Source organism: Wolbachia endosymbiont of Onchocerca volvulus str. Cameroon (genome assembly GCF_000530755.1).
Taxonomy (GTDB): Bacteria; Pseudomonadota; Alphaproteobacteria; order Rickettsiales; family Anaplasmataceae; genus Wolbachia.
Genome location: NZ_HG810405.1, coordinates 619,573 through 734,915, shown reverse-complemented (window position 1 = coordinate 734,915; position 115,343 = coordinate 619,573). Strand labels below are relative to the sequence as shown.

At 32.6% G+C, this 115,343-nt stretch carries 81 protein-coding genes, 3 tRNA genes, 2 rRNA genes and 1 pseudogene (2 of these 87 only partly in view); 39 read left to right on the top strand and 48 right to left on the bottom strand.

The window, feature by feature from the left end; all coding sequences use genetic code 11:
- The 4 genes in view from tuf to rpsL are tightly spaced (at most 21 nt apart) and all read right to left on the bottom strand, a layout consistent with a single transcriptional unit that may run on beyond the window.
- A protein-coding gene (gene tuf, locus WOVOC_RS03090) for an elongation factor Tu (RefSeq protein ID WP_025264278.1) crosses the window boundary here: on the bottom strand, positions 1-119 show its beginning. It extends 1,054 nt beyond the left edge of the window; 119 of the gene's 1,173 nt are visible here — the first part of the coding sequence; its start codon is at positions 117-119; the stop codon falls past the left edge of the window.
- A gap of 11 nt (positions 120-130) precedes the next feature.
- Complete coding sequence (fusA, locus tag WOVOC_RS03085; protein WP_025264277.1) at positions 131-2,200, bottom strand: elongation factor G; 2,070 nt, start codon at positions 2,198-2,200, stop codon at positions 131-133.
- A gap of 21 nt (positions 2,201-2,221) precedes the next feature.
- Positions 2,222-2,701 carry a 30S ribosomal protein S7 gene (rpsG, locus tag WOVOC_RS03080; protein ID WP_014868766.1) on the bottom strand — a complete coding sequence of 160 codons (480 nt, stop codon included), beginning with the start codon at positions 2,699-2,701 and terminating at the stop codon, positions 2,222-2,224.
- Positions 2,702-2,706: 5 nt separating this feature from the next.
- On the bottom strand, positions 2,707-3,081 hold the full coding sequence (gene rpsL / locus WOVOC_RS03075; protein WP_014868765.1) for a 30S ribosomal protein S12: 375 nt from the start codon (positions 3,079-3,081) through the stop codon (positions 2,707-2,709).
- A 320-nt stretch (positions 3,082-3,401) separates the two neighbouring features.
- Here rpsL and WOVOC_RS04935 point away from each other — a divergent pair, with 320 nt between their 5' ends.
- On the top strand, positions 3,402-3,548 hold the full coding sequence (locus WOVOC_RS04935; protein ID WP_305727914.1) for a recombination protein O N-terminal domain-containing protein: 147 nt from the start codon (positions 3,402-3,404) through the stop codon (positions 3,546-3,548).
- 1,181 nt (positions 3,549-4,729) lie between these two features.
- Here WOVOC_RS04935 and WOVOC_RS03070 read toward each other — a convergent pair.
- The 5 genes from WOVOC_RS03070 to WOVOC_RS03045 form a co-directional block, all read right to left on the bottom strand.
- Complete coding sequence (locus tag WOVOC_RS03070) at positions 4,730-5,488, bottom strand: cell division protein FtsQ/DivIB (protein ID WP_025264276.1); 759 nt, start codon at positions 5,486-5,488, stop codon at positions 4,730-4,732.
- A gap of 11 nt (positions 5,489-5,499) precedes the next feature.
- Positions 5,500-6,414: a D-alanine--D-alanine ligase gene (locus WOVOC_RS03065; protein WP_410543210.1), complete on the bottom strand. Its 915-nt coding sequence runs from the start codon at positions 6,412-6,414 to the stop codon at positions 5,500-5,502.
- 1,667 nt (positions 6,415-8,081) lie between these two features.
- Positions 8,082-8,459 carry a cytochrome c-type biogenesis protein gene (locus WOVOC_RS03055; protein WP_014868761.1) on the bottom strand — a complete coding sequence of 126 codons (378 nt, stop codon included), beginning with the start codon at positions 8,457-8,459 and terminating at the stop codon, positions 8,082-8,084.
- Between the two features lie 10 nt (positions 8,460-8,469).
- Positions 8,470-9,492 carry a hypothetical protein gene (locus tag WOVOC_RS03050; protein WP_014868760.1) on the bottom strand — a complete coding sequence of 341 codons (1,023 nt, stop codon included), beginning with the start codon at positions 9,490-9,492 and terminating at the stop codon, positions 8,470-8,472.
- A 10-nt stretch (positions 9,493-9,502) separates the two neighbouring features.
- Positions 9,503-9,850 carry a ferredoxin family 2Fe-2S iron-sulfur cluster binding protein gene (locus tag WOVOC_RS03045; RefSeq protein WP_025264274.1) on the bottom strand — a complete coding sequence of 116 codons (348 nt, stop codon included), beginning with the start codon at positions 9,848-9,850 and terminating at the stop codon, positions 9,503-9,505.
- Between the two features lie 124 nt (positions 9,851-9,974).
- Between WOVOC_RS03045 and murD the strand changes: the two genes are divergently transcribed.
- Complete coding sequence (gene murD, locus WOVOC_RS03040) at positions 9,975-11,315, top strand: UDP-N-acetylmuramoyl-L-alanine--D-glutamate ligase (protein ID WP_025264273.1); 1,341 nt, start codon at positions 9,975-9,977, stop codon at positions 11,313-11,315.
- A gap of 900 nt (positions 11,316-12,215) precedes the next feature.
- Entirely contained in the window at positions 12,216-12,347 is a 132-nt protein-coding gene (locus tag WOVOC_RS04915) for a hypothetical protein (RefSeq protein ID WP_256377370.1), read from the top strand.
- A 287-nt stretch (positions 12,348-12,634) separates the two neighbouring features.
- On the opposite strand, the gene rsmD is transcribed toward WOVOC_RS04915, so the two are convergent.
- The 8 genes from rsmD to WOVOC_RS02990 all read right to left on the bottom strand — a co-directional run bounded on the left by rsmD (position 12,635) and on the right by WOVOC_RS02990 (position 27,958).
- Complete coding sequence (gene rsmD / locus WOVOC_RS03025; protein ID WP_014868757.1) at positions 12,635-13,183, bottom strand: 16S rRNA (guanine(966)-N(2))-methyltransferase RsmD; 549 nt, start codon at positions 13,181-13,183, stop codon at positions 12,635-12,637.
- Between the two features lie 109 nt (positions 13,184-13,292).
- Entirely contained in the window at positions 13,293-13,922 is a 630-nt protein-coding gene (locus tag WOVOC_RS03020) for a WD_0853 family protein (RefSeq protein ID WP_025264272.1), read from the bottom strand.
- Positions 13,923-13,939: 17 nt separating this feature from the next.
- Positions 13,940-17,143, bottom strand: a complete 3,204-nt coding sequence (locus WOVOC_RS03015; protein WP_025264271.1) for a TrbL/VirB6 family protein — start codon at positions 17,141-17,143, stop codon at positions 13,940-13,942.
- Between the two features lie 160 nt (positions 17,144-17,303).
- On the bottom strand, positions 17,304-20,270 hold the full coding sequence (locus WOVOC_RS03010) for a TrbL/VirB6 family protein (protein ID WP_081730862.1): 2,967 nt from the start codon (positions 20,268-20,270) through the stop codon (positions 17,304-17,306).
- Complete coding sequence (locus WOVOC_RS03005) at positions 20,270-22,708, bottom strand: TrbL/VirB6 family protein (protein ID WP_025264269.1); 2,439 nt, start codon at positions 22,706-22,708, stop codon at positions 20,270-20,272. The genes WOVOC_RS03010 and WOVOC_RS03005 overlap by 1 nt, the downstream gene beginning before the upstream one ends.
- The gene (locus WOVOC_RS03000) at positions 22,708-25,257 is read right to left on the bottom strand and encodes a TrbL/VirB6 family protein (protein WP_025264268.1); all 2,550 of its coding nucleotides are present in this window, start codon (positions 25,255-25,257) and stop codon (positions 22,708-22,710) included. Before WOVOC_RS03000 ends, WOVOC_RS03005 begins: the two co-directional genes overlap by 1 nt.
- Positions 25,250-27,655 (bottom strand): VirB4 family type IV secretion/conjugal transfer ATPase, encoded by a 2,406-nt coding sequence (locus WOVOC_RS02995; protein ID WP_025264267.1) that lies wholly within the window; start codon positions 27,653-27,655, stop codon positions 25,250-25,252. The genes WOVOC_RS03000 and WOVOC_RS02995 overlap by 8 nt, the downstream gene beginning before the upstream one ends.
- 9 nt (positions 27,656-27,664) lie before the next feature.
- Positions 27,665-27,958, bottom strand: coding sequence for a VirB3 family type IV secretion system protein (locus WOVOC_RS02990; RefSeq protein WP_014868750.1), 294 nt, complete (start codon positions 27,956-27,958; stop codon positions 27,665-27,667).
- A gap of 64 nt (positions 27,959-28,022) precedes the next feature.
- Between WOVOC_RS02990 and WOVOC_RS02985 the strand changes: the two genes are divergently transcribed.
- From WOVOC_RS02985 to purH, 3 genes are all read left to right on the top strand, one after another.
- Positions 28,023-29,600 (top strand): lysine--tRNA ligase, encoded by a 1,578-nt coding sequence (locus WOVOC_RS02985; protein WP_014868749.1) that lies wholly within the window; start codon positions 28,023-28,025, stop codon positions 29,598-29,600.
- A gap of 715 nt (positions 29,601-30,315) precedes the next feature.
- The gene (gene fumC, locus WOVOC_RS02980) at positions 30,316-31,707 is read left to right on the top strand and encodes a class II fumarate hydratase (protein ID WP_014868748.1); all 1,392 of its coding nucleotides are present in this window, start codon (positions 30,316-30,318) and stop codon (positions 31,705-31,707) included.
- 1,382 nt (positions 31,708-33,089) lie between these two features.
- Positions 33,090-34,637, top strand: coding sequence for a bifunctional phosphoribosylaminoimidazolecarboxamide formyltransferase/IMP cyclohydrolase (gene purH / locus WOVOC_RS02975; protein WP_198642982.1), 1,548 nt, complete (start codon positions 33,090-33,092; stop codon positions 34,635-34,637).
- A gap of 309 nt (positions 34,638-34,946) precedes the next feature.
- On the opposite strand, the gene WOVOC_RS04800 is transcribed toward purH, so the two are convergent.
- From WOVOC_RS04800 to miaA, 3 genes are all read right to left on the bottom strand, one after another.
- Complete coding sequence (locus tag WOVOC_RS04800; protein WP_025264265.1) at positions 34,947-35,213, bottom strand: hypothetical protein; 267 nt, start codon at positions 35,211-35,213, stop codon at positions 34,947-34,949.
- Between the two features lie 38 nt (positions 35,214-35,251).
- Positions 35,252-35,584, bottom strand: coding sequence for a hypothetical protein (locus WOVOC_RS04795; RefSeq protein WP_025264264.1), 333 nt, complete (start codon positions 35,582-35,584; stop codon positions 35,252-35,254).
- Positions 35,585-37,757: 2,173 nt separating this feature from the next.
- Complete coding sequence (gene miaA, locus WOVOC_RS02960; protein ID WP_025264263.1) at positions 37,758-38,744, bottom strand: tRNA (adenosine(37)-N6)-dimethylallyltransferase MiaA; 987 nt, start codon at positions 38,742-38,744, stop codon at positions 37,758-37,760.
- 75 nt (positions 38,745-38,819) lie between these two features.
- Here miaA and WOVOC_RS02955 point away from each other — a divergent pair, with 75 nt between their 5' ends.
- A complete protein-coding gene (locus WOVOC_RS02955) occupies positions 38,820-39,290 on the top strand; it encodes a hypothetical protein (protein ID WP_014868745.1) in 471 nt (156 codons plus the stop codon).
- Between the two features lie 553 nt (positions 39,291-39,843).
- Here WOVOC_RS02955 and recJ read toward each other — a convergent pair.
- A complete protein-coding gene (gene recJ, locus WOVOC_RS02950; protein ID WP_025264262.1) occupies positions 39,844-41,583 on the bottom strand; it encodes a single-stranded-DNA-specific exonuclease RecJ in 1,740 nt (579 codons plus the stop codon).
- A gap of 143 nt (positions 41,584-41,726) precedes the next feature.
- Between recJ and WOVOC_RS02945 the strand changes: the two genes are divergently transcribed.
- The 12 genes and pseudogenes from WOVOC_RS02945 to uvrC all read left to right on the top strand — a co-directional run bounded on the left by WOVOC_RS02945 (position 41,727) and on the right by uvrC (position 59,295).
- Positions 41,727-42,254, top strand: coding sequence for a c-type cytochrome (locus tag WOVOC_RS02945; RefSeq protein WP_014868743.1), 528 nt, complete (start codon positions 41,727-41,729; stop codon positions 42,252-42,254).
- A gap of 1 nt (position 42,255) precedes the next feature.
- Complete coding sequence (locus tag WOVOC_RS02940; RefSeq protein ID WP_025264261.1) at positions 42,256-43,002, top strand: alpha/beta hydrolase; 747 nt, start codon at positions 42,256-42,258, stop codon at positions 43,000-43,002.
- A 2,138-nt stretch (positions 43,003-45,140) separates the two neighbouring features.
- The gene (gene gyrB, locus WOVOC_RS02930) at positions 45,141-47,513 is read left to right on the top strand and encodes a DNA topoisomerase (ATP-hydrolyzing) subunit B (RefSeq protein WP_025264260.1); all 2,373 of its coding nucleotides are present in this window, start codon (positions 45,141-45,143) and stop codon (positions 47,511-47,513) included.
- Positions 47,514-48,219: 706 nt separating this feature from the next.
- Positions 48,220-48,321 (top strand): phage BR0599 family protein, encoded by a 102-nt coding sequence (locus WOVOC_RS04930; RefSeq protein ID WP_410543211.1) that lies wholly within the window; start codon positions 48,220-48,222, stop codon positions 48,319-48,321.
- 40 nt (positions 48,322-48,361) lie between these two features.
- Positions 48,362-48,449, top strand: a tRNA-Ser gene (locus WOVOC_RS02925).
- Between the two features lie 30 nt (positions 48,450-48,479).
- Positions 48,480-49,109 carry a ferredoxin reductase domain-containing protein gene (locus WOVOC_RS02920; RefSeq protein ID WP_025264259.1) on the top strand — a complete coding sequence of 210 codons (630 nt, stop codon included), beginning with the start codon at positions 48,480-48,482 and terminating at the stop codon, positions 49,107-49,109.
- Positions 49,093-49,788, top strand: coding sequence for a 5-formyltetrahydrofolate cyclo-ligase (locus WOVOC_RS02915; RefSeq protein WP_025264258.1), 696 nt, complete (start codon positions 49,093-49,095; stop codon positions 49,786-49,788). The genes WOVOC_RS02920 and WOVOC_RS02915 overlap by 17 nt, the downstream gene beginning before the upstream one ends.
- Before the next feature lie 1,252 nt (positions 49,789-51,040).
- Positions 51,041-53,554, top strand: coding sequence for a DNA mismatch repair protein MutS (mutS, locus tag WOVOC_RS02910; RefSeq protein ID WP_025264257.1), 2,514 nt, complete (start codon positions 51,041-51,043; stop codon positions 53,552-53,554).
- 147 nt (positions 53,555-53,701) lie between these two features.
- A complete protein-coding gene (locus WOVOC_RS02905) occupies positions 53,702-54,448 on the top strand; it encodes a hypothetical protein (protein ID WP_025264256.1) in 747 nt (248 codons plus the stop codon).
- Positions 54,449-54,505: 57 nt separating this feature from the next.
- Positions 54,506-55,345, top strand: a complete 840-nt coding sequence (locus WOVOC_RS02900) for a glycine--tRNA ligase subunit alpha (protein WP_014868736.1) — start codon at positions 54,506-54,508, stop codon at positions 55,343-55,345.
- A 3-nt stretch (positions 55,346-55,348) separates the two neighbouring features.
- Positions 55,349-57,454 carry a glycine--tRNA ligase subunit beta gene (gene glyS, locus WOVOC_RS02895; protein WP_025264255.1) on the top strand — a complete coding sequence of 702 codons (2,106 nt, stop codon included), beginning with the start codon at positions 55,349-55,351 and terminating at the stop codon, positions 57,452-57,454.
- Positions 57,451-59,295: pseudogene (gene uvrC / locus WOVOC_RS02890) on the top strand (excinuclease ABC subunit UvrC). The gene glyS and the pseudogene uvrC overlap by 4 nt, the downstream one beginning before the upstream one ends.
- Positions 59,296-59,421: 126 nt before the next feature.
- Here the strand turns inward: uvrC and ruvX are convergent.
- Genes ruvX through WOVOC_RS02875 form a run of 3 tightly spaced genes read right to left on the bottom strand, consistent with a single transcriptional unit; the run spans position 59,422 to position 62,802 of the window.
- On the bottom strand, positions 59,422-59,889 hold the full coding sequence (gene ruvX, locus WOVOC_RS02885; protein WP_025264254.1) for a Holliday junction resolvase RuvX: 468 nt from the start codon (positions 59,887-59,889) through the stop codon (positions 59,422-59,424).
- Positions 59,890-61,701, bottom strand: coding sequence for a ribonucleoside-diphosphate reductase subunit alpha (locus WOVOC_RS02880; RefSeq protein ID WP_081730861.1), 1,812 nt, complete (start codon positions 61,699-61,701; stop codon positions 59,890-59,892). It abuts the gene before it with no gap.
- A 27-nt stretch (positions 61,702-61,728) separates the two neighbouring features.
- Positions 61,729-62,802 carry a methyltransferase gene (locus WOVOC_RS02875; protein ID WP_014868730.1) on the bottom strand — a complete coding sequence of 358 codons (1,074 nt, stop codon included), beginning with the start codon at positions 62,800-62,802 and terminating at the stop codon, positions 61,729-61,731.
- 342 nt (positions 62,803-63,144) lie between these two features.
- Here WOVOC_RS02875 and WOVOC_RS02870 point away from each other — a divergent pair.
- A 23S ribosomal RNA gene (locus WOVOC_RS02870) occupies positions 63,145-65,926 on the top strand.
- A 57-nt stretch (positions 65,927-65,983) separates the two neighbouring features.
- Positions 65,984-66,090, top strand: a 5S ribosomal RNA gene (gene rrf, locus WOVOC_RS02865).
- A gap of 44 nt (positions 66,091-66,134) precedes the next feature.
- Here rrf and WOVOC_RS02860 read toward each other — a convergent pair.
- From WOVOC_RS02860 to rpmH, 3 genes are all read right to left on the bottom strand, one after another.
- Entirely contained in the window at positions 66,135-66,398 is a 264-nt protein-coding gene (locus tag WOVOC_RS02860) for a hypothetical protein (protein WP_025264252.1), read from the bottom strand.
- Between the two features lie 83 nt (positions 66,399-66,481).
- Positions 66,482-66,841, bottom strand: a complete 360-nt coding sequence (gene rnpA, locus WOVOC_RS04245) for a ribonuclease P protein component (protein ID WP_044104101.1) — start codon at positions 66,839-66,841, stop codon at positions 66,482-66,484.
- Positions 66,834-66,968: a 50S ribosomal protein L34 gene (gene rpmH, locus WOVOC_RS04530; RefSeq protein ID WP_081730860.1), complete on the bottom strand. Its 135-nt coding sequence runs from the start codon at positions 66,966-66,968 to the stop codon at positions 66,834-66,836. The genes rnpA and rpmH overlap by 8 nt, the downstream gene beginning before the upstream one ends.
- Positions 66,969-67,094: 126 nt before the next feature.
- Here rpmH and pstC point away from each other — a divergent pair, with 126 nt between their 5' ends.
- The 4 genes from pstC to WOVOC_RS02835 all read left to right on the top strand — a co-directional run bounded on the left by pstC (position 67,095) and on the right by WOVOC_RS02835 (position 70,740).
- A complete protein-coding gene (pstC, locus tag WOVOC_RS02850) occupies positions 67,095-68,186 on the top strand; it encodes a phosphate ABC transporter permease subunit PstC (RefSeq protein WP_014868727.1) in 1,092 nt (363 codons plus the stop codon).
- Between the two features lie 104 nt (positions 68,187-68,290).
- The gene (gene atpD, locus WOVOC_RS02845) at positions 68,291-69,709 is read left to right on the top strand and encodes a F0F1 ATP synthase subunit beta (RefSeq protein ID WP_029784320.1); all 1,419 of its coding nucleotides are present in this window, start codon (positions 68,291-68,293) and stop codon (positions 69,707-69,709) included.
- 29 nt (positions 69,710-69,738) lie between these two features.
- Complete coding sequence (locus WOVOC_RS02840; RefSeq protein WP_014868725.1) at positions 69,739-70,071, top strand: hypothetical protein; 333 nt, start codon at positions 69,739-69,741, stop codon at positions 70,069-70,071.
- 24 nt (positions 70,072-70,095) lie between these two features.
- Complete coding sequence (locus tag WOVOC_RS02835; RefSeq protein WP_014868724.1) at positions 70,096-70,740, top strand: transaldolase family protein; 645 nt, start codon at positions 70,096-70,098, stop codon at positions 70,738-70,740.
- 535 nt (positions 70,741-71,275) lie between these two features.
- On the opposite strand, the gene WOVOC_RS04665 is transcribed toward WOVOC_RS02835, so the two are convergent.
- The gene (locus tag WOVOC_RS04665; protein ID WP_155981149.1) at positions 71,276-71,422 is read right to left on the bottom strand and encodes a hypothetical protein; all 147 of its coding nucleotides are present in this window, start codon (positions 71,420-71,422) and stop codon (positions 71,276-71,278) included.
- Between the two features lie 1,174 nt (positions 71,423-72,596).
- Here WOVOC_RS04665 and WOVOC_RS02820 point away from each other — a divergent pair.
- Positions 72,597-73,616, top strand: a complete 1,020-nt coding sequence (locus WOVOC_RS02820; protein WP_014868722.1) for an NAD(P)/FAD-dependent oxidoreductase — start codon at positions 72,597-72,599, stop codon at positions 73,614-73,616.
- 39 nt (positions 73,617-73,655) lie between these two features.
- Positions 73,656-74,852 carry a phosphoglycerate kinase gene (locus WOVOC_RS02815; protein ID WP_025264251.1) on the top strand — a complete coding sequence of 399 codons (1,197 nt, stop codon included), beginning with the start codon at positions 73,656-73,658 and terminating at the stop codon, positions 74,850-74,852.
- A 2,335-nt stretch (positions 74,853-77,187) separates the two neighbouring features.
- On the opposite strand, the gene WOVOC_RS02805 is transcribed toward WOVOC_RS02815, so the two are convergent.
- From WOVOC_RS02805 to WOVOC_RS02785, 5 genes are all read right to left on the bottom strand, one after another.
- Positions 77,188-77,604: a YqaA family protein gene (locus tag WOVOC_RS02805; protein ID WP_025264250.1), complete on the bottom strand. Its 417-nt coding sequence runs from the start codon at positions 77,602-77,604 to the stop codon at positions 77,188-77,190.
- A 6-nt stretch (positions 77,605-77,610) separates the two neighbouring features.
- Positions 77,611-78,984, bottom strand: coding sequence for a cysteine--tRNA ligase (gene cysS / locus WOVOC_RS02800; RefSeq protein WP_025264249.1), 1,374 nt, complete (start codon positions 78,982-78,984; stop codon positions 77,611-77,613).
- Positions 78,977-79,633 (bottom strand): exopolysaccharide biosynthesis protein, encoded by a 657-nt coding sequence (locus tag WOVOC_RS02795; RefSeq protein WP_025264248.1) that lies wholly within the window; start codon positions 79,631-79,633, stop codon positions 78,977-78,979. Before WOVOC_RS02795 ends, cysS begins: the two co-directional genes overlap by 8 nt.
- A gap of 721 nt (positions 79,634-80,354) precedes the next feature.
- Positions 80,355-80,522: a twin-arginine translocase TatA gene (gene tatA, locus WOVOC_RS02790; protein WP_014868718.1), complete on the bottom strand. Its 168-nt coding sequence runs from the start codon at positions 80,520-80,522 to the stop codon at positions 80,355-80,357.
- Between the two features lie 129 nt (positions 80,523-80,651).
- Positions 80,652-81,377: an ABC transporter ATP-binding protein gene (locus tag WOVOC_RS02785; protein ID WP_014868717.1), complete on the bottom strand. Its 726-nt coding sequence runs from the start codon at positions 81,375-81,377 to the stop codon at positions 80,652-80,654.
- Positions 81,378-81,520: 143 nt separating this feature from the next.
- On the opposite strand from WOVOC_RS02785, the gene WOVOC_RS02780 reads away from it, so the two are divergent.
- Positions 81,521-81,597 (top strand) — tRNA-Arg (locus tag WOVOC_RS02780).
- 954 nt (positions 81,598-82,551) lie between these two features.
- Here WOVOC_RS02780 and WOVOC_RS02775 read toward each other — a convergent pair.
- A complete protein-coding gene (locus tag WOVOC_RS02775) occupies positions 82,552-82,869 on the bottom strand; it encodes an NADH-ubiquinone oxidoreductase subunit NDUFA12 family protein (RefSeq protein ID WP_025264247.1) in 318 nt (105 codons plus the stop codon).
- Between the two features lie 53 nt (positions 82,870-82,922).
- On the opposite strand from WOVOC_RS02775, the gene WOVOC_RS02770 reads away from it, so the two are divergent.
- The 3 genes from WOVOC_RS02770 to dapD all read left to right on the top strand — a co-directional run bounded on the left by WOVOC_RS02770 (position 82,923) and on the right by dapD (position 87,560).
- Positions 82,923-84,398 (top strand): proton-conducting transporter transmembrane domain-containing protein, encoded by a 1,476-nt coding sequence (locus WOVOC_RS02770; protein ID WP_025264246.1) that lies wholly within the window; start codon positions 82,923-82,925, stop codon positions 84,396-84,398.
- A gap of 53 nt (positions 84,399-84,451) precedes the next feature.
- Positions 84,452-85,555, top strand: coding sequence for a rod shape-determining protein RodA (rodA, locus tag WOVOC_RS02765; protein WP_025264245.1), 1,104 nt, complete (start codon positions 84,452-84,454; stop codon positions 85,553-85,555).
- A gap of 1,174 nt (positions 85,556-86,729) precedes the next feature.
- A complete protein-coding gene (dapD, locus tag WOVOC_RS02760) occupies positions 86,730-87,560 on the top strand; it encodes a 2,3,4,5-tetrahydropyridine-2,6-dicarboxylate N-succinyltransferase (protein ID WP_025264244.1) in 831 nt (276 codons plus the stop codon).
- Between the two features lie 1,112 nt (positions 87,561-88,672).
- Here dapD and WOVOC_RS02755 read toward each other — a convergent pair.
- Both WOVOC_RS02755 and WOVOC_RS02750 read right to left on the bottom strand, forming a co-directional pair.
- Complete coding sequence (locus WOVOC_RS02755; protein WP_014868712.1) at positions 88,673-88,957, bottom strand: DUF2610 domain-containing protein; 285 nt, start codon at positions 88,955-88,957, stop codon at positions 88,673-88,675.
- Positions 88,958-89,332 (bottom strand): hypothetical protein, encoded by a 375-nt coding sequence (locus WOVOC_RS02750; RefSeq protein WP_044104098.1) that lies wholly within the window; start codon positions 89,330-89,332, stop codon positions 88,958-88,960.
- A 103-nt stretch (positions 89,333-89,435) separates the two neighbouring features.
- On the opposite strand from WOVOC_RS02750, the gene WOVOC_RS02745 reads away from it, so the two are divergent.
- Positions 89,436-90,479: a class I SAM-dependent methyltransferase gene (locus WOVOC_RS02745; protein ID WP_025264242.1), complete on the top strand. Its 1,044-nt coding sequence runs from the start codon at positions 89,436-89,438 to the stop codon at positions 90,477-90,479.
- A 30-nt stretch (positions 90,480-90,509) separates the two neighbouring features.
- Here WOVOC_RS02745 and gltX read toward each other — a convergent pair whose 3' ends face one another.
- Positions 90,510-91,874, bottom strand: a complete 1,365-nt coding sequence (gene gltX / locus WOVOC_RS02740) for a glutamate--tRNA ligase (RefSeq protein WP_025264241.1) — start codon at positions 91,872-91,874, stop codon at positions 90,510-90,512.
- Positions 91,875-92,638: 764 nt separating this feature from the next.
- Here gltX and WOVOC_RS02735 point away from each other — a divergent pair.
- Complete coding sequence (locus tag WOVOC_RS02735) at positions 92,639-94,921, top strand: ATP-binding protein (RefSeq protein WP_029784319.1); 2,283 nt, start codon at positions 92,639-92,641, stop codon at positions 94,919-94,921.
- Here the strand turns inward: WOVOC_RS02735 and WOVOC_RS04240 are convergent.
- The 5 genes from WOVOC_RS04240 to WOVOC_RS02700 all read right to left on the bottom strand — a co-directional run bounded on the left by WOVOC_RS04240 (position 94,870) and on the right by WOVOC_RS02700 (position 99,653).
- Complete coding sequence (locus tag WOVOC_RS04240) at positions 94,870-96,090, bottom strand: COX15/CtaA family protein (protein ID WP_044104096.1); 1,221 nt, start codon at positions 96,088-96,090, stop codon at positions 94,870-94,872. The two genes, WOVOC_RS02735 and WOVOC_RS04240, sit on opposite strands and share 52 nt — an antisense overlap.
- Positions 96,091-97,667: 1,577 nt before the next feature.
- Positions 97,668-98,144, bottom strand: a complete 477-nt coding sequence (locus tag WOVOC_RS02715; RefSeq protein WP_014868706.1) for a F0F1-type ATP synthase subunit B — start codon at positions 98,142-98,144, stop codon at positions 97,668-97,670.
- An 8-nt stretch (positions 98,145-98,152) separates the two neighbouring features.
- Entirely contained in the window at positions 98,153-98,632 is a 480-nt protein-coding gene (locus tag WOVOC_RS02710; protein WP_025264238.1) for a F0F1 ATP synthase subunit B family protein, read from the bottom strand.
- A 6-nt stretch (positions 98,633-98,638) separates the two neighbouring features.
- Positions 98,639-98,866, bottom strand: coding sequence for a F0F1 ATP synthase subunit C (locus WOVOC_RS02705; protein WP_014868704.1), 228 nt, complete (start codon positions 98,864-98,866; stop codon positions 98,639-98,641).
- A gap of 61 nt (positions 98,867-98,927) precedes the next feature.
- Entirely contained in the window at positions 98,928-99,653 is a 726-nt protein-coding gene (locus tag WOVOC_RS02700) for a F0F1 ATP synthase subunit A (protein ID WP_014868703.1), read from the bottom strand.
- Between the two features lie 991 nt (positions 99,654-100,644).
- Here WOVOC_RS02700 and WOVOC_RS02695 point away from each other — a divergent pair.
- Positions 100,645-100,718 (top strand) — tRNA-Thr (locus WOVOC_RS02695).
- Between the two features lie 1,776 nt (positions 100,719-102,494).
- Here WOVOC_RS02695 and leuS read toward each other — a convergent pair.
- The 5 genes from leuS to ftsA all read right to left on the bottom strand — a co-directional run bounded on the left by leuS (position 102,495) and on the right by ftsA (position 109,434).
- Positions 102,495-105,035, bottom strand: coding sequence for a leucine--tRNA ligase (gene leuS, locus WOVOC_RS02685; RefSeq protein ID WP_025264237.1), 2,541 nt, complete (start codon positions 105,033-105,035; stop codon positions 102,495-102,497).
- Positions 105,036-105,047: 12 nt separating this feature from the next.
- Entirely contained in the window at positions 105,048-105,659 is a 612-nt protein-coding gene (locus tag WOVOC_RS02680; RefSeq protein WP_025264236.1) for a murein hydrolase activator EnvC family protein, read from the bottom strand.
- A gap of 261 nt (positions 105,660-105,920) precedes the next feature.
- On the bottom strand, positions 105,921-106,397 hold the full coding sequence (locus WOVOC_RS02675) for a disulfide bond formation protein B (RefSeq protein ID WP_025264235.1): 477 nt from the start codon (positions 106,395-106,397) through the stop codon (positions 105,921-105,923).
- 50 nt (positions 106,398-106,447) lie between these two features.
- Positions 106,448-107,773 carry a ribosome biogenesis GTPase Der gene (gene der / locus WOVOC_RS02670; RefSeq protein WP_014868699.1) on the bottom strand — a complete coding sequence of 442 codons (1,326 nt, stop codon included), beginning with the start codon at positions 107,771-107,773 and terminating at the stop codon, positions 106,448-106,450.
- 422 nt (positions 107,774-108,195) lie between these two features.
- The gene (gene ftsA, locus WOVOC_RS02665) at positions 108,196-109,434 is read right to left on the bottom strand and encodes a cell division protein FtsA (protein WP_025264234.1); all 1,239 of its coding nucleotides are present in this window, start codon (positions 109,432-109,434) and stop codon (positions 108,196-108,198) included.
- A 145-nt stretch (positions 109,435-109,579) separates the two neighbouring features.
- On the opposite strand from ftsA, the gene def reads away from it, so the two are divergent.
- Both def and WOVOC_RS02655 read left to right on the top strand, forming a co-directional pair.
- Positions 109,580-110,116, top strand: a complete 537-nt coding sequence (gene def / locus WOVOC_RS02660; RefSeq protein WP_025264233.1) for a peptide deformylase — start codon at positions 109,580-109,582, stop codon at positions 110,114-110,116.
- Entirely contained in the window at positions 110,109-110,894 is a 786-nt protein-coding gene (locus tag WOVOC_RS02655; protein WP_025264232.1) for a uracil-DNA glycosylase, read from the top strand. Before def ends, WOVOC_RS02655 begins: the two co-directional genes overlap by 8 nt.
- Positions 110,895-111,318: 424 nt before the next feature.
- Here WOVOC_RS02655 and guaB read toward each other — a convergent pair whose 3' ends face one another.
- Entirely contained in the window at positions 111,319-112,812 is a 1,494-nt protein-coding gene (gene guaB, locus WOVOC_RS02650) for an IMP dehydrogenase (RefSeq protein ID WP_025264231.1), read from the bottom strand.
- Between the two features lie 542 nt (positions 112,813-113,354).
- Between guaB and WOVOC_RS04660 the strand changes: the two genes are divergently transcribed.
- The 3 genes from WOVOC_RS04660 to nuoG form a co-directional block, all read left to right on the top strand.
- On the top strand, positions 113,355-113,495 hold the full coding sequence (locus WOVOC_RS04660; protein ID WP_155981148.1) for a hypothetical protein: 141 nt from the start codon (positions 113,355-113,357) through the stop codon (positions 113,493-113,495).
- 265 nt (positions 113,496-113,760) lie between these two features.
- Positions 113,761-113,973: a hypothetical protein gene (locus WOVOC_RS02640; RefSeq protein ID WP_014868693.1), complete on the top strand. Its 213-nt coding sequence runs from the start codon at positions 113,761-113,763 to the stop codon at positions 113,971-113,973.
- A 13-nt stretch (positions 113,974-113,986) separates the two neighbouring features.
- A protein-coding gene (gene nuoG / locus WOVOC_RS02635) for an NADH-quinone oxidoreductase subunit NuoG (protein WP_025264230.1) crosses the window boundary here: on the top strand, positions 113,987-115,343 show its 5' portion. 695 nt of this gene lie beyond the right edge of the window; the window shows 1,357 of its 2,052 coding nt (coding positions 1-1,357); its start codon is at positions 113,987-113,989; the stop codon falls past the right edge of the window.

Below are 115,343 nucleotides of genomic sequence, written 5' to 3'. Positions count from 1 at the left end.
ACGAAATTTCCATAATACTTTGTTATCGCAGCTGTTAACGTTGTTTTCCCATGATCGACATGTCCTATTGTTCCCACATTTACATGTGGCTTACCAAATGCTTCTACTATTTGTGCCATAATTATTGTCCTTAATTGTACTTTAACTTATCAACCACACATTGTGGCACTTGTTCATAACAAGAAAAATGCATACTATATTGAGCTCTTCCTTGAGATATAGAACGTAAAACATTTATATAGCCAAACATACTTGCAAGAGGTACTAAAGCAAGGATTATAGCACTATTATTATTATGTGTTTCCATGCTTGAAACTTGCCCTCTTCTACTGTTTACGTTACCCATAATATCACCCATATACTCTTCAGGTGTAATAATTTCAACTTTCATTATAGGCTCTAATATCTTTGGACTAGCCTTATTTGCCATTTCCTTAAAGGCGCCTTTAGCAGCTAACTCAAAGGCTAAAGGACTTGAATCAACTTCATGAAAAGCACCATCAATAAGAGTAGCCTTAAAATCAATAACTGGAAAACCAGAGATTATGCCGCTTTCTTTTATCAATTCTAAACCATTTTGCACGCTAGGGATATATTCTTTTGGAATTACACCACCTACAATTTTGCTTTCAAATTGAAATCCAGAACCGGCTTGGAGAGGTTCAAATAAGAGCTTTACCCTAGCAAATTGACCAGCACCACCAGATTGTTTTTTGTGAGTGTAATCAATCTCAACAGATTTAGTAATAGTTTCACGGTATGCAACTTGAGGTGCACCAATATTAACATCAATATTAAATTCACGCTTTACCCTATCTGTAATAATTTCAAGATGCAACTCGCCCATGCCTTTTAATATAGTCTGACCACTTTCTGTATTTATTGACATTCTTAATGAAGGATCTTCTGCAACTAATCTGCTTAAAGCAATACCTAATTTTTCCTGGTCTGAAGTGGTTTTAGGCTCTATAGCAATTTCAATAACAGGTTCAGGAAATTCCATACGCTCTAATAATATAGGAAAATTTTGTGAACATAAAGTGTCACCAGTAATTGTTTTTTTCAATCCGACTAAAGCAACTATATCTCCGACCTTAGCTTCACTTATATCTTCCCTGTTGTTTGCATGCATGAGCAGCATTCTGCCAATCCATTCATTTTCATTTTTTCCCGCATTCAATACAGTAGACTTAGATTTTAATTTACCGGAATAAATACGAATGAACGTTAAGCTGCCCACGAACTTATCTGTCATCACTTTAAATGCAAGAGCAACAAATTTTTCCTGCTCTGAAGGCTTAATTACAATTTTTTTCTCTTTGTTTTTAGGATCAGTCCCAACAATTTCGTTAACGTCAATAGGAGAGGGTAGAAAATCAACTATACTGTTTAAGAGTGGCTGTACTCCTTTATTTTTAAAAGCTGACCCGCATAACACCGGAACAAATGTTCCTTTAATAGTCCCGCTTCTCACACATTTCTTCAACAACTCTACCGGTAAATCATTGAATTCAAAGTAAACGTTCATTGCTTCATCATCCATTCCAGCTGCAGTATCTAATAAAAGACTTCGGTACTCTTGTGCCTTGTCAAGCAAACTAAAAGGAATATCTTCATAGAAAAATTTAGCACCTAATGCTTCTTTTTCCCATATAATAGCTTTCATAGAGACAAGATCTATTACGCCTTTAAAATCCTTTTCATTCCCTATTGGCAGCTGAATGATTAAAGGCACTGCTCCTAGCTTATCTTTAACCATATCAACACATCGATGAAAATTTGCTCCTATTCTATCCATTTTATTGATAAAACAGATGCGGGGAACATTATACTTATCAGCTTGACGCCAGACAGTTTCAGATTGAGGTTCGACTCCTGCAACTCCATCAAATACGGCAACTGCACCATCCAAAACTCTTAAGGATCTTTCAACTTCGACAGTAAAGTCAACGTGCCCAGGAGTATCTATTATATTGATTTTGTGACCATTCCAGAAACAAGTTGTAGCAGCGGATGTGATTGTAATACCACGCTCTTTTTCCTGCTCCATCCAATCCATAGAAGCTGCACCATCATGCACTTCGCCAATTCTATTTTGTTTACCAGTATAAAATAAAATACGCTCTGTTGTGGTAGTCTTGCCAGCATCTATATGAGCCATTATACCTATATTTCTATATTCAGATATGTTAATTTCCATATTACTATTAATTAACTAACATTAAAAGCTAAGATGGGAAAAGGCTTTATTAGCCTCGGCCATTTTATATTTTTCTTCATACATCTTAAATGCACCACCGCGTTTATTGTAAGCATCTATGATTTCAGTTTGTAGACAATCAGTAGAATTTTTTCTACTTTTTTTTCGAGCTGCAGAAGCAGCTTCTGCAATCCACCTTAGTGCTAAAGAAACTGCTCTATCCTTTCTGACCTCAACAGGTACTTGATAAGTTGCACCGCCAATACGACGAGGACGTACTTCTATAGAGGGGGTAACATTTTCCACTGCTGTTTCAAAAATTAGTATTCCGCTTTCCTTCATTTTTTTTTCAGCTGAAGATAGAGCATCATAGACAATTTTTTCTGCAATGGACTTTTTACCACATTTCATAATTATATTGATAAAACGCGTTAATAAAACACTACCGTAATGTGAATCAGGACTTATTTTTCTCTTTTTTGCTTTATTCCGACGAGCCATAAATTTTAACTAGATTTTTTTACACCATATTTTGAACGAGCCTTTTTCCGATTTTGTACGCCACGCAGATCAAGAGTACCTCTTATTATGTGATAGCGTACACCAGGTAGATCTTTAACTCGTCCACCTCGTATCAAAACGACTGAGTGCTCCTGTAAGTTATGGCCTTCACCAGGTATATAAGCTGTTACTTCACCATATCCACTAATCCTTACTCTAGCGACTTTACGTAGTGCTGAATTAGGTTTTCTAGGAGTTGTAGTATACACTTTAGTACAAACGCCTTTTCTCTGAGGATTATTTCTTCCTAAGGCAGGAACCTTTTTCTTGCAGAGTAACTTTAATCTACCTTTGCGTACTAACTGATTTATCGTAGGCATACATTAAAAACTTAGGCTCATTAAAACAATTTAAGTTCTAATTATAAAATAATAAACCCCAATAGTCAATATAAAAATAAACATTATTATTCTAATAATTTTATCTTAACTTATACGGTTGCTGTCCAATAAAAGACTTAAATTTTGTGAAATCTTTTAAAACCTAAATGGGATTTGCTTGATAGGATCACAAGAAGATGATAATCTTTTAGTTTCACAATCTAAGAGCACTTCTTGATAATATTTTCCTGAGCTTGGAAATATAGTTTTTTGCTGCACCAGCTTTACTACCGTATAATGTTATACGGTCAATAGATTAGTTGTTCAAAATTAGATGTAAAGATGGAGGTATTATTATTACTTTTAAAAAGTATGGTGATAAAGACTTGATTCTTTCTCTGTTTACAAAAAGTCACGGAGAGTGCAGGGAATTAAACAGGGCAAAACACAGCAATCATAAGTTTTAAACAGGTAATCTATTCAATCTATTACATGCGGAATGGAGTACTAAATTACTGAAAACCTAATTTTTTTAGTGTGGATTAATTGAATCTTCACTCTATTCTATTACTATCCTTCAGGATGGGTTGAAAAGTAGAGAAATAATCTTGTTTTATGCTATATGATAACCTTTGATATTTTATTATGTAATCAAGCACAACAGTAAACCTTGGTAAGGTTGTTATCTTAATTTGAAGCTTTTGCTATACATAATTTGGGTTTAAGCTAGATCTATCGAAGTGCGTTGTGACAAGTACTAAGGAAGACTTACAGTTTATTTCTCAAAAAACTGTTAAGGTAGTGTTAAAAAAAAGTAGGAGCTTACTAGAAGATAAACCTCTACTTTTCCCGCAAATATTGTATGAAGTATATAATAATAATCTATAAGATAGTTACTCATATATCAAGAATTTCAATCAGGGCTAAAAATCACAGGGTATTATTTTTAATAAATATCTGTTTTTACAGCTAAACATGAGATTTCCAGAGTCGAGAGACCTTATGCTTTTGCTCTAATAGAGCTCTTGCGTAATTTTCGGCAGTATGTTTGATTCAAATGGAAACTGCTTGGTAAAGCTTGTCTTCCTATTGCGATAATAAAGGTGTTCAGTTATTCTTTAATCTTCTGTGCGGATTGAACAGCGTAAGTATTATGTAGTTGGTGTCTTGTGCTTAGTTTTGTGGACTATATTTCCTTTATATCTTTATTAATTTTACCTAACTTTCTTAGGTTTCGGAGCTGAAGTGCGCTTATAAGTTGTTCAAGGTAGTATAAGATGATAATTTTACAGATTAGAGAGGGTGAGCAACTATTTACTATAGGAGATTTTCTGTTTTTTTGTTTAGTAATTTTTTTACAAGATATTTATAATTACTTTTAATTGTAAGTGAACATCTGTTTTTCAAAATGGCGTTGTCCAGCGTATAGAGTTGGAATCTATGTTTCTTTTTTTTTGGATCTTAGTATCACCTACTTAAGTAACAGGAAAGAGATGTTAGAACGACAAAAAAAGAAGGTATTGGTGGTACAACATTAAGACTATTTGGAGTTATCATTATAAAGTAGCATAAAAAACTAAATCTTAGCATTGTACGCTTGGCAACAATGATCATAAAGAAACTAGTGTTATGTTTGAATGACAGCAGATCACCTACTCATAAAGATTTTATCTGTAATGCGCATATCAATTATGCTCCAGTTGCTAAAGGTGAAATCAGTCGTACTTTGCAAATGGTTCAAATAATCCCATGCTCTGTAAGGGTTATCTTTGGGTAGTTTTACTGTAGAGACGTTATCAAGTATGACGTTCCATCTTTTATTTTCTATATAAACACAAGAAGAAATATGGCTGCTCAATTGAGTTTTTCTTTCTAGTATATTTTTAATGAATTCTAGATTTGATAACGAATTTTGTCCTGTGATTACAACGAGGTTATCTATTGGATAGTTATCTGCAATCACTTTACCTTCAGAATTAATTACTGAAGTTTTATTATCGTTACTCCATAGGGCAAAGGGTTTATGTTCGCCTACATTAATATATAGGGTATTGGGTAAAATTCTATAAATTCTTACGTATTTTATCCATTTGCTTATGGACTGTATGCTATCAGCAAGCTTTGAAAGTGATACATATATGATTGGTTGTGTTTTATTTATCAAATTTAAAATGTCCTTTTCATTTGTGAATTTGTTACCAGTGATGACTACTTCATCAATTGAAAATCCGTTACTTAGCAATAGATTGGATAAGCGATCGTTATACCAAGTAAAATAATAATTAAGTTGACTTGTGGTTTTGTTAAGTACTCTATGGAGTACTGATATAAAAAAGAGCATTATTATGATAAATAAAGCACATTTACGTAAAAAATTCTTTTGGCTTCTGGTAATATTGTTCAGCATTTACTTAACCTTTAATATTTTTGTGTTGTTTCAACGATAATTTGAACTAATTCATTAAAACCAATTCCTTTTGTTAATTTTGCAATTTTTGGTACTAATGATAGCTCAGTAAGGCCAGGATGTGTATTAATCTCAAGCATTTTTAAAGCTTCATTTTTAGGATTATAGCGAAAATCCGAACGAGATATAGTTCTGCATTCTAGAAATCGATGGATTTTCAATGCATGTTCCAAGGTCATTTTATATATATTATCAGGAATTTCAGCAGGAAATATGTATTCTGCAAGTCCGCTTGTATATTTTGCTTCGTAATTATAGAATTTATTTTTTGGTCGTATTTCCATAGTGCCGATTGCTTCATCTAGTAACACAGCAGTTTGTAATTCTATACCTGGAACATATTCTTCTATGATCATCCTTTCCATGATAGTAGAACTATTATCTTTTAGATTTAGGTAATCTTCATGCGAGGAAATTATGTGCACGCCTATGCTTGAGCCTTCGTTGATTGGTTTTAGGACATACGGATAATCAATTCTGATGTTGTTTTTCTGTATATCTTCTCGATTAATTATGTACCCTTTTGGGGTATCGATACCGAGGTAGTGAAATATGTGTTTAGACATTTCTTTATTCATGGCAATAGACGAAGCCATAACTCCAGAGTGGGTGTATTTTATACCTAAGATTTCTAATAGGCCTTGAATGCAGCCGTCTTCACCGTAAGGTCCATGTAAGGCGATAAAAGCAAGGCACGGGTTAATTTTTTTTAGCTTTTCAGTAATATTGTTATCAACGTTTATTTCTATTGCCTTATACGAAAGGCTATCAAGCGCTCTTTTCACTGCTTTTCCACTCATTAATGATACTTCTCTCTCGCAAGAAGGCCCACCAATCAAAATTGCTATAGTCAGAGGCATAAGCACTCTTAGAAGGATTTTATTAATTATAATTGCATATATGAACTTGTAAATAGAAAAAAGATTGTCTCGAGGTTTGTAGTTTATTGCTACTACTTCTTCAAGCTAACCATAAAAAACTGCTTGTGTTTATTCAATGTTGCAGACAGAAAAATTAGTATCATAATCATAAACGTTAAGGTTAACAAAGCTTCAGATTTGAAGATATGCTTATTATAAAAGCTCTAAAATAAGTATATAATTTAATGCAAATGTGCTGAGAATTTTGCTATTGCTTATGTTAGGGTAATATTTTCAAGTGTACTCACCTCTTTTGTGTGAATCCTGTATAATAATTGCCCTCAAATATCACTAAGTTTTTTTGTCGTGAAGACTTCAGCTATTATTAACAGCAGAAAGAATAAGCAAACACGTGCAATGAATAATTTAGATTTAACAATGTGGGAATCGTTCCTATAAGAATCAAGCAGACTAAAAAAAATATAATAGTAAGACTGCTAATAACATATGCTGTAATATATCTAGTTATTCCTTGCATAGTTTGAACTCAAATAATGTCTCTACTGTAGGGTTATAATCAGTTACTCTATTTTTGCAATTTTGTAGTGAAAGAACTGCTTGCATTGATCAAATGCTGCAGGTATTAGAATCAATATTGGCAGGATAAAGAAACAAGTCAGAAATATAAGTTATTAACTATAAAAGCGCCTTAAGAGTACTTCTCATCACTGTCTGTATATAGAGAACAACGTTTTTAAGTATGCTTGCTTTTTATGTATACATGAACAGCAATTTTTCTGAAACTCAACCAAATCTTGTTATCGTTAAGACTTCTAATGCTATATATGCTAAATTTTCTAATAGAATATCTAAGTTTTCTAGTATTTCATATCATTCTTATATAAGAAGTTGTTCACAAAATGGTAAAGTTGAAGAAAATTCCTTTTTACCATGACCTTAGTTACAGCAAGATATAAAATTTTTAGTAGATGTTGTAAATAAATTTTATTTCTTTGATAGCCTTTTGTTTCTGTTGATCTAAGTAGAAGACCTTTCTGCAACCTCATCTTAGATGTATTTTAAAATCTTTATTATTCTTATTAATAGCACCTTTTAGGTGGTTATATCTCTGTGTGTATCTAAAGTCTACTATGCCTTTTTTCCTGCCTTTTTATTTTTCTATTCTCATCGTAGCCTTTAGCTCTACTTTTTCTGCTGTTTTGACAGATTTACTTTCACTTATAGAGGCTTGGCTATTTATTTCTTTCTATTTTTCTCTTAACTATATTCGAGAATTCATAATTTAATTTTTTAAGGATTCTCTACTTCTTCTATTTCCTAAATTGTCAATTCACTGCTTTTCATAATGGAAAATTGCATAATTAGTACCTCCTACATTGGTATTTTGTACGTAGTGTGTGCAAAATTGCATTTAATATTCTTCTTTTGCTATGTTTTAATGATCTCCTTCATTTTTTGTATAAATACTCTGAAATATTCTTTCATTCTGACTCATTCCCTTTTACCTCAATCTATTATCTATTGGATATTTTTCCTCATTTCTCACTCACTGTTCTATTGCTATATACTACCTATATTACTTGATTTGTAGTTAATTTCTAACAGGCAAAAAATTAAACATGTCTCCATAAAATCATAGGAATTAAGGTTTATTACCGGATGTGCTTTCGTATCAAAAAACACCCTATTAGTAAAATAGTGAGTGGAATAAACCACAAAATATAGGTGCTGGGTTTTATAGGTGGAATAGTTATAATTGAATTTCCATAGGAATTTTTTAGCTCTAAAATTATTTGTTTGTCAGTATACCCATTGCTGATTTTTCTACGAATTGCTTTGCGCATATCATATGCAATTTGAGATTCGGATTCAGATAGCGACTCACCAGAACATATTGGACACTTTATTATTTTAAACAAATTAGTTGCTCGTTTCTCCATGACTTTGTCTCTGAGCTCATCATCCAAAGCAAAAGCATTAATATTCAAGCAAAATGTTAATGTAAAAAGTAAGTTAACTGCCGTTCTCATTTTTAGCTAGCTAAGTAATTTTATCTAATTGGTTCATGAAATCAGTGATGGATAATTTTCCAATGAAACTTAATCCTACATCATTGTCATATTTTATTGAAAAATTAATATTGCCATCAGTTGTTTTTTCTGATAAAGAAAATATTAATTTTTCAAACTTATCTAAAATTTTTGAGTCGTTAGTCATAAACGAAATCAATTCTTTATAGTTTGATATGGATACATTGATTTTGTCTTTAAATGAGGATGTAACTAAATCATAATTGTTTATTCTACCATCTGCAGCAATAGCAAAATTATTGCTCTGAATTAAAAATTTTTCTATGTTGAAATTAATTCTTGCAGCTGAGATGTTGTTTATAAACTCGTAATTAAATTTAGTATCAATACTAAGATACCTTTCAGGATTTGCAGTATTCTTATATCGATAAGTATAAAAATCAAATTCTAGCTTATTATTTCCACTCAATTTTTTGTCGAGATGAAATTGAATATAATTACTTTTACCATTCACCTCAGTTATAACACTTTGCTGATTTTTTGAGTTAGGTAAAACATCACATTTTAATCCATAGTCTTCATAACGAAGTGTATCTATATAGTCTATTATATTACTACTTCTATTAAACCGCAACAAAGATGGTAAATCGTTTAGCTTGGCAGTGAAATGATTGTTATTATTTGTGTGACATTTTATGTTTTCTTTCTTATCACTAGAAGTAGCAATGCTGACCTCATTGCTTGGTATATAAATATATACTGATTTATCAAACAGTCTGTTTTTTATTAACAAAGTATCAGACGATATGGTTAATTGTTCGTTGGAGAATTTTGGATTTGTTATGTGGAAAATTAAGCTAGAAGGGAATCCGCTAAAGTCATATGAAATATCAAATTTTTCATCATTAATGTATAGTATTGTTCCAGCTAGAAGATTTTTTGTTTTACATGCAGAAAAATACCAAAAACTACTATATGCTGTAGGAATAAACAGGAATAAAGAGATGATAATGTAGATAAAGACCTTACGCATAGCTAATTGTTTATTTGTCTAGTGATATATTTCTTGTATTCCTTGGTATGGCTACACACAAACCGTCGATGTCTTTTGTAATTTTTATTTGGCATCCAAGCCTTGACGTCTCTGTTAAGCCGAAAACTAGGTCTAACATGTCATTTTCTTCATCAGATATGGGATTATGTGTTTCTACAGCATCATAAAATTTTGGATCAACAATTACGTGGCACGTAGAGCAAGCGAGAGAGCCTTCACACGCGCCTTCAAGCAAATCTGGGTCGCTTCTGTGAGCTAAATTAAGCAAAGTTTCTCCCTCTGTAGCCTTATATCTTTTCTCACTTCCACCAGGTAAAATAAAAGTAACAGATGGCATATTACTTTCCTATTGAAATCCTTGCTAATTTTTCTGTATTCTACAGGTAATAATTAATATTTGCAAACTCTTTGCGTTCAGCTTATTAACAACTTATATAATGTCTTTTTAACTAAAACAAGTAATGCAACTGGGCAAGTATAAAAATCAAAGTGTTGCGGTTTTTGGTCTTGGTAAGACTGGTTTATCTGTTATTAATGCTCTAGTAAACTGCGGTACAAGAACATATGCATGGGATGATAATGAAGAACAAATAGTGAATGCAAAAGCAATATATAAAGAATGTAGTTTTATTCATCCTAAGGAGTATAATTGGCATGAAATAAGAACGCTAATATTAAGTCCTGGAATAACGATTTCGTATCCAACGCCGCATTGGATAATAAAACTTGCAAGAAACTTTGACTGCAAAATAAAATCAGATATCGAACTATTTCTTGAAGGTAAAGCTAAAAACCAGAAGGTAATAGGTGTCACAGGAACAAATGGCAAATCAACCACTACATCCTTAATAGGGCATATATTAAAATCTGCAGGAAAAAAAGTAGCTATTGGTGGAAATTTGGGTGTTCCTGTTTTCGACCTGAACAGGAATACAGAAATTTGTGTCATTGAATTCTCCTCTTTTCAGTTGGAGCTAATTAATGAAGTTAATTTGGATGTCGCAGTGTTGCTCAACATTACACCAGACCATATAGATAGACATGGAAGTATGGAAAATTACATAGCGATTAAATCAAAGCTGATAAATGGTAGTAGGGTTGCTGCTATAGGGTGTGATAGTGAAATTACTGCTGGTATATTTAACAAATTCACTGGAAACAAAGTTCCCATCTCAGCTTCAATGTCGTTTCAGTATCCAGATACTGGAATACACTTAGAATTAGAGAATCATGTAAGTGATGTAAAGATAAACTTAATATCCAACTCAGAAAACGTAGCAGCTGCGTGTACTGTATGTAAGCTGCTTAGAGTAGATAGCAATATTATTATCGATGGAATCAAATCCTTTTCAGGATTAAAACATAGAAATGAGTTACTTGGTAAAATAGCAAATGTTCTTTTCGTGAATGATAGCAAAGCAACTAATGCTGAATCGAGCGAAAAGGCAATTTTATCTTATAAAAACATATATTGGATTGTTGGTGGGAAAAGCAAAGATGGTGGTATAGAATCACTAAGAAAGCATTTTGCAAACATTAAAAAAGCTTTTCTTATTGGCGAGTCAACTGAAGCTTTTGCAAATACTATGGAAAATAAAATAGATTTTGTAAAATGTTGCAGTCTGGCAAACGCATTCAAACTGGCTTTCAAGGAGGCTATAAACAGCAAAGAAGAAATAACTGTATTATTTTCTCCTGCATGTGCTTCTTTTGACCAGTGGAAAAATTTTGAAGAACGCGGTGAAGCATTTTGTAGAATGTTTAAAAGTTTTAGGAATAATTACATACACTGTTTAGTGTAATGTTACGTAGGAAAAGATAAGATAAAGTTAATAGTAGAAAGTTAGTTAAGATCCTTTTATTTGAAGGAGTAAGTCAATGAAACCTTTGTTAAAAGTATGCACAAACCTTAATCTAGCTAAGTTGCTTTTGTAAATTTTGAAACAGAATAATGTAGCACTTTGAAGTGCATAGCAAGGAGTTTAAATAGCTTGATGGAAATTGAACTATGAGGAATTTTTTAATTTAGTGGATATAAAATTAGAAAGTCAATAGAATTAGTTGTTTAGATACATTTTTCAAACTACGCTGAGCTAAACTATAGAGTTTTTAATGTTTTACTGTTTTTTGTATATTAAAGAAAGTGATCATGAGATTAAGCTTTTACGTCGACGGTACTATTAATTTTAGCTACAGTATGCTTTGTTGTACTTTGCTTATGGATATTTTTTAATTTTATTAAGAACAAGTTTATTATATACAAAATTAAAAGCTTATTGGAAAATGAGGTTAACCCTGAGTTGGTAAAGCTCTATAGAAAAGAGCTTGTAGGCGAGTATATAGACCAAAAGTTGAAAAAGATATGGAGGATATTGTAGAGTTACTTTTGGAGAGCAAGAAGATTGTAGCGCTATATAAATTTTTAATAAATGGTAAAAAATTAATTTAGGTCAGAATGGCAATGGTAAACGTGCTGCTTGTAAATGATGTATACTTAAAAATGTGATTTTAAATACTAACTCTCTTAGAGGAGGAAGTTGCAGCAGAAGTTTTAAAGAGATTTGAAAATTAGGCAATTTATTTAACACTGATTTATAACAATTCTTATAGTTCATTTAAGGATACAACTAATAACTTCCCCAATAGGATAGGAGATTTTTTTCACAAAGTGGCTTCTTACAAAATTTTTGAATTTTTGGTTCATGCATTATGAATTAGGATTTAATCTGCGTAAGGTTATGGAAAATACAAAATGTCCTGTATTAATTACTGGCAGAGAAGGTGACACTGTGATTTCGTGGAAAATGCGACTTGTTGCTAAGCTTAGCGATTAGTTTACTCAAGAAAGATTCAGAGAAAATATGTTGCTTAAATATGGGTTTAAAATACCTTGTAATGATAAAGATAATATTCATGTCGCTCATAAAGAGCATTTAGTTTGTTGTGGGAGTGAAAAAAATACGAAGAAGAAGAAAATAAATTTATTAGTGATACACATGAATATTTAATAAATCGTAAACTTAATAAAAACTTAAATAAAATACTTGTAAAATGAGCAAATCCTCTAAAAATTTGATAAAAATAGAACTGAAACCTAATTAATAGAGGGATATATACAAACTTAAGTTGATAAAGAAAGAAAAATTATTTTGGCTATTCCATAAGTACGTTCTAAAATTATATTAAAGTTTTTATTATATTCAAAATTTTCGTTTTTCCTAATTTCGAGAATTATCAATGCATCATCACTTAACCAGACTGAATTAACTAATCCATCTAAAGTTGGGTAAGCTAGATTACTATTGTAGGGTGGGTCTATAAAAACTATGTCGCATTGTGAAATGATTTTTGGTAACTGGCTAGCACTGCAACAAATGAGTGTAATATTGTCTGTAATACCAAAATCTTTGGCTGTTTTTTTAGATAATTGCAAATTATAATAGTCTGAGTCTACCATAAATGCATGTTTAGCACCTCGAGAAAGTGCTTCAAATGAAAAAGACCCACTTCCACAGAATAAATCAAGCACATTTAGATTATAAATAGGTTTTTTTGAAGAAAGTATATTAAATATTGCCTCTCTGACAACGCTCATAGTTGGCCGTACGGCTAAATGCTTGCCTGTGGCTATTTTTCTTCCACGATACTTTCCTGCAATAATACGCAGCATTCTAAAAGAATTCTAAAATAACTAATTATTTAATGATATGTAATTAATGTCAATATAGCTTTGACAATTTGATCAGGAAGAAAATTGTAAACATGAGTTCAAGACTTAATTACTTTTTTGATTTATTTGTTGTATCTATTATTGAATGACCAATTTCATCCTGTAAGCCATTGTAGTCATTTGTTTTATCATGGGCTAGCTCTTCAATTCTGCTTTCTAACTCTAGTTTAATTATAGTATTGATTTTATCTGTGGTATCGAGAAAATTTTTACATTCTTCATCACTATACTCTTTACCAGATTCTTTTTTTTCAATAAAGAGTTTCTTAAGTTCTGCTAGATCAGAATCCTGGCTAGGATTTAGTACAATATTTCTTTCTATGAAACTAAGATCTGACAGTAGTAAACTGACTTCAAGTAAATCTTTGCTTCTAATGTTTGTAAGATCATCAAGACTGTCTAAAACATCAAACACTTTAAGTTCTTCTTGTACAACTTCTTGATCCTCGTTATCAAATTCAGACAGTAATTCTTTATTATCTACGAGTTCCTCACTAAGAACTTTATTGAGCTTTGAAAGATTAATATCATCCTGTTTGATATTATCTAGTAATAAATCTACTTTTGCTCTACGGACATTTAGAATGTCATCATAGTCATTTAACTTTATGTTACCATTTTTATCCTGGTATAGTTTGTAATAACCAAAACCTTTGAAATTTTTTTTACTAGTTTTCATCGGTGTTCTCATTTTTTTTATATAGATTCATCTTCTGGTATACTGGACTGACTGTTATCACCTTCATCCTTATATTTTTCTGGCTTTCTTTTGTGTCCTATGGTGTAATCATGAAGTTTTTCTAAGAACTCTCGCCTGTGCGATTTTGTTCTATAGAGTAGATTATGATTATAGCTACGTTTTCCTATAGAATCAACACTATGCTTCCAATTAAATTTCATGGCACTTTCCATTGTATAGCCCAAATGTGACCCCATATATCCTTTGTAATAGTCTAAATATCTACCAATTCTTCTGTGTATAATATCTTCTTTATCAACTCCAAATGCCTTGTAAATTTTTTCTTCGAGCTTATCAATATTATTTTCAGACGATGTTGCAAATTTTGTTGCTTCAATAGTAGCGCTTGTAAGTTTACGTGGCACATCAATAGCATGTTTTAGCACACTCCCAACTCTTGGTATTCTATCTAGTAGATCAGCTGTACCTCCAGCTAATCTGTCCGGTAGATGAATAGCCCAACTTCCTAGAGACTCTAGTTTTCCGCCAACAAAATTTTGCCACTGTTGTTTGAATCCATTTATTGCACCAACTAAAGGTGATGCTGAATATATGCTAGATATATTATAAACACTGAACCCACCACCAGCAATACTTGAGCCCATCTGTTGTACAAACTCGCGTAAGGAGAACATTAAGAATGAAAGCAAGAATAATATAAAGATTTCTTTTACATCGATTAGATAGCCCTTTTGTATGTCCTTTACCCTTTGGTAATCACTATTTTCCCGATAATTTTTGCAATTCTCGCAATCTTTACATTTCTGACAGAATTTACTGTTAGGATCCATATATAATTCATGAAATTTCAGTACTCTACAACCTCGATTTTCCACTACACTCTGTAGTAAAGATCTTATTTCGCTTTTAAAATTTGATCTAATAATTCCCTTTCTATAATCTTCTATTATTTTTTTATAGTCTTCGCATTTTTCTTTATATTGTTGAGATTGACAGTAGCGCTCTGTAATTTCATCATCGATATTACCTATTTTTTTTTCTATATTTTTAATTAACAATAAGATATCGTTCTTTTCTAATGCGTGAGATAAACTGTTTGTTAAACGTACTAAATCTTTTGCACTACAATTCTTGTCAACCACTATATCATTTTCTGCAATATAATGGTCTGCTAGATTGTTTTTATTACCTGGGACTGGGTTGAAGAAAGGATAATCTATATAACGGAAACCTTTTTTGATATAATTTGGTGGAAGAAGAATATACCCAGCACCGCCAGTAAATTTTATTGTACCAGCTGCTCTACTTAATTTTTCTATGCCCTCTATATCTTTATCTACTTTCAACGGAGCAGTCTCTCCGAGAGAGTAAGGTACAAAAATTTGCCCTGGAGTCCAACCAAAGTACTGCTTATCAACGATACAAAAACCGCCGAGCACCCATCTTGGAGCACATAGTTTTACTTCGAACCACTTGTTGTAACATACAGTGAAACCTAGTTGTCTATAAAAGGTATTCATTATAATTGAAGCTAGTAATGACAATAAGGTAAATATCATGATTGATTGTAAACAGAAACTGATACAGAATTTTACCCAACCTTCAAATAGACTTTTCAGCGGTGAAAAGAAAATAGAAATCAGAAACAGTGGCATTATAGCTATAAAAAAAGCTATGCCTACAAAACCAAAAAGGAATATTATATAGGCATATACACATAGCAAGAAATATAAAACGATTCCTATAAAAATGGCTGGTATCATAATGATACTTGTCCACATTTGATAATGGAAAAATGCTGCAAACTTTTTCCAAACAGAGTAAGCAAAAAACTTGTTGAACATGTCCTCCATGAAACTAAACAATTTAACATGAGTTTCATCTTCCTGAGTAACATTTCCGGTGTTCATGTTTGGAGCAAAATTAGTGATTATACTTATCAACTGTTCAAGGCTTTTAACAAATAAAACGAAAAAATGATCATAGAAAAACCTAAAACTTCCAGGAGATACAAGCACTATTACTAAAGTGATTTTCATTATTCTGATGAGAATATCATGCTTAGTTTCCTGTATCATGCCAAAAAGATAAAGAAGCGACGAGATTATTATGAATAACACAAGTAAGGAAAGAACGAAATTGTGAAAGCTAGTGCTTTTTTCGGCTATATTCTGAAATACAGCTTGTGCAGCTGTGGGACCGTTACTGTTAAAATGCTTTTCACAATTTTCGTTAATCAATAATGCACATTTTAGATAATTATAAATGTAATCAAATAATCCAACGGCACCTGTTTTTTGCACTCCGCTCAAAAATTCAAAAGAGTAGCCACCTGCATTATTTAAATAATATCTATCTAGTATTTTTACATATATTTTCCATCCCTTTTTTAATTCTAGCATATTACAGTTTCTATCCTTTAATTTAGTTCTATCCCCTTTTTTTAAAGTAAAAAGTCCGTTTCCGTCTTCTGCTATGGAGTCGTAACCTAAATGTATAGTGGGAGATTGAGGATTGCGCATTAATTCTAGGTTATCATTAGGATTTGGATCTATGAATTCTTTCTTGCCACTAGCATTTGTATTAGATCTCCTAAACAAAAAGTAAGCACCATGACCGTTAGTAAACCAACATGGAGCACCACGTAACGCTTTATTTCTGCTATCAGCCTCATTAACGCACTTACAATTTACAGTGCAATTTGTGTTATGATTACTTGAAAATTTCTGTATACTAGATTTATAATCATTACAAACTAAATAAAAGCTAGGTAAACTATTATCACCTTGCTCACCTTCGAATTTAGTTGTGTATTTCAACTGCTCTAATTTTTGCAAGCTATAGTTATCTTTAGATTCTTTTCTATTGTTATTGTTCCAAGATATCCATGCACCATTAACTCGCACTACTAAATCATCTCCGTTGGTCTCGAGTCCTGTATCTTTCCATTTTACTACTTGATTTGGGTGAAGACCATTATTGAATTCTCCAGTATCATAGTCAATAACTTCTTCATTTTCTTGGATGAAAGCATCGTGATCATCTAAAAAGTGGGCGCTTACTGTAATAGGTTCAGGACCAAAATAGTCAGCAGATATGCACCTTGGAAAGGGCATATCGTTCTTGTCACAACTTGTTATTAGTGCATAAGTTGTAAGAAGTAGTAATCTAAAACAAAATTTGCTTAAGCGTAACTGCATATCTAAATTTTTTCTGAATATAGAAATAAACTTTACTTAAGATATCTTTTCAATTAGTTACTCTATAGTAGCAGCCATGCTTCTCCTTCTTAATCTTTTTTATTGTCAGATCATTGAGTATCATTTCTTTTGTTTCTGTCTTCTTTTTCTGTACCTTCCTTCATTTTTTTAGTACATTTTTTCCTTTTTCATTTGTTGCATCTGATTGTTTATTCTCGCCTGCAGGCTGCAATTCGTACTGCTTGGATTTAAACTCAATTTCTGGTCGATATTTACCCACTTTATGTTTGATTTCCTGTATTATGTTCTGAGTCTTGTCATCAAGTCCAACAATTGACAGTATAGATTGTGATGCGCTACTAGTAACCGTGCTAATGCTTCCCATAATTCCCCAACCAGCACCAAATATTGCTTGTGCTATAGTTTCTGATGCAGAGACAAAAACTTCCATTGCACTAGCAATAATAAGATATATAAACACTTGGATTAGGTCTATAGGTAATGCTGCAAAGTATCCACCTATTCTTTCTCCGGTACCAAGTGCAACATCAATGCTAGTACTGGGACTATATCCAAGAGGTAGTATCGATTTCATTATGCAAAGATCGTATGACAAGAAATTTATGCTAATTAAACATTGATAGCACGCAGAAAAGTTTGTGAGGTTATATAAAACTGAATATAGGAGTTGATTCAGAATAGATAAAAATGAAAATAAAATGACTGGCTGTATTGCAACATGGGCCAACGTTTTTATCCAGTTCTCAAATAGAGATTTAGTCTGTTGAAATAAAATAAATACGATAAATAAAGGTGTTAATGATATCAAAAACGCTACTAGAGAAGTAGATATTACATATCTAAATGTAGTACTAATAATGCATTTTAAGGACACAAAACTAGCATAGAGTATTATCAAAAAAGCAATGAAGCCAAAAGGACCAGCAAGCATTAGCGATAAAAACTTCAACCAAGTTTCCCCTGTGAATAATACTCCTGTTGTCAAATCTAAAAATGCAAAATTTTTACCACTTTCCCCTATGTGGCCAGAAAAACTGGCAACTAAATAAGTGCTACCGTCCACAAAAAACTTGGATAAAGTTGTGCCAAAAAGTTTCCAGCTCTTATCACTAAAGGCAAAAGATATAAATGCTATCTTCATTATTCTTATAATGAAGTCAAATTTACTTAACTGTGTTGTTCCAAGTACATAACCAACAACAGTAAATATGACATATAGAATAAGTAAGACTCTTACTCCTTGAGAAAGACCTTTCGCATACCCTTTGTATAAATCTTTAATACTGTCCCCAATCACTTCTCTTTTTATAAAATTAAGTACTTTATTTACACTTGATGAAATAAAATCGTTAATCTTTCTTTTGATAAACAAGGTCACGCTGTATTTGTTATTTTCGTAATATTTACCATTTTTATCTATAATATCACTTCTCTCTACATTGCTTACATCAATGCCAAAATAGATTTTTTTAGGTTTGTCATTTTTTAAGTGACTTCCATCTATTTCATAATATTTTATATTATCCTCTATTGAAGTTAATCCTATCACCTCCTTAAAGCTATCATTATTTGTAGTGGGTATATTTTCTGGCAAGTTATCACCTAGATAAATATACAGTTTTTTACCGTCAGCATATTCACACGACCTAGTTGTTTTAACGTGGTACCCTCCTCTATTAAGGTAATAATGACCATAATCTGCAATAGCGAGCATCACATTACTACCAGGTTCTACATTATCATTTACTAGATAGTCATTATTTAATTTCAGAGAAAAATTCTCGAAATTATTACTAATTTGTGAACATACGTTATCTCCTTTTGCTCCTTTTTTTTCTGGAAGACACTGAGTACCTTGAGCAGTATCTTTCATATCATCACGCTTGCTTTCAGGAGCACTTACATCACCTGCGTTATTTATTTTCACAACAAGAGCTTCAGCCCAGGAAATATCTTTAGTATCTAGTGTAAAATCAATAATGTCGACCTGCTTAGAATTTTCCCTGTTTTTAACCTCCTTAAGCTTATCTTTGACACTTTTGAGATGAGAGTATATATCACATTGATTATTTTTGTGATATTTTTGATATCTTATAGAGGAAACACAGTTTTTATGTCCTTTTTTGTATAAATCAGAATTGAATATGCCTTCTTTAGTATAGCATATATTCTGATAGTAACAGTTGAGATTATAAGAGTTGTATTTTTTTATTTTATTAATATCACAATTTTCTCCTGTGCACGGTTGATTCAACCCTATTTGAGTAAAGCTGTAGTTTTTCACTTTGTTAAAGTCACAGTCTTTCCCGTTACATAATTTGTCCAGTCCTATTTTAGCACGTCTTAAATCTAACAATGCACCATTTATCCATGGGCTTTCATCTTGGATATAGCCTCTATTAAAATGTACTTTGTTATCGTATGGAGTGTAACCGTTACCGACTAGCACTGTTCTTTTTTTAAAGCTTTCTTTGCTAAGCTGCGGAAATTTTATCTCAGTCCTATTGTCATCGTTTCCACAAAAGAACGTTCCTCCATTAAGGAGATCTTGTATCATAGCTTTTTTATCTCCCTCTCGAGTCTTGTGGCAATTGTCATCAAAACTGATATCTTTTCCTTCTAGGTTGTTGATGTAATTAATTGTTATCTTTTTGGGAACTAAGCTGAAGCTTAACTTATCACCGGGATTTACTTTAATCCCAGTATCAACGTAACGCCTCTTGCTATAAAATTGACTATTCCCAAACCCTACGTTTTTACATACTTCTTGTTCATCGAGGCCAGAATTATTAATTGATTCACTACTATAATTCGGTATTGAATCGTCAGCACAAAATGCAGCAGGTACAAGTACTTTTTTTTGGTTTTTACCTTCTTTAAGAGGACAAAAATTTACTGATCCGCTAAGAGTAAATTTGATTTTTTCGCCTTGAGTAATTATTTGACCAGAATCAACCCAATGAATCTTAACTCCTTTGTTAGATTTATGAACTGGAACGTCCACATTAACACTAGTATTTCTACTCTGTAATCCAGGCTCAACGCAATCTATAGTACAGCCAGTGATTGCAAAATAAACTGCCAATAATAGTGATCTTTTACTCATTATGATGGTTTCCCTGGAGACTGTGGTGTCTGAGGTATTGAGTTTCGAGTTCCTTGCGGTATTTCAGGTCTTTTGATTGGTGCACTTAACTGTTGAGCAGCACTTCCTGCTCGTATTTGAGCACTTTCTTTACCTAATCCGACTGTTTCTATTAAGCTTTGTTGATATTGTTTTCCAGGTTCATTCATTATATAAACACCAAACAATGAGTCAGATATTTTTGAAGAAGCTTCAATCAAAGCTTCCATTGCATAACCCAAAATAACAAAAGTTATCATAGCAGCAATATTAGGTGTATGCTTAGAGACGTACCCGTGGAAAATACAAGGGTTAAAGATTCTTAGATTGATATTGAGTATGCATATAGAACAAGCTTCAAAATCAAACATTGAATATATGATGTGATCCATAGCTTGACTCATCAACGATATAAAAATTAAAAGTACTGCTGGGTGGATTGTAAATCTCGCTAAATTTTTGATCCAATTGTAGAACATCTGTCTAGTGTACGTAAACAAAAGACAAATAATGAAGATAGGTGCTAAAGAAAGTAATAATGCAACTGTTGCCATAGATGTAACAAAAGAAAATAAGGCATTAAAAATAGACAATGCTACTTTTATTAAACCCCAAATCAACAAGCAAAAAGCTATAATGCCTAAAGGGCCAGAAAATATAAGGGATACTATTAATAGTATGGAATTTGGTAAAAGAAATCTATTCAGTGATAAATCGAGAAACTCAAAAACATTTGATATTGTGCCTCTGAAATTTGCTACTTCTATTAACTGTTTTGGAGTGTTAATAAAAATAGAGAACGCGTTATTATAGAAAAAATTCCAGCTATTATCTCGCAATAGCTGGGTGATAATTCCTATCTTTACACATGCAATTAAAAACTCATATATAGAAACATGAGTTAAGCCAAGAAGGTAATAAAGAGTATACAGGACTATATATAATATTAGCACTGATATTATTGTAGACCTAATAGTATTTGTTTTGCTTGATTTTGTAAAACTATCGTAAAGAACCTTTATAGGACTAGTATCAGAGTAGATTATATCAGAGTCATTGTAGCTGGGGCCGAAAAATGCGGTTTTTATCTTCTCATCAAAAAAATTATATATTGCACTAAAAGTTCTTGTAGGGGGCTCTTTAGTTGTTAGCTTGATGCTGAGCTGACCTTCATTTTTCTCGTAATTGCAACCATGATCTTTTATTCCGTAGTATATGGTACCATTTTTGCCTTTTAACTTTTTCTTCAATTTTTCCATTTCTTGAGTATCATGAACTTTGCTAATATCTACAGATATATCTTCCTGATTTTCACCGGGATTATTATTAGGAAACTCATCAGAAACTCTTATATATAAGCTCTTTTTTAGATTAGCAACTTTTGTTACTCTTATGTTAAAACCACCTTTGTCATTTCTATCGTAGCAGCTCTCATTGTTTCTACTACATAAACTGAAAGTTAAACTCGGTGTTTGATGGTCCTTATTAATTTTATAATCACAATTAGTACATAAACCACCACTTGGAATATGTTCAAAATTTTCACCATCCATGTGAACTTTTAGAAGTGTAATGTCAGTTTTTACTTGTTTTTCTTTTAGAAAATTACTAATCACTTCAATATAAGACTGAGATATCTCACCTTCTATACTATTGAATTCAATATATGCACAATCTGTGTTCCTGTTGCCAGAAGGAAATTTACATATGCGTCCACAGAGTAAATTTAAAATGTGCGTATCTACTTTGCTTATTTGTCTATCTGAAAGACTACTACAGTTTATATTTTCTCCTTTTATAGAGTTAATAATGCTTTTAATTTTTTCTTTCCTCTCATCTTGATCTACTTTTGAAAAAGTTGGATCCCAGTACTCTTTTCCATCTAACCATTCTATCTTGTTGCCTATTATGTATTTGTTGGGGCATATTGTGTACTGACCTTCTTCATCCTCCCATATTTGACATTCATCTTGGTTTAAAATGCGTGCAAAATACTCCTTTTCTTTGTTGCTGCATTTTTTATCAATGCTTACATATCTAATTGTCTTATTTTCCTTATCTTTACATACTTTACTTCCAATAACACTAAAGTTTATTGAATCTCCGGCTTTAAGTGCAAATTTTGATAACGTAACCTCTTTTACTCCAGGTCTTATTGCAAAATCTTCATACTGCGGGCAAAAACTGATTTTATTAGGGACTATGCTAATTTCTGTTATTTTTATCTTACTTGAAATGTGAACGTTAGAGTCAACCCACTTTTGTTGTGTTGACACTACATCCAATTTTTCGCGTAAGTTTAATAAATTCTCTGGCTTAATACAATGATCCTCGCAACCAGACAGCAAAAAGAATATTACTATTAGTAAAAACTTACGCATAGCCCGTCCTAAGCTTTGATCACTTAAACGTTTATCCATTACTCACTTTGACCACTACCGCTAGGAGCGGCATCTTTTACAGTGTCAATGATATCTTTTCCAACATTTTTGGTAGTACTAGTACCAGTATTTGCGAGAGTAGATCTACTACTGTTTTGTTCATCAGAACAAAACCTTATACTCTCCATACTTTTTTTAGCTTTCTTGGCAGCTTCAGCAGTACCTCCAGATTGAGCTTTGCTAATAGCTCCAACAATAGCTTTAGTTACAGAGAGGGCTTTTGATATCATTTTTCCAGGTGTAGTACCAGAGCCAAGTGCTGACCTTGGATTGCCGGCGAGCTCTGCAGCCATATTAGGAAGAATATTTAAAAAGTGATAAAATAGGAATAATATTAGAGCTAATTTAAACAATTCTCCGATTAGAGAACTGCTAAACTCCATATATGTAAAATCGAATAAACCAAGTATGTTACTCTTCTTAAAGCTGTAGTTTTGCATCATGCATGCAAGAGTGGTTTCGTTTTTTTTACTGCATTCTCCATCTTTTAACTTAAACCACTGTTTTTTATTGCTTAGCACTGTGATTTCTTCTCTTTCAAAATGTAAATTTTTAAAATAGATTTTATCGCATACTATGAACATAAAGGACAAAAACGCGAAAAGCATAACTGGGTATAAGCTATAGGTAATCAATTCCTTTAACCAACCATCAAAGTATCCTTTAGTGTGTTGGAATAGAACCATAGGAATGAACAAGGGTGATAAAGTGATGATTACACTTAAGGCAATAAGGGATAAAATAAATATATAGCACATCCATAAAATAACCATCATCATCATAACGGCCATAAATATACAGATAAGAGCTGTTAAAATCTGTCCGCCAGCAAAAATGATGCCGATTATTGAGCCTGCTACTAATAAAACAGGAGCAGAACCAAGTAAAATAGCCAATATTCCTGCACCACTAGTACCAATTTTCCCAGCAATTCCATCTAAAGGTGCTCCTAAGTAAAATAAAATTCTACAATCAAGTCTATCCCAGGACGCAAGATAGATGTCTTCTCCATACTTTTCTGCTTTATAATTACATATATTTTTACTTTCAGATGATGCCTTTAAGACTATCTCAGACAAACCATCTGAAAGCCTTGTTAACTCCTTATAATAATGAGACATAGTGCTACCTGTTGTAAAGTAGATCACTAAAGCAAATTTAATGATCAACATGTATATTTCTTGTGAACTGCGTACTCCACCGGATATGGCTTTTATAGAGAACAGCATTAAAGCTAAAACTAAAACAGCAGTTACAGTATTTTTTAGCCTTTTTTGTGCCAAAGATATAAAGTTCTCACCATTTGGCATACCTTTACCTGTAACTAAGTTATCTAACGATTCCTTAATACATTGTACTACCATGGAAGTTATAGGAATAGGAGCTAATGATTTACTTCCCGTCTGATTGTAACAAGCTTGTGAAACGTAATCTTGAAAACAACCTTTGTTATCGTAACCTATAAAGATTTTTCCCTCTTTTTCGTTGTTCCTTATAATAGTTTTATAATCTTCATCGGAACCAATAGGGATTGGATTGCCAATACTAAATTTTATCTTGGACTTCTCACACATAGGAGCAATTAGGTCAGGTGGTAATTCCGTGCACCCTATATCAACTCCTTGCGGCCAGGGGATTATTCTAATACCAAGTGTGTTAACCTCAGCTAACTCTACACATAGCCTACCTGTTTTTCTTACTGCTTTGAACGTTGATCCATATATGGTTTTGCTCTGTCCAGCTTTGAGAACTTTACATTTTAGTCCTCCATCAACTTTTGGTGACCACGACCCATTTACGTATCCAGTGTCTTTTTCCCTAACATCAAAATCTATGTATCCGGCCTTCTCTCTGAAATCAAAGTCATTCTTCTTAAAAAGATTACCGAATGTTAAAGGATTGCGATAACATACTTCTATATATTCACTATACTGCACACCATTTTTTGGCCAGTAATAATGTTCTCTATCAATATTAACAATATCCCAGTTAGCAAAGTCTAAAATTTCTTTTTCTATCTGTTTTGCATTTTTTCCAGATTCTCCTTTTAATGCAGAAAGATATTCATCTTCTGTTTGAAAATTTTTATTTATGAATGTGCTATAACTTGTGTCTCTTAATGTAAAATCCTTATACTTTCCATCATGATCACGTGCAACTGGGTGTCTAACAAAACTATGCTCACAGACAACGAGTCCTCCTATTGCTTTCCAAACTCCAACGATTGCAGCTATCATTCCAACAATAACAAGACTAGTAGATAATCCAGCAGAAGAGACAGTCAAGACAACGCCAGTAAATATCGCACCAACAGCGATTGCTATCCCAGCAAGTGCTGGGGCTGTTTTAAACGCTCCACAATCAGGGTTAGAGGCACGACTGAAACTGCCAGTAGAATTAAATCTGCTAACAAATTCTGTTCTATCAATGCCACTTGCTATATCTCCAAAAGCTGGATATGAGAGTAAAAAATCTACATTCAGTAAAAATATCAAGATCAGTAGCAGTGACAGCTTGGTCTTAAACATTTTTTACTCTCTGGTAGAATATGGGTAACCATCTTTTCGGGTCGTTCCCGACTTCTTTTAATATATCATGTAACAATAGAATACTTTCTGCACGTCCGGATAACACATTGACTATGTCATCTAAGTCTTTTAAGTCTATTCTAGCTACAACAGCATTAGCTCCTTGTTTCACCAAAAAGAATCTAGTACTTGGATCTGTATGCTTGATTAGTATATATTCACGTTCAGTTAGCATAAAGACATCTCGATAGACACTAGTGGCTTTTAAGTTTGGTAAAAAAATTTGTGTTGCTGTTTGTTGTACAAGTGTATCACTAATGGTACTTTTGCTTGCATCTTCAACACTTTGAGTGGCAAAAATCACAAAAGCATTTGATTTCCTTAGCACTTTTAACCAGTCTTTTATCTTAGGTGCAAAGACTGGATTATCTATTAATGCCCACGCTTCATCAAGAACAATAATAGATGGAGTGCCATCAAGAGATATACTGATCCTATGAAACAAATAAATCAAAACCGGTCCAAGAGCAACAGAATCTTTGAGTAAGCTAGTCATTCCGAAGCCAAATACCCTTGCTTTTGAAAAATCTAGTAAATCTTCTTTATTATCAAATATTGCAGCGTGAGAACCATTACCGTGCCACATAGATATTGCCCCAGCTAAGGTACCAGGGCCTGCAAGGCCTAAAAATGGTACGAGATTTCTCAAGAATCTGTCTTCTTTCCTCAACTTAAAATTTCCTTCAATTGCATCATTAATTCGAGTAATATCTTCTGAAGTAAATTTATCATTGTATACTGAAATTAAAGATTTTATCCACTCCATTAAAAATGTTCTATTGTCAGTAGTATCATCAAGTTGTAGAGGATTAAAATTTGTCTTAGTTCTTGGTTCTATTAGTGTATAGACACCGCCAAGCGCTCTTAAGAAGATCTCTGCGCCATGATCTTTATCGAAGAAGAATATTCTTGGAGAAAATTTCATTGCTTGAGCACATAAGAAATTCATTAAAACAGTTTTACCAGAGCCAGTTGGACCAATTATCATAGTATGCCCAACATCTCTTATATGAAAATTAAAGAAAAATGGTGTACCGGATGTTGTGTCAAAAACTGTAACAGCATCTCCCCAGTGATTATTGAATTTATTACCAGTAGGATAATTATGTTGAGATACAAAGCCAGCTAAGTTAAGACTACTTATTGTACCTTTTCTAACTATATAATTGAAATTACCAGGAATTTGTGCCCAAAATGCTGGTTCAAGGTTAACTCTTTCACGGATAGGATAAACACCACAGTTAGAAAGCTCTGATTCTATCAGCGACAAAGCATTGTCTAATGATTTAGGGTTTTTTTCTATACATAAGATAGTTAAGTGATGTTCGCCAAACGCAATCTTACCACTCATTGCATCATCAAGTGCATGAGAGATTTCTGCTATTTGAGAAATAGCTTTATCTTCGGATTGTATCATCCGATTTTGTTGTATCTGCATTTTTGCAATTGCTATTTGTCTGTTTGTGAATTGGAAAGACTGTGTGATAATAAACTCGTAGGGAAGTTGTAAAAAGTGATCAAGCATTCCTGCAGAGGTATTATTACCATATTCTTTGATACTCACTATTCCAGCATATTTGCTCTCGTTGTGAGTTATAACTTGTATGGTCTTATGGCCAAAAAACAATCTATGTACTGGTAAGTATTTCGATATTTCGGTTTTTAAAGGGAAAAGCGTATTTGTAATGAAGCCACAATTTACAATTCTAGATAGAAATTCCATTATTTCACAAAATAAACCGTTTGGGGTTTCTTTTACTCCAAGAACCTTAGGCGAGTAATTTCTAAGGCTTGTTACTACACGATTTGTTGTTTCTTCTAAGTCTTCATAAATAGCACGCATGTCGCTTTCCCAGGCATATTTTGAGGTTACATGTCCGAATTTTTTCAGTAAGTGTGATAAAAATTCTACTCCTTTTGTATCCGTTCTACGAATAACTGTAATATATAGATCGTTAATAAATGATTGCCTTGTTGAGTGTTTTTCTCTCCATTTTAGATTTACGTAATTAGCAAAAAAATTTGGCAATTTTTGATTTACAGATTCATCAGAGAAGATATTTTTCTTACGTCTGATAGTATGAAAATATAGACCGAATGCTGGAGACGAAATGCTTCTCAGCATTTGATTCCTAATATTGTTCTGTATTACCAGATCTTCATCATCGGCTGTTTCAAACGCAAAGCCATTTAGTTTTATAAACTTAACTAACCAATTCTGTTTTGTTACTAAGGTTGTACTATTCCAATAGTAAGAGTAAGGTATAAATTCAGCAGTATGAACTTCTCTGTTTAGAATAGATTTATTCTTTGATTGAATAGCTCTAAACCTCAGCATTGTATAACGTTAAGTAATATCGTAAGAATTAGCTCCATGATAAAGACGGTTTAAACATCTTGAGCACTTTCCTAATTTTACCATAAATAATTCAATAAACAACGGTTCTTTTGCGGAAGCTATATAACCAAGTCCGTGTATTCCGAATAACATCAAGAAAGTTCTAAGATCATTTATATTAATAAAAATTAACATGCAAATTAGAACATTTAATATTGCAAACATATAACTCACACCGAAAAGCATCGCAGGTCTTGTAAGACCTTTAAACAATTGATTTGTTTGTATGCTACCTGTAGACATTTTTTGACCCTCTGACTAATAGCTTCAACACTAATACTATATCATTAATTAAAAATCTATTGAAATGAGTACCTCTTTAGGTAAGATAAGTAATTTGAATTCAATGATGATAAGCTGGCCATTTCAGGAAGCAGAAAAAATATTACAAAGATTTCCTAATAAAAAGGGGATAATATTTGAAACTGGCTATGGACCTTCAGGTTTGCCACATATTGGTACTTTTGGGGAGGTTTTTCGTACTACAGTTGTTGCGAATGCACTAAAGAAAATAGCTCCTGATATAAAGACTAAGATTATTGTAGTTTCTGATGATATGGATGGTTTGCGAAAAATACCAGATAATGTGCCGAATCAAGGGATGCTAAAAGAGCATTTAAACAAGCCATTAACGATGATACCTGACCCATTTGGCACCCACGAAAGTTATGGCCACCATATGAATTCACTGTTATGTAAATTTCTTGATTTATTTAATTTTGAATATGAATTTAGAAGTGCTACAGAGTGCTATAAATCTGGCGTTTACGATGAAAAACTTTTACTTTTGCTGAAGAATTACGACAAAGTAATGGATGTAATGCTTCCATCATTTCGAGAAGAAAGGCAACAAACCTATAGTCCGTTTTTACCAATATGTCCAAAAGCTTCTCGAGTTTTACAAGTTCCAATAATTGAAAGGAATGCCAATAAAGGAACAATCACATATGAAGATACAGATGGAGAAAAAATAGAGGTTCCAGTGACAAAAGGCAGATGTAAATTGCAATGGAAACCGGATTGGGGAATGAGATGGGCTACATTTGGAGTCAATTATGAAGCTCATGGAAAAGATTTGGTTTCATCTGCTGTACTTTCAAGTCAAGTATGTGAAATTCTTCGAGAAAAGCCACCACTTCTGTTTTCCTACGAGTTTTTTCTTGATAAAGAAGGAAAGAAAATATCAAAATCAAAAGGAAATGGTATTTCAATTGAAGAGTGGCTCACTTATGCCCCAACAGAGAGTTTAGCATTGTATATCTTTCAGAGTCCAAAGAAGGCTAAACGTTTACATTTCGATGTTATACCAAGGTCAACTGATAAATATCTGGAGTTTGTTAAGTTATATAATGAGGATAAAGAAAAATATATGAATAGTCCTGTATGGCATATTCACCAAGGCAATGTTCCAAGCATAGGGATTTCAGGTATAAACTTCTCGTTACTTTTAAACCTGGCAGCAGCTTGTAATGCTGAAAATAAAGAGATTCTTTGGGGTTTTATATCTGCTTATGTATCGAATATTACACCAGAAAGTGATAAAATGCTCGACAGGCTTTCAGACTTTGCGGTTAAGTATTATCACGACTTTATCAAGCCAGCAAAAGCATATAAAGTTCCAAATGAAAAAGAGAAAGAAGCTTTACTAGATTTAAAGAATGCCCTATATTCTCTACCTATTATAACTACTGCTGAAGAAATTCAATCTCATGTCTTTTCAATTGGAAAAAAGCATAATTATAGTAATTTACGCGATTGGTTTCAGTTGCTATATAGAACGTTACTTGGCCAAAAAACCGGTCCAAGAATGGGATCTTTCATAAAGCTTTATGGGATAGGTAATACAATTTCTCTTATAGATACTGCTATTAAACGTACACTTTAAAGTTTGACCTCTTTGCATTTCGAGCTCTTTTTAGTTTAAAATTAAATGCAGAAATTATTCAACAACCTTGATCAATTTCCTTATCATGATACTGAAGATGTTTTATTCACTTTTGTAATCTCTGTATTAGGTTAATGATAAAACTCAATGTATTTGGCATCTCATGTTAGTTTTTCATACTATGTGTGTTGTTATCTTGATAAAGTTTCTATAGTTTTTTGCCTATACAAGTGCTGAAGCGCACTTATAAAATGTTTAAGACAGCAAAGAGGATATCAAAAATTGGTAAGCAATATTTGAGTACTAGTTATCCTAGGTTTTTTGCTTTTTTTACTTGATAAATTTCTTAAATATTAAAGCAATTCATAAATAAACATTTATTTTTATAATAAGTAATGTTATTTCAGGGTGTAACATCGGAATCTGTATTTTTTGATCTTAGTGTTGGCTACTTGAATAGCACTCTTAACAATCTTTGTTCTTTTTCTATTTAGTAAATTTATTAATAGCTAAAATAATTTAAGAGTTCAAAGAGATATTATGCTAGTTCTTGATACTTTCTTATAAAGGGAGTTACTTTCGAACTATTATAATACCAGTGTACTTGACACTAGTGGATTAGTAATGGTTTAATGATGAAGATGTAGAAATATTCACATGAGAGAAATATGTAGTGAAGTCGTATTCGAGTTTGTATGATATGAAAGGGGGGAATATGGGTAAAAAAAGTAGGCTAGAATCAGATAGCTTAGGTGAGATAAAAGTACCAAATGAACATTACTGGGGAGCACAAACACAACGTTCCTTGGACAATTTCAAAATCGGCATAGAAAAAATACCAGAACCTCTAATTGAAGCGTTAGCGGTGGTAAAACTTGCAGCAGCACGTGTGAACATGAAGTATGGTACTATAGACGAAAAAGTGGGTAATACAATCTGCACAGCTGCACAAGAGATAATAGATGGTAAATTCAACGACGAATTTCCTCTTGTTATATGGCAAACTGGTTCTGGGACTCAGACCAACATGAATATGAATGAAGTAATCAGTAACCGTGCAATAGAGATTTTAGGTGGTAATTTAGGTAGTAAATTTCCTGTACACCCAAATGATCATGTGAATCGTTGTCAGTCATCAAATGACACCTTTCCAACAGCAATGCATATAGCAGTGGCAAAGCAAATAAATCATTTTCTCATTCCAAATCTTGAATGGCTTTATAAAGCGTTAGATAATAAGGTTCAGGAATTTAAAAATATAATAAAAATAGGCCGTACTCATTTGCAAGATGCAACGCCTCTGACACTGGGACAAGAGTTTTCTGGCTATATGACTCAAATTGAAAAGGGAATAGAGAGGATAAAATTAACTTTGAGCAATGTATATGAGCTTGCACAAGGTGGTACTGCAGTTGGTACAGGATTGAATGTTAATCAAGGCTTTGCCGAGAGTTTTGCCAAGGAAATAGCAAAAATCACCGGTCTTCCGTTTACTTCAGCAAAAAACAAATTTGAAGCATTGGCAGCAAATGATGCTTTAGTTGAGTTAAGTGGAACACTCAACACGATAGCAGTTAGTTTAATGAAAATTGCAAATGATATAAGGCTACTTAGTTCTGGTCCAAGATGTGGGATTGGAGAAATAACATTACCAGAAAATGAGCCTGGTTCTTCAATTATGCCAGGTAAAGTAAATCCAACTCAATGTGAAGCAATAACTATGGTATGTGCTCAAGTTATGGGGAACCATGTTGCTGTAACTATTAGTGGTTCAAATGGTCATTTTGAATTGAACGTGTTTAAGCCAGTAATAATTTACAATGTTTTACAGTCTATAAGACTTTTAGCTGACGCAAGTTTAAATTTTGCACAAAAATGTGTGCTTGGTATCAAAGCAAATGAAAAAAGAATAAAAGATTTGGTGAATCAATCACTAATGCTAGTAACTATATTAAATACCTACATAGGGTATGACAATGCAGCAAAAATAGTGAAACTTGCCTATAAAGAAAATATCACTCTAAAAGAAGCGACAATGAAGCTAGGCCTGCTTACTGAGAAAGAATTTGAAAAAATAGTGAAACCGGAAGAAATGGTGAACCTATAAGCGACTAGTTTTATTATCAACGCTTAAAGTGATTTCCTTTATCCCTTTCTTTCTCTTACCTGCTAACATTTTTAGTTTCTTACTGTATATGTAATTGCTTTATAGTATGCAGTTTATTTGAGGAGTTGTGATCTAATTTAAGAGTAATTTCCATAATTTGCAGTTTTTTTTCTACACCCACAATGCTCATAGGAAGTGTTAAAATGGGAATAGAATCAAACAATAAAGTTAGCAGGATCCTTGTATATTTATTGTTTAAGTGAAAGTAATCTGGGTTTTCTTGCAAAACTATTGTTTATATGAGAAATGATGGTCTACTTTTTAGTGTCACTCTAGTGAGTGATGCTGAGATCTAAAAAAGGAAAGAAAACAGATTCCAGTGTCAGCTATTTAGATGGCAACAAAGGAGGAATTTTGTAAGAAGCTTTTTCATGCTGAATATTTAAGCTTAATTGTGGTATAAGTCTGTAATAGCGAGAGGAGAAAAAACGGTTAAATTTTCTATTTTACTTGCTAGTTTATTAGATTAATTAATGCCAGTTTGTAATAGGGATGATATTTTCTAGATGTTAATATGATGCAAATTCGAGAGTATGATAAACTTTGCTCTATTCAATTTAAGAAAGAAATAGAATATTATCTAAAGTTAAAAATTGGATAATTGATCTTGAGCATGTTGATGATATATTAATAGTAAAATATCTTGAAAAGCCAGTTATAAATACGTGTATAACTGTTAAATCATTGAAATTGGTGGACGATCATATCACAAAGCTATGGGGGAATTACAATATGAGTATCTACGGAACAGAGAAATGATATTTAGTAGGTGATATGTATAGTTACTAAGTTCACATAGCAAAATTTATTCTATGCTTGTGTTTTATTCAGGATAGTAGAAAGCATAAAAGCTATTATTTGCTTTGCGTAACTGCTTGAAAGGAGATCACAAAAGAGCGAGAAAATATTCTAAATTATAGAGATAAACTAAGTGAGATTTTCTTTTAAGATAGAGAAATGTATATAGAAAATAAAACAGATTTTATAAGAGGTTTGCTTGTTTAAGCAGAAAATATGAGCAATGAAAAGGATAATTGTACGTAAAGCTTTAATATAATATATGATGATATAGGTAATATGTATCAATTTATGGTGAAATATAGAAAAATATTTAAATGGTTGATGCTTATATTGGATTAATACTGAAATAGTGTGTCTTTAAGGAAGTTAATCAGCATAGTAGAATATTAAAATGGGATTATTAGAGTGTAGAACTAGCTGTATTTCGTGAAGCTGCGCGAACAATACTGAACTGATATAATTAGTAAGAAGAAATTCTACTGAAAAGCTTGGGTTAGAGCTATAGACAACTCTTTTTTTTTGTGTATAATCTTAAGAAATTTTCTATATTTGAAGTGAAAAGAGCTTTAATATCGGTTTATGATAAGTCAAATATAATTGACCTTGCATCATTTTTAATACAGCAACAAATGGAAGTTCTTTCAACAGGGAATACTTGTAAAGTGCTATCTGATGCTGGAATAAAAACGCGAGAAGTCTCAGATTATACACACTTTCCAGAAGTATTAGGTGGTAGAGTGAAAACTTTGCATCCTAAAATTCATGGAGGGATACTCTGTGATCGGGAAAAGCATAAAGAGGAGATGCAAGGTTTGGGAATTGAGCCTATAGATCTTCTTATAATTAATCTATATCCATTCTGGGAGACAGTGAGTAGCGGGTCAGATGAGGAGCAAATTGTAGAGCAAATTGATATTGGTGGAGTAGCTCTAATTAGAGCTGCAGCAAAAAATTTTTATTTTACTTCAGTTATTTCTAGCATTCAGGACTATGAAACACTAAAAATTCAAATGATTGAAAACAACAATAAAACAACATTGGAATATAGAAAATATCTAGCAACTAAAGCGTTTGCTCTCACTGCATACTATGATTCTACTATTTATAGTTGGTTTTTATCACAGAGTAAGAATAGTGAATTACCAGAGTTTTTTGCTCTATACGGATATAAAACACAAGAACTAAGATATGGAGAGAATCCTCATCAAAAAGCTGCATTTTATGGCAATCAGTTTACAAAATGTCCGCTAGAAAAAATACATGGTAAAGAGTTGAGTTATAATAATATACTAGATGTAGAGTCTGCGCTTAACATAGTTTCTGAATTTAAAGAACCTACAGCAGTGATAATCAAGCATAATAACCCATGTGGTGCTGCTGTTGGTAATAACGCTTTGGAAGCATATGAAAAGGCTTTATTGTGTGATGAAATAAGCAGTTTCGGTGGTGTAGTAGCCTTAAATCGTGAGCTAGATTTAAAGCTAGCAGAGAAATTAAGTGAGATATTTTTAGAAGTAGTGATAATACCATCAGTAAACAGTGAAGCGTTAGAAGTTTTACAAAGAAAGAAGAATTTAAGAGTGATTATTTATAAACCCTTTCAGAAAAGTACAAAATATCAGATCAAAAATGTTGTTAGTGGTTTTTTAATACAAGAAAATAATAACTACTTGATAGAGGCAGGAAGAATTAGCCAAGTGACGAAGCATTCTGTAACAGAGAAAGAAAAGGAAGATTTGATTTTCGCTTGGAAAATATGTAAGCATGTGAAATCCAATGCGATAGTTATAGCAAAAAGTGGATGTACTATTGGCATCGGTGCAGGGCAAACAAGTAGAATAGGCAGTGTGGACATTGCAATAAAAAGAGCAGGTGAAAGATGTAAAGGTGCTGTGCTTGCTTCAGATGCATTTTTCCCATTTCCAGATAGTATAATAGAAAGTGCAAAACATGGAATTACAGCGATAATCCAGCCTGGTGGTTCGCTAAAAGATCAAGATGTGATAGCAGCTGCAAATGAGAGTAAAATCGCTATGTTTTTTACTGGTATTCGTAGCTTCTTTCATTAAGTTTTATATCTTATAGCTAGGAATTTTCTTTTCACATCATCACAACTTTGGTGAATGTGTACGGTTTTTCACGTTACCAATAACACACAGAGCTATGCAATAAATCTACTGAAACTTTGAGAAATGAAGCCTACTTTTGTGTTCAAATATATCAAGCAGTAATTTAAAAGATTTATTCTTGACTATTGTGCTTTTTGTGTTGTTGTATGTGAGATTAAGTAACTTTCTGTTCTTGTATAAATTAGCAAAATTTAAACTTCACGTATCCTGATTATTTTATATCTAAAATATCTCTTCTGTCTCTTAATATCATGTTCTTTCCAGAATGTAAAATTCATCTTGCGACTTACGCATTATCTTTAACTTTGAGGGTGAGCTTTGACTTAAGTTATTGTATAATAATATGGTTTGTTTCCTCGTTCTACGCTGCCTCTTAGCTGGTGTAATTGCGATAATCCAAGTTGCTCTGTATTTTCTATAATTAGAATTGGTTGTTGCATCTAGTATGTCTACGCCAACTTTTATTACAGTGGTTGTAACAAGCAGAGAAAATTTATCTTTTTTGAGAGAAAACATAACTTGATTTTTCTGTTCCTTGGTTAATTTCCTGTATATTATCTCGACTTTATTAAAAAGTGTTTTTTATGCTTCCTGGAAGCGCATCTCTGCTGCAGTGATATTGAGCTCCCCCGTTTCCTACTATGTATGAATAAATTCAATATGCTTTTTTGCTCATATATAGTATTCTTGAACCTTTTAGTAAAATTTAGTACTTTCTTGATATTTATAGTGACAGTTTTTATTGATAATCTGGATTCTGATTTCTTTTTCCTTAAAACTAAGTATTCAATACTATTATACATGGCTTGCTGTAAAGTTCTTGGAGTTGCAGTAACAAAAAGTATATCGGCATTTTCTCCTTTTTTTGCTAAGCGATTTTTCTGCATCACTACAAATCGTTATTGTTCACCTATAATTGCAAGCCCAAAAATTTTAAATGTGATGTTAGCTTGAGATAGTGCGTGAGTGCTAAACACTATGTTTAAAATACCGCTTATAAGTTCATTCATGATAATTTTTCTTGCGTGTAGTCTCACCAGTGAGTAGAGTAATTTTATATTATCAGTACAGAATAAAGCCTTTTTGATTTAATAATGGTATTGTGCTTCTGCAGATAATAGTAGTTGGTGCTTAGAGCTGATTGCATATTGTTTTCTACTAGATTAAGCATTGCAAAAAGTGCAATCACGGTCTTTCCACTACCAATATCACTTTGAAGTAAACTTACTTATCATATGGTGCTTAAGGTTTTTATCTTCTGAAATTTCACCTATTATACTAACTTGATTATTTTTTAATTTAAAACGATAGTTATTCAAGACTTGTTTTTTATATATTTATTGGATATTGTAAATTCTCTGTTCATTTTTTTTTACATAGTTTTCTCTTGAAGTTTTAGTGTTAGTCGATATGTAAAAATTACTATAAGTAAGCCTTTTCCTTGAAAATTCCGCTTCAGTTAATGAGCTTGGCTTGTGCAACTTCATAATATTTTCTCTTCAACTTAGCAGTTTTTTGATTAACATGGCGTTTATCCATTCTGGCAAATTGGGCAGTTTTTTTTAACTAGAGCTTATCATATTTCCGGTACTTCTATCGGTGATGTTGCGATACAATTAGTAAACCGATTCTATGCTAGCTATTTTTTTAAAATAGGCTAATGTTAAGCAATACATAATCTGGATGAGCGATTTGCCAATGTTTGGGAAATTTTTCGAGTTTTCACTAATAATTATATTGGCTCCGTTTGGAAATAATTTATATCAATAATTAATTGAATAATTAAAAAAGATTATAAGTATGTATTGACTTTTACTTTCAATGACTATTTTATATGGGATTCTCTTTAAGAGTGAGGCGGGTAATGCTCACAAACTTTTGCCATGAAAGTTGAAATTTTTCAATTTGAGCATCAAGTAATGACTTTTTTCTATCTATATGACTGGACGGCCTATAAAACAGTAGGTTCATTACTTTATTTCCACCACAGAGTTTAGGCAGTATTGTGAAATGAAATTTAGATATGTTCTCTAAATTGCTATTTTAGAGAAATCAGTACTTTTGGTTGTTTGCTGGGATTTATGTATGTGTAAAACCTTTTTATCCTTAATAAGAGGTCTTCTAAAGGTTCTATAGTTTGGTGATGAGGCTGTTACTATTTGTCGTTGTAGAGCTTGTATCAGTGTTAAGTATTTTTGTTGGCTTATTAAATATTTCATGTATTGTACTACTGCATTCTGTATTAAGATGTTGATAATAAATGATTTTATATAGGAGAAAAAAGAAAGTTCAGTAATTCGCTGAGAACTCGAACAAAAAAGTTTAATTTTAGTATGTTAAGAGCCGATAAGGATAATAGATCAGTAAGCTCTGATGAACAAGTTTGTAAAAATTTTCAAAGGATAGATTTTGTTATTGACAACAAAAATATAAGTAGAAATTTGATCGAAAAATTATATACAGAGTATAATAGTTTACTCTCAAAGAGAGTAAGATGAAGACTACCGTTTTTTTTTGTAAAAGAAGTTTTTAAGAGAATGTTTAAATATGTTGAAACTCAAGTTCCAAGAGGGATTACCCCTTGGAGGGAAGGTTACTGATTGTAACCAAATAAGGTATGTAAGTGCCTTGTATGTTAAAGGAACGTATCTTCTTTATTTACCTATGGGATACAAGTTATTGTTCAGGTTTAATCATTAACAATGCATATTGGTTATAGTGATTCAGGCTATGCACAGTTACAGTTGAAGAGCTAGTTTCTACTAACGCTTTTACAAAGCTAAAATGAAAAATTATATAAGTAGTTGCGTAGCTTACTGAAGTTCACTTAAATCTTAGGATGGGAAAGATGCGTAATATATAAAAGATAGTAAGTTATCTCTTACTATTTTTGAAGGGGTAGGGTATTAGCCAGTTGTCGATGGAATGCAACAAAAAGTAAAAGTTTGTTTTGATGTCATTTAAAGAGTTTTTAGAATTGATTAAGAGCATTTTTGGCTAATTATATAAAAGGATAATAAAGGAGAAAGATGTGTAGTTACAATGAAACAGGTAGCTTTGCTAGATTATTGAAAGTAAAAAGTACTTAAAACAAGTTAAACTACCAATCAATACATCGAGACTGTTATACAGAATAAGTAGTAAAAAAGGCTGTATTAGATTAAAGGAAGAGTGAAAATCTTCTATGCAGTTGATTACTTCAGAGTTTGGGAGTTGATTTTTAAACCAAGTATACTGGCGCTTTGCGTAATGTCTTGTATTTGTTTGAGCAATTTGTATTGCTTCGTTTAGGGTAATCTTACCTTTTAAGTATTTTATAATTTCTGGAACTCCATGTGCTTTCATGGCTGGCAAATATAAGGCTAAGTTCATACCAAGTAGATTTTTTACTTCATCAATTGCTCCATTTTTAATCATTGTAATAAAGCGGGAATTTATTTTTCGATATACTTCCTCGCGTTTAGGTAAAATTGTATATATCTTAAAATTATTGATTAAAGGAGGCTGTCTATTTTCTTGCCATATAAAAATTGACTTGCCAGTTTCAGTAATAACTTCAAGTGCTCTTGAAAGGCGATGTGAGTCATTCATGAATATTTTACCTTGAATTTTTGGGTCTTTGTTTAACACTAATTTATAGAACTCCTCTTTGCTTAAATTTTTTCTGAACTCACTTACATTTTTTTTTACTTCTTGACTTATTTGTGGAATTGATGACAAGCCTTTGATCAAACTGCTGATATAAAACCCACTTCCTCCAGTAATGATTGGTACTTGTGAGTTTTCTAATACATTATTGATTTCCTTCTTCAAATCTTCTAGCCATAGACCCACGGAGTAGTTTTCTCTTGCCGAAACATATCCATACAATTTATAAGGTTTTTTTTGCTTCAATGGCTGAGCAGTAATTATGGGAATTTCCTTGTATATCTTCTTTGAGTCACAGTTTATTATGCTAATATTCAAATATTTTTTCATTAGATTATTGCATAATTCTGATTTACCTGAAGCTGTAATTCCTGTAATGATTATTATACTATTTTTCATTTATATTAATTTGATTAACATATAATAGAGTGTAGCAAAAATTTGGATTCTACAATCTAAAGTTCGGAGACTTTTATGACAGAAGATAACGATAATAATTCATTTACTAAGCGTTTTTCAAGCAGGATTTATGGTTATACAGGGGGAAGTTTTTCTAACAAGTATTCATCTCAGAATACAAAGGAACGTGCGTTAGGAGAAAGAGGGAGAATCTCTGAATTAGCAAGCAAAAAAACTGAGCCTAAGGAAGCTTTTTCCAAAAGTGGCAGCATAAAAAGCAGAAGCAGAATTCTCAATGAGAGATCCTTTGTTGATGCGGCAAGAAGAAGTAGATCAGATCTTATATATCTAGTTCGTGGTAAAGATCGTGGAAGGTCAGCGTGGCACTATGTATTAGTTAGTAAAGATAAGAGAGAGATGTTTCTTGCAAAAAGCAGAACTGGTTCTATGGATGTTGCAGATTATGGAGAGATTTTGTATTCAGGATGGGGAGAAGATCCACCACAAGAAATAGTTGATAAAATTAATGAAGAGTTTGGACTATAATAAGTCTGTGATAGGCTTAATATTAGCGTCTTGTGTAATTTAACCTATAGACTAAGCAGAGAAAAAGTGATGGCATTTTTTTTGTACATTACGTGCATTTAAATTGCTTTAGCATAAATATTAAGAAGATTTACTAAATAGAGAAAAAAGGCAAAAAAAACTATAGTAAATAGTTTTGTTTTATTCTTTAATTTTTTAAATTAAAGTTATGTGTTACCTTAAACACTTTGTAAGTGTGTTTTTCGCATTATATAATAATATAGATAAAAGGGAGGCTGCCTTGTAAAAATATTGTAAAGGTATAGAGTGCAACATAACGCAAAAATTAAATATTGTAATACTCTTGTCGTTTAATTTGCACAGATTGATCTGTTTTAGGGGAAGGGGTTGACAAAATTTACTGAGTAGTTTCTTAGTTTATAACATGTACGATGTGCTGTTGAGCATTGTAGGAATTCTATTTACAAAAGCTAGCTAGTTACTAAAAATTGATTATAAGTAGCTACTTAATTACTTAAAGCCAGAAGACTTGGATTTAGTTTTATGGGATTACTTAGTTACTGGTTAATGCATCTTCTATTAAAAACTGTACAAATTCGTTACCATTCCAGTAATTTACGGAGATTTTACCTAAAATAGCTTCAATATTGCCCTGTGTGATGGCAGAACCAAGATGAGTATTTACAGAACGAAACGCGATAGCTCTGACTATAGCATCATTATCAGCAATGAAACATTTTATATGGTCAACTCCTACAACTTTAGGTTTTCTGATCTTTGCTCCTTGAATAATGAATCTTGGTTCAGGATTACCAATACCAAATGGTTCTAAACGCTGTAATTGATTCCACAGAGATAAGTTTATTGCTTTAACAGTCACTATACCATCGGCTTTTAAAGCTCTATTATTTGTGGAGTTTGTAAACTTCTTAGTAAAAAAGTGATGTAAGTCATTTATTTTATCTTCTTTAATTAAAAATCCTGCTGCCATACTGTGACCACCGCCTTCAATAATTAAATTCATATACTTTGCGGAAAGGATTGCAGCACCGATATTGACTTCAGGAATTGACCTGCAGCTTGCTTTCCCTATTCCATTGTTTAAAGATATCACTATTGCCGGCAAGTGAAACTGCTCTTTTAGCTTCGATGCAATTATACCAATTATTCCTTGATGCCAATTACCACTTGCTATTATAAAGTTTTCACCTAAATGGATAGATTTTTCCACTTGTGTTATAGCTTCCGCAAAAGCCTTATTTTCCATTATCTTTCTCGCGTTATTTAAATTTATCAGTTTTGATGCAATGGAATGTGCTTCTTCTTCATCGTCTGTAGAGAGCAACCTTGTACCGAGAGATGCTTCTCCAATTCTTCCTCCAGCATTTATGCATGGCCCAATGTTAAAACTAAGCCGAGAAACACTTGGCTTTTCAAGAATTCCTAGTGCATCAGACAAAACGCGTAAGCCAACGTTTTTTCTTGTTGACATAATTTTTAATCCTTGCGAGACGAATGCTCTATTAAGGCCAGTAATTTGCATAGCGTCGCAAACAGTACCAAGGGCAACCAGATCTAGCAGATCAAATAAATTTGGTTCTTTTCTGTTAGTAAAAAACCCCTGTTCACGTAAGCTCTTGTTAAGAGCAACAATCAGAAGAAATGATACTCCCACTGCTGCGAGGTTACTATAAGGAGATCTCTCATCAAGACGGTTTGGATTAACAACTGCCACAGCGCTTGGTAATTTTTCTGTACTAAGGTGATGGTCAACAACTATAATATCAAGGCCAAAGTTTCTTGCATCTTTTATTGGTTGATATCCAAGCGTGCCACAATCAACGGAAATGCATAAGTTAATACCTTTCTTTTTAAATTGTAATAAAGCATCTGAGTTTAATCCGTAGCCCTCATTAATACGATCTGGAATGTAAGTTATAGAGTGCATACCAATCATCCTTAGATACCTGTTAATCAATGCTGATGATGTTGCGCCATCGACATCGTAGTCACCGAATATTGCCACGCTTTCATTATCATTTATTGCCTGTATTATACGGTAAACAGCCTTGTCCATATCAAGAAGGTGAAATGGATCTGGTAGTAGCAATCTGATTAGTGGGTATAAGAAGTTGACTGCGTTTTCTACATTGACACCGCGAGTAACAAGTGTTCTCGCTAATATTTCTGGTAATTCAAACTTCTGAATTAGGGTTAAGACTTCCCTTTGATCTGCTTTTTGCAACTTCCATAGTGTGTTTGTTATGCTGCGCTTTTCGATATCAAATAGCATATTTTTGCAAATAAAACTACTTTACTAGAATTTTTGATTTGGCTCTACTATGAAGATGAATTAATTTATTTTAAAATTAATTGCTTGCTGTTTTGTAAAAATATTTGTATTACTTGAGTAATACCAGTTGATGAAAATTAACTATGGAGCTTAATAAAGTTGCAGCATCGATTCTTTTTTCTGGGCTAATGATTATGATAGTCAGTAATATAGTTGATATGCTTTACAGTCCAGAGGAATATAAAATTGAACACCAAACAATAGTAGCTGCTGGTGACAGTGAATCTCAGCAAAAGATTGAACAAGTAGCGCTTGATATTCAAGCGCTCATGCAGAATGCTAGCTTCGAGAAAGGTAAGTTAGCTGCAAAGAAGTGTGTAGCTTGTCATAGTTTTGAAAAAGGTGGACTTAATAAGGTAGGGCCAAACTTGTGGAATGTAGTTGGAAATAAAAAAGCACACCTTGGTGATTCATTTAATTACTCAAAAGCAATGTTCGAAAAGGGTGGAAGGTGGGGGTATGAGGAGCTGTTTGTTTTTTTAAAGAATCCGAAAGCCTATATAAAAGGTACGCGCATGGCATTTGCAGGTATTTCTAACCCACAAGAAATAGCTGACTTGGTCAGCTATTTACGGGGATTAAGTGATAACCCGATTGATTTACCAAAATAATATGGGTTACTGTAAATTATTTGATGAAGATGGTAAGTATATAGCATATCGAAAGTTGAAAGGGAGAAAAGCTTCTATAGCCTTTTTTAGTGGTTTTGCATCCAGTATGAATGGAACTAAAGCAACTGCTATTTATAAATTTTGTCAAGAAAACAATGTAGAGCTTGTACTGTTTGATTATTTTGGTCATGGTTCTTCAAGTGGAAATTTTATTGATTATACAATAAGCGATTGGCAAAAAAATTGTGCTAGAGTTATTAATGAATTAACCAGTGGAAAACAGATAATTATAGGCTCAAGTATGGGAGGGTGGATGATGTTGCTCACTGTTCTTCAATTTCCAGAAAGGATTGCAGCGTTAATTGGTATATCATCTGCCCCTGATTTTACTGAAGATTTAATATTCAAGCAGTTATCAGACAAGCAAAAAGAAGAATTAGATTCTAAAAATGTAGTAGATTTTACTTCTGGGAGTTGTACATATAAAATAACTAAGAATTTAATAGAAGATGGTAGGAAGAACCTTCTTTTAAATCAAGAAAGAATAGACATAAATTCTCCTGTGCGTTTGTTGCATAGTATTAATGATAAAGATGTTCCTTATCAGACTTCATTAAATTTAGCTAAAAAAATCAAATCACTTGATGTTGAAGTGCATTTGACGAAATCAGCAAAACATGATATGTCTGACGATCATTCATTAGAAATTTTATTTCAGACCATTAAAGAATTTTTGCCTACTGTGTAGCTGATTAAGGTAGTCCATATTTGCCGGGTTTATTTAATTAGAGCTTTAATTTTATTAGTATAGTATTAATGAAAACTTAATAATAAGTTTTGGTAATATATGGGATTAATATGTTTGCAATCTCGTATAGTAAAGAAAATGGAAAGAAGGGTATTGCTCGTAAAGTAGAGGGCACAAGAGATAAAGCCAAGTTCAGAGGAACTTGAGAGTCCTTATGATAGTTGAATTTGCTTTTTGATATCGTAGAAGGAAAAATGAGCAAAGTTAGTTAAAGATAATAATTGAGGAGTTAGTCAAAAGAATTTATCTGCTTTAAAAATAAACCTTAATGTACATAGTAAAGGTTGATATGTTCTTCTTATGGATAATTTAGAAGAATAATGTTGAAGTTATAAAACTTTAACAAAGTATGATATGAATGTTAATGATGATTACAAACATAATTCGTACACTGCTATGCATTACTGTCGAATGTAGACTATTAGGAATAGTGGAGTTGTTGATAAAAAGCAGAGCAAGTATTGATACAAAAATTTAAAAAAAGTGTTAAAAATTATTTAACACCAGTGCACCTTATAATTTTTAAAATATGCCAGAATTTATAGAATTGCTAGCTAAATGTGATGCAACAAAATTAATGTAAAGAGAAAAAAGCATTGAGTAATTACTTCTTTTCTTTTTGCTGTTTTGTACAGAAATAAAAGTGTAATACGGACTTTGATTAATAATAGAGAGAATACTGGAAGGTATAGATAATGTTGGATAAATTCTATTTTTTGTCTGTTAGATAGTATGCTAAGGTAGAAAATGATAGTAAAATAGGGAGAGGGTTATCAAATATTTAATATACGAACTCAAAACGGGTGTAACAAAAAGAAATAGTAATAGTACAGTACTTTTTCCTTCTGTTGATGATTGTCCTAGAAAAGTTTAGTAGCTTTTTTTAAAAGCCAAGAGAAAAATGAAATAAAATTATTAGCCTCTAGCCTGAAATATCATTAAGGTAATATTAAAGGCTATTTTAACCTTATTTATCATTATTTCTTATATATTTTTTAGCGCTGCCTATATTCTTTTTACAACTTGCTAAGTTGGATGCTCATTGAAAAAATATACTTTCTGTTCAAGATTTTAATAGATGTTCTTTCTTTTATTGTACAAACCATTCACGATCTAAATATAGTTTTAGTATAAATTAAAGTATTGATAAACCCATAGATAATATAAAGGGCATCTAAGTTAAGAGGTATTCTATGCGCAGTAAGGTGAATTGGAAGAAATATGACTGACACTTGATGAATTTAAAAAGGATTAAAAATCTCAAGCACATAAGTGTTTGAGGTTTATCAATAGGATAGGGGGAGTAATTTTGAGGAACGCTAAAGCATTCATTTTATGTTGGAAACCTTGCAATAATGAAAGCACAGGGATGGAAGACTAAACAGTTCCTTTAAGGAATGGGAAATATAAAAAATGAAGAGGATATGCTTGTCAAAGTTCTTATATAATAGGTATATCCACAACTTATGGTAACTAAAGTCGATGTCATACAGGTAGAGCATCAGATAAACTGTTTTAATCTTTGTTTGGCTTATGTTCATCAGTAATTATTAAGTTAGATCAACGGAAGACCAGTAGAATTGTAAAGAAGTGGTGTGCGAGATTTTTTTTAATGGCTAAGAAAAACCTCGGTAACTTTTTAAAAGAAGATTAAGAAAAGATTTGTAATAGGTTGCTAAAATTATTGCCTGAAGCAGTGATGTTGTACTGTGACTATACATAAGACTATTAGTAGGAAAAAGAGTCAACAGTTCAAAATAGGTTAAGTAACGAGTAAAAAAGGAAGAGAAATTAAAAGAGTATATGAGTAGTTTATTCTACATAAGCTTTGCAAGCTTAAATGAAAAGGGTAAGCTAAACTATATTTTAGCTATTTATCTTAAAATATAAAGCAGGGTTTTGATGATCATTTCAATTTAGACCTGTATGTTGGGATGGTATGTAAATCTCTTTGTACAGGTAATTTAGTATGCTTTATTTATGTATTACGGCTGAAAGTTTTTCTTCCAGTTTAAAAATGTTGCTAATTAGTACGTGCAAATATAATATTAGTTAATATTTATAAATAAAGCAATTCCATGGAAAATAACTACAACGCTGATGCAATAAAAGTCTTAAGAGGTCTTGATGCTGTAAGAAAGCGTCCAGGTATGTACATTGGTGACACTGATGATGGATCTGGTCTGCATCATATGGTGTATGAAGTTGTCGACAATGCGATAGACGAGTCTTTAGCTGGGTATTGTAATGAAATTGAAATTAGCATAAATGAGGATGGTTCAGTATCTGTGATTGACAATGGTCGTGGCATTCCAACTGGTATTCATGAGGAAGAAGGAATGTCAGCAGCGGAGGTAATAATGACCCAGTTGCATGCAGGTGGTAAGTTTGATAACAATAGTTATAAAGTTTCCGGCGGATTACATGGTGTTGGGATTTCGGTTGTAAATGCATTATCAAGCTGGCTAGAATTAACCATTTGGCGCAACAAGAAAGAGTATTTTATACGTTTTGAAAATGGTAAGTCCATTGAACCCTTAAAGGTGATGAATGAAAACATAAACAAAAGAGGAACAAAAGTAACATTTATGCCATCAATAGAAATTTTTAGTAACATTAATTTTAGCTACTTCACTCTTGAAGGTCGTATCAGAGAACTAGCGTTTTTAAATTCGAATATCAACATCGCTTTGCGTGACCTACGCAGCAGACCATGTATGGAATCTTACTTTAATGGTAGTAGGCAATCTGAAGGTAATTTTGGCACAGCAAATTTTATACGATATTTAGATAAAAATAAGATACATGTTACTAAGATTGTTAGTATAAGAGGTGATGCAAAAGATCTTGGTATCAGTATAGAAGTTTCGATGGAGTGGAATGACTCCTACTACGAGAATATGCTGTGCTTTACAAACAATATAAAACAACGGGGTGGTGGTACACATTTGGCAGGGTTTAGGTCTGCATTAACTAGGTGTATTAATAATTATGCAATTAATGAGGGTTTTTTAAAAAAAGCGAAAGTAAATTTGACTGGAGAAGATATTAGAGAGGGATTAACTTGTGTTTTATCTCTCAAAATGCCTGAACCTAAATTTTCTTCACAAACAAAAGACAAATTGGTTAGTTCTGAAGCGCGTACAGTTGTAGAAAACATAGTTTTTGATAAATTAAGTTCAATGCTTGAAACTGATCCAAAATTAGCAACAAGTATAGTAGAAAGAGTTATCAGATCGGCCAAAGGAAGAGAAGCTGCAAGAAAAGCACGAGAGTTAGTTAAAAATAAAAGCAATATTGATATTGTAACTCTGCCTGGAAAGCTTGCTGATTGTCAGGAAAAAGTTCCTGAATTATCAGAGTTATTTATAGTAGAAGGTAATTCTGCAGGTGGCTCTGCAAAGCAGGGTCGTAACCGAAAAACACAAGCAGTACTTGCCTTAAAAGGAAAGATTTTAAATGTAGAACGTGTGGGACTTGGTCGTGTTTTTTCATCTGCAGAAATTGGTTCTTTAGTTACGGCAATTGGTGCAGGAATAGGAAATGAGCATTTTGATATTAAGAAGATTAGGTACCATAAAATTATCATTATGACAGATGCGGATGTTGATGGTTCACATATTAGAACTCTGCTCTTGACATTTTTCTTTCGATATATGCGTGAAATAATTGAAAGAGGCTATTTATATATAGCACAGCCTCCTCTTTATAAAGTTACAAAAAATGCTAAAGATACTTATATCAAAGATGATAAAACCTTTGAAGAGTATATAGTAAACTCAGCAGTTAAAAAATTAACATTAAATGGTATAAACAGGGATTTACGCTTTGTTTTGAATAAATGCCTTAGTATTTCAAATATTAGTAAAAATTATGACAGAGAAATACCACAAAATCTGTTAGAGTCGCTACTAATTTTAAGTAAGAAAAATGCTTTATTATCTACTAATGAGATTTTAAAATACTTAAAGTTGATCTATAGTAAATATACTTGGGAAGTAGAAGTAAAAGGTGAAGAAGTTTATGTCTCTAAATTATTTCAAGGATTAGCAGATAAGTATGTATTTCCACTTAGCATACTTGAAAGTAAAGAAATACTTAGTATACTCAGTTATCTTGATGATATAATTGACTTATTTAATGGTGATTCATTTTTAAAATCACAAGAAACTGAAATAAAGGTTAAATCTCCGAGTGCACTTGCAAAAACGATGATGGACTACGGCAAAAAAGGTTTAACTCTGCAGAGATTTAAAGGTCTTGGCGAGATGAATGCTGATCAGCTTTGGGAAACTACGCTCAATCCGGAAACTAGGACTTTACTAAAAGTTGAAATAAAAAATTGCGAAGAGGCAGATAACATATTCTCAGTGCTAATGGGTGACATGGTTGAACCACGCCGTGATTTTATCAATAATAATGCACTTAATGTGCATGATATTGATATTTAACTTTCTTTTACTTTTATTGTTATTCAGTGTTATACTGTATATTTTCACGTGGATCTTGTCCTTATTGAACTATGTAATATTTGATATACTACTTTTGCAAGTAGTGTTCTATAATTTTTTGTTACTATGGCAATATCTTATTTGCCGTCCGTTTTTCAAGTTTAATCGATTAGATAATTAGATAGAAGGAACCTATGCAAATTACATTGAAAACCCATTTAGCTAGGGAATTGTTTACTATTGCTATTACTGAAAATCAATGCTTATAATAGAAAAATAATAAGATTCATTGATTATGATGAGAATTTGAGCATTAATAGTATGTTTTATAAATCTTTAAGTTGATTTATAACTAGTAGCATAATACTGAATGTAGATTTAAAGGCTGATAGCCTAGAAACTAAGAGAATATTAAATAGTGGTAATATGAAAGAAGAAGATATTTTATCAGAGAAGTGCAACTTTTTGTAAGTTTGAGGTGTTTCTTGTAAGTTATAAATAGGGATTTTGGCCAGAAAAAGATGAATTTGTATTTGGAACTGGCAAAGTAGTATTAAACAGAGGGACTTATTGTTGAAGTTGGTTAAATTCTTTAATTCAGTGCTACACGCAGAATTTGAAGTTGTATGGAAAGGTATAAGGATAAAGTAATTGCATTATTCACCGTACATCCATAGCAGATTTTGCCAGAGATGAATAATATTTAATACTCGTAAATTGCGATAAAATGTTTTTAATACGCGAAAGTAAGTTTAACAATATTGTAAATTTTTGTTGTGAACCTTATATACCTAGTTTTTATAACTGAACTTGCTTAATGGTACTACTTTTAATATTATATAGTATGTGGAAAGGTGGCTGAGTGGTTTAAAGCACACGCTTGGAAAGCGTGCACATATAAAGATATGTCCGGGGGTTCGAATCCCCCCTTTTCCGTATCACATGTAGGAAAATAGAAGGAAAAACATGAAAAACATAATGCTAATCGGTGGTGGGGTCGGAAATGCAGTGTTATTCCCAATAGGGAAGGCATACCTTAAAAATAATAATAAGGTTCTGTACTTTGCTGGCTATAAAAAATTAAATGATTTATTTAAACAAGCACTGATAGAATATGCGTCGAATACGGTAGTTTGGGCATGTGAAGAGGGGTGGATAGAAACAAGCAGAAGTCAAGACAAATCTTTTCATGGTAATATAGTTAATGCGATAATCTCTTATCAACAGGGAATATTAGGTGATACTACGATTGATTTAGGTGCTATAGATAAAATTATTACTATCGGCTCTGATAACATGATGAAAGCTGTAAATGAAGCTAGGAAAACAGTTTTAAAGCCATATCTGAAATCTGACCACGTGGCAGTATCGTCAATTAATTCTCCTATGCAGTGTATGATGAAAGGAATTTGCGCTCAATGTGTGCAACGGCATATAAACCTGGAAACAGGAGAAGAGAGTTTTGTTTATAGTTGCATTAATCAAGACCAGAATATGGATTTTGTTGACTTTGATTTTTTAAGTGAGCGTTTGAAGCAAAACAGTTTGCAAGAAAAGCTCACTGCAAAGTGGATAGATTATGCTCAAAGATATTAAACAGCGGAAAAAGGAGGTAAGGAAGCAATATAGGGCTATAAGAAAAAACACTGATGAGAGTTATTCTAATTATGTAGCAAATTCTCTTATTAATCTATTTGATCAAAACTTAAGTTACGTTAAAGGCAGAACAATTGCGGCTTATATTCCAATTGATCAAGAAATAAATGTTGTGCCCTTGATGCATAGTTTGCTTAATTTAGGTTATAAAGTAGCAATTCCTGATGGAAATAAGCCACCAAGATTTAAGGAGTGGAATAAAATAGACAGAAGCAACATAGTTCCTGACATAATAATTACTCCTGTTATTGCTTTTGATGAGTATCTTAATAGGCTGGGTTTTGGTGGTGGTTGGTATGATGCTGTGATAAAAGAATTGCGACCATTTGGAAAAATATTTATAGGTGTAGCTTATGAAAAACAATATTATAAAAGTTTGCCAGTAGAAAAACACGATCAAAAACTGGATATTATGATCACTGAAGCACGTATCAGGTATAGGTATCAAAATACTTGTAATTCTCTAGTTAACTTTCCTGCAATTTTAAATTGTCGGTTGCATAATGAACTTGATTTCTCTTTCTCTAGTAAGTTTGGGAGGCAATATCTAAATCTTCAAGTTTGTGATTGCTCTTTGGGCTGGTGTAAATATCTAAGTTTTCAACTATTTTCTTTATAGTAATAGTATAAAGTAAGGATTTACAGATAGATATCCTGTTGTGATGTTTATAACTTCTTTAATTTTAGAGCTTTGTCAATCTATAATTAAGTTATTAATTTATCATACTTTTGATGATGCATTGGATGATTGTGGTTTTATATTATTAAGGAATGAGGGAATTAATCATGACGTATACTTCTGATGCTTATAGTATTTGCTTTTTGTGATATTAGAAGAATGCGCTTAGGTATAATAATGGCGTTAATAATAACTTTCTTTATAATAAGGAGTAATATTATAAGTAGACGTTGTACGTCGTTGCCATTCGAGAGGATGTAAATTATCTCAAATCAATAATAGCATAAAGCTGTGTGCATAAGTGTGGTAATATTCTTTTATGTAAAAACTTTTTAAGGAAGTTTTGGAACTCATCAGTTTGTTTAGTGTTGGTAGCATATACTGTGCTGTGATTATGTACAACCTTAGGCTCCTAATCTAACTTTGCACTCAGCAAAATTTTTCTGGAGTTATTTTAAGAGTCTCTTACACTGCATAAGTTTTTCTCGTGGATTTTTTTTTAATTAACTAAAACAATAGTGAGAGAGATTATAAATATTTTTAGCCGTAATTAAATGCTGACACATATAATTATACGTTAAGCATTCCTCCTTGGGCCAAAATTTTACTAAGAGAGAGAACTTTAAGTTTTTCGATGTTTTGCTTTAAAAAGCTCTTCACGTGCTACAAAAGGCCGCATCAGAGGATGAGGATTAAAGCAATTTACTTCTTTTTTAGAGAAGAACATACCAAAAATGTGATCTGTTTTGGAAGGACTATTAATTAAATTGTTGCCCCATTTTGATTTTGGTAACAAGGAATTGTGTATGAATATTTGATGATCATCGAATGCTCTAACAACTATTCCTGGAAGTGATCCTTTAATATCAACTTATTCAACTTAGCGTATTACTTTCATAGCGTACATTATTTTTCAAAAAAGTTAAAAATAATAATAAGAGAGGCCTTTCTATTTTTTCCTAGTTGTTAACATAACCTAATGTAGTAATAAATGGCAATTTAGGCTTTTCAAAGAGTTTAAATTTCATATAATTTTAGTGTAGTTTGTAAAAAAGGAGGGCTGCAAGAAATCCGTTATATATTTCTAAAAAGCTTATTTTTGTATGTGTAAAGGTTTCTATCTAAGTTCTATGTTATTTATATATAACGATAAATCTGAAGTTATTGCTAATATAGCGTATTAAAAAATACTATGAGTCTCATAAAAGAAAAAAACACTCCTGTGATGGAACAATATTTAAACTTGAAGGCTCGATATAGAGATCATTTGTTGTTTTATAGGCTAGGAGATTTTTATGAATTGTTTTTTGATGATGCTATCAAAGCTGCAAAGCTACTAAATATAGTACTTACTAAAAGAGGTAATTTGTGTGGACAGAATATACCAATGTGTGGAGTCCCGGCACATAATAGTGAATCTTACCTGCATAAACTAATAGATTTAGGGTTTAAAGTAGCAATCTGTGACCAGTTAGAGACTGCTAATGAAGCAAAAAGAAGGGGCCATAAATCTATAGTAAAACGTGACGTAGTCAGAATTGTCACTCCAGGTACAATTATCGAAGATTCATTATTGGAAGATAAAAGCAATAGTTACCTTGCGTCTATAGTTGAAGAAAATGAAGAGTATGCTATTGGTTGGCTTGAATTATCAACAGGAAAGTTTTTTTACACTATAACGAATTTGAAAGCTTTAGATAATGACTTGCTACGTGTATCACCAAAGGAATTATTAATTTCTGAAAAGCTCATTGAAGATAAGAAAATCAGGTCAATTTTAAAAAGCTATAAAATATCAATTACACAACATGCTCAGAGTTTTTTTGAGTATAATAAATCCTATAGAACGTTGTGCGAATTTTATAAGATTAGAGAACTTGGGGTCATAGGAAATTTTAGCAAAGTGGAGGTTATAGCCTGCGGTGTGCTGCTTGAATATGTGAGAGTAACTCAAAAAGGTTGTATTCCAAGGCTTGAACTGCCAAAACCATACAAGCAACAAAGTTTTATGCTCATCGATGCTTCAGCAAGGAGAAATCTTGAATTATTTTCAACTCAATTTGGTGAAAGAAAAGGTTCACTAATTTCAGTTATTGATCACACAGTTACAGCTTCTGGTGGACGTTTGCTTAAACAAATGCTCGCATCACCACTTGCTTGTTCTAAAGCGGTTAATTTAAGGCTTAGCACTGTTGAGTTTTTTGTAAATCACCACAAGTTGCGTAAAAAGGTGCGAGAAATACTTTCTAGTATTCCAGATATTGAGAGGTCGTTGTCGCGTTTGGTGATAGGGCGTGGTTCACCAAAAGATATTAATTTATTGAAAGTGGGTCTTGGAAAAACGTTAGAGTTGTCTGAGTTCTTATGTAAAATTGAATCCGGCAAGAATGAATTTCTCTTGCGACGATATATTATCCCAGTGTCAAACGCTGAGATTAAGACACAGATTTCAGCATCAAGCTCTAGAATGACAGTAAAACCAGGTGAAGATGAACTGAGTGCAATACATAAAAGCCTTGGCAATCATAAAGAATTATTTGAGCTTCTAAACGATGCTGTGCTTGATAATGACTTAAATTCGATAAAAGAAGGTGGGTTTATTAATCCACAGTATAATCGAGAATTATCAGAGTTATCCTATGTGCTCAATAATGTTAATAAACTGATAACTAAGCTTCGTAAATCTTATTGCGATCTGACTGGTATTGCCTCACTAAAAATAGTGCACAATAATATACTTGGTTATTATGTCGAAGTGTCAACGAGTCATAAGTTAACTTCGAATATATTTATTCATAGGCAGAGTTTAGCGAATAGCATACGCTATACTACTAGTGAATTGAAGGAATTGGAAAATAAAATTTTTGCAGCGCGTGACGCTATAATTAACTTGGAAATAAAAATTTTTGGTGAACTATGCAGTAAAATCGCTAAAGAATCTGAGAAGATTGCTCTTGCCGCAAATGCTTTAGCTAAACTGGATGTTAGGACTTCATTTGCAGAGATCGCAGTACAAAATAATTACGTAAAGCCCATTATTGACGATAGTAAAGAATTCAACATCTATAATGGAAGACATCCAGTAGTTGAAATTGATGGTAAATTTATTGCAAATAGTATTAATTTGGTTGGTATGCATCTAATCACTGGTCCCAATATGGCTGGGAAAAGTACTTTCTTGAGGCAAAATGCTCTCATTGCAATTCTAGCTCATATGGGTTCATTTGTACCAGCAGATAGTGCGCACATTGGAGTAGTTGACAAGATATTCAGCAGAGTTGGTGCGACAGATAATGTAACGGCTGGCTATTCCACCTTTATGATAGAGATGCTTGAAACAGCAACTATAGTCAATCAGGCAACAGAACGTTCCTTAGTGATACTTGATGAAATTGGCAGAGGTACAGGAGTATATGATGGATTATCTATCGCTCAGGCGGTGATTGAACATATTCATGATGTAAATAAGTGCCGCGCTATTTTTGCAACTCATTATCATGAACTAACTAAAGTAGGTAAATATTTAAAAAATATAAAATGTTTCTGTGTAAAAGTAAAAGAATGGAACGGAAAAGTCGTCTTTTTACATGAAGTAGTTGAGGGTATTGCAGATGAGTCATATGGAATATATGTAGCAAGACTTGCTGGTTTTCCTGATTCTGTGCTGGACAGAGCAAGTGCAGTATTTAAGGAGCTAAAGGCCTGAGAAGTTTATTGATTATGCTATTGTTAAGTTTCTAATGTAAGTTTTTCTATCATAGTATACCTATTTAAGTTCTTCTAATATGGTTTTGATCTATTGATAAGTATGTTGCAATAAAGTATAACCCATTAGCTAAGTATCATTTAAGATATGAAAGTTTTTTGGGCAGTCTTAAAAAAGGTATTGGGTATAGTTTTTCCTGCTAAAGTAATAAGCTCTTTTTTAGGGGTAGGGTATTTACCGAATTGGCAGAACTATTGGTCTTCTTTTTTAATATTACTTATTACCGATATTATATTAGTTCTCGTATACGGAATCAATTTCATACTATATAAGATGCCATATTCAGCTATAATTATAGCTGCTATTTTTGCGAAGTTAGCGATATGCATATCGGTACTACAATTAGTTGGGATATCTATTTTCCATATTCAAAACCCTTCGGCAAATAGTAGCGAGAATATAGTGATACAAATAGCGTCAGGGCAGGTACTGACTATTGCGTTTTCGATGCCAGCAATAATGTCAATTTATTATGCTGTAAGTAGATTGTATGGAAGTATATGTAAAGAAATATTTCAATGTTCGTCTTGGTTTAATAATTTTGTGCACTTGTTCTTTTTCTTTATGATACCTTATGCATTTTTTAATGTTGTGGAAGTGATAAAACCTTGGCCAATAAGTTCGATACAACTTAATTATAACAATGCAATATCAATCACGTTTGAGGGGATTTTTCATACGTTTTATGCAGTAATTTTGCTGTATTTGACTGCATTTATATTCTGTGATTTAACTATGCATGATGCAATTGTTCTAAATAAAAGCATAATTCAGTATGCGAAAGAAAGCTCAGCAGTTTTAGGTTACTATTTGTGTGACACTACAGAAAAATAAATATTGTATAGTATACATATTTGCTTATATATTTAGTGTAAAAAGTGTGCAGTTTATGTGGATCTACAAAGTATAATAAAAGAATTGCAAGATTTTTGGGCTAGTGAAGGATGTACTATACTTTATCCATATACGTCTGAAATTGGAGCTGGAACATTGCATCCTGCAACAGCTATGGCAGCGGTTGATGCAAAACCAATGAAGGTTGCATATTTACAACCAGTGGTTAGACCGGCAGATGGGCGCTATGGTGACAACCCTAATCGTCTATATCAACATCATCAGTACCAGGTAGTGATAAAGCCTTCTGGAAATAACTTGCAGGATATCTACTTGAGTAGCCTAAAGGCTCTTAGTATATCTACAAGGAAATATGATATTCAATTTGTTGAAGATGATTGGGAAAATCCAAGTGTTGGTGCATCAGGACTTGGGTGGGAAGTTATATGCAATGGAATGGAGGTGACACAACTTACTTATATACAGCAAGTAGGAGGCATTGATTGTAAAATAATTCCTGGTGAAGTAGCGTATGGGCTGGAACGTTTAGCAATGTGTATACAAGGTATAGATAATGTTTTTGATATAACTTGGAACGACAATGGTGTAACTTATGGAGATATTTTTAAGCAAAGAGAGTATGAATTTTCTTGCCTGTCATTAAACTATTATACTACTGAAGTAGCACAGCAGCAATTTGAAGATGCGGAAAAGTTGTGTCAATTCCTTATTGAAAAAAAATTGCCGGTAGCAGCTTATGACCAATGTGTTAAAACTAGTCATTTACTTAATCTGCTTGATGCAAGAGGTGTGCTTGATGTGAATGAGCGTACAGTATATATTAGCAGAGTAAGGGAGCTAACAAAAAAATGTTGTGAGTTATACATAAGTAAATAGCATATGTTATCGCAACTATTGTTTGAATGCCTTTCAGAAGAGATACCATCAAGAATGCAAAGTTTAGCTGTAGCTCAAGTTAAGAGTTATATTACTAATGCTTTCAATAAAAATAATGTGAAATTTGCCTCTATAGAGGTTTTTGTGACAGCACGTCGCATTGCTCTTTTTGTTAGTGATATAAATATTTCAGAGCTGAAAGGTTCTAATAACAAAATTAGTGGACCAAATGTCAGTGCACCGGAAAGTGCCATCGAAGGTTTTTTAAAAAAATATCAAAAAGATAGAAAAGATTTACTTATTCGAAAAGTAAATGATGGAGAGTTTTACTTCATTAAGAGAGAAAGCAGCTCATTTAACATCAAAGAATTTCTTAAAAATCAACTGGAAAAAATGCTAAAAGACTTTTCTTGGCCGAAAAGCATGAGGTGGAGCAAAGGAAAAGAAAGATGGGTTAGACCAATTAAAAACATTTTATGCATTTTAAATGACGAGATAATCCCTGTATTTTTTGCAGGGATTACGGCATGTAACACAACTTATGGTCATAGATTTCTCTCAGGTGGCGCGATGCTTACTGTTAAAGTACCTAAAGACTACTTTGAGTTACTAAAAAAAAATAATGTCATTCTCCAGCAAGATAAAAGAAAGCAATTCATACTGGATCAGATTAATAAATTCATAAAAGAGCAGAATTTACAACTTGAAGAAAATAATTATTTATTGGATGAATTAACGGGGCTTATAGAGTGGCCAGTTGTACTGTTTGGTAAAGTAAATCATGAAAAGTCATTTGGATTGCCAAAAGAGGCAATTCTTAGTATAATTAATACACAACAAAAATGTCTTGCTTTGAGTAATGGAAAGAGAATTTCGCACTTTGCTACTGTTGTCAATGTCAGCAGTGATGAAGTTATCAAAGGGCATGAAAGGATATTAGAAGCACGTCTTGCTGATGCGCAATTTTTGATGTCTCAAGATAGAAAGGAAAATCTTGATTATTATGTAAGAAAGTTAGACTCGATATTATCTCATGCTTATCTAGGTAATGTTGGAGAAAAAGTAAGGCGTATTATGGTTTTATCAAAGTATATAGCCATGTATGTTCCGCATGCTTCGTTAACTAAGGTTGAGCATGCTGCATATTTGGCAAAGGCAGATCTCGCAACATCAATGGTAAGAGAATTTCCAGAATTACAAGGAATAATGGGTGGATATTATGCCTCTTATTTTCAAGAAGATAAAGAAATAGTGGAAGCTATAACTGAACATTATAAACCAGTTAGACCAGAGCAAGAATGTCCTAGATCCCCTACTGCGATTGTTGTGGCTATTGCTGATAAAGTAGATAGTTTAGTTGGTTTGATTGCAGCAGGTGAAAAGATCTCAGGTTCATATGATCAATTTGGTTTACGAAGAACGGCAATTGGCATAATTAGAACAATACTTGAGAATAATTTGCATATTCCAATCAGACTATTGATAGATAAGTCGGTATCTTTATATTTAGAATTTGTATTTGCTGGGGATGCAGCATCAGTTGGTCAACCTAATAAGCTAAATAGGGAGCAGATTCTAGAACTTGTGCTTAAATTTTGTTTAAAGAGATTTAGGGTTATTTTAAAAAATAAAGGTGTAAGGCAAGATGTTATAGATTCAATATTATATAAAACTGATATTGATGATCTACTGACAGCAGAAAAGCAAACTATTATATTAGATTGTTATCTCAGTACTCCTAAAGGTGAGCAGATTCTGAATACTTATAGAAGGGTGAGTAATATAGTTAGCAAAGCAAAAAAAAATGACAATACTACTTATATCGCGTCTTATAATCAAGAGTTTTTGATTGACAATAAGGAGATAGCACTATCAAATTGTGTTGTAGCTGTTTATGAAAGAATTAAACAAGCAATAAAAAATGATCACTTCAGTGCAGCACTTGATGAGCTTAATCGATTTCTTCCACTTATCAATCAGTTTATGGACAATGTAAAGATTAACTGTGCTTATGATAAGCTAAGAGAAAATAGATTCTCTTTGCTTGCGAGTGTTATTTCCATTTTTCATTCAGTGGCATGTTTTAAACTTATACAAGTTAAGCAATGAATTATATCGTAAATGTTCAAGTAATAAAAAAGCAAATTGATTTATCTACGCAGTCTTGCGGTGTATATAAAATGACTGGAGAGAAGGGTAAAGTTTTATATGTTGGAAAAGCAAAAAACTTAAAATTAAGATTATCTAACTACCTTCGATTTGGAAACCTTTCTGAACGAGTTAAGGTTATGCTTTCACAGATTGTTAAGATTGAGACTTTTCTAACTAAGAATGAAATCGAGGCATTGCTTCTTGAGTCGCGGTTAATAAAGTCACTAAAACCTACTTATAATATTAAGCTTAAAGATGGAAAATCTTACCCTTATATAACAATTTCCAAACATGATTATCCTAGTATAGCACAACATAGAGGCAAACTTAAAAAGGGTGAATTTCATTATTATGGTCCCTTTACATCTGCTACTGCTGTTAAGCAAACTATATTGTCATTGCAAAAAGCTTTTCTCTTGAGAGGATGTTCAGATAAAAAGTTCTCCTCAACAAAAAGGCCATGTTTTGAGTATCATGTTAGGCGCTGCTCAGCACCATGTGTGGGTAAAATTGCAAAAGATGATTACTGCCAATCAGCAAAACAAGCACGGGATACATTACTTGGGAGAAACAATAAAGTGGAAGAGCAGTTACTTTCTATAATGAAAAAGTATAGCAATGAGCAGAACTACGAGCTTGCTGCTGTATATAGAGATCGGATAAAGCTGCTTAAGCAAGTTCAAATGCAGCCAATGGATTTTTCTTTTGAAAAAGATGCAGACTTTTTCAGCATTGCACGTAAAGAAGATTCAGCGTGTATTAATTTGTTATCGTTCAGAAATAAAGAAAACTACGGAAGTACTTCTTACTTTGCTGAAAATTGTAATGATCATCCAGATGATGAAATTTTGTCTACTTTTTTGATCAATTTCTATAACTCAGTTAATGTGCCTCCGGTACAAATTTATATTCCAGATTTTATTACAAATAGGAAAATTATAGAGCAAGCACTATGTAAAATTACTCACAAATCAATAAAGGTTTTGTACACAAAGAGTAATAAAGAACGTGATTTATTAGAGTTTGTTTTTAATAATTCTCAATATAGCTTAGAGCGAGAGCTTACTGATTGTAGAGATAGTCTAGAGAAACTCGAAAAGCTGAGTAAAGTTTTTTCGTTACCAAATGTTCCAAAACGTATAGAGGTTTATGATAATAGCCATATATCTGGAAGTCACCAAATTGGTGTAATGGTTGTTGCAGGACAGGAAGGTTTTTTAAAAAGTGAATACAGAAAATTTACTATAAAAGGGGAAATTTCAGGTGATGACTATAAAATGATGAGGGAAGTGTTAACCAAGCGTTTTTCCGGTAAGATAAAGGACATAATCCCTGATTTTCTCTTAATTGATGGCGGGCCTGGGCATGTTTCCACAGTGCAGAATGTGTTGCAAGTATTGAAAATAGATGTTCCTTTTGTTTGTATGGCAAAGGGTACTTATCGCAATGCGGGAAACGAGAGATTTTATATGTTAGGTAAGGAAGAGTTTACTCTGGAGAATGATAGCAAGGTCATGCTTTACTTACAATTGCTTCGTAATGAAGCTCATCGTTTTGCAATAGCTTCACATAGAAAAAAACGCGATAAACAGTTTATAAGTTCATAATTAAGAGAAAGTATTTAGCGTTGGTAACGAAAAAAGAAAAAGCATTATGTTCTTATTTTGTTTTTTTAGAAAATATAAGCAAAGCTTCTCTAGCTGAAATTTAAGATGTAGCTAGAATTAGCAAGGTGTTAACGGAAGTTAACTTTGAACACTATAAATGCTAGTAAAGGTGATGAGCGCTTGTGTATATAAAACTAACTGATGCTGCTTGAGTGATAACCTAAGGAATGGTTTGAAGTGATGAGTTCCATTACTACGTGTTAACAGTTAAGATACTATTACAGTATAACATATAGGAATTTTTTAGCTATAGAAAAACTATTTAATTGCATTTATCTTATCTAGCGTTCGTTGTAAAATAATACATGCGGAGATTTTATCGTCTATTTTTTTTGATTTTGTGATTGATACTCCGGCAGTCTTTAGTGTATGAATTGCAATAAATGTTGATAAGCTTTCATCTTGCAAATATATATTTACTTTATATTTTTTTACCATTTTGGTTGCAAACTGGATGATGGTTTCATACCATTCACTGCTTTTTCTATTTGTTTCTAGTGGTAGCCCTATTACTACTGAACCAGCTTCATTTTCTTTGAATACTCTATTTAGGTAGCCTAAATCTTTGCTTATATTTTTTCTATTATATATGCTATGAGCAGTAGCTATGAGTTGCGTTTTGTCACTAAATGCTATTCCTATTTGTTTTTTCCCCATATCGAGGCACATTACGCGCTTGTCTTTTGGAATGGATTTTAAAAATTCAGCGGGATTTTTATGCAGCATTTATTGACATGATAAGCACTCATCATAATCAATATCTGTTTTTTGGTGTAATATTTCGTTTTTTTCGGATATATCATGTGAAACCTTGTCGGCTCTTTGTATTGACAGTGATCTACAGTAATATAAACTTTTTAGATTTTTTTTCCAAGCAAGCATGTGTATTTTGTGTAAATAGCGTTTATGTATATTAGGAGGTAGAAACAAATTTACTGATTGAGACTGACAAATATATGGAGTTCTATCGCTTGCATGTTCTATAATCCATCTTTGATCAAGTTCGTATGCTGTTTTAAATGTTAATTTTTCGTGCTCGTTAAGAAAGTCTAGATGCTGTACGGAACCTTCGTTTGTTGAAATTGAGGACCATACTTTGTCATTATCTTGATTTTTTTTTGCTAATAATTTTTGTAAGAATTTGTTTCGCACTACAAATGAACCTGTGAGTGTTTTTTGTGTGAATACATTTGCTGCATATGGCTCTATCCCAGGGGAGGTGTTACCTGCGATAATGGAAATCGAAGCAGTTGGAGCGATAGCGAGCTTGTGTGTAAACCTTTCCATTAGATTGATTTCTTTAGCATCAAGGCATGCTCCCTTTTCTTCTGCTAATTTTTTAGAAATTATGTCTGCTTGCTCACGCAAGTGCTTAAATATCCTTTTGTTCCACTGTTGTGCTGTTACTGACTCAAAAGGAACCATTTTGCTCTGTAAAAATGAATGAAAGCCCATCACACCAAGACCAATACTACGCTCTCTCATTGCGGAATATTTTGCTCGCTGTATTTCGTTTGGTGCCTTATTTATGAAATCCTCAAATACATTATCAAGGAAGCGCATTATGTCCTCTATGAAGAATTCACTGTCTTTCCATTCTTCATAGTATTCAAGATTTACTGATGATAGGCAGCATACAGCAGTGCGTGGTTTGTTTAGATGGTCATAACCTGTGGTTAAAGTAATTTCACTGCATAGATTTGACATCTTAATGTCTAAATTGAGTTTTTTGTAAGATTCTGGCTTATTGTTATTTATTGCGTTGAGAAAAATAATATAAGGCTCTCCAGTTTCGACTCTTGCTATTAATATTTTAACCCATATATCACGTGCTTTAACAGTTGAAATGACTTTGTTACTGTGAGGGCTAATTAAATCCCATTCTAAATCTCTTTCAACAGCTTGCATGAATTCGTCGTTTACTATTACAGCGTGATGTATATTTAATGCTTTGCGATTTGGATCACCTCCTGTTGGCTTGCGTATATCAAGAAACTCTTCTATTTCTGGATGGGATACAGGAAGGTAAACTGCTGAGCTTCCTCTTCTTAATGATCCTTGACTGATTGCAAGTGTTAGAGCGTTCTGTACTACAATAAATGGTACAATCCCAGATGTTTTACCACTGCCCTTTACACTTTCGCCAATTGAACGTAGATTTCCCCAATAACTACCTATCCCTCCTCCACGTGCAGCTAGCCAAACATTTTCATTCCATAAATCAACTATTCCCTGTAGGCTGTCTTCGGTTTCATTAAGAAAACAAGAGATAGGTAATCCTCTGTTAGTGCCGCCATTACTAAGTATTGGTGTTGAAGGCATAAACCACAAATTGCTTATGTAATCATAAAGACGTTGCGCATGCTCCTTATTATCTGAGTAGTAGCTAGCAATACGTATAAAGAGATCTTGGTAACTTTCATTTTCTATTAGATACCTATCCAATAGAACTGCTTTTCCAAAGCTGGTCAGTTTAACGTTTTTTTCGTGATTAATAGTAATATTACTCATGGATTCCTCTTTTGTTTTATTGTACATAGAAACTGCTTTGAGCAATAGTAATTTTTAAGTTATGGTTTCCGGTTTTTTTTGTAGATGCTGTAGCGCAAATAAGATACCATCAACCTGACTTCCATATATTTTACAGTAACTCATATAGCTTATTTGCATATTTATTTCTTTTGCAACACTTTGTATATAACTTTCTGAGTGGCGAAAGTAATCTCCTTTATTTACAAAATCAATACCTTCACCTTCCTTTCTTCTTACTAAGCATATAATCACTCCTTTTTTACTCGTAGATTTCTTTGCTAGTTCCAGCTCTACTTGAAAGTCGTGTAGATAGTGTAATACTTCGGCAAAGATGATGATATCATACAAGCAATTCCTTTCTTGTTTAAGGAAATCTGTCATTTCCATGTGTATTAACTCATTATAAACAGGTTTACCCTTTATAAAGCACCCTCTAGCAATATTTAGCATTCTGTTTGAAATGTCAACTCCTATTATGTAATTTCCAATATTGTGTATTTTAAAGAAATGACCACATATTCCAGTTCCACAACCAAGATCAAGTATGGTAAGTGTGGAAGTTAAATCGTTAAAGGTTTTTACAATTACCATGTGTATAAGCTCATGGCCTCTGTATTGTTTAGCAATCAACCAATGTTCAACAAAGTACTTACCAGTGTAATCAAAATATTGTTTTATGAGCCTTTTAGGTAGTTTTGTAATAGGTGCTAAATTTGTCATTTTTTTTATGTAGTAGGACGCTTCTTCGTAGTTATTATCTAGTTTTAATGTCTTTGTTAAATAAGTGTAAGCCTTGTTGGTGTTTCCCATTGCAAAATGACATCTTCCAATGTTATACCAAACTACAGGTAAATTAGAACAAAATACGCTGATTAGCCAAAACCTCAGCTTTGCATCTGATATGTTACCATTATAGAAGTGATGTAAACCAATTTCAATGTTAGTGTTTAATAGATTTTTTGATTTTTTAAGGAGTGCAGCTGTTTCTTTATGAAAAGTATTATACTTATTTATAGCTAATTGTTTAGCTTTCTTAATGTTAAGCATACTGATTAACTTGCATATAAAACTTGAAATAACATTTATAAAGGATAGGTTACCTTTCATGCTTTAAACACCTTGTATGTTCACTATCGCTTTTAAACAACCTTGATTTTTAAAGTATTTTATACTGCAAAATATTTTTTTCATTGACTTTTATTATAATAACCCTACTTAAACGCTTATTTAGATAATAAATTTTGCTTACTTAGAGTTACAAGTATATATTGTTGCCAATATAAGTAAATATTTTGTGTAAAAAAACGTTGACATATTATTTGTTAGTTTCTAGTATATAGAAAGTTAATTTAGCTTTTAGATGTTTGACAAGTTTTATGGTAGGGATTAATTTAATCTCAGTTTAATTTCAATAATATTTAACTCTGCATATTCTGCATGTAGTCGAGTAAGTAAGTTATTAAGAGCACTTGATGGATGCCTTGGCGTCAAGAGGCGATGAAGGACGTGGTAGGCTGCGATAAGCTGTGGGGAATTGTCAGCAAGTTTTGATCCGCAGATTTCCGAATGGGAAAACCCAACTAGCTAAGCTAGTTATTACGTAATATGTAAAGCGAACTTGGTGAACTGAAATATCTAAGTAACCAAAGGAAAAGAAATCAACCGAGATTCTGTTAGTAGTGACGAGCGAAAGCAGAAGAGGCTAGAGATTTAAGAATAAGAATTAGAATACTCTGGAAGTAGTAACCATAGAAGGTGATAGTCCTGTATAAGTAGAAAGTTTTTAAATCCTTGAGTAGAACGGGACACGTGGAATCCTGTTTGAACGTGGGGGGACCATCCTCCAAGCCTAAATACTCCTTGACGACCGATAGTGGACAAGTACCGTGAGGGAAAGGTGAAAAGAACCCCGGGAGGGGAGTGAAATAGAACCTGAAATCAGGTGCTTACAAACAGTTGGAGCTCTATGTTTTTCCTATGAGAGTGATCTTATAGTGATTTGCATTAGGGTGACAGCGTACCTTTTGCATAATGGGTCAGCGAGTTAATCTATGAAGCAAGCTTAAGCCGTTAGGTGTAGGCGTAGCGAAAGCGAGTCTAAATAGGGCGTTTTAGTTTTATGGATTAGACCCGAAACCAGGTGATCTAGTCATGACCAGATTGAAGGTGTAGTAAAACACACTGGAGGATCGAACTAGTTAATGTTGCAACATTATTGGATGAGTTGTGATTAGGGGTGAAAGGCCAATCAAACTTGGAAATAGCTGGTTCTCTGCGAAATCTATTTAGGTAGAGCGTTGTATGTATGTTATTGGGGGTAGAGCACTGGATAGACTAGGGGGGTTCACTGTCTTACCAAATCTAACTAAACTCCGAATACCAATAATTAATTGTATAGCAGACACACTGTGGGTGCTAAATCCATAGTGAAAAGGGAAACAACCCAGATCACCATCTAAGGTCCCAAAATTACAGCTAAGTGGGGAAGGAAGTAGAAAAACCATTACAGCTAGGAGGTTGGCTTGGAAGCAGCCATCCTTTAAAGAAAGCGTAACAGCTCACTTGTCTAAATAAGTTTTTCTGCGCTGAAAATGTACCGGGGCTAAAGCTGTATACCGAAGATGTGAGTACTTATTGATTTTAGTTAATAGGTGCGGTAGCGGAGCGTTCTGTAAGTCTGTGAAGGTGGTTTGTAAGAACTGCTGGAGATATCAGAAGTGAGAATGCTGACATAAGTAGCGTAAAAGAGTGTGAAAAACACTCTCACCAAAAACCTAAGGGTTCCTACGTTAAGTTAATCTGCGTAGGGTTAGTCGGTTCCTAAGGCAAGTCCGTATAGGAGTAGTCGATGGCAATCAGGTTAATATTCCTGAACCTCTTAAGTGTGACGAGTTTTGTATTTGTATAGGGCTTATTGGATTGTCTTATGCTTAAAAGGAGCTCCAGGAAATAACGCTTATATTCATGAGGCCGTACCGTAAACCGACACTGGTGGGTGAGTAGAGTATACTAAGGTGTTGAAAGAATGATGTTGAAGGAACTCGGCAAATTATACCTGTAACTTCGGAAGAAGGGTAACCTGCTTTTAGGTAACTATTAGTAGGTGGCACAAAATAGGGAGTAGCGACTGTTTATTAAAAACACAGGACTCTGCAAACACGTAAGTGGAAGTATAGGGTCTGACGCCTGCCCGGTGCTGGAAGGTTAATAAGAGGGGTGCAAGCTCTGAATTGAAGCCCCAGTAAACGGCGGCCGTAACACTGACGGTCCTAAGGTAGCGAAATTCCTTGTCGGGTAAGTTCCGACCCGCACGAATGGCGTAACGATTTCTCCACTGTCTCCAACATCAATTCAGCGAAATTGAATTCCCCGTGCAGATGCGGGGTACCCGCGGTTAGACGAAGAGACCCCGTGCACCTTTACTATAGCTTTATATTGCTATTAAAAATGTAATGTGCAGGATAGGTGGGAGGCTTTGAAGTTATGGCGCTAGCTGTAATGGAGTCGACCTTGAGATACCACCCTTTACACTTTTGATATCTAACTATGTTTCATTATCTGGAACTAGGACATTGTATGGTGGGTAGTTTGACTGGGGCGGTCGCCTCCTAAAAGGTAACGGAGGCGTGCGAAGGTAAGCTAGAGCTGGTCGGAAATCAGCTTAATAGTATAATGGCACAAGCTTGCCTGACTGCGAGGCTGACAAGCCAAGCAGAGACGAAAGTCGGTCATAGTGATCCGGTGATTCTGTATGGAAGGGTCATCGCTCAACGGATAAAAGGTACGCCGGGGATAACAGGCTGATGGTGTTCAAGAGTTCATATCGACGACACCGTTTGGCACCTCGATGTCGACTCATCACATCCTGGGGCTGAAGAAGGTCCCAAGGGTTCGGCTGTTCGCCGATTAAAGTGATACGTGAGTTGGGTTTAGAACGTCGTGAGACAGTTCGGTTTCTATCTGCCGTGGGTGAAGGAAATTTGAGAAGATCTAACTCTAGTACGAGAGGACCGAGATGGATATACCTCTGGTGTACCAGCTGTTATGCCAATAGCATCGCTGGGTAGCTATGTATAGTTGGGATAATTGCTGAAAGCATATAAGCAAGAAACCCTCTTCAAAAAGATTTCCCAATTAAGGCCGTGGAAGACTACCACGTTGATAGGCTAGGTGTGGAAGTATGGTAACATGCGAAGCTAACTAGTACTAATAGCCTGATTGGTTTATTTGCTTTTTATATGCGTGTATGCAGTGTTAAATATTAAATTGAGTTAGAAATTTTTATTAACTTGGTGGCTATAGCAAAAATGAAACACCCGATCTCATTTCGAACTCGGAAGTGAAACTTTTTAGCGCTGATGGTACTTGAAAAGGGAGAGTAAGTCGCTGCCAAGTTTATGAAAATTTCTTCATTAATTGTGAGTTGCATAGATGTATTTTTATCTTAACTTTCTTGTTTTTACGTATCCTTGATCTTTTTTTATATCATTTAGTGTTGTTCCTACTTCTTCTAATTTACCTTCTTTTAAAGGAGAATTGCTGATTTCTGGTGATGTTATATTATCTGCTACCTTCTTTTTTAATAATTCTTCTTGCTGACGGAATGCTGACCTCCAGTCTGTTCCTGTTCCTTTAGGGAGAAATAAAGATTGGTACATCTTACCAAAGCCTATATTACTTACCTCTTTTGTGTACTCCACCATTTATTGCACCTATTAATTATTTTTAAAAACTTTACTCATGTTATCGTAAATAATATAGTTGTAAATACCTCAATTGAGGTTTTTTATTTTATTTTTTTTAAGCAAACAGTTAGATCTTTTTGTAAGTTTTTATAGCTTGCTTGTATAATATTTCTGTGAGTTACTATTATATAGTAATACCCAGTATTACTTGCATTTAAAATGTTAATTTTAGCAAGCATTCGTAATCGCCTTTTGATTTTGTTTCTTTTTGTTGCTTTCCCAACTTTTTTGCTGATAACTAAACCTGTTCTAATAGTATCAATATACCTTTCTGGTTCTCTTTCTTTTACCGCATATAGTGACATGTAGAGTCCATGGTAAAAAAAACTACTAGGTACTAGCTTATTTTTAAAAGCAAATGAGAAGTCTTTTTTTTTATACTTGATAACTTGACTATGCACATAGTTTTTTGCATCCTAATGAGCGACGTCTGTTGAGTATTTTTCTTCCAGCTTTTGTTGTTATACGTGAGCGGAAACCATGTCTGCGTTTTCTTATCAGATTTTTCGGTTGAAAAGTTCTTTTCATTGTTTTTACAAAAGTATTTAATTATTTTAATTTTGTTTTACTTTATTGTCAAATGGTATTTGCATTGTATATACTAAATACTCTTAAAAATTGTATTTTCGTAAAATAAGGTTCGAATATGAGTAGATGAATTCGGTGACAACAATCCTTTTCATACCTACACTACTAGTTCTTTTGTTTTATTTTAGTAAATTTCAACAAATAAATAAAGTCAAAGTTTATTTATATCTTAGTTGTATATGGTTGTTAACCTGGTCATTAATATTCTGTAGTAATTGTCTTATAACTTCTATCGCTATAGCGTCACTTTTTTTTATGTTTGCTTTTGTCTTTAAATGCAATAAGATAATCAAGCTTTTATTATCCATAGCTCTTGCTATATCGTTTTTTATCACTTTATTTATAATGTTATCTATTCTTACTCAATCTGTTAATTTTTTTAGAGAAGTAGCTATTTCAGAATTTTTATTTTGCTTAAAGTGGAGTCATAGTGCAGTGACTATTAATGGAGAAAAAATAGGATGCTTCGGTATAGCTACACTTTTGGTTGGCACATTAGTTGTAACTATTGTAGCAATGGTAGTTGCTGTTCCTCTTGGTTTATTTTCTGCAATATATATTAGTGAGTATGCGAGTGGAAAAGTGCGTTATATTGTTAATACAACTCTGCAAGTTTTATCTGCTATTCCTACAGTTGTATATGGATATTTCTCGGTTGTATTTTTATCTTCTTCTGCAAAACAGATAGCAAGTTTTTTTGGTCTAAGTATACACTCGGAGAGTGCATTGGTTGCTGGTTTATCAATAGGGATAATGGTCCTTCCTTTTATTATTTCTTTGTTAGAAGATGCAATTAGGTCTGTTCCAAAGAGTTTACGCTATGGCTTTATGGCGTTAGGGGCTACTCCAGCAGAAACTGTATGGCACATAATAATACCCTATGCAATGCCTACGATTTTGAGTGCAATTCTGTTGTCAATTTCGAGAGTGATAGGTGAAACAATGATAGTGCTAATGGCTGTTGGAATCAACTCAAACTTAACTTTCAATCCTCTTAATTCAGTTACTACTATTACTGTGCAAGTAGCTACGCTACTTACTGGAGATCAGGATTTCAGTAGTGTGCAAACACTTGCTGCTTATGCGCTTAGTTTAGTACTATTTATTATTACTTGGCTATTAAATGCATTTGCATTGTTTATAATAAAACGCGATTAACGAACACTTTAATGTTGCAAAATTTCTATTAATAGCATAAGATTTATTTTCTTGATTTGGGGGAGTGTTATAAAATAATAGTGTTGGGTGGTAAAAATAAAAAGGTGAATATAGGTAGAACGGTTAAGGTAACTCAAGCAGTTGTTGATTTAAAATTTGAAGGCGAGTTACCTAAAATATTTAATGCTTTAAAAAGTAAACTAAAGTATAAGGGCAAGGAGTTAGTTTTGGAGGTTTCACAACATATAGGTGATAATATAGTCCGTTGTATTGCTATGGATAGTACAGATGGTGTATCAAGGAATGATGAGTTTGTTGATACAGGTGCACCAATATCAGTTCCAGTTGGGCGCTCAACTTTAGGGAGGGTTTTTAATGTTGTTGGAGAGCTTATAGATGAATATGGTCTCCTGAAAGGGAAGTATGATCTAGAGCCTATACACAGGGAGCCTCCAAATTTTACAGAACAGAAGATACAGGAAGAGGTTTTAGTTACAGGGATAAAAGTTGTAGACCTTCTTGCACCTTATTTAAAAGGAGGAAAAATTGGTTTATTTGGTGGAGCCGGTGTTGGTAAAACAGTTCTCATAATGGAATTGATTAATAATATAGCAAAAGCTTACAAAGGATTTTCTGTATTTGCTGGAGTTGGGGAAAGAGTACGTGAAGGTAATGACCTTTATCACGAGATGATCAATTCAAATGTGATAGATGTGAATGAGCATGAAAAGTCTCAAGCTGTTTTAGTTTATGGTCAGATGAATGAACCTCCTGGGGCAAGGGCTAGAGTTGCTTTAACAGCATTAACTATGGCAGAATACTTTCGTGATCATGAGAATCAGGATGTTCTGTTTTTTGTTGATAATATCTTCCGTTTTACGCAAGCTGGTTCTGAAATTTCTGCTTTACTTGGGAGAATACCTTCAGCTGTTGGGTATCAGCCGACACTTGCAACTGATATGGGAGCGATGCAGGAGAGGATAACCTCAACTACTTCCGGTTCTATTACTTCTGTGCAGGCGATATATGTTCCTGCGGATGATTTAACCGATCCAGCTCCAGCAACTACATTTTCTCATCTTGACGCAACTACAGTACTATCGAGGCAAATAGCTGAAATGGGAATATATCCTGCTGTTGATCCACTTGATTCAACTTCTCAGTCTTTATCTAGTGAAATCATTGGTGAAGAACATTATAGAGTAGCTTCTGAGATAAAACGCATACTGCAAACTTATAAATCACTGAGAGATATTATTTCAATACTTGGTATAGATGAGCTGTCTGATGAGGATAAAATTACTGTTGATAGGGCTCGTAAAATTCAGAAGTTTCTCTCTCAACCTTTTCACGTTGCAGAAATATTTACTGGTATGCCTGGTAAATTTGTTTCACTTTCTGACACTGTTTCCAGTTTTAAAGGGATTATTGAGGGTAAATATGATCACTTACCAGAGGCTGCTTTTTATATGGTGGGAAATATAGATGAAGCAATAGAGAAGGCTGAATTAATAAAGACTTAAGTTAACGTTGGAGCTAGAGATTAGAGATCATGAACACCTTTAAAGTGCAATTTTTTTCTCCTGATAATCAAATCTCATTCAATAAAGTAGTTTCTCTTTCAATGAATGGGCTTGAGGGCAAACTTATGATTTTAGCTCACCACTCTCCTTATTTAATTTATTTATTACCAGGTATAATCACTGTTAAAATAAGTAAACAGAAGGAAGAAAAGGTTGTGGTTGATAATGGTGTACTGGAGATTATAAATAATAATTGTAGCGTTATGACGAATCAAATTCAAGTTTTCGATTGTATAATTCATAATGAGGAATTGTTTAAAAGTAAAAGAATGAACATGCAATTAAATTATTTTAGTCAGTGAGTTTTTATTGTATATTGGAATATTATGGAAATTTTTCTTGATAGTGTTGATTTAAGTGAAATTGAAGAGCTAAAAGAGGTCATTGATGGTATAACAACTAATCCTTCTTTGATAGCAAAGTCTGGGCGTAAAGATGAATATGAAGGTTTAATAAGTGAAATATGCTCTGTTATAAAAGGGCCTGTTAGTGTTGAAGTTGTTGCAGATAATCATGAAGAAATGATTAAAGAAGGACTTAAATTAGCGAAAATTGCTAGTAATATCGTAGTAAAGTTGCCTCTTACATATGAAGGATTAATTTCTTGTAAAAAGTTGTGGACAGAGTATAAAATACCTGTTAACATTACATTATGTTTTTCTCCTGGACAAGCACTGTTTGCCGCTAAGGCCAGTGCTTGTTTTGTTTCTCCTTTTGTTGGTCGTCTTGATGATATAAACTATGGTGGTTTATTTTTAATAAAGGATATATGTACTATATATTCTAATTACGGTTTTGATACTAAAGTTCTTGTTGCATCAGTAAGAAGCTCAGCGCACGTGGTAGAAGCTGCAAAACTTGGTGCTCATTCAATTACTATGCCAGCAAAAGTGCTTAGGCAGTTACTTAGCCATCCACTTACTGATTATGGGCTTGCAATATTTGAAAAAGACTGGAGTGCAAAAAAATAAGTAATCGTAAAAATTTGCTAGAAAGGACGAAAAACTTATATTAGGCCTTAGCCATTTTATGGTCTGATGTTAAAAAACTTAGGTGCTGTCTGGTTTTCGTGCTAAGTTAACGATATATGTAATTCAAGGTTGTATAAACATGATGAACTTCTTATAGAGGAGAGTTAGCAAAAGTGTAGCACACATACAACAGAAATATATATATACCCTGCATATCTTGAAGAAGATACACTATACTTTTTTACTGAATTTTGTTGTTTAGTGGAAAAACTTGCAAACAAAAGTAGATTTTTTGATCTTAGAGTGCTATTCTGCTAACAGAATGGAGCTGCAAAAATGTGCTAAGCAATTTTTATTGATTTATTGAGCTCCTTTTCTATGCCTTTTAAAAAGGCTAGATTTTAATTATTATGAGCTGTTTTATAAAATTTAAAAACACTTAAGAACTTAAACTATCTGACTTTGAGGTTGGAATCATATCTTAAAGTTAGAAAATGTTTTGTTCTTAAATGTCTCTTCTTTTCCTTTATACTATTTACTGATTCTTAATTAGAGAAAAATTAGAACCATATGCTTTATTAAAGCTAAGATTAACCATTTTATCTTCACGCATCGTTTTTGCAAGAGGAGCTTGAGTTTTTATTTGCAAATTAATTGACTTTGATGATATCAATGATTTCATTCTATTTAGCTGATGGTTCGGCAAAGCTACAATTTTAGGTTTTTGTTTATCTGTATCATCATTAGATATCTAGATATATATAACCACTCTTCAGTAGTTCTGATTCCTCTTTTATTTGCTGGTTGGAAATTTGAAGGTGTTAGGTGTTATTTTCTTTATTACCACGATTGGAAGTTTCAACGGTAAGTTTCGTTACTGTAAATAATCAATACACCATTACTATGATTTATATAATGTTACATTTTATTCTTCTTTATTATTATATAATGTCTGCTTCTTGTAAATATGCTTTGAAGTGCAGCAATTACTGATATTATATCCTAAGATATCATATTGGCTACTGTTATTGTGTTTCGAGATATTGTAAGTATTTTCTGAATTGTTAATTATGATCATGGTTTTTGTACTTTACATATTTTTCTCCTCGCTTCGCATTTTCATCAATTTTTTTTTAAAATACTTTTAAATGTTAAATTAAACTTAAAGTCTCTTCTCTGTCTTTTCATTAAAGTTGCATATTCATTCTTATTTTTCTGATTTTCTATACTACTTAGTAGATGAGCGCACTCTGCCTTATTGAATTTTACTTTCGATTTTGACAAGAGATTAATAATCATTAAGTCATTTTCACAAGAAACTTTTCTATTAAAATATTTAGTTATAGGTAGATTTCTCTAATTGCAACCTCTGAAAAAAATTTCGATTGTAAATTCTAATAGAATTCACCTAGTTGCTTTTTTTTAAACTCATATTGATTCTATATTTATTAATGAGTAATTTTGCCAGCTCATGATTGAAATTTTTTGCAGCATGATTTAATGAAGTACTAACTTTTTGTACATATTTGTTCTATATCGAATGGATTAGATAGTTTTTAAGCAAAGTAAGCAATTGTTTTATAACTTCTTTTTGTCTTGTTATTTACTACAGCTTTAACTATTAGGTTATTCTTGATATTCATGGTGCTTTTTTTACTATTTAAGCTAATATATTACTGTAATTACATAGAAATTTATTTTTTAATTTGTCTTTTTTAGTGTGAGAAAGGAAGATTTGCTAAGGTTATAAAGAGTTGATTTATGCATTTTTCAAATTGCATCTCCTACATTACATAAATTGACTTTATTAACAAAGCTAGCTAATATCTAAATGAGTTATTGCTTAAATAGGAATCATGGAAACTGACATAGTAGTAATAGGTGCAGGACCTGTTGGAATATTTACTGCTTTTCAAGCGGGAATGCTCGATATGAGATGTCATATAATGGATATTTTAAATCAAGCAGGAGGACAGTGTGCCGCTCTTTATCCAGAAAAATCAATATATGATATACCTGGCTATCCTGTTATTACTGCGCAAAGATTGATTGAACAATTAATGGAACAAGCTTTGCCATTTGGCCCTGTTTACCATTTAAGTCAAATGGTGGAGAAAATCTCAAGTAATGAGAATCAAAGTTTTACTGTAGTAACAAGTATAGGTACAGAAGTGAAGTGTAAAGCTGTTATCATTGCTGCAGGTAATGGAATATTTGAACCTAACCGCCCACCTCTTAGTGGTATATTAGAGTACGAGAATAAGTCCGTATTTTATAGCGTAAATAAAATTTCTGATTTTCAGGATAAAACTATAGTTATTGCGGGAGGAGGAGATTCCGCAGCTGATTGGACTATAGAACTCTCTAGAGTTGCAAAGAGAATCTATGTGATACATCGAAGAAAAGAATTTCGTTGCACTCCTGAAACTAAAAATAAATTAGAATTACTTAAAAGTGATGGAAAAATAAAACTCATAACGCCATATCAATTACACGAATTAGTTGGAAATAATGGGCAATTGAATGCAGTGATAATAAAGAATATTGTTTCTAATGAAAAAAAAGGAATATACGCTGATTTCTTACTGCCATTTTTTGGCCTGTCGATGAATTTAGGTCCAATAAACAATTGGGGTTTAAAGTTGCAACATAGTCGCATAGTTGTTGACCAGACTACACTTAGAACTAATAGAGATAGGATATATGCAGTCGGAGATATAGCTACTTATTTGGGTAAACTAAAGTTGATATTAAATGGTTTTGCTGAGAGTGCTATGGCTTGTTATGACATATACAAAGTGATTCACAATTCTCCAGTTAATTTTCAATATTCAACTTCAAAGAGGATTCAAGAAAGAGCAAGTAATTTACTTTAAATAAAACTGCTATATAGTATTTTGTAGCTTGAATTTTGTATGAACATACCTAGCATAGAAAATTGTGATTTTCAGGGTAAGACTGTTTTGCTCAGGGTTGATTTTAATGTTCCTATAAAAAACGGAAAAGTTCATGATGCCACTCGTATTTTGAGAACGCTGCCGACTATTCAACACTTAATAAATGCAAGTGCAAAAGTTATTATTATATCACATCTTGGACATCCAAAAACTAAAGATAGTAGTCTATCGCTAAGAAACATAGTTGAAACCTTATCACAGTTGTTGAAAAAAGAGGTAAAATTTGTTGATGCTTGTATTGGCCAGAGAGTACAAAGAGCAATAAATGCAATGAGTAGAGGAGATATAATGTTACTAGAAAATCTAAGATTTTATAAAGGGGAGGAGCAGAATGACTTGAATTTTTCTAAACAGTTAGCATCTCTAGCGGATATATATGTAAATGATGCATTTTCTTGTTCTCATAGAGCTCATGCCTCTATTTCATGTATTACAAAGTTTTTACCTTCCTACGCAGGATTTTGCTTGCAAAATGAGCTAAAGCATCTTGAAAAAGTCATATTGTTTGATGCTAAACCCATTACTGCGATAATTGGAGGAGCTAAAATAGCAACCAAAATAAAAATGCTTATAAAATTAGCAGAAAAGGTTAATTATCTAATTCTTGGTGGTGCAATTACTAATAATTTTTTATTATTTAATGGAATGAGTATTGGCAAATCTTTTTTTCAAAATAACGTTAATGATCTTCTGCGTGATGCTGTTGAGACGGCAAATAAAAACAATTGCAAAATAATTATGCCTAAAGATGTCTTAGTTGCAATAAACTCTGATTATAGCACTGGCATTTTAAGAAAAACTGAATCTATTTTAGATAATGATGTAATTTTAGATATCGGACCTCAAACTTTAAGCATAATAAGCAGTGTAATAGCAAGTAGTAAAACTTTGCTGTGGAATGGACCTATCGGTGTTTTTGAGTATTCGGCTTTTGCAAATGGTACAATGGGGGTGATGAAGGTGGTAAGTAGTTTGACCCGTAAAGGGAAATTAATCAGTGTGGTAGGGGGAGGGGATAGCATATCCGCAATAAATGCTGCAGGTCTTACCGATAAAGATTTTACATATGTTTCGACCGGCGGAGGGGCATTTTTAAACTGGCTAAGTGATGATGAAATGCCAGGAGTTGCTGCACTACGATTAGCGTCAGATTAAGGTTTTTTAATTAATGGTACCGGTATAGTATAGGATTTGTTTTTTATATTAAAAATCATTATTTCAGTGACATGAATTGATAAGTTGGCTTTGAGGCATTCTTCAAAGTAAATTCTTCAAGCTAAGCTACATTTTCTCCCTTCTAGGTCTAGCTGCTTTTGATAAAGGCGTGTTAAGAGTTTGTGGAGATTGAATAGCACACCATAATTAAGAAATTTTAGTATTTTGCTTGATGTCTGCAGAGCATCGGGAAGTAGTGGAAAAGATATACAATATAATAGGCTCAATAATCAAGTGATTATACTACTGAATGCAGATCTAGAGTTATTCAAGGGTAAGTCAGACTAAGATTTGTTTTGCCAATAGCAGAATTGAAAAAGAGACTATATAGATATAAGGTTTGTCATATTTTTTATGGCGAGCTAAACAATGAATTAGGTATATGTGTTTTGTAGATAGGTATGTTGAAGCTCAGAAGATAATGGACGGTGTGATTTGAAATAATAAGTCTCTATGCAATAAGATAGAGTTGGTCAACCAGTTTATTCATTTGGAATAAAATATTTATGTGATGATGAGGAAATACTTTAATGCTGATGTGATATTTTAGTTTCTGCAACTAGAGAGTATTAAAGAAACTGGAAAAAGATTGAATGTACCTATATGAAATAGAGGATGACGATTATCAATCGGTGTTTGTGAAAAAAAAGTGGCGTTATACTTGCATTCTACTTTAGTTTTATACCATCATGTGATGATTATAACTGTAGTAAATCTTGATAAGCATATTGGTTTTTGAGAAGGTTAAAATAAACATTATTTTATATATATTAATTTATTTATATTACATAAATAGTTTTCGCAACTTGTTGAATGTTAGAACTACTTTAAACTTATAGTATAGTGAGCACTATTTATTAGTTTTATTTGCTTCTATAAAAATGACTTTAAGGATTTAAAATAAGAATCTGCTTTCTTTAAGGAATTTATTATTTTAGGTTCTGCACCGAATTCAAATTATGATAATAGAGATGGCAAAAAAGTGTTGATGGGGATGTACCATGCTGGAATTTCAACATTGAAAAGTACAAGGTTATGTTAATACTATAAGGGTATTAGTACAAGTTATTGTTAATAAAGATGGTATCATTGTTCTGATGAGTACATTAGAAAAATGATTATGGCATGTTGATATAAATTATGTGGAAATTCAATAAATATATGGTTGAAGAGCTACAGAAACTGAATAAATTATTCTGTCGGCATGTAAATTGTAAACACAAGGATTAAACCTTTTCAAAAGAGCAGATGTGGAAATCTTTTTTGCTAAAGAACGATTTTATACTTTATAAAGGGCTTTAAAATTAGAAAAGATATATAGTATTTTGTCGTGCTGAGAGTAGGAAAAATAGTGTGATAACCGGTCATTGAAGGCTATGGGCAATACATGAACCTGCTAATGGTTCCGTAGGCTGTATGTAGAAGATAGGGATAAATTTAAGACGCAGAACAAAAAAATAATGGTATTATATATGAGATAGATGATAAAAACAAAAGTATTTTAAAGTTTTTAAAAAAAAGATCAAACAACTTATTTCATAAAATATCATCTTAGAATGATAAAGGAAGTAATATAACCTATTCCTAATAGTGATATTGATTACTCTCAGGTGAATTTGATGAAAATTTTATGTAGGTTCGTCAATCAGTTTTTAATGTGTCATTTACTAAAGAAACTAAGGGAGAATGACTTCTTAAAGTTAGAGTGGGGGAGATATGTTTTACCTGAACTTTTAAGCGAGTATGATAATTATATTTTGGTAGATTCACATCTTTGAATGATAAGATTAAAAAATCAAGTTTGCAACCACCATTTTTGGATGGAGTAGATTACAAGTACTTATTGTTTTTTTTGCAAAATAAGAAAGTAGCATTTTCCCTGATAGTTGTTTGTGCTATATTGATATATAAGACTAAACTATATTAAGGTTTTTATCTCAATGGAATATACGATTTTTGTTTTATATGCTATTTCAGCTTAATACATTTGCAAAGTTAGACGTCTTAGAATGAAATATCATCTTTAAGTTTATAAGCCCTGAAAAGACTATGGAAATTTTGGATCTGATTGATGAGTTTAGGTCAGAAGTTTTACTTAATGCCTAAAATTTTGAGAAATGATGGCTTCAAAAATTTCAGGATACTTGAAGATAAGGAAGAATCTATATCTAATTATAAAAAAGTAGATATCTTGTAATGCTCTGTATGAAGCTATATTGTGAAGTATTTTGAAAGATAAAAGAAAAGGTTATGAGAAGATAGTAATTAACTCAGCTTATTGAACGGTGGTAGTGAGGTATAATAAATAAAGGAAATTGGATAGGATAGTTAGTAAAGTAAAGGCACTGAAGTTTAGTTTAAAATAACCTGATAAAACTTGAATTGCACTTCCAAGTGCTGACATCCATGAAAGCAATGTAACTGCACAAATTAGCAAATTTCTTATTATTTTTGGGGTTGTGTACTCATTTTCTAATTTGTGATATGCTTTTCTAGCGAAAATTGTTATTTTACCCAAATGCCAATTAACTATTCCACCAATGCTTGAGCCCAATACTCCAAAAAGTAACATAAGTAGTGGGTTGTAATATGACCTAAAATACAACATAGTATAAAATACAAAACCTTCGTATATGGGCAAGATTAATGAAGATAATAGATTATCTATGAATAGTAGTAGATAGTTTTCCATATGAACTTACCAGGTTGTTGTACCATCTTCGTTATCAAAAATTGTAACCTTCATCCTTTTTAACTGATCTCTTATTTTGTCGGCAGCATCATAATCTTTATTTTTTTTTGCTGCCTTTCTTAAATTTACTAATCTTTCTATTTCTCGGTGGTCTACGCCTACGGTAAACCACTCTTGATAACTTGATTTAAGAAGACCAATAAATCGTGCACTCTTAACAAAACTTTCAGTTAATTTGAGTTTTTTATGTTCATTGTTTGTTTTATTGATTTTTGTGGCCATTTCATGCAATATAACTAAAGCTTCAGGGATATTTAGGTCATTTTTCAAAGCCTCTATAAAATCTTTATATACTTCTGTATTGCTTTCATCAATGCTTGCTATATCCACACTACGTAATAACCGATAGAACTTGTTTAAAGTTTCTTGCGACTCCCAAATAATATCTCTTGTCCAATCGAGTGGTTTTCTATAATGAGTTTTGAACAATGCATGACGTATTACTTCTCCCTTTATTCCACTATCGAGCAAATCTCTTACTTTAACTATGTTAAATAAGGACTTGCTCATTTTTTCTTCGTTTACCGTCAGGAAACCATTATGTACCCAATATTTTGCAAACATTGACCCACTAAATGCAGATTTGCTTTGCGCAATTTCGTTCTCATGATGAGGAAATTGTAAATCTATACCCCCACCATGGATGTCAAAATCTTTACCAAGATATGCATATGCCATTGCCGAACATTCGATATGCCATCCAGGTCTTCCTTTTCCCCATGGACTATTCCAGTGACTTGAAAGCTTGTAGTCAATGTCGTTTGCTGGTTTCCATAGTACAAAATCTCCTGGATGCTTTTTGTTTTTACCAACTTTAACTCTGCTGCCATGATCTAATTCATCAATTTTTTTCCCTGATAAAGCACCATACTCAGGGTAAGATTCAATACTAAAATATACATGTTTATCGGATTCATAGGCATGATTAGATATTAGCAAATGTTCAATTAATTTGATAATGCAATCTATATTTTCTGTTGCTTTCGGCTCATGTGTTGGTTCTACACAGTTTAGACTTTTCATGTCTTCACGAAAAGCCTTAGTGTAATGTGTAGTTATACTTTCTATACTGCTATTTTTTTCACTTGCTGCATTGATTATCTTATCATCAATATCAGTTATGTTGCGTACATAGGTAACTTTGTCATAATGAGATTTAAGCAACTGAAATAATACGTCATAGACAATAGCAGCACGTGCATTACCTATATGTGCTGTATCATATACAGTTGGTCCGCAAACGTACATTTTTATATGACCTTTGTCGATCGGTGTAAAGAGCTCTTTTTTTTTTGTTGAAGTATTGTAAAGCTTAACCATATACAAAGCTTTTCAGAAAAGAAAACGCTCCAATTATGAGCTGTGGTCCTTCAACTATTACAACAAGGGTAAGTAATAAACCGCACAAAGATACTAGAACTCCCAATATAGAGAGAAGTCCATCTTTGCTCATAATGCCAAGTGAAATGAAAGTTGTACCGATTGCAGGAATAAAATTAGTTAAGGGCAGTGGAATGGCTATCGATAATGCACAAATCAACATTATAAAAGCTAGAATTTTCTCACCAGGTCCATAGAAAATGAAAGGTATTCTTGGTTTCATGAACTTTTCTATTTTTTTTAATGCAGGTGAAGTCCTCTCTACTACAAAAGCTAGTGTTGAAGATTGAAAGGATTTTCTTTCTAACCAATGCGGTATCCAGGGAGAGTGAAACCCGAACAAAAGCTGTAGTGAGAACAAGATTAAAGGTATAGAAAGTATAGTTGTATAACCAGGTGGAACAGGTATAGGTATCGATAGTGGTAAAGAGAAAATAATTATTAAAATACCAAAACCGCGTTCTTGTAGAGCTATTTTAATATCAAACAATGTCACTTTATTACTGTTATTAGTGTTGATATCTGCAACCTCTTTTAAAATATCGGAAACCAATTTTTTATTTTTAATTAGTCTCTCATTTTTTTGCACATTTATCCTTGGACAAAATTATCCCTTTTAGTTAGCATAATTATTGCTATATTTCAACATTCATTCTTCATTTATATCAGGGGATTCATCTTGTGCTAATGTGTGTTATAAAGCTTAACCACGTACAAAGCTTTTTATGAGAAAGTATTCCTATTGTAAGCTGTAATCTCTCTGGTTATCATAGTAGGGATAAGTATAACAGTGTGCACAATGATATTAAAAAAACTCCTAGTATAAAGAAAAGCCTATCTTTACCTATAATACCAGGCTAAATAAAAGTTGTGCCGATGCAGGAAGAAAGTGAGTGAAAGACAGTGGAAGAGCTATTATTACTGCACATCCAGAGTGAAAATAATATTAGAGGTATAGAAAAAATAGTTGTATAACTAGGTAAGATAGAACAGGTATAGGTAGGTAGTGATGGTGGTAAGGAGAGATGACCAATTAAGCCACATTTATGCAAAGCTGCTTTATAATGTTAAACTGAACAACATTATTTCATTGCTGTTGGTATTATCAGTACCATAATTTCTCTTAGAACATCAGAAGCTAATTTTTTATTTTCAGTTAGCTTCTCAGCTCTTTGTATAGTTAACTTTGATTAAAACTACTAATCTTAAACTAATGTAATTATCTTGTATTTCAATCTATATTTTTTAACTTAGCTGGGTTTTTGAACGAATGACACGCACTAAAGTGCGTGTCATGAAATGTGAGGACGCTAATGATCTGGTTCGTTAGATGACAGTTTCTCTGACTCCTTAAGTCCTTGTTTAAGGTTTTTAATGCCTTTTCCTAAGTCACCCATAACTTGTGGTAATCTACCTGCACCAAACAGAACTAAGATTATTATTAAAACTAAAAACAATTGCCATGGTCCTAAACTCATTTGCACCTCCATTTAAAATATTAAATATTAAGTATAAAAACTTGACTAAAGTCAAGTGACATATGGATTATACCACCTTTATTTAACTATAGATCAAAATTTTTCGATCTATTTTATAATAATTTTAGATTAGGTTTTTTCTAAGTAGTAACAAATATGTTGCAATGTGCTATCCTCAAGTCCTTGATATATATCGCTGGAAACTCCTGATTGAATAATTTTGCCGTTTTTCATTACATAGATAGAATCTGCAACTTTTAATGCTTCTTGTAAGTCATGAGTTACCATTAGCACAGGAATATTTTTACTTCTAAAAAGAGATAATACATGGTGTCTTGTTTGGCACTTAAGCAGTATATCTAAATTAGAAAACGGTTCATCAAGCAATACAACATCAGGATTTTGTGCCATTACTCTTGCTATCGCAACTAATTGTTGCTGTCCTCCTGATAGAGCATTAGAGTACATGTTTTCATATTTTGCTATGTCTAATAGCTTCAAAATTTCCAATGCAGTAAGATACTTTTCCTTTTTAGAAGCACTACGAATAGCAAAAGTTATATTCTCTATCACTGTTTTGTGAGGAAATAATGCGGAATGTTGGAAAATCAATCCTACATTCCTATGTTCTATTGCAATTGATGTATTATTACTTGCTACTAATCTGTTATTTATAAAAATGGTACCAGATTTTGGATTTTCTATCCCTGCGATTAATTTTAAAATCGTTGACTTACCACAGCCTGAATGTCCCAATAAACATGCAACATTTCCTCGTTTCACTTCAATATTTATATTGCTTAAAGCAAAATCACCCTGATTACCATAAGAGTAACTAATGTTATTAATTAGCATCAACTGAAACTATATTATTAAATATGATAACATTATACTCAAGAAATGTATAGGAGCGTTTTTATTGTTGTAAATTAGTTATGTAAGAAGGATTTAGAAAATAAGGAGTTTTTTACTATGACCATTTGTAAGTGATAGGGAATGGGACTATAGCTCAGTAGGATAGAGCATTGGATTCCTAATCCGAAGGTCGTGCGTTCGAATCGCACTAGTCCCACCATAGTACTCTATTGATTTATTATACTATTTTACGTTTTTAGAGAAAATTATAGTCAAACCTATGGCTATATAAAGATTGCAACTTATAGGTGCAGTATAAGTGGTATTATCCAAGTGGCAGAGCTGAGATCCAAGAAAATAGATTCTAGCATTACATTCTGGAATTACGCTATTTTTTGTAAAAGCAAATGTCCATTTATAATTGGCTAATTGCCACTATCTATCTCACTTATATGTTGGTATTTTAAGAGCTTTTAAGCACTTAAATAGGTACTATTTTATAGCGCTGATAGCTAGTAGATGTTAGGTCGTAATGTGAAAGACATATAGTGCACATAGTACAGAAAATTAAATATAACATGCATCAAATACATTAGTTTTTTGTCATTAGTTCACTACAGAGATTTTGCTAAGATCAATAAGTAGCTTCACTACCATAGCAAGAAGGTTAGCAAAGTTTGTCAAGTAGTTTTTATTATTACAAGTCAAACTGTTTTGAAAATATATCAGGAATTTTATCTATTATTTCACTCATGTTCACTTCAGATTGAAGTATACTCTGTTTTACCACTTTTTAAAATTGATTTAGCACCTAATCTAAGTAATATGTTGACAAATTTGCTGTTAACCACAACTCTACTGCTGGTTGTTAGGGTTCTGAGCCATCAAACTGACAATTTTATGTCTTACTTATGCACACATATTAATCCATGTTACATAGGTAATTTTATCAAGTAAATATGCTAGTTATGTTCTTAATATTTACTCTACAAACCTTGATATTACTGTTCACTCCTATACCCATTAGTATCAGTAAAAAATCTATATATTCTATAGTAATCCTTATAGTTTTTTATATCAGATAGTTTGTCAACAGCAAGGCAAATCAAAAAAATAGTGAGAATTAGTACAAACAACCTGACAGGTATTTCAAGTATACTTGATCTTCGCGTCTTTAGTTATTATTAGGATTCCAGCTTTTGTAATAATTTTTTGCTTTTTGGTTAGAATGATGTACATCTTTTGTGCTCGTCAAATTAGATGTATGTTTCACCTTTATTTTTTTGTCATTAACTGGTACTACATTATCAGTATAATGAATCCATGTGTGCCACTCTTGAGGTATTATTGTAGGTTCGGGAACACTACTATATATAACCCACCTTTTTCCTGTATCCGATTCATAGTAAGAGTTTTCACTCTTATCTCTTCCTACAAATTTACCTTTTCTTTGTAGTAAACATTTTATTGCATTAAAAATTTTAGATAACATAAAGCTATTAAAATAAAGAGTATTATATATACTAATACTTTAACAAAAATTTAATGCAATTACCAATCTTACAAGTTATTATACCAATAATTGCATCGATGTTTTGTTCTCTAGCAAGAGAACATAAGTTATCCTGGTTTATCTCTTTTACTACAACAGCAGCTACTTTTTTTATTTCATTAATACTACTTATGAAAGCTTATAATGGTGAAGTTGTAATTTATTACCTTGGAGATTGGGCTCCTACCTACGGAATAGAATTAAGGATTGATATGTTGAATTCCTTAGTTTTAACTTTAGTAAATTTTGTAGCTCTGATAAGTGTTCTTTATAGTTTTTGTGTTAACAAAAAAGAGATTAGCAAAAATAAGATAACTGATTTCTACTCTTTGTTTCTGTTATGCTTAAGTGGATTGCTTGGGATTTTGGTAACAAACGACATATTTAATCTCTATGTTTTTTTAGAAATTTCGTCTCTTTCTTCTTACGTGCTAGTTTCAATGGGAAGAGATAAGAAAGCTCTAGTTGCAGCGTTAGAATATCTGATTAGTGGAACGATAGGTGCAACGTTTTATTTGTTTGGTATTGGGCTTTTATATTCTATGACAGGTACGCTCAATATGTCTGACATGGCTGAGAGAATAGTACCGCTATATGATAATAACATCGTAAAGCTTGGCACATTATTTGTTTTTGTTGCTCTTTCAATCAAGATGGCACTATTTCCATTGGGTAAGTGGCTAGTTAATTCATACAGTGAGGCGCCAAGTTTCATTAGTATATTTTTTTCAGGCACAGTAACCAAAGTTATGATATATGTTTTTATCAGGATCTTTTATACTGTTTTTCATCAAAATTTTTTTTTATTTAAACCGCCATTAGACAACGTAATAGTTACACTTGCGCTTTGTGCTATTGTATTTGGTTCGATATTTGCAATAACTGCGAAAGACATGAAAAGGTTGCTTGCTAATTCCAGTATTAGCCAGATTGGCTATATAATTTTAATGCTGAGTTTAAACTCGAAAGCAGGTTTGTTTGCAGCAATTCTCCATACAATAAATCACAGTATAATAAAGACGTCTTTATTCATGACAGCTGGATGTATTTCTTATAAATTTGACTCAACAAAAGTAGAAAATTTGTCAGGACTTGAAAAATCAATGCCCTATATGACGTTTGCGTCTACTCTGCTTGGGTTAGCGTTAATTGGTGTGCCTTTAACAAGTGGCTTTATAAGTAAGTGGTATATGATGAAAGCAATTATTGAATCTCATGCATGGGTTTCTCTTATAGTTTTTACTGTAAGTTCTTTTCTTGCACTAATATATGTATGGCAGATGGTAGAGAAAATGTATTTTGGAAATGATGCCACATCACGCGTTAGAATGATGCCTGGTAAGGCTAATGAGGTGCCATTACCTATGCTTTTTTGCCTGTTTTTCATGGCTATTTTAACAATAGTAATTGGGATATATAGTAATCCAATTCGTTTAGTAGGTTTAGTAGTTGAAAAATTGGTTTTTTGATTTTTACCTTTACTTTATATTTTACTATACTATAAGGTACTGGAGCTTTTGCTATGGATAGGTTGAAGAAGGTTCATTGGTTGCTGGTCATTAACGTAATAGCTCTATTTTGTATTGGCATTATTGTTCAATATTCTTCTGCTGGAAGAAAGTGGATGCCATTCGCAATTCATCAATTAGTTGTATTCTCTTCTTTTTTTTTACTGGCTATAGCTATGTCGTTCATAGAGCTGAATTTTTATTTAAAGCATGCTTATTTTTTTTATATAGCAGCAGTGATTGCATTATTAGTAGTTAATTTTTCTGGTTCGTTTATAATGGGTTCAGCAAGGTGGATAAGAATTGGTTCAGTTAGTTTACAGCCATCAGAATTTGCGAAAGTGGGATTAGTGCTTGCACTTGCTCGCTATTTTAGTAAGCAAAGTGTATATAAAATGATGGAATTTCAAAAACTATTTAAGGCGCTTATAATTATTTTTTTGCCTGTGTTCTTGGTATTAAAACAACCAAATTTAGGCACAGCTGTAATAATGTTATTTATAGGGACATCAATTATATTTACATCAATAATAAAAGGGTCACATTTAATAATTTTTGGAATATTTAGTATTTTTGTGATGCCAGTCATTTGTTTTTTTTTACGCCCTTATCACAAACAAAGGATACTATCGTTTTTGGATTCATCAACGGATCCGCTTGGAATAGGTTATAATGCACAGCAGTCTCAAATAGCTATTGGTTCAGGGGGTTTGCTTGGTAAGGGCTTTGCTAATGGAAGTCAAACTCAGCTTGGATTTTTACCGGAAAGGCGTACAGATTTTGCTTTTGCAGTACTTAGCGAAGAGTGGGGGTTTTTAGGTAGCATAGTTTTGATTCTCCTTTATACTACGTTACTTGCTATAATATTCTCTGTTGCCTACAGATCAAAAGTTTACTTTTCTAAGTTATTATCTATAGGAATTTTTGCTTTTTTTGGTGTTCATTTCTTCATAAATATTGGAATGACAATAGGTCTTTTACCTATAATAGGAGATCCATTACCATTTTTATCCTATGGAGGAAGCATAACTGCTTCAAGCTTGATATGTATAGGATTGCTACTTAATTGTATAACTTCTGAAGAAGATTTAAGGCTAAGCTCTCGATTTTATCAGTAGGAGGGCTCGTAGTCTAAGATATAATGATATATATATTCTTGTTTTATGGGTCATTTATAGCTAACCTTTAATTATTCTTCACTGGTATAGGCTTTTGTATAATTTTTGGCAACGCTCCTAGGCATATATAACAAGTTAGAAACGAAAAATTATCGGACAAACTTTGCTAACTCCGTTACCGTAATGCGCAAAGGTATTCAGTTATCTTTAACTTGTGTAGGTTGAGTGACAGGATTATTACGTAATTGATATCTTATATTTGATTTTTTACACTATGTATACCTTGTGTCTTTATTATTTTATCTGAACTTTTAACTTTTCAAGCTGAAATACCCTTATAAGTTGTTTAATGTAGCATAAAATATCGATTTGCAAGGTTAGAGAGAGTGAAAAGCTCTACCTATCAGTTCTTTTCCCTTTTTCTGCTTAGTAAGTTTCTTGGCATTTAAGCTAAAAAGTCTATTGCAAGTTTAAGAGTCTTTAAATTGCAGTGTTTAAGACTTTTAAAAACGCCAAATTGAAAATAGATACTGATTGAGGTTTCTTTTGTCTTTTTTATCAGGTAAATTTCTTAAATATTTATAATTAAAACAATTTAAAAATTCAAAAAAATGTTATTCTAGTGCATAACGCTTGAGTCTACTGGTTTTTTAATTGATGAAATTGAAAGATTAAGTTCAGCTTAACTAGATCTTAGAGGTAAAAAAGGTAATTTTGATAAAACTTTTTTGTAGTGTAAGCCTTTTTATGCTCGAACTGTCAGTTTGCTTTTTTTATATCCTAATTTAGGACTTATTGAATCCTTATATGAACTGATTTGTTTTTATATTTTTTGTTTACTTCCTTAGGAGAGGTTAGCTACTGCAATATATACCCTTATTACTACAACAAAAGCTCTAAAGTGGTAAACTAAACACTAGAAAATTCCTTTGTTAACTTTTTTTCTTGTGTAATAAATGGTAGCATGCACCTTACCTGGCTCTTATAAAGATTCACACCATACGTGGTTGCAGTTTGTATGCTTTATTTTCTTCCTTCTGAATTTACTTGTTTGTCCGGAGGTAGTAAGTAAGTTTTAGTGCAGTTATTACATTGTATCTTTACATCACTTAGTGTAAAGTGGTAACAAACCTATATTATGTGAAGCTATAAACTTATTATCAATATATAATAAATGGAAAACTTGCAACTAGATAAAATGCAGAATGATGTAGAAAATATTTGGAGAAATAGAAATGAACTTATTGACTGTAATGTAAAAATAACAGCAAGAGCTCTAGTTGAAGAGATAGTTAATCTTCTTGATTGTGGTAAAATTAGAGTAGCAGAGAAGCTATCAAACGGAAAGTGGGTGGTACATATGTGGGTAAAGCAGGCAATATTATTATACTTTCTTATTGAGGAAAGTAAAGCAGTAGGCAATAACAATTGGTGGTTTGACAAGACTAACAATAAGTTTAATGGATGGAATGAGGAAAAATTTCGCCAATCAAAAATTAGAGTAGTTCCTGGATGTTTTGTTCGTCAGTCTGCTTATATAGATACAAATGTTGTTCTTATGCCAAGCTTTATTAACGTTGGTGCTTATATCGGTTCGGGTACAATGATAGATACTTGGTCAACAGTTGGTAGCTGTGCGCAAATAGGAAAGGATTGTCATATTTCTGGAGGGGTGGGAATTGGTGGAGTTTTAGAACCTATTCAAGCTTTTCCAGTTATTATAGAGGATAATTGTTTTATAGGAGCGCGTAGCGAGGTGGCTGAAAGTGTTATAATAAGAGAAGGATCAGTTTTAGGTATGGGAGTTTTTATTGGAGCATCAACAAAAATTATTGATAGAGAAACCGGTAAAGTATTTTACGGTGAAGTACCTCCTTACTCTGTGGTAGTACCAGGATCTATTTCATCTAAAAATAACATTTCAACATATTGTGCAGTTATAGTAAAAAAAGTGGATGCAAAGACAAGGTCGAAAACTTCTGTAAATGACATATTGAGGGGTTAGGTTATATCTTTATAATAGATGCTACATTATATAGTAAATGGTATCATACAACTGTAAGCAATTAGCTGTAATAATTCTCTGTTAGTTAATTTCAATTTATTAGATTGAATCTTGTCTTTTATAGTTTAAGGATCAAGTTTTTATATTGCTTACTAGGTTTATATTTTCTTTCTCTATTAGAAAAACCTGTAATTTCTATAAATCCTATTTTTATCTATTTTTACAGAATAAGCTCTGTGGCTTTATGTTGCTTATGATCTGATTTACGTATAAGGTTACAGTCTAATCAAACTGGTATTTTTCCCTGTTTATATACTGTGAAACAGTCTTAAATACAATTGATATCACACACACCCTTCCTTATAAAATAATCAATCCACTAAGAACATGCTTCAGTTTGTCTTGTATAGAGTATTGTATGATGGGCATTCCTATTAATCATCGCTTTATAATAAGCTGCTAGATTTTAGCGTAATGTTCTTCCAATAAGTAAAGTTCCTTGGTTGTATTTGCTAAAATGTAGAATTAACATAATTAGCAGTCTTATAGTATAATAGTTATCACCTTTGGGTAGGGGGATAAATTATTATAAATTAATAATGCTTGGTATCTATGATGATTGAACATGGCACTTGTTTGCTGTCATGAATCTAATTACCATACCTAACACTCATAAGCCTTGGCATTGGTACATTCTCTGCTTCCACGAAATATGAATAATTGTTCGTGTACAAATGTCATGAATAACATTTCGTTCACATAATATGATGTTGGCTTTGCTTTAGATTTTCTACTTGCCTTATCAGGGTATGAAGTTTTTGAATGGCCTTTTCTTAGCAAGAGATACTTTCTTTACTGTTCATTGTTCAACTTGAGTTAAAACTATACAATGCCTTTGATCTTATTTTTATCTCTATGAGGGAGATAACAATTTTAAGGGCAACTGAATAGTTTAGTATAAATTTCATCAGCATTTAATTATATCTGTATTAAATTGCTTTTATGCTATGCTGATAAAATACAAATAATGTAACGTTTTATAAATTGGAGATTTGTATGAATCTTGGTGTAAGATTTAGATAACAAAAAATAGATACTAGGAATATAATATGCTATTTTTTGCTATTGCTTGTTTTACCACTATTGTTAATCACTGTTATGGCATATGCACATAACTCTGAAAAAGAGATTCCATTTTCTTTAGATAATTTGTGCAATTTTTGCAGGCTTTCTTTTACTTTACTAGGAATATTACCTCCACGTTCTCTTACGAGCCAGGAATCTTGATGGTGAATCGGATGAGTATCACTTTTTGGGTTTCCTATGTATATCGTAAAAGGTGAAGTTTGTCCTTTGAAGTCACATTGCACAGTAAATTTTTTTATAGAATTAGCCATCTAAAAACCTCTAATTTTCTTTTTGATTGATTTTACAGCAGGTGTAGGGGATGGCTTCTTTACAGGTTCTTGTCTGCTGGCAACATTTTCTTTACCTCTAAGAAATCGAAGAACTTCAGCTCTACTTGGTTGTGATTCTTTCGCTATTTTTGTTCCATGTTTTGCCATAATATTGGCATATGCTAGTACTTTTTTTACTACTTCTGAATCGCCGTTTAGCATTTGAACTAGTGCTTGAAATACTTCTATTAGAGTTAACCCATCAGTGCTTATAACCTTATTTTCTATAAAATTGACAGTTTCATCAAGTTTACATTCAATACTATCATCTGGGTTTATAAAAGTAGTATAATTGTTAATATCCTGATCGCTCATAATCGAAGCACTATTGTTAATAAGCTCTTAAAGTTTATACTATAGATATAAATACTCTACTAATTTGTATTGTGACACGCGATGATTAAACATTTATTAATATATGCTCTCTTATATATATAAATTAATTGATCAAAACCAAGGGTCAATACCTATCAGTGACTTTATGAATGCTGTTCTATACCATAAAAAACATGGCTATTATATGAATAGGTCACCACTTGGTAAAAATAATGATTTTATCACAGCTCCTGAAATCAGTCAATTATTTGGTGAGATAATTGCAGTTTGGGTAATGTATATGTGGGAAAAATTAGGAAAGCCGCTAAAATTTTCTCTAGTTGAACTTGGGCCAGGCGAAGGAACACTTATTCACGATATAATAAGAGTCACTAAAAAACACAGTAATTTTTTTAGATCAATGGCTATTCACCTAATTGAGATCAGCCCTACTTTACAGAAGATACAGAAGGGGAAATTAAAAGAATCAAATATTCATTGGCACGTAGATATTAATGATTTGCCGGAGCAGCCAACTATTTTCTTAGCAAATGAATTCTTTGATGCTCTTCCTATAGATCAATTTATGTATCATAATGGTGAATGGTATGAAAATAGGATAACAAGGCGGGATGATGGGGTATTGTTTCAGTGCCTAATACTAGAATCCAGAAAGGAAAAATCCTATGTTTCACTATTAACTACTCAAATGCCGGATGAAGAGCTTTTTAATGGTGCAGTGGTGGAAATATGTTCAGCTGGAATTGAAATATTCAAAAAACTTGAAGAAAAAATAGTTAGTAACAGAGGGGCTGCTATAGTTATAGATTATGGCTATGTATATCCTACATATAAAAGCACTTTACAGTCTATCAGACAACACAGGTATGCCAATTTTCTTGAAGATGTTGGTGATAATGATATTACTGCGCTTGTGAATTTTCAAGCATTGAAGGACGCATTAAAACACATAGAATGTGAAATTTTAACTCAAAGAGAATTTTTATATCTTTTTGGTATAAAGGAAAGGGTACAAACTTTAATCAAAAATGCAAATGATGAACATAAGAATAGAATTTTTAGTGAGTTTTTAAGGTTAACTGAAAATATGGGTACTCTTTTTAAGGCAATGTTAATCGGTAGTTAGTTAACATTCTATACGTTTAAAAGGCAAACTTCAGCTATAGTTCCGTAGTCTTCTTATACACTCGTCTCTACCAAGAGTTACCATTATATTGATGATCCCAGGTGCATCCATTGTTCCGGTTATAGGGGCGCGTAATGAGTGGTACACATCACTTATTTTAACATTATGTAACTTTGAAAACTCCTTGACTTGAGAAGGTAGAGAGTTCTTGTTCCAGTTTTCATGACTAATTCTCAAGAGAAATGACGCAAGTAATTTGATTGTATCGAGGTTAGATTTGACAATTTGCTCGGCCTCTTTGTTTAAATCAAGTGGTGGATCTTGAATATAAAACTGTGCTAAATCCAATAATTCGTTTAGGTAGCTTGCTCTTTTTTTTAGTTCCGTTAGCCCGTGTAGTAAATAGTTCTTTTTTTTATCGTTTAGAGTATTTTCTCTAAGAATTAGAGTCAGAATGTCTTTATTGTTCATGTTATTAATATAGTGATTATTTAAGTATTTCAGCTTTTTAAAATCTAGGCGTGCAGGTGAACGACCAATGTTTTCTAAATTGAACCACTCTACTGCCTGCTCACTACTGATAATCTCATCGTTTCCATGACTCCAGCCAAGTCTTAGTAAGTAGTTGCGCATTGCCTCTGGTAATATTCCCATTTTTTTATAATCGCAAATGCTTGTTGCACCATGTCTTTTAGATAGCTTATTTCCATTCTCCTGGTGAATCAGCGGTACATGTGCAAAGCGTGGAATATCAAAATCAAGGGCTTGATATATCAGTAATTGTTTAAAAGTATTAGTAAGATGGTCAGAACCACGTATTATATCAGTTATTCTAGTATCATGATCATCAATCACCACGGCAAAAATATATGTTGGAGTGTTGTCAGAACGTAAAATTACTATGTCATCAATTTGTTTGCTATTTACTTTAATTTGACCGTATATTTTATCGTTAACAACGATATCTTGTGAATCTGGGACTTTAAATCGAACAACAGGCTTTACATTTGGTGTTACATTGAAGCATTTATGCTTGTATATCTTTCCTTCTTCTCTTGCTTTTGCTTTCTTTTCTGCAACTTTATTTTCAGGGCAATAGCAGTAATACGCCTTACCTCTTTTGACTAAAAGGTTTGCAACTTCAACATACCTCTCTGTTCTTTTTGATTGGTATATTATTTCTTCATCATAATTCACATCAAGCCATTTCAGGCCGTCTATTATTGCATTGATTGCCTTTTGTGTTGATCGTTTCTTGTCAGTGTCCTCAATCCTTAGTAAAAACTTACCACCATGATGCTTTGCGTAGAGCCAATTGAATAAAGCAGTGCGAGCTCCACCGATGTGCAAAAAACCTGTTGGAGATGGAGCAAATCTAGTGATTATGCTTAACATATTTGCTGTTACGGTAATATAAATAATTATGGCTGAAATTTATGCTTATAACAATTTATAATTTATTTATTTCAAAAGATAAAGTCATATTTTTTATGAATTATAGTATATAACTTAATATTAATTAAATATAGAAGGGCATGTTATGGTTCAATCTAATGGCTTATTGACTTAATGCTATAAGAAAAGGAGATAAAGGTAAATTTGTCAGAATTTATAAAGAGAATGTTGTTTATGTAGCTAAGTAGGCTTGATGAAAATAGTAATCCATTTTTAAATATAGTGAATAAATGACAGAATCCTACACCTACTCAAAGAGGTTATGAAAGACTTAGAAAAAGGTGCCTAAGAGTAAGGTTTAAAAGGCAGAGGAAGCTAAAAATTAAGAGGAAGTGGAAAAAATTAAAGATGGAGTATATTGAGAATATATACAAAGAAATAAAGGTTATGTTAAGGAATAATTGGAGAGTGGTGTAGCACTATTTATTTCTCAGGTGTTATAAAATGGAGGGAAATTAAGTAGGCTACAAGCATAAAGAGTGGCTTCTATGTTTATATTTATATAGTAGGAGTTATAGCATGCATTACTGCCTTGTATTTGTTCTTATACTTTTTATTTTTTGGTTCTCAATATTTTGTACTAGCTTAAGTAGCTACAATAGCTTCTGAATGATCTGTATGTCTATGATATGAGGTTAGAGTTTATTTGTAGCAGCGACATAGAAATTTGCTTTCTCAATTTAAGAAAGTAGACTTATGCAGTGATGGAAAGAAAGTACTGTAAAATTTTAATAGCAAACAGGGGAGAGATTGCTTGTAGGATCATCAGAACTGCCCATAGAGTAGGTATATCTTGTGTGTGCGTGTATTCAGATGCAGATGTAAATTCTGTGCATGTAAGACAAGCAGATGAGTCGAGGTACATTGGTCCTTCGCCTTCTTATCTAAGTTATTTAAACATTGAAAAGATATGCGAAGCAGCAGTTGAAACAGGTGTGCAGGCAGTTCATCCTGGTTATGGCTTTTTGGCAGAAAACCCAGATTTTCCACGTGCTTTGCAAAGATACAGTATAGATTTTATTGGTCCAAGTGCAGAAACAATAGAAGTGATAGCTAATAAAATAACAGCAAAGGAGGCAGCAAAGAGGGCTGGGGTCAATGCGGTACCGGGATATATAGGTAAGATCAATGATGCTGCCCATGCAGCTAGCGTTGCTGAGGAGATTGGATTTCCCGTTATACTGAAAGCTGCTTTAGGTGGTGGCGGTAAAGGCATGCGAGTTGTAAGCTCCAAAAAGGAAATTGAATTAGCATTTATATCAGCAACAAACGAAGCAGAAAAAAGTTTTAAAGATAGGAGTATCTTTATAGAGAAGTATATAGAGTTATCGCGGCACATTGAAATACAGATTATAGCAGATAAATATGGAAATGTGGTGTGTCTTGGAGAAAGGGAGTGCTCAGTACAAAGAAATAATCAGAAAATAATAGAGGAAACTCCAAGCCCGTTTATCAGTGAGAGGGTAAGACAAGGAATGTATATCCAATGTGTTTCTTTAGCAAAGGAAGTTGGTTATTTTTCAGCAGGTACTGTTGAGTTTGTTGTAGATAAGAATCAAAATTTCTATTTTCTTGAGGTAAATACTAGGTTACAAGTCGAGCACCCAGTAACAGAGTTTGTTACAGGAATAGATATAGTGGAAGAAATGATTAGAACCTCTTGTGGAGAAAAATTAAGGTTTAGTCAAGATGATATTAAACTTACTGGATCTGCAATAGAGAGCAGAATTTGTGCCGAAGACCCGTCAAAAAAATTTTTTCCTTCTAGTGGAAGGATAAGGTATTACAATAAACCGGATGAAAATTTTTCTACACAACTCCCTATTATTCCAGTATCAAACACTGCTATCAAGGAAAAAAACGATTGGGTTTCAGTATCATGCGCTGGAGTGACACTGGGTAGTGTTGTTAACCTTTCATCAAAGCAATTGCTGTGTAAGGAATCTAACAACTGTGTAAGGATAGATGATGGAGTTGCTGCAGGTTCAGAAATTAGCATGTTCTATGATTCAATGATCATGAAGGTGATAACGTACGGAAAAGATAGAATAGAGGCAATCGGCAGAATGCAAAAAGCGTTGTCTGAGTGTTATATAGAAGGAGTAACAAATAATATAGAATTTCTGGAATCCATCTTTCATCATCCAAATTTTGTTGCAGCGAAACTCCATACGAGGTTTATCTCAGACCATTATCCAAATGGTTTTCACGGTGATTTTGTTACAGAAGAATATGTTAAGGTGTTTATTTTTGCTGTACTATATGTTCATTTGGAAAATGAGGAAAAGTGCTATTATAAAGCAGTAAATGAAATGTCTTTAATGTCATTCCAGCGTGTGATACTAGAATCTAGAAAAGGAGAAGAATTAGTCCCAGTGTCATTTGCTCAGATGACACCTTGCGGTGTTAGAATGACACTCAATAATATTGGGGGAATATCTAATAATGATGGAACTACAGGCAGTCGTGCAAGAGATTTATTCATAGTGAGAATAAATAACAACGAGTACTCCATAAATGCAAAGTATCAAAATAGTGTGTTAACAACAGTATATAATCACAATACATACTCTATAATAGGTAAGTGGAAGTTAAGTTATAGGTTACTATCTATCACAATTAATGATGATACCAATATAATACTTAAGGTAGAGAAACAAGGTAGTAGATATTTTATAAGACATGCTGGGATGCAAGCTGAATGTTGTGTGTTTAAACCTCATATAGCTAGATTAAGTAAGTTCATGCTAAATAACGAAACAGAAAGAGTTGCAGTAAATGCTGTAAAATCTCCAATATCTGGTTTATTAGTTAAATTACACGTAAATGTTGGAGATCAGGTAGGAGTAGGACAACCTTTATTTGTTGTGGAAGCAATGAAGATGGAAAATATTATATGTGCTGAATCAGAAATGGTGATAAAAAATATTCCCGTTCAAGAAGGAAAAAATGTACAAGTTGGTGATGTGGTCTGCTTTCTTAAATAGCAGAAAAAATATAAACCTGATCCAAACAAGATAAACGAAAATATTTGATGGGTTACAGCAACGGCTATTGGTATGTGAAACAACAAAGTAACTATCCCTAAAATCATCTGAATAATAACGGAGAATAGCATAACATATACCGATTTTACACTGGTATTTTTTATTGTAAGTATTATTGTCAGAACTAATATTAGCAATGCTAATGCTCGGTGTATAAATTGCACTGTCGCTCTATTTTCAAAGATATTGAGCCATATAGGCTGCAAGGAAAGTAAATCTTCTGGAACGATTTGTCCATCCATTAATGGAAAAGTATTGTAAATTAAACCAGCATTTAATCCTGCAACAAAAACACCAAAGATTATTTGTATAGTAACTAGAGTCAGAATAAGTATTGTGTGATATGTACTATGACTAGTAAACTGGGATTCTATTATCCTAGTATGTAATAACATATAACTGTACAAGTACTTGCTTTTAAAAGTAAATTGCACAGTAAATGGTGTTATTCCAGTACTCGGCATTGGAGTCCAGCTTTTACTATATGGTCGCTTGACATGTTTGTTTAAGGTTAAGTCTTCTGGATCCCAGTGTTTGGGCACTGGGATGATGCCTTTTTTAGTGAAAATTACTCTTACATTGTAATGTTTGTATAGTTGTTGTGTACGTAACATTGGGATCCGTATTTGGTAATCAAAAAATTGATATGATAGTAATGCAAAAATAATTAATGCTAACAATAAGTGAAGTGCAAGCCTGTAATGACTGACATGAGGTTCAGATACTAGCCCACTTTTGACCATGTACCAACCAGCAAGAGCTTGTGATATTCCAAACAATAGTGCTGTAGATAGCCTTATTGCTGCCTTTTTAGATATTCTCTTTTTCAGCAGAAAATATATAAATGGCAGAATAAAAGCTAAACCTGTTAGCCTTGCAACCAATCTATGTATATATTCTATTAGATATAAAGTACGAAACTCCTTCATACTGATACCGTAGTTAAGTATTTTATATTCAGGTGTAGCCTCGTACTTTGATTTTTCTTGCAGCCAATCTTGTTCACTCAATGGTGGTAATGTTCCAGAAAATGGTTTCCACTCTGTGATTGATAATCCTGCTTTTGAAAGTCTTGTAAACCCTCCAATCCCCACCATGATGATCACCATGATAGAGCAGAAGAAGAGCCAGATGACTACAGATTTTGATTGCTTTTGTTCCATTGCCGAGGATGAATAATTGGTTCCCACAAAGCGAGAAAAGATGTAATACTATTATGTATCTGACTGTAGGTAGGAAAAAATATTGATATTATATAAAAATATAAAGACATATTTTGCTGATTGATAGTTCTTATCAAAAGAGTCAAATTAGTCATGTACTCTATTATAGAATAATACAAAAATAATTCATTTAAAATACGAGTTAACATTAATGAAAGTAATAAAGATGGAGTAGTGAGAAGTATAAAGTTGCAGAACCAATGAAGGGGTTCAATAGCAAAATTACTTTAAATTCAGCGCATTTATTCAATGGTTTTATGTTTTTTTTAATAGATAATGTAAGTTTGCACATAATATTTGATCCAGCATGTTCTTTTCTTAATCCAAACAAGTATAATAGTTAGTAATTTTTTCAATATCTCCGAATTTGTTAAGTCAGCATCTTTAGTGAAATTATAAATATTGCAGAAAAGGGCTTTTCTCAAAATTCTACAAGGAATGGTTACTGCTACTACCTAGAGGTGGTGATATGTTCATTTTTTCAAATCTAGGCAATAAATATTGAAATTAGTTCATATATTCTAGAGAAAAAGATTTTATAAGAAAACTGTAACTATAATTGTAGTTGTTTAAACTCACCTATACGCAGGCCGACTTGTTGTCGCATTTATTAAGTTCAATTAGTGTTTTTCAACTGCAGCGGATCTATCTTGTTACTTGAATCATATATTGCCGCGCACTTTTTTCTTAGCAAAGTTCATGTCATGATTGTATGACTTAGCTTTTGTTTTAGGAAAAGAATGAAACACTTTTATTACTTTAAAGTATTGCGATAAAGTATATTTTTGCTATAGTTGTAAGTGTTTCCTGATTGTACTTTTCTATAAAAAGCTTCACATCTAATTTTGATTCTGAATAATTTAAACTTTTAATACTTTCAATGAGTTGTTCTACACTGCACTATTCTTTGAAAATAGGTAACAAAGTAATATATACATATGGGAAAACCTTCTTCATTTAACTCATTACAATTTATTTTTTGGTTAAGAGTTACTATAGGTTAAAAAATATAGTTATAAATTAAAATAAATAGTTAGAACATCCTAATCCAAATGAAAGCATCAAAGCAAAGTATATATAATTTGCTGTTGGAATTAAAGTTGAAGTCATAAAAAAAAAGCGAGAAATATCGTACTTAGTTTGATGCTCTTGGATGAGAAATTAGGGGTTCTTATACTATAAATAGTTACTCGCAAATTCTGAAATATTAAAGGTTTTGGTTAAGAGAATCTAAAACCTGTTTACACCTACCTTTATCAATACGCAGTTATCATCATAGTAACCCTTGATCCAATAGTTATTACCTTAATTTGTATTTTTAATCATAGAAAAAAGTAGTATTATTTAATCCTTACCAAGGAAATGTATTATTTTATAATAAAAAATCTTTTCTTGCTCTTTAATGTAAACTAAAATCGAGCTTAAATTTTTCTATATCACTGGCAGAAAATTGCTGACTAAACCTAATGTAATTTTTTGTTTAGATCGCGTGAAAGTGAAGATATGATCTCACTACTGCGCTTGTTATCCTGATGTACTTGTATTATTTTTTTTACGGCATCAGCTGCTATATTTGCTGTACTAGCTTGTAAATCTCCAATAGCTTTTTCAACTTGGTCAGTGACTTTCTTCAAGTGGAAGCGAGCGTTCTCATTCAATGTCTGGTCTAGTTGTTGTCTATTATACTTAATGATTCTGTTAGCCTTATCGAGTGCTTCATTTATTGTTTTATTAACCTCTGCATCTAATTTTTTGTATTTTTCAGAAGACTTTTTATAGTATTCTAACATATCTCTTTTGAATTTTTCAACCTCTTCGTTTGTAAACTTGCTCTTGTCACGTTCTCTATTAAGGATATTTTTTATTAATTTCTTTAATAATCTATATGAAAAGATAAAACCTACTGAGAAAGCAAGGCCAATGATCATTGATGTAGACATAAAAACCTCTAAAATTCTTTGAATATCAAGTTAGCAACAAATTCCTCTTCAATTTCAGAATTAGTTAACTTATTGTAGTAAATTAAAGCGATACCGATAGCTGTTTGCTTTAATTCATCGATATATTCAGATTTAAATTTTGCTACTTTTTCTTCAACAAGCTTATTCATTTTTTTATCTTCCTCTTCTATTATATTTTTTACGCTTGCTCTCATTTCTTCTACTTGAACAAGTGCATTGCTCACGACCTTTTTTGCCTGTGTTCTAGCTTTGTTTAAAGCCAAGTTGTACCTAGTAACCTGGTTTTCTGTGAGTTCTAGAAGACGAATAGAACTATTAAAAGAATCCAATACTTTCTTGTTTCTGATGTTTATTATTTCATCTAACTTTGGTAAAAATAAGTAACATACTATAAAAAAAAGCGAAGAGAAAAAAATTAAAAACCAAAAAACTTGAGAAAAGAAAGTTGAAGCGTCGAGTTGCGGCATATTAGACTAGACAACGAATATTAATAGCAATGCAAGTAGAAATGCAAATAACCCCATTGCTTCAACTAAAGCTGCTCCTGTATAGACGTATTTTTTCATCTTATCTTCTGATTCAGGGTTTCTCGCGAGTCCATTTAGCATGGTAGAAAATATATTTGCTACACCAGTACCAGCTCCAAGCATGCCAAGTACACTTAACCCGATTGCTATAAACTTTAAAGCTACTAAATCCATATATTACCTTCAACCATTTCCTTGTAGGATTAATTGTAAAATGCTCTAAAGATAAAGTCAATTACTTTACTGTATCTGACAAGTATACACATGTTAAAGAGGTGAATATATAGGCTTGTAAAATTGCAACAAACACTTCAAACCCTATTAGGGCAATTATAAACAAAAACGGTATAGGAGTTAGAGCTAAATGCATATTCACAATAAACCCTGCTATTACCTTAATAATTGTATGACCTGCAATCATATTTGCAGCAAGCCTAATTGATAAACTTATAGGTCTTGAGAGGTAAGCAAATAGCTTGATAAAAACCATCATTAGAGCAAGCCATGATGGAGTACCTTCTGGTAATAAAATACGTAGAAATTTTATTCCTCTTTCTTTGAATCCAACAACAGTTGTATAAATAAAAACTATTGTCGATAAGGCAAAAGTAACTATCACATGGCTTGTAACTGTAAAACTGTAGGGAAGGATACCAACTAAATTACACGATAAAGTGAAAATAAATGCTGTGAATATCAACGGAATATGCTTCAATCCTTTGCTTCCAGTGTTATTTTCTATTATTGAAATGACAAAATCATATACACACTCAACTGCAGCTTGCAAATATCCTGGTATTACTGACTTCTGCTTTACTCCTAAGAGCAAGAAAAGTGCAACTGATATTATTGAAATCATCATAAAAAGAGATGAGTTGGTAAAACTTATGTCGTACCCGAATAATCTAGGTAACTCTATTATTGTATATATTTTAAATTGTTCTAGCGGATTTAATGCCATTTTTATTAAAAAAACTTAAAATACATCAGTAAGTAAAGTATGAATTCTATAAAGTAAAGTCAAGGTTTAAGATTGATATATACTCTGTAGTACAGTCTTTTTTACTGACTTTTTTTGATAACTTGAATATTTTCTGTATTCTGGATCTAAAGTTACATTTATAGTAGGGTTATCACTTTCACAATCAAATTCAATTTTATTGATAGATAAATCTTTTTGGGAGTCATTTTAACATAGCTAGAATATGGTAAGCTTAAGCTATACTACTTAGTTTGTGAGAGCGACTATAATTCGGCAAAGATACAGGGCATTTTCGTTGTTGTAGTGTTGATTCATTAATGAAATGTTTATTGAAGTTGTCAACTATTATTAATAATTATGTTTTAGAATTTATTAATTATATTTCATTTGTAATATCTCAATTTGATATGCCATCTTGACTATTAAATAGTTCTTTTTGTGTATCATTTGCTAGTAAACAAAATTTTTCTATAGTTAAGTTTTTCAAACGTTTGTTGCTACTTGGTTTGGTATCAATAGAAGAAAGCCATAATTTTTAGAATTGGGTTTTGTTATAATGTAACTTACCGCCTTCTTCTGAAACATTAATGTCAAACTTGTAGGGAACTTTATATTATTTAACCACTTTTAAAACAATGCTACCGAAAAATTATAAGGTAGGTTGCAATAATTTTGATCAGGTATTATATTAGCTTTCTTTCTACAGCAATCAGGAACTCTTGATTTATGTGCTAGCATCTTTCTTGTTAAGATATTATATTTAGAACTAATTTTGGTAATATTAAAATCTTCCGGACTACCAGCTAAAAAGGACTATTTTTTGTTGTTTCGCTTAATAAAAATAAAATTTTATCCTAAAGTCTTTTTTGGTTTCAATGGAAGTTTTCTCATATTATTTTATTATGTAGTATTTTGATAATTTTAAAAATTAGTTGACGAAAATTCGTTGATAATTGTATATATACTTGAAGCCGGCTTAGCTCAATTAGGTAGAGCAACTGACTTGTAATCAGTAGGTTGTCAGTTCAAGTCCGACAGCCGGCATGTGTGCTGGATAAGAATATATGGTACATGAAATAAGTAAGAAGGAACCCATTAACAAATAAGTTCCTAAAAATATAAAAAAGCAGAAGCTGCTAAATTTCTTCTCATTCTGCATTATAGGTAGGAAGAAGCTGTGAATAGGCTAAAAAAGGGAAAGTTTCTTAAGTAGAGTAAAATTTTGTAGCTCAGGAGTAACCTTGATATTTTAAAAAAGAAACTTAAGGTACTGAAAATAAAAGTAGTTCAAAACGGAATAATCTTCATAAGGAACAACATGTAGTTGTAGAAGGAGCAAAAGAACAAGGAAAAGCTTATGATTAAAGTTGATGTTGAGCATTAAAGTTATTTAGGCTCTCAAGGTATATAGCTAGAATCTACTAGCAGGATCTTGTTGGTACTTATTCTTAAGTTGTATTTATAAGGTTTTACTTAGTAAAGCGCAGTTGCTGCCGCTAGTTTGCTAAATAGTAGTGTTTTTGATAAGCAAAATGTGCCGTTATTATATGTTCTCATAACGTAAATCTGGATTAGATTTTCAGATAGGCTATTTGCTTAAATTCAGTAAACATTAGTTTTTCTATTGTGGATGTTGAAATTATAGGCCGTTAGTATTCTTGCTCTTTTGTTTTTGTTTTCAAAATCCGATGGTTTAGTTCTAAATACTCTAAAAAGAGTATTGGAACTGTTATTTTAAATATATAGAAACCTTTATTGCTAAATTAAGCATGGATATTCCACTATTAGCTAATATATTTCTGAATATTTTGATTGGTCATTCTTTTTATAAGGAACTATTCTAAATTTTTCCTTTATTTTTTTTGGTAAGATTATTTTAATTCGTGCATAACTTTGTCTATAGTCAAACATTTTTTAGATTGCACATAAATATTGAATAAATATTTTATTATCCAAAAAGTTGCATTGTTACCCATAGTATATGTTTCGCTTTTAAATCACTTATTTGCAGTAATACCAATTGTGTAACTACCTGCTGAGTAATTTTGTAAAATCAACATTAACTTTCAGTCTCTAAGAATAGAATTCAGTATTTTGTCCACCAGAGGGTAGCATTTCTTTCTCATCTATTGTTACGCTTGTTATTTTTTCGTTATTGTAGGCTTTGTTTTTTCTCCCGCTAGTGGTTTTACTTTTCTTTTACTGATGATTTTTTGTTTTACCTTTCGCCGTATAGGTTTCAGTTCTTTTTTTATTGGTGACTTTTTATATTCTTTTCTTTTTTTTTAGTCTGTAATTAGGTCTTTAACAAGATCAAGCATGTCACTAAGAGTGCTTCTCATTTTTTGTGGCTCTGGTATATCTTCAGTGATACTAAAAAAAGGATATTTATTTGGAGATTTACTTATTGAACCTGTACCAACATGAAATCTCGGGTTAGTATTGGGTTAAAATAGTAAGGATAGTTTGCTAATAATCTAGCCCATATATTCTTTAGTGATTAAACCTTACTAAGAACTTTAAGTTCGAGCTGGGATTTTTGTTATAATCTGACCAAAAATAACGTTGGATTTCGTAATAAGATTATTACTCTATTCAGCACTAAAGTTTAAACCTGTATAGAGGGTATTGACCTTCTAAATCAATTACTACGTTGTTAGCTATTTGCTAAAGATAAGGTGAGCAACATAGCTAAAGTGCGTAATCTCTTCATTTTCATATATGTTCTTATACGAGGGGAAAATGTATACAATGCACAAGTACATATTTTCTTATATTAAGAAATATAATTATAGAATTAAAGATGCACTACTCAGATTTTTACACAACTATGTTTACTATTTTGTTTGGTACAGTATATATAGTTCGAACTTTGTTTTGATCTATCTTATTGGATACAGAACTCATTGCTATTTTCTTCAATTCTTCTTTAGGCAGATTAATTGCTACCTCAATTATTGTACTCAATTTCCCGTTGATTTGCACTGCTACAGTTACTACATTATCAATCAGTAGTGACTTAGCAACTTCTGGCCAAGGCTGTAGATATAGCATGCCTTCACCCCCTATTTCTTGCCATAGGCTTTCGGCTAAGTGTGGTATAAACGGTTCGATTACTCTGATTAGGGTGCATATACTTTCATCAATGAGTGATTTTCCGTTCTTTATATCTATTTCGGCTATTAAGTTCGTCATCTCACGGAATTTTGCCACTGCACAATTTAATTTGCAGGTTTCTAAGTCATCTGTAAGCCCGTGTAAGAGTTTGTGCATTTTCTTTCTATACTCTAAAAGTTTATTTGTAACATTTTTATCTGGTGTTATTTCAGTATGTGATAACATATTTCCTTTTTTGATCTCGGTGTCGGCTACTTGGATGGTAGGGGATTGATTTTGGATAGCAATAGGTTTGAATTGCATTACCATACGCCATAATTTATTTATATAGCGGAAGCAGCCTTCTATACCGTTGTCTGACCATTCTATGTCTTTTTCTGGAGGAGTGTCAGACAATACAAACAAACGGGCAGTATCTGCACCGTATTTTCTTATGATAAAATTTGGATCAACTGTATTCCTTTTCGATTTGCTCATCTTCTCGACCTTACCAACTTGGATTTTTAAACCTAGTGCTACTAATTCTTTTGCTTCTTCAGGAAATAGCCATTTACCATTTTCATCTTTATAAGTTGTATGACAAACCATTCCTTGAGTGATTAAGGTAGAGAAAGGTTCCTTAATGTCAAAATAACCACATCTAGTTAAAGCGCGGCAGAAAAATCGTGAGTAAAGCAGGTGCAAGATTGCATGTTCTATTCCACCTATATAATAATCGACAGGCATAAAACGGTTGCAAGCATCCTTATTGATAAACTTATCTTCACTACAAAATGCAGCAAAATACCAAGAAGATTCAAAAAAAGTGTCAAATGTATCAGTTTCACGCTCCACTTGTTTTCCACATTTTGGGCAGTCAACAAATTTCCATGTTGGGTGTTTATCAAGTGGATTGCCACCGCTTGTAAATTCTACGTCCGGTGGTAAAGTTACAGGAAGGTCTTTTTCTGGTACTGGAATAGTACCACAATCTTTACAATATATAATAGGTATAGGGCATCCCCAATAACGTTGCCTTGAGATTCCCCAGTCATGTAAGCGATAGTTTACAGTTTTTTTACCTATTCCTTTTTCTTCAAGCTTTTTGATGACTACTTCTTTTGCTTTACTAGCCGTCAATCCATTTAAAAATTCAGAATTAAACATCACTCCATCATTGATACATGTTTCTTTTAAAGAATCTATATTTTGTGTTCCTTCTTCACAAATTACAGGAATGATTGGTAAATCATATTTTTGTGCAAATTCAAGATCACGCTGATCATGTGCAGGACACCCAAAAATTGCACCTTCTCCATATTCTGTCAATATAAAATTCGCTACATAGAGTGGCAACTCCCTATCAAGAAATGGATGTTTGACATTTAATCCGGTGTAAATTCCAATTTTTTCGTCATTTTTCCCCTTTATTTTCAGATTATCGACAAAATCTTGTATTTTTTTGTTTTTGAAATTCTTTATAATAGGGTGCTCTGCTGCCACTGCACAAAAGGAAGCTCCAAATAAAGTGTGAGGGTGAATTGTAAAGATTTTCAATTTTTTGTTTAAACCGATTATTTCAAATTCTATAGTGATGCCTTTAGATTTTCCTATCCAACTTTCTTGCATTGTTTTTACTTTTTCTGGCCAATTCTTTAAATTTTGCAAGCACTTGAGCAAATCTTCAGCAAAATCAGTAATCTTTAAAAACCACTGGGTTAACTTACGTTTTTCAACAATTGCACCTGAACGCCAGCCTTTTCCATCGATTACCTGTTCATTCGCAAGTACTGTTTGGTCTACTGGATCCCAGTTAACCCATGACTCTTTTCGGTAAGCAAGCCCATGCCTTAAAAGATCTAAAAAAAGTTTTTGCTCATGTTTACAATAATCAGGCTCACACGTGGAGAGTTCACGCTCCCAATTATAGGAAAGACCTATAGATTTCAGTTGCATACGCATATTATCTATATTCTCTTTTGTCCAAATTGCGGGGTTAATATTGTTCTCCCTTGCTGCATTTTCAGCTGGTAATCCAAATGCATCCCAGCCAATTGGGTGCAAAACCTCAAATCCACGCGCTCTCTTATAACGTGCTATTACATCTCCTATTGTATAGTTACGCAAGTGTCCCATATGAATTTGGCCAGATGGATATGGAAACATTTCCAACACATAACATTTATCTCGTTTACTATTCTTGCTTACAGAGAAATTCCACTTATTTTGATAAAATTTTTCAACGGTTTTAAAATCATATTTCATATAAATCCAAATTTAATCACAGTTCATATGCAACGAAGGATCAATCGCTTGACCATTGCGCCTTATTGTAAAGCACATTTGTGGATCTTTATCTTGTGTACTTGATTTGCCTGCAGACCCAATAACTTGTCCTTGTTTTACTTTATCACCAATTTTAACATGTATATTTTTCAAATAGGAATATACAGTTATGTAATTATTTTTGTGTTCCATTATAATTAAGTTTCCATACCACCTAAGTCCTTTGCCTACATATATTATTTTACCAGGTGCAGAAGCAACTACATTTGTCCCGCTTTGAGCAACGATTTTTACTCCATCTTTGCATGTCTTATCAGAAAAGACAGTAGTACCTTTTACTGGCATTGTAAATTTATAGTTTGACTCATTGATTTTCACGTTTTGTGCATCATTCTTATCTCTATATATTCTATTTATAGTGGCCTTTCTATTTTCTTTTCTTGTTGAATCAGTATCATTCTTGATGAGATGGTACTCTCTTGTATATTCTAGGTCTCTTTTTCCGTAAAATTCTTCGCCTTTAAATAGTACAGGCGAAGGTTTTTGTAGACCACAACTTACTAGTGTTACCTGTAATATGAATAACAAGGTTATGCGCCACATAAGTTTATTTAAGGTAATTCAAACCATATTAAATAACATACTTTTAAAGGTAATAAGACTTTTGTTAGTGCTGATTTTATTTTTTGTTCTTGTGAATCGATCCACTACTGCTTATTCTTCTTGCAACTCACAGCTACTTCAGAACTCTACATACTTCTTATGTACTTTATAATAGATGCTCTTTTATAAAAAACATTTTACTCTTCTTTCTCTTTGCTCTTTCTGGGTAAGATCAGTCTGTAAACTCATTACTGTTGCACTTTAAGATTTCTTTTTCCTCCATAATACCATTCTCCTTGATAGAAATAGAGCTGCTATAAGATAAATAAGATTCCATGTTGCTACGGAAACACCTAGAACATAACTAGGTCTGTCACAAGATGGAGAGTAATTAGGATTTAATAGCTTATTTCTAAGCTCTTCTATGCTAACATTATCACCTACTACTTGTTCTGTACAGCCTAAAATGTCATAAAATAAATGTAATTCAAGACCTATATGGTAAAAAGATATTACTGTGCCTATAAAATAGCTACAAAACATTGCATAAATTAGAATTTTGTTTTTTTTGAGCATATGCACCACTACGAGTAACCCTGTAATATAGTAAACTATCCGCTCATATATACATAGTTTGCATGGCAGCATATTAAAAAAATACTCTAGCACATATGCAAAAATTAGAGCAAAAGTGCTTGATAACAAAAAAATTATAGAAACTCTAGAGTTATTATGCATAATTTAAAATGAATTATTATAAAGAGCTCTAAAAGAGTAAAGCAAAATCCTTATTTTGCATAAGGATTTTTATTCTTTTTTAAAAGTAACCTGACTGGTACGCCTTTAGTAAAGAAACTTTTTCTGAGATCGTTAGTTAAATAGCGTTTATAACTCTCATCAACACTTTTAGGTATGTTACATATTAAAGAAAAAGCAGGAGGTTTAGTACCAGTTTGGGCGATATACTTCATTTTAATTGCTCTACCTTTTACAAGTGGGTGAGGATGATTATCCAAAGCACTAATTAGCCACTTATTCAGTTTCGCTGTGCTAATTTTTTTGTTTAAGAATTGGTTTACTTCAAGGCATTTATCTATCACATTACTACAATACATACCTTTTAATGCAGAAATCGTTATCACTGACACTTCCAAAGATAACCTTGTTACTTTCTGTTGCTCTATAAATTTTATTAATTTACTCCTATCATCTTTATTTATTAAATCCCATTTATTTAAAACAATGATAATTCCTTTTCCTTCTTTGATTGCATTCTCACCAATTGATAAATTCTGTTGTTCAATACCCATAATGGAGTCTAGCATTAAAATTACTACATGAGAACGTTTTATTGATTCTATGCTTTTCTTAATGAATCTTGATTCTAAGTTGTCTACAATATTCATTTTTTTGTCGATCCCTGCGGTATCGATGAGAGTGATTAATTTTCCGTTATAATTATATATAATATCCACAGAATCACGTGTAGTTCTTGGTTCTGAACTTGTTATTAGTCTGTTTTCTGAGAGTAAACTGTTTAGAAAGGTTGACTTCCCGACATTCGAGCGGCCAATTATTGCGATTCTAAACTTACTGAACTTGTCAACCAATAGTTTGGTGCCTTGATCTAAATTTTTAATAGCACTAGATAGAGTATTATAAAGATCAACCATGCCAAGATTGTGTTCGGCTGAAATATATACTGGGCCTATGAAATCAAAAAATTGCAGATAATCAACATTTTCAGATTTATGACTCTCGCATTTATTTGCTATGAGTATTACAGGTTTATTTGTTTTTCTTTTCAGCCATTTTGCAAACTTTTTATTTTGCTCATCTTGCACTTTTGCGTCAACAAGAAAGAAAATTATGTCTGAATCAGATAAGGAAAATTCGATTTGTTCAATAACTTGTAATGAAAAGTTAGTTCGGTCGTTCCATCCTCCTGTATCTATAACTTTAAATTCCAAATCACTAATTCTTCCAGCTTCTTCACGTCTGTCTCTTGTTACTCCTGGAATGTTGCTAACTACTGCTGCTTTTCTTCCCACCAGCCTATTAAATAAGGTTGACTTGCCAGTGTTTGGCAGTCCTACTATAGTGATTTTCAGCATAAATTTAAAAGCCTCAAGGTAAATTATAATCAGAATTTTTCAGTTTACTATTGACTTTATTGATTATATCAATACCTTAAAATAATAATTTTTTATCTTAATTTTATTATGTGAAAGCGAGAGGTGATTATACTAATCTTTGAATAGATGATAAAAATTATGGAATTTTCTTACAACATTATGAAACATTAAAAAAGCACTACGTATAGAAAGGATTGTTAATAAAGCCAAAAGTTTTGTTGAAGGAAAAGTTAGAAATAAAGTGAGTCGTTTGGCGTTCTAGGTGAAGTTAGTGCATTGATTGTGGTCACTACTTTTAGGTTAAAGTTCTAATTATTATATCATATCATTGCATGTAGCAATGGTATATGCCTTTCTATGAAGCGAGTTATCTTTCTCTTCACTTTCTCTTGATAAGGTTACTAAGCTGTAATCTTTGATTTTACCCAGTGGTATAATTTACCTATTTTACTATCGTGATTGAGCATTCTAGCATTATTTTTGTAAAAAGTGTCAATTATAAGTTTTATGGAACCTATAGCAGCAGAAAATATGGGATTTTTATTGTATTCATCTTCGAGACCATTACAAGATTCAGGATACCCAATACGGACTTGTTTATTGAATACGTAGCTTGCAATCTCTTTCATGCTTGTGAGCTGACTTGTTCCTCCTGTGATGATTACTTTATTAATTAGGTTTTTCTGTTCTTGAAATTGCTCTTTTACTAGTTCGAGTATTTCTTCAACTCTTGGTCTTACGATATCAACAAGTTTGTACTTGGGCACTTGAATTGGTTCATCATTTTCATTATTTTGCACTGTAATATATTCGTTTTTATCTATTGAGGTTATAATAGTGTTACCATACAATATTTTTATACGTTCTGCATATTCTATACTTGTGCATAGCCCATAAGCTATATCTCGAGTGATATGAACACCGCCGATTGGAATACTGCTTGCATATATGAGCTTGCCTCGCTTGAAAATTCCGACTGCAGTATATCCACCCCCTATATCAACAATAGCAGTTCCGAGCTCTTTTTCATCTTCACTTAGACAAGCAAAACCAGCAGAATACGCAGAAGCAACACAACCAGCCATACTTATTCCATCATTATTGATTATACAATTTTCAATGTTGGTAAGTGCCGGACGCGAAGCAGTAACAACATTCATGTCAGCAGATAGTTTTTTCCCATATAAACCACTGACCTCCTTTATATCAGTCATGTCATCTAATTGATATTTCAGTGGTATATTGTGAATGATAATGTTTTCTTCAATGTATTTCTCAAATGTTTGAGAGACTACACGTTTTATGTCTCGGTCAGAAATTTCATGATTAGCTGTAATAATTTCGTTATGTGTATTGAAAGATGAGATTCCGCATCCAGCAACATTAACGTATATTTGGTCTATGGTTTTCTCTGATATTTGTTTAGCCAGAGCTATAGTTGATGAGATAGAGCAATTTGCATGTTTTATATCAGTTACTGATCCACCATTTATACCTTCTGCAATCTTATAACCTGTTCCTGTTATTTTGTAGTTAAGGTTCCCACTGATCTCAACAATTAGGCAAATAATCTTTGTTGTACCTATATCTAAAACAGCAAAAGTGTTTCTTTTTGGTTTTACTATTACTGCAGAGTACATTAGTTAATCTTATTATAGAATTTCATTTAAATTGTAGCTTGCTTTAATAATTTATATTTCTATTGTAATTGTAGGAGTACAGCAACATTTTAATATACCTTAAATACTGGACAAGAGAAAAAATAAAATATAAAATTATAGCCTTATGCCTAAACTGCCAATTATAATTGCCCCCGATGAAAAGTTAACTATACGTGCTAGTGAAGTAATAGATATAAACGATGAAATTAGAGAATTAGTAAACGACATGTTTGAAACTATGTATGATGCAGAGGGTTTTGGCCTTGCTGCAGTGCAAGTTGGAGTGTTGAAGAGGGTTTTTGTTATGGATGTCCAGTTAGAAGATGTTGAAAGTGGGTTAGCAGGACATGAATCAACCGGTGAATTTTGTATGATTAATCCTGAAATTATAGAGTTATCTGATGAGCAAATAATTCTTAAAGAAGGATGTTTTTCAATTCCTGAGCAAAATTATGAAATCAGACGTCCAAAATATTTAACTGTAAAGTATAAAGATTTAAATAATGAAGGGCAGATGCTAAAAGCTGGTGGTTGGCTTGCAAGATGTATTCAACACGAGATAGATCATTTAAATGGTATATTATATATTAGACATTTATCTAAATTAAAGTATGATATAGCTATGAAAAAAGCACAAAAGGTTAAGAGGCGCTATGAGTAATGAAGATCTGGAATTATTGAGATTCTACTATGAAGAGGGTATTGATTGTACGTTAACAGAGAGCGAAGAGGAAAAGAAAGTAAAGGAAGAAAAAGAAAGTAAGTTTATACAGTCCACTACCATTCAGGCTGAAACCCAAAGAAAAGGGCAACAATTTATGTTTCCAAGTGATTGGGTAATTGAGGCGAGAAAGCTTGCAAGCAAGTGTAATAGTGTAAGTGAACTAAGAAGTGTAGTTACATCGTTTGAAGGTTGTGAGATAAAAAAAACTGCAACTAATACTGTTTTTTCCGATGGTAATCCAAATGCAAAAATTATGCTTATTGGTGAAGCTCCAGGTGCAAGTGAAGACCTGCAAGGCATACCATTTTGTGGCGCAAGTGGAATGCTGCTTGATAAAATGTTAAATGCAATAAACCTCGACCGCACTAAAGTATATATAAGCAATGTTGTATTTTGGCGTCCACCAGGTAATAGAAAACCAACTAACTTAGAGCTTGATATATGTAGGCCATTTGTCGAAAAACATATTGTACTGATTTCACCGAAGATTCTGGTTTTAGTTGGGGGAATCGCGTGTTATAGTCTTCTTGATAACACGAAAATTATATCAACCTTACGTGGTAGATTTCATACTTATACTAACCAATATTTATTCCATTCAATTACTACAATTGCTATATTTCATCCAGCTTACCTACTTCGTCAACCATCGCAAAAACGTTTAGCTTGGGAAGACTTAAAGAAGATCAGAGAGTATCTTGATGCTAATATTTAGCAAAATGATTGTTAGTGGAAAGTAGCTAACTGCCATGGAAGTTACTTAACGAAGTCTAGCAACCTTATTTTCTTAGAGTTAAGAGTGTTTCTAATTCTAAAATTTCTTTTTGATCTGCAGATTCAGTAATAAAATTCAGTAAAAAACTTAAGGTATTTTTTTGCAAGTTACATAAAATTATAGTAGCTATATGTTTTCAAAAGTTTTTCTATATTTAGCCAAACCTTACTTAAGTTAAGTGTAAGCAAAGAATGTTAGCTTTAATTATAATTAGAGAGCTAGAACCAACACTATGGTTTTTTACATTTTCTCTTTTTTTGGTAAATTTCTTAATATTTATAATTAGTGTGGACTGGATAAATCGAACTTACCACTGGTGCTAAAGACATTAGCTTAATATGATTAACTACACAACTATATAACTTCACTCTGAGTTGGCTGATGAATTAGATGCTTGGTGAGCGTAGTTTGGAGGCTCTTGTGTAATGATTATATCATGAGCATGACTTTCTCTTAATCCTGATGAAGTGATAGTAACGAATTTACAGTTTTTTCTCATTTCTTCTATACTCCTATTACCAGTGTATCCCATTGCAGCTTGTAGTCCACCAATTAATTGATGAATTACTCCTGAAGCTGGACCTTTAGATGGAACTCTTCCCTCTACTCCTTGTGGGACTAATTTTAGCTTTGAGTCTTTGTCTTGAAAATAACGGCTAGCTGAACCTCTTTTCATTGCGCTAATAGATCCCATTCCTCGGTAGCATTTGTATGTTCTACCCTTATATGTGATAATTTCACCTGGACTTTCGTCAGTGCCTGCAAAAAGTGAACCAATCATTACAGAGTCAGCGCCAGCTGCAATAGCTTTTGCAACGTCTCCTGAGTACTTTATACCACCATCGGCAATTAATCTTACTTTTCTTGCCTTACATACTTCTGCAACATTTTGAATTGCGGAAAATTGTGGTACACCAACACCTGTAACTATTCTAGTTGTACAGATTGATCCAGGTCCTATGCCAACCTTTACTGCATCAACGCCCACATCAATTAACGCTTCAGCAGCCTCTTTTGTAGCAATGTTTCCACCTACTAACTGTGTGTTTGGGTACATAGCTTTTATTTCCCTAATGGTATTAATAACATTTTCAGAATGACCATGAGCAGTATCTACAATAATTACGTCAATTTCTTTTCCAATTAAAGCTTCACACCTTTCAATGCCATCCTTTTTACCAGTGCCAATTGCAGCAGCAACTCTTAGTCGTCCTTTGCTGTCTTTGCATGAGTTGGGGTACTTATTGTATTTTTCAATGTCCTTAATTGTAATTAATCCTATACAACAAGAGTTCTCATCTATGACTAAAAGTTTCTCTATTCTATTTTCATGTAACAATTTCATTGCTGAAGCACTGTTCACTTCTTGCTCCCGCACCGTAATTAACTTATCTTTTGTCATTACTTCAGAGACTTTTATATTTATGTTCCGGTCTTCAATAAACCTTAAATCTCGGTTAGTGAGGATGCCAACTAACCTATGTTGGTCAACTACAGGAATACCGGAGTAGTTATACTCTTTCATTAATAAAATTGCTTCCGCAACTGTTTTATCTGGGGAAATTGTAATAGGATTGTATACAATCCAACTTTCATATTTTTTTACCCTTCTAACCTCTGAAACTTGTTCATCTATTGATAGGTTTTTATGTATGCAGCCTATTCCACCATGCTGAGCAATAGTTATTGCAAAGTCTGATTCGGTAACAGTATCCATTGCAGAGGATATAAGAGGGATGTTGAGTTCTATATTGTTTGTTAAATAAGTTTTTGTATCCGTATCACAAGGCAATATATTAGAATGAGCTGGTAAAAGAAGTATATCGTCAAACGAATAACAAACTTCCATTTTTTTCATAGGCTTTATTTAAAGCTTATACGTCAATTAATTGAATTGCAATATAGTTTTCTGCAAAATTTTAGCTATAGTTAACTCAAGCAAGGTTCTTCTACGTTATATGTTGATGCAGTATTGTATTTTACTTATTGTAATACCATTTGTTTTAGTAGTAGGTTTCTTGCTCATGCATCTAATAAAAGATAATATGATACAGTAGATCGTAGACGTTGCTAATCACCAAGAATGTCATCTAAGTACTTTATATAAAGATAAGGGTGCTTACAATTATTTAATAACATATCTTTCTTTATTCTAGTTTAAACATCGTAAGATATATAAAGTTTATGGATATTGAAATATGAGTTATTCAGGAATTTTGACACTATCTTTAGTATTTGTAATTGGTATTGTTCTATAGCAAGAATAGTATTTGTGCAAGTTTTTTCTATTTTTTCTACATTATTCACCTGCGTTATATAATAATACAATGATACTTAAAACTGGTTATCTGTATGATCATGCTTGTGATACTACTATTAGTGTAATATTTTAATATATTAATGGCAGCAAAGCTTAGTGGCCCTTCAGGAAAGTTACTGCGTGGTATATATAAAAAAATGCGGATATACTCTTATAAACATCATTCTGATGTAAACAACAATAAAATCTTTTTAAAAAATGGTATTTGGGGCTATTTATAATTTTCTGTTTTATACTATATTCTTACTATGTTTCTGGATGCCTTTATAATTGTACTAATTCAACCATAGTATTTATAAAACTTAATCAGCGTAAGCAGACTTTTTATGGTGAAATTATAAAAATGCTAGCCGTAGCTTATAAGCCTAGCTGATATTTTTCTTTGGTTACTAGTGGTTGCTTATTAATTAAAACTTTAAAGTTATTTAATATTGACGTTATATACTCAAGTGTTAAAATGAAAATAAAGAATTTTTAGGAGTCTATATGGTGATAGGCGGAAAAGAAAAAACAGCTAGTAAAAATAATCCTACTCAGCGTAAAAAAGCTGAACAAAAAATGTATAAAGATAAACCAGTAAAACCAGTCAGATATATAGATCGTGATTCACGTGTAAATTATATGTCTGCTCAATATGACGATGGTAATTTGGTTGAAGATGAAATAAGTGGTAGCCCTATAAAATGGGAAGCTATATAGTGGGTTTAAATTTGTGGTTAAGATTACCATTAATTCTAAGGAATGTAAAGTAGAGCCTGGGTTTACTATAATTCAAGCTTGCGAAACCGTAGGTGTTGAAATTCCGCGCTTTTGTTATCATGAGCGTTTAATAATTGCTGGCAACTGTAGAATGTGTCTGGTTGAAGTTGAGGGAGGACCTCCAAAACCGATAGCTTCTTGCGCAACACCAGTTGTAGAAGGTATGGTTATCCACACTGATACTCCGAAAGTTAAAAAAGCACGTGAAGGTGTGCTTGAGTTTTTGCTTATTAACCATCCACTTGACTGTCCAATTTGTGATCAAGGTGGTGAATGTGACCTACAAGATATAACAATGGTTTATGGAAAAGGAATAAGTAGATTTGATGAATATAAAAGGGCCGTACAAAAAAAATATTTTGGGCCACTGATTGAAACTGCAATGAATAGATGTATTCATTGTACTCGGTGCATTAGGTTTTTGTCTGATGTAGCAGGTACAAATGAACTTGGAGGAATTGGTAGAGGAGAAAAGATGGAGATTAGTACTTATGTGAAAAGGTACATCAGCTCTGAATTATCTGGAAATATCATAGATCTCTGTCCTGTAGGGGCTTTAACTTCGAAGCCTTACTTGTTTAAGGCCCGTTCATGGGAGCTATCACATTGTGAAACTATAGATGTACTTGATGCTGTAGGGAGTGCAATCAGGGTTGACTATCGCGGTCTTGAAATTATGCGAATATTACCGAGACTTAATGAAGAAATCAATGAAGAATGGATATCAGATAAAACTCGTTTTGCTTACGATGGACTAAAAGTGCAACGTCTCGATCAACCTTATATAAAGAGAGATGGTAAATTAGTTTCAGTTGATTGGAATGAAGCATTAACAGCTGCTGCAAAAAAGTTAAAGAGTACAGAACCAAGTAAAATAGCTGCAGTTGCAGGTGATTTAGCAGATTGTGAATCTATGCTTTTACTAAAGGAAGTGATGCATAAGCTTGGATCAGCAAATTTAGATTGTAGACAGGATGGAGCAAAACTTATATCAGACAATCGTGGATCATATGTGTTTAACACCACCATTGAGGATATAGAAAATGCAGACTTATGTTTACTTATAAATACAAATCCTAAAGTAGAGGCCCCAATTATTAATGCACGTATAAGAAAAAGATACTTACAAGGGAATTTCCCTATTGCAAGCGTTGGTCCTGATGTTGAGTATTTATATTATGTTGAAAAGTTAGGTAATAATCCTAATATCTTGAATGAAATAGTAAATGGAAATCATAAATTTTGCGAGCTATTGAGTGCTGCCCAAAACCCTATGCTTATTGTAGGTCAAGACGCATTAACAAGAAGTG

Excerpts from the sequence above, each read along its gene's own strand:
- fusA (WP_025264277.1), bottom strand. The coding sequence starts at position 2,200 with ATGGAAATTAACATATCTGAATATAGAAATATAGGTATAATGGCTCAT.
- rpsG (WP_014868766.1), bottom strand. The coding sequence starts at position 2,701 with ATGGCTCGTCGGAATAAAGCAAAAAAGAGAAAAATAAGTCCTGATTCA.
- rpsL (WP_014868765.1), bottom strand. The coding sequence starts at position 3,081 with ATGCCTACGATAAATCAGTTAGTACGCAAAGGTAGATTAAAGTTACTC.
- WOVOC_RS03070 (WP_025264276.1), bottom strand. The coding sequence starts at position 5,488 with ATGCTGAACAATATTACCAGAAGCCAAAAGAATTTTTTACGTAAATGT.
- WOVOC_RS03055 (WP_014868761.1), bottom strand. The coding sequence starts at position 8,459 with ATGAGAACGGCAGTTAACTTACTTTTTACATTAACATTTTGCTTGAAT.
- WOVOC_RS03050 (WP_014868760.1), bottom strand. The coding sequence starts at position 9,492 with ATGCGTAAGGTCTTTATCTACATTATCATCTCTTTATTCCTGTTTATT.
- WOVOC_RS03045 (WP_025264274.1), bottom strand. The coding sequence starts at position 9,850 with ATGCCATCTGTTACTTTTATTTTACCTGGTGGAAGTGAGAAAAGATAT.
- murD (WP_025264273.1), top strand. The coding sequence starts at position 9,975 with ATGCAACTGGGCAAGTATAAAAATCAAAGTGTTGCGGTTTTTGGTCTT.
- WOVOC_RS04915 (WP_256377370.1), top strand. The coding sequence starts at position 12,216 with ATGCATTATGAATTAGGATTTAATCTGCGTAAGGTTATGGAAAATACA.
- rsmD (WP_014868757.1), bottom strand. The coding sequence starts at position 13,183 with ATGCTGCGTATTATTGCAGGAAAGTATCGTGGAAGAAAAATAGCCACA.
- WOVOC_RS03020 (WP_025264272.1), bottom strand. The coding sequence starts at position 13,922 with ATGAAAACTAGTAAAAAAAATTTCAAAGGTTTTGGTTATTACAAACTA.
- WOVOC_RS03015 (WP_025264271.1), bottom strand. The coding sequence starts at position 17,143 with ATGCAGTTACGCTTAAGCAAATTTTGTTTTAGATTACTACTTCTTACA.
- WOVOC_RS03010 (WP_081730862.1), bottom strand. The coding sequence starts at position 20,270 with ATGAGTAAAAGATCACTATTATTGGCAGTTTATTTTGCAATCACTGGC.
- WOVOC_RS03005 (WP_025264269.1), bottom strand. The coding sequence starts at position 22,708 with ATGGATAAACGTTTAAGTGATCAAAGCTTAGGACGGGCTATGCGTAAG.
- WOVOC_RS03000 (WP_025264268.1), bottom strand. The coding sequence starts at position 25,257 with ATGTTTAAGACCAAGCTGTCACTGCTACTGATCTTGATATTTTTACTG.
- WOVOC_RS02995 (WP_025264267.1), bottom strand. The coding sequence starts at position 27,655 with ATGCTGAGGTTTAGAGCTATTCAATCAAAGAATAAATCTATTCTAAAC.
- WOVOC_RS02990 (WP_014868750.1), bottom strand. The coding sequence starts at position 27,958 with ATGTCTACAGGTAGCATACAAACAAATCAATTGTTTAAAGGTCTTACA.
- WOVOC_RS02985 (WP_014868749.1), top strand. The coding sequence starts at position 28,023 with ATGAGTACCTCTTTAGGTAAGATAAGTAATTTGAATTCAATGATGATA.
- fumC (WP_014868748.1), top strand. The coding sequence starts at position 30,316 with ATGGGTAAAAAAAGTAGGCTAGAATCAGATAGCTTAGGTGAGATAAAA.
- WOVOC_RS04800 (WP_025264265.1), bottom strand. The coding sequence starts at position 35,213 with ATGTTTTCTCTCAAAAAAGATAAATTTTCTCTGCTTGTTACAACCACT.
- WOVOC_RS04795 (WP_025264264.1), bottom strand. The coding sequence starts at position 35,584 with ATGCAGAAAAATCGCTTAGCAAAAAAAGGAGAAAATGCCGATATACTT.
- miaA (WP_025264263.1), bottom strand. The coding sequence starts at position 38,744 with ATGAAAAATAGTATAATAATCATTACAGGAATTACAGCTTCAGGTAAA.
- WOVOC_RS02955 (WP_014868745.1), top strand. The coding sequence starts at position 38,820 with ATGACAGAAGATAACGATAATAATTCATTTACTAAGCGTTTTTCAAGC.
- recJ (WP_025264262.1), bottom strand. The coding sequence starts at position 41,583 with ATGCTATTTGATATCGAAAAGCGCAGCATAACAAACACACTATGGAAG.
- WOVOC_RS02945 (WP_014868743.1), top strand. The coding sequence starts at position 41,727 with ATGGAGCTTAATAAAGTTGCAGCATCGATTCTTTTTTCTGGGCTAATG.
- WOVOC_RS02940 (WP_025264261.1), top strand. The coding sequence starts at position 42,256 with ATGGGTTACTGTAAATTATTTGATGAAGATGGTAAGTATATAGCATAT.
- gyrB (WP_025264260.1), top strand. The coding sequence starts at position 45,141 with ATGGAAAATAACTACAACGCTGATGCAATAAAAGTCTTAAGAGGTCTT.
- WOVOC_RS02920 (WP_025264259.1), top strand. The coding sequence starts at position 48,480 with ATGAAAAACATAATGCTAATCGGTGGTGGGGTCGGAAATGCAGTGTTA.
- WOVOC_RS02915 (WP_025264258.1), top strand. The coding sequence starts at position 49,093 with ATGCTCAAAGATATTAAACAGCGGAAAAAGGAGGTAAGGAAGCAATAT.
- mutS (WP_025264257.1), top strand. The coding sequence starts at position 51,041 with ATGAGTCTCATAAAAGAAAAAAACACTCCTGTGATGGAACAATATTTA.
- WOVOC_RS02905 (WP_025264256.1), top strand. The coding sequence starts at position 53,702 with ATGAAAGTTTTTTGGGCAGTCTTAAAAAAGGTATTGGGTATAGTTTTT.
- glyS (WP_025264255.1), top strand. The coding sequence starts at position 55,349 with ATGTTATCGCAACTATTGTTTGAATGCCTTTCAGAAGAGATACCATCA.
- ruvX (WP_025264254.1), bottom strand. The coding sequence starts at position 59,889 with ATGCTGCATAAAAATCCCGCTGAATTTTTAAAATCCATTCCAAAAGAC.
- WOVOC_RS02880 (WP_081730861.1), bottom strand. The coding sequence starts at position 61,701 with ATGTACAATAAAACAAAAGAGGAATCCATGAGTAATATTACTATTAAT.
- WOVOC_RS02875 (WP_014868730.1), bottom strand. The coding sequence starts at position 62,802 with ATGAAAGGTAACCTATCCTTTATAAATGTTATTTCAAGTTTTATATGC.
- WOVOC_RS02860 (WP_025264252.1), bottom strand. The coding sequence starts at position 66,398 with ATGGTGGAGTACACAAAAGAGGTAAGTAATATAGGCTTTGGTAAGATG.
- rpmH (WP_081730860.1), bottom strand. The coding sequence starts at position 66,968 with ATGAAAAGAACTTTTCAACCGAAAAATCTGATAAGAAAACGCAGACAT.
- pstC (WP_014868727.1), top strand. The coding sequence starts at position 67,095 with ATGAATTCGGTGACAACAATCCTTTTCATACCTACACTACTAGTTCTT.
- WOVOC_RS02840 (WP_014868725.1), top strand. The coding sequence starts at position 69,739 with ATGAACACCTTTAAAGTGCAATTTTTTTCTCCTGATAATCAAATCTCA.
- WOVOC_RS02835 (WP_014868724.1), top strand. The coding sequence starts at position 70,096 with ATGGAAATTTTTCTTGATAGTGTTGATTTAAGTGAAATTGAAGAGCTA.
- WOVOC_RS04665 (WP_155981149.1), bottom strand. The coding sequence starts at position 71,422 with ATGAAATCATTGATATCATCAAAGTCAATTAATTTGCAAATAAAAACT.
- WOVOC_RS02820 (WP_014868722.1), top strand. The coding sequence starts at position 72,597 with ATGGAAACTGACATAGTAGTAATAGGTGCAGGACCTGTTGGAATATTT.
- WOVOC_RS02815 (WP_025264251.1), top strand. The coding sequence starts at position 73,656 with ATGAACATACCTAGCATAGAAAATTGTGATTTTCAGGGTAAGACTGTT.
- WOVOC_RS02805 (WP_025264250.1), bottom strand. The coding sequence starts at position 77,604 with ATGGAAAACTATCTACTACTATTCATAGATAATCTATTATCTTCATTA.
- cysS (WP_025264249.1), bottom strand. The coding sequence starts at position 78,984 with ATGGTTAAGCTTTACAATACTTCAACAAAAAAAAAAGAGCTCTTTACA.
- tatA (WP_014868718.1), bottom strand. The coding sequence starts at position 80,522 with ATGAGTTTAGGACCATGGCAATTGTTTTTAGTTTTAATAATAATCTTA.
- WOVOC_RS02785 (WP_014868717.1), bottom strand. The coding sequence starts at position 81,377 with ATGCTAATTAATAACATTAGTTACTCTTATGGTAATCAGGGTGATTTT.
- WOVOC_RS02775 (WP_025264247.1), bottom strand. The coding sequence starts at position 82,869 with ATGTTATCTAAAATTTTTAATGCAATAAAATGTTTACTACAAAGAAAA.
- WOVOC_RS02770 (WP_025264246.1), top strand. The coding sequence starts at position 82,923 with ATGCAATTACCAATCTTACAAGTTATTATACCAATAATTGCATCGATG.
- rodA (WP_025264245.1), top strand. The coding sequence starts at position 84,452 with ATGGATAGGTTGAAGAAGGTTCATTGGTTGCTGGTCATTAACGTAATA.
- dapD (WP_025264244.1), top strand. The coding sequence starts at position 86,730 with ATGGAAAACTTGCAACTAGATAAAATGCAGAATGATGTAGAAAATATT.
- WOVOC_RS02755 (WP_014868712.1), bottom strand. The coding sequence starts at position 88,957 with ATGGCTAATTCTATAAAAAAATTTACTGTGCAATGTGACTTCAAAGGA.
- WOVOC_RS02750 (WP_044104098.1), bottom strand. The coding sequence starts at position 89,332 with ATGAGCGATCAGGATATTAACAATTATACTACTTTTATAAACCCAGAT.
- WOVOC_RS02745 (WP_025264242.1), top strand. The coding sequence starts at position 89,436 with ATGCTCTCTTATATATATAAATTAATTGATCAAAACCAAGGGTCAATA.
- gltX (WP_025264241.1), bottom strand. The coding sequence starts at position 91,874 with ATGTTAAGCATAATCACTAGATTTGCTCCATCTCCAACAGGTTTTTTG.
- WOVOC_RS02735 (WP_029784319.1), top strand. The coding sequence starts at position 92,639 with ATGGAAAGAAAGTACTGTAAAATTTTAATAGCAAACAGGGGAGAGATT.
- WOVOC_RS04240 (WP_044104096.1), bottom strand. The coding sequence starts at position 96,090 with ATGGTGATCATCATGGTGGGGATTGGAGGGTTTACAAGACTTTCAAAA.
- WOVOC_RS02715 (WP_014868706.1), bottom strand. The coding sequence starts at position 98,144 with ATGTCTACATCAATGATCATTGGCCTTGCTTTCTCAGTAGGTTTTATC.
- WOVOC_RS02710 (WP_025264238.1), bottom strand. The coding sequence starts at position 98,632 with ATGCCGCAACTCGACGCTTCAACTTTCTTTTCTCAAGTTTTTTGGTTT.
- WOVOC_RS02705 (WP_014868704.1), bottom strand. The coding sequence starts at position 98,866 with ATGGATTTAGTAGCTTTAAAGTTTATAGCAATCGGGTTAAGTGTACTT.
- WOVOC_RS02700 (WP_014868703.1), bottom strand. The coding sequence starts at position 99,653 with ATGGCATTAAATCCGCTAGAACAATTTAAAATATATACAATAATAGAG.
- leuS (WP_025264237.1), bottom strand. The coding sequence starts at position 105,035 with ATGAAATATGATTTTAAAACCGTTGAAAAATTTTATCAAAATAAGTGG.
- WOVOC_RS02680 (WP_025264236.1), bottom strand. The coding sequence starts at position 105,659 with ATGTGGCGCATAACCTTGTTATTCATATTACAGGTAACACTAGTAAGT.
- WOVOC_RS02675 (WP_025264235.1), bottom strand. The coding sequence starts at position 106,397 with ATGCATAATAACTCTAGAGTTTCTATAATTTTTTTGTTATCAAGCACT.
- der (WP_014868699.1), bottom strand. The coding sequence starts at position 107,773 with ATGCTGAAAATCACTATAGTAGGACTGCCAAACACTGGCAAGTCAACC.
- ftsA (WP_025264234.1), bottom strand. The coding sequence starts at position 109,434 with ATGTACTCTGCAGTAATAGTAAAACCAAAAAGAAACACTTTTGCTGTT.
- def (WP_025264233.1), top strand. The coding sequence starts at position 109,580 with ATGCCTAAACTGCCAATTATAATTGCCCCCGATGAAAAGTTAACTATA.
- WOVOC_RS02655 (WP_025264232.1), top strand. The coding sequence starts at position 110,109 with ATGAGTAATGAAGATCTGGAATTATTGAGATTCTACTATGAAGAGGGT.
- guaB (WP_025264231.1), bottom strand. The coding sequence starts at position 112,812 with ATGAAAAAAATGGAAGTTTGTTATTCGTTTGACGATATACTTCTTTTA.
- WOVOC_RS04660 (WP_155981148.1), top strand. The coding sequence starts at position 113,355 with ATGGCAGCAAAGCTTAGTGGCCCTTCAGGAAAGTTACTGCGTGGTATA.
- WOVOC_RS02640 (WP_014868693.1), top strand. The coding sequence starts at position 113,761 with ATGGTGATAGGCGGAAAAGAAAAAACAGCTAGTAAAAATAATCCTACT.